The organism is Moorena sp. SIO3I8, from assembly GCF_010692325.1.
Taxonomy (GTDB): Bacteria; Cyanobacteriota; Cyanobacteriia; order Cyanobacteriales; family Coleofasciculaceae; genus Moorena.
In genome coordinates this window covers 1-115,343 of sequence record NZ_JAAHHW010000005.1, presented here as the reverse complement: position 1 = coordinate 115,343, position 115,343 = coordinate 1, and the positions used below count along the sequence as shown (strand labels likewise).

General features: G+C 44.2%; 110 protein-coding genes and 3 pseudogenes (1 of these 113 running past the window's edge). 67 read left to right on the top strand and 46 right to left on the bottom strand.

The window, feature by feature from the left end; translation table 11 throughout:
- The 3 genes from F6K51_RS03735 to F6K51_RS03725 form a co-directional block, all read right to left on the bottom strand.
- On the bottom strand, positions 1-1,282 hold the 5' portion of the coding sequence (locus tag F6K51_RS03735) for a hypothetical protein (protein WP_293018148.1). The gene continues 146 nt to the left of window position 1, outside the view; only the first 1,282 of its 1,428 coding nucleotides appear in the window; its start codon is at positions 1,280-1,282; the stop codon falls past the left edge of the window.
- A 281-nt stretch (positions 1,283-1,563) separates the two neighbouring features.
- Entirely contained in the window at positions 1,564-1,686 is a 123-nt protein-coding gene (locus tag F6K51_RS03730; RefSeq protein WP_293018147.1) for a hypothetical protein, read from the bottom strand.
- A 24-nt stretch (positions 1,687-1,710) separates the two neighbouring features.
- Complete coding sequence (locus F6K51_RS03725) at positions 1,711-2,169, bottom strand: hypothetical protein (protein ID WP_293018146.1); 459 nt, start codon at positions 2,167-2,169, stop codon at positions 1,711-1,713.
- 107 nt (positions 2,170-2,276) lie between these two features.
- Here F6K51_RS03725 and F6K51_RS03720 point away from each other — a divergent pair, with 107 nt between their 5' ends.
- Complete coding sequence (locus F6K51_RS03720) at positions 2,277-4,778, top strand: caspase family protein (protein ID WP_293018145.1); 2,502 nt, start codon at positions 2,277-2,279, stop codon at positions 4,776-4,778.
- Positions 4,779-5,009: 231 nt separating this feature from the next.
- Here F6K51_RS03720 and F6K51_RS03715 read toward each other — a convergent pair whose 3' ends face one another.
- Positions 5,010-5,510, bottom strand: coding sequence for a hypothetical protein (locus tag F6K51_RS03715; protein ID WP_293018144.1), 501 nt, complete (start codon positions 5,508-5,510; stop codon positions 5,010-5,012).
- A 170-nt stretch (positions 5,511-5,680) separates the two neighbouring features.
- On the opposite strand from F6K51_RS03715, the gene F6K51_RS03710 reads away from it, so the two are divergent.
- The 3 genes from F6K51_RS03710 to F6K51_RS03700 all read left to right on the top strand — a co-directional run bounded on the left by F6K51_RS03710 (position 5,681) and on the right by F6K51_RS03700 (position 7,598).
- On the top strand, positions 5,681-6,310 hold the full coding sequence (locus F6K51_RS03710) for an SDR family oxidoreductase (RefSeq protein ID WP_293018143.1): 630 nt from the start codon (positions 5,681-5,683) through the stop codon (positions 6,308-6,310).
- A gap of 229 nt (positions 6,311-6,539) precedes the next feature.
- Complete coding sequence (locus F6K51_RS03705; protein WP_293018141.1) at positions 6,540-7,034, top strand: anthrone oxygenase family protein; 495 nt, start codon at positions 6,540-6,542, stop codon at positions 7,032-7,034.
- Positions 7,035-7,307: 273 nt separating this feature from the next.
- Positions 7,308-7,598 carry a hypothetical protein gene (locus tag F6K51_RS03700; RefSeq protein ID WP_293018140.1) on the top strand — a complete coding sequence of 97 codons (291 nt, stop codon included), beginning with the start codon at positions 7,308-7,310 and terminating at the stop codon, positions 7,596-7,598.
- A gap of 28 nt (positions 7,599-7,626) precedes the next feature.
- Here F6K51_RS03700 and F6K51_RS03695 read toward each other — a convergent pair whose 3' ends face one another.
- From F6K51_RS03695 to F6K51_RS03665, 7 genes are all read right to left on the bottom strand, one after another.
- Positions 7,627-9,309, bottom strand: coding sequence for a glycosyltransferase family 39 protein (locus F6K51_RS03695; RefSeq protein WP_293018139.1), 1,683 nt, complete (start codon positions 9,307-9,309; stop codon positions 7,627-7,629).
- A gap of 505 nt (positions 9,310-9,814) precedes the next feature.
- The gene (ilvD, locus tag F6K51_RS03690) at positions 9,815-11,500 is read right to left on the bottom strand and encodes a dihydroxy-acid dehydratase (protein ID WP_293018138.1); all 1,686 of its coding nucleotides are present in this window, start codon (positions 11,498-11,500) and stop codon (positions 9,815-9,817) included.
- A 206-nt stretch (positions 11,501-11,706) separates the two neighbouring features.
- Positions 11,707-15,465, bottom strand: a complete 3,759-nt coding sequence (locus F6K51_RS03685) for a UPF0182 family protein (RefSeq protein ID WP_293018137.1) — start codon at positions 15,463-15,465, stop codon at positions 11,707-11,709.
- A 142-nt stretch (positions 15,466-15,607) separates the two neighbouring features.
- The gene (locus F6K51_RS03680) at positions 15,608-16,909 is read right to left on the bottom strand and encodes a glutamyl-tRNA reductase (RefSeq protein ID WP_293018136.1); all 1,302 of its coding nucleotides are present in this window, start codon (positions 16,907-16,909) and stop codon (positions 15,608-15,610) included.
- Between the two features lie 450 nt (positions 16,910-17,359).
- Positions 17,360-18,397, bottom strand: a complete 1,038-nt coding sequence (glpX, locus tag F6K51_RS03675; protein WP_293018135.1) for a class II fructose-bisphosphatase — start codon at positions 18,395-18,397, stop codon at positions 17,360-17,362.
- A gap of 68 nt (positions 18,398-18,465) precedes the next feature.
- Entirely contained in the window at positions 18,466-18,618 is a 153-nt protein-coding gene (locus F6K51_RS03670) for a hypothetical protein (protein WP_293018134.1), read from the bottom strand.
- Positions 18,619-18,746: 128 nt separating this feature from the next.
- A complete protein-coding gene (locus tag F6K51_RS03665; RefSeq protein ID WP_293018133.1) occupies positions 18,747-18,959 on the bottom strand; it encodes a hypothetical protein in 213 nt (70 codons plus the stop codon).
- Between the two features lie 184 nt (positions 18,960-19,143).
- On the opposite strand from F6K51_RS03665, the gene F6K51_RS03660 reads away from it, so the two are divergent.
- From F6K51_RS03660 to tadA, 6 genes are all read left to right on the top strand, one after another.
- Positions 19,144-22,839 carry an NB-ARC domain-containing protein gene (locus tag F6K51_RS03660; protein WP_293018132.1) on the top strand — a complete coding sequence of 1,232 codons (3,696 nt, stop codon included), beginning with the start codon at positions 19,144-19,146 and terminating at the stop codon, positions 22,837-22,839.
- A 467-nt stretch (positions 22,840-23,306) separates the two neighbouring features.
- Positions 23,307-23,528: a hypothetical protein gene (locus F6K51_RS03655; protein ID WP_293018131.1), complete on the top strand. Its 222-nt coding sequence runs from the start codon at positions 23,307-23,309 to the stop codon at positions 23,526-23,528.
- 250 nt (positions 23,529-23,778) lie between these two features.
- Positions 23,779-25,050, top strand: a complete 1,272-nt coding sequence (iscB, locus tag F6K51_RS03650) for an RNA-guided endonuclease IscB (RefSeq protein ID WP_293018130.1) — start codon at positions 23,779-23,781, stop codon at positions 25,048-25,050.
- Positions 25,051-25,120: 70 nt separating this feature from the next.
- Positions 25,121-25,390 carry a glutaredoxin 3 gene (gene grxC / locus F6K51_RS03645; RefSeq protein ID WP_293018256.1) on the top strand — a complete coding sequence of 90 codons (270 nt, stop codon included), beginning with the start codon at positions 25,121-25,123 and terminating at the stop codon, positions 25,388-25,390.
- Between the two features lie 287 nt (positions 25,391-25,677).
- On the top strand, positions 25,678-25,977 hold the full coding sequence (locus F6K51_RS03640; RefSeq protein WP_293018129.1) for a hypothetical protein: 300 nt from the start codon (positions 25,678-25,680) through the stop codon (positions 25,975-25,977).
- Between the two features lie 354 nt (positions 25,978-26,331).
- Positions 26,332-26,823 (top strand): tRNA adenosine(34) deaminase TadA, encoded by a 492-nt coding sequence (gene tadA, locus F6K51_RS03635; protein ID WP_293018128.1) that lies wholly within the window; start codon positions 26,332-26,334, stop codon positions 26,821-26,823.
- On the opposite strand, the gene F6K51_RS03630 is transcribed toward tadA, so the two are convergent.
- The gene (locus F6K51_RS03630) at positions 26,798-27,022 is read right to left on the bottom strand and encodes a hypothetical protein (protein ID WP_293018127.1); all 225 of its coding nucleotides are present in this window, start codon (positions 27,020-27,022) and stop codon (positions 26,798-26,800) included. The genes tadA and F6K51_RS03630 overlap by 26 nt on opposite strands.
- A 266-nt stretch (positions 27,023-27,288) precedes the next feature.
- Between F6K51_RS03630 and F6K51_RS03625 the strand changes: the two genes are divergently transcribed.
- The gene (locus F6K51_RS03625) at positions 27,289-28,038 is read left to right on the top strand and encodes a 1-acyl-sn-glycerol-3-phosphate acyltransferase (protein WP_293018126.1); all 750 of its coding nucleotides are present in this window, start codon (positions 27,289-27,291) and stop codon (positions 28,036-28,038) included.
- Positions 28,039-28,145: 107 nt separating this feature from the next.
- On the opposite strand, the gene psbC is transcribed toward F6K51_RS03625, so the two are convergent.
- On the bottom strand, positions 28,146-29,507 hold the full coding sequence (psbC, locus tag F6K51_RS03620) for a photosystem II reaction center protein CP43 (RefSeq protein WP_293018254.1): 1,362 nt from the start codon (positions 29,505-29,507) through the stop codon (positions 28,146-28,148).
- Between the two features lie 10 nt (positions 29,508-29,517).
- The gene (psbD, locus tag F6K51_RS03615; RefSeq protein ID WP_008183309.1) at positions 29,518-30,576 is read right to left on the bottom strand and encodes a photosystem II D2 protein (photosystem q(a) protein); all 1,059 of its coding nucleotides are present in this window, start codon (positions 30,574-30,576) and stop codon (positions 29,518-29,520) included.
- 486 nt (positions 30,577-31,062) lie between these two features.
- On the opposite strand from psbD, the gene F6K51_RS03610 reads away from it, so the two are divergent.
- The 7 genes from F6K51_RS03610 (at position 31,063) to F6K51_RS03580 (ending at position 36,594) form a co-directional block, all read left to right on the top strand.
- Positions 31,063-31,629: a photosystem I assembly protein Ycf4 gene (locus tag F6K51_RS03610; protein ID WP_293018122.1), complete on the top strand. Its 567-nt coding sequence runs from the start codon at positions 31,063-31,065 to the stop codon at positions 31,627-31,629.
- Positions 31,630-31,663: 34 nt separating this feature from the next.
- A complete protein-coding gene (locus tag F6K51_RS03605) occupies positions 31,664-32,413 on the top strand; it encodes a peptidylprolyl isomerase (RefSeq protein WP_293018121.1) in 750 nt (249 codons plus the stop codon).
- Positions 32,414-32,443: 30 nt separating this feature from the next.
- Positions 32,444-33,640 carry a beta-ketoacyl-ACP synthase gene (locus F6K51_RS03600; RefSeq protein ID WP_293018120.1) on the top strand — a complete coding sequence of 399 codons (1,197 nt, stop codon included), beginning with the start codon at positions 32,444-32,446 and terminating at the stop codon, positions 33,638-33,640.
- A gap of 129 nt (positions 33,641-33,769) precedes the next feature.
- Positions 33,770-35,260 carry an amidophosphoribosyltransferase gene (gene purF, locus F6K51_RS03595; protein ID WP_293018119.1) on the top strand — a complete coding sequence of 497 codons (1,491 nt, stop codon included), beginning with the start codon at positions 33,770-33,772 and terminating at the stop codon, positions 35,258-35,260.
- Positions 35,261-35,526: 266 nt separating this feature from the next.
- A complete protein-coding gene (locus F6K51_RS03590; RefSeq protein ID WP_293018117.1) occupies positions 35,527-35,739 on the top strand; it encodes a DUF2839 domain-containing protein in 213 nt (70 codons plus the stop codon).
- A 324-nt stretch (positions 35,740-36,063) separates the two neighbouring features.
- The gene (locus F6K51_RS03585) at positions 36,064-36,411 is read left to right on the top strand and encodes a DUF1815 family protein (protein ID WP_293018116.1); all 348 of its coding nucleotides are present in this window, start codon (positions 36,064-36,066) and stop codon (positions 36,409-36,411) included.
- Between the two features lie 57 nt (positions 36,412-36,468).
- Complete coding sequence (locus F6K51_RS03580; RefSeq protein WP_293018115.1) at positions 36,469-36,594, top strand: hypothetical protein; 126 nt, start codon at positions 36,469-36,471, stop codon at positions 36,592-36,594.
- A 78-nt stretch (positions 36,595-36,672) separates the two neighbouring features.
- Here F6K51_RS03580 and F6K51_RS03575 read toward each other — a convergent pair.
- From F6K51_RS03575 to F6K51_RS03565, 3 genes and pseudogenes are all read right to left on the bottom strand, one after another.
- Positions 36,673-38,239: pseudogene (locus F6K51_RS03575) on the bottom strand (DASH family cryptochrome).
- Positions 38,240-38,394: 155 nt separating this feature from the next.
- Positions 38,395-38,532, bottom strand: coding sequence for a hypothetical protein (locus F6K51_RS03570; RefSeq protein ID WP_293018113.1), 138 nt, complete (start codon positions 38,530-38,532; stop codon positions 38,395-38,397).
- 59 nt (positions 38,533-38,591) lie between these two features.
- Positions 38,592-38,822, bottom strand: a complete 231-nt coding sequence (locus F6K51_RS03565; RefSeq protein ID WP_075897375.1) for a hypothetical protein — start codon at positions 38,820-38,822, stop codon at positions 38,592-38,594.
- Positions 38,823-39,081: 259 nt separating this feature from the next.
- Here F6K51_RS03565 and F6K51_RS38290 point away from each other — a divergent pair, with 259 nt between their 5' ends.
- Both F6K51_RS38290 and F6K51_RS03560 read left to right on the top strand, forming a co-directional pair.
- Entirely contained in the window at positions 39,082-39,294 is a 213-nt protein-coding gene (locus F6K51_RS38290) for a ribbon-helix-helix protein, CopG family (protein WP_365939900.1), read from the top strand.
- Positions 39,295-39,609: 315 nt separating this feature from the next.
- Positions 39,610-40,470, top strand: a complete 861-nt coding sequence (locus F6K51_RS03560) for a transposase (RefSeq protein ID WP_293018110.1) — start codon at positions 39,610-39,612, stop codon at positions 40,468-40,470.
- 157 nt (positions 40,471-40,627) lie between these two features.
- Here the strand turns inward: F6K51_RS03560 and F6K51_RS03555 are convergent, their stop codons facing one another.
- The 8 genes from F6K51_RS03555 to F6K51_RS03520 all read right to left on the bottom strand — a co-directional run bounded on the left by F6K51_RS03555 (position 40,628) and on the right by F6K51_RS03520 (position 49,320).
- A complete protein-coding gene (locus F6K51_RS03555; RefSeq protein WP_293018109.1) occupies positions 40,628-40,981 on the bottom strand; it encodes a hypothetical protein in 354 nt (117 codons plus the stop codon).
- A 135-nt stretch (positions 40,982-41,116) separates the two neighbouring features.
- Positions 41,117-41,971: a hypothetical protein gene (locus tag F6K51_RS03550; protein ID WP_293018108.1), complete on the bottom strand. Its 855-nt coding sequence runs from the start codon at positions 41,969-41,971 to the stop codon at positions 41,117-41,119.
- 258 nt (positions 41,972-42,229) lie between these two features.
- The gene (locus F6K51_RS03545) at positions 42,230-43,759 is read right to left on the bottom strand and encodes a hypothetical protein (RefSeq protein ID WP_293018107.1); all 1,530 of its coding nucleotides are present in this window, start codon (positions 43,757-43,759) and stop codon (positions 42,230-42,232) included.
- Between the two features lie 288 nt (positions 43,760-44,047).
- A complete protein-coding gene (gene hisS / locus F6K51_RS03540) occupies positions 44,048-45,331 on the bottom strand; it encodes a histidine--tRNA ligase (protein ID WP_293018106.1) in 1,284 nt (427 codons plus the stop codon).
- A gap of 27 nt (positions 45,332-45,358) precedes the next feature.
- A complete protein-coding gene (locus F6K51_RS03535) occupies positions 45,359-45,646 on the bottom strand; it encodes a hypothetical protein (protein ID WP_293018104.1) in 288 nt (95 codons plus the stop codon).
- A 299-nt stretch (positions 45,647-45,945) separates the two neighbouring features.
- A complete protein-coding gene (locus tag F6K51_RS03530; protein WP_293018103.1) occupies positions 45,946-46,902 on the bottom strand; it encodes a hypothetical protein in 957 nt (318 codons plus the stop codon).
- 274 nt (positions 46,903-47,176) lie between these two features.
- Positions 47,177-47,953: an RNA polymerase sigma factor SigF gene (locus tag F6K51_RS03525; protein WP_293018102.1), complete on the bottom strand. Its 777-nt coding sequence runs from the start codon at positions 47,951-47,953 to the stop codon at positions 47,177-47,179.
- A gap of 536 nt (positions 47,954-48,489) precedes the next feature.
- Positions 48,490-49,320 carry a photosystem II manganese-stabilizing polypeptide gene (locus F6K51_RS03520; protein WP_293018099.1) on the bottom strand — a complete coding sequence of 277 codons (831 nt, stop codon included), beginning with the start codon at positions 49,318-49,320 and terminating at the stop codon, positions 48,490-48,492.
- Between the two features lie 185 nt (positions 49,321-49,505).
- Between F6K51_RS03520 and F6K51_RS03515 the strand changes: the two genes are divergently transcribed.
- The 3 genes from F6K51_RS03515 to rdgB all read left to right on the top strand — a co-directional run bounded on the left by F6K51_RS03515 (position 49,506) and on the right by rdgB (position 52,995).
- Positions 49,506-49,922 (top strand): hypothetical protein, encoded by a 417-nt coding sequence (locus tag F6K51_RS03515; protein WP_229415155.1) that lies wholly within the window; start codon positions 49,506-49,508, stop codon positions 49,920-49,922.
- 395 nt (positions 49,923-50,317) lie between these two features.
- Positions 50,318-51,760, top strand: coding sequence for a phosphoglucomutase/phosphomannomutase family protein (locus tag F6K51_RS03510; protein ID WP_293018098.1), 1,443 nt, complete (start codon positions 50,318-50,320; stop codon positions 51,758-51,760).
- A gap of 620 nt (positions 51,761-52,380) precedes the next feature.
- Positions 52,381-52,995 carry an RdgB/HAM1 family non-canonical purine NTP pyrophosphatase gene (rdgB, locus tag F6K51_RS03505; protein WP_293018097.1) on the top strand — a complete coding sequence of 205 codons (615 nt, stop codon included), beginning with the start codon at positions 52,381-52,383 and terminating at the stop codon, positions 52,993-52,995.
- 102 nt (positions 52,996-53,097) lie between these two features.
- Here the strand turns inward: rdgB and F6K51_RS03500 are convergent, their stop codons facing one another.
- Complete coding sequence (locus F6K51_RS03500) at positions 53,098-53,436, bottom strand: P-II family nitrogen regulator (RefSeq protein WP_293018096.1); 339 nt, start codon at positions 53,434-53,436, stop codon at positions 53,098-53,100.
- Positions 53,437-53,758: 322 nt separating this feature from the next.
- Between F6K51_RS03500 and F6K51_RS03495 the strand changes: the two genes are divergently transcribed.
- A complete protein-coding gene (locus F6K51_RS03495; RefSeq protein WP_293018094.1) occupies positions 53,759-57,091 on the top strand; it encodes a valine--tRNA ligase in 3,333 nt (1,110 codons plus the stop codon).
- A 22-nt stretch (positions 57,092-57,113) separates the two neighbouring features.
- Positions 57,114-57,581, top strand: coding sequence for a hypothetical protein (locus F6K51_RS03490; RefSeq protein WP_293018092.1), 468 nt, complete (start codon positions 57,114-57,116; stop codon positions 57,579-57,581).
- Here F6K51_RS03490 and F6K51_RS03485 read toward each other — a convergent pair.
- Positions 57,554-57,745, bottom strand: a complete 192-nt coding sequence (locus tag F6K51_RS03485; RefSeq protein WP_293018090.1) for a hypothetical protein — start codon at positions 57,743-57,745, stop codon at positions 57,554-57,556. The two genes, F6K51_RS03490 and F6K51_RS03485, sit on opposite strands and share 28 nt — an antisense overlap.
- A gap of 367 nt (positions 57,746-58,112) precedes the next feature.
- Between F6K51_RS03485 and F6K51_RS03480 the strand changes: the two are divergent.
- Positions 58,113-59,493 (top strand): annotated as a pseudogene (locus F6K51_RS03480) (transposase).
- 40 nt (positions 59,494-59,533) lie between these two features.
- On the opposite strand, the gene F6K51_RS03475 reads toward F6K51_RS03480, so the two are convergent.
- From F6K51_RS03475 to F6K51_RS03460, 4 genes are all read right to left on the bottom strand, one after another.
- The gene (locus F6K51_RS03475; protein ID WP_293018089.1) at positions 59,534-60,202 is read right to left on the bottom strand and encodes an HAS-barrel domain-containing protein; all 669 of its coding nucleotides are present in this window, start codon (positions 60,200-60,202) and stop codon (positions 59,534-59,536) included.
- A gap of 68 nt (positions 60,203-60,270) precedes the next feature.
- Entirely contained in the window at positions 60,271-60,462 is a 192-nt protein-coding gene (locus F6K51_RS03470) for an NAD(P)H dehydrogenase subunit NdhS (protein WP_044493740.1), read from the bottom strand.
- Positions 60,463-60,544: 82 nt separating this feature from the next.
- On the bottom strand, positions 60,545-61,822 hold the full coding sequence (gene rodA, locus F6K51_RS03465) for a rod shape-determining protein RodA (RefSeq protein WP_293018087.1): 1,278 nt from the start codon (positions 61,820-61,822) through the stop codon (positions 60,545-60,547).
- A 204-nt stretch (positions 61,823-62,026) separates the two neighbouring features.
- Entirely contained in the window at positions 62,027-63,091 is a 1,065-nt protein-coding gene (locus F6K51_RS03460; protein WP_075905658.1) for an Mrp/NBP35 family ATP-binding protein, read from the bottom strand.
- 921 nt (positions 63,092-64,012) lie between these two features.
- Between F6K51_RS03460 and F6K51_RS03455 the strand changes: the two genes are divergently transcribed.
- From F6K51_RS03455 to F6K51_RS03400, 12 genes and pseudogenes are all read left to right on the top strand, one after another.
- Positions 64,013-64,702: a class I SAM-dependent methyltransferase gene (locus F6K51_RS03455; protein ID WP_293018085.1), complete on the top strand. Its 690-nt coding sequence runs from the start codon at positions 64,013-64,015 to the stop codon at positions 64,700-64,702.
- 159 nt (positions 64,703-64,861) lie between these two features.
- A pseudogene (locus F6K51_RS03450) lies at positions 64,862-66,258 on the top strand (transposase).
- A gap of 115 nt (positions 66,259-66,373) precedes the next feature.
- Positions 66,374-66,658: a hypothetical protein gene (locus tag F6K51_RS03445; RefSeq protein ID WP_293018083.1), complete on the top strand. Its 285-nt coding sequence runs from the start codon at positions 66,374-66,376 to the stop codon at positions 66,656-66,658.
- Positions 66,659-66,862: 204 nt separating this feature from the next.
- Complete coding sequence (locus tag F6K51_RS03440; RefSeq protein ID WP_293018081.1) at positions 66,863-67,360, top strand: class I SAM-dependent methyltransferase; 498 nt, start codon at positions 66,863-66,865, stop codon at positions 67,358-67,360.
- A gap of 368 nt (positions 67,361-67,728) precedes the next feature.
- On the top strand, positions 67,729-68,634 hold the full coding sequence (locus F6K51_RS03435) for an NAD(P)-dependent oxidoreductase (RefSeq protein ID WP_293018080.1): 906 nt from the start codon (positions 67,729-67,731) through the stop codon (positions 68,632-68,634).
- A 94-nt stretch (positions 68,635-68,728) separates the two neighbouring features.
- Positions 68,729-69,463, top strand: coding sequence for a sulfotransferase family protein (locus F6K51_RS03430; RefSeq protein ID WP_293018079.1), 735 nt, complete (start codon positions 68,729-68,731; stop codon positions 69,461-69,463).
- A 145-nt stretch (positions 69,464-69,608) separates the two neighbouring features.
- The gene (locus tag F6K51_RS03425) at positions 69,609-69,872 is read left to right on the top strand and encodes a 2-oxoglutarate and iron-dependent oxygenase domain-containing protein (RefSeq protein ID WP_293018077.1); all 264 of its coding nucleotides are present in this window, start codon (positions 69,609-69,611) and stop codon (positions 69,870-69,872) included.
- 55 nt (positions 69,873-69,927) lie between these two features.
- Positions 69,928-70,434, top strand: a complete 507-nt coding sequence (locus tag F6K51_RS03420) for a 2OG-Fe(II) oxygenase family protein (protein ID WP_293018075.1) — start codon at positions 69,928-69,930, stop codon at positions 70,432-70,434.
- A gap of 643 nt (positions 70,435-71,077) precedes the next feature.
- Positions 71,078-72,847, top strand: coding sequence for a S8 family peptidase (locus tag F6K51_RS03415; RefSeq protein ID WP_293018074.1), 1,770 nt, complete (start codon positions 71,078-71,080; stop codon positions 72,845-72,847).
- Complete coding sequence (locus F6K51_RS03410; protein WP_293018073.1) at positions 72,844-73,068, top strand: hypothetical protein; 225 nt, start codon at positions 72,844-72,846, stop codon at positions 73,066-73,068. The genes F6K51_RS03415 and F6K51_RS03410 overlap by 4 nt, the downstream gene beginning before the upstream one ends.
- 700 nt (positions 73,069-73,768) lie before the next feature.
- Positions 73,769-73,915, top strand: a complete 147-nt coding sequence (locus tag F6K51_RS03405; RefSeq protein ID WP_293018072.1) for a hypothetical protein — start codon at positions 73,769-73,771, stop codon at positions 73,913-73,915.
- 470 nt (positions 73,916-74,385) lie between these two features.
- A complete protein-coding gene (locus tag F6K51_RS03400; protein ID WP_293018071.1) occupies positions 74,386-76,908 on the top strand; it encodes a CHAT domain-containing protein in 2,523 nt (840 codons plus the stop codon).
- 76 nt (positions 76,909-76,984) lie between these two features.
- Here F6K51_RS03400 and F6K51_RS03395 read toward each other — a convergent pair whose 3' ends face one another.
- Positions 76,985-77,572, bottom strand: a complete 588-nt coding sequence (locus F6K51_RS03395; protein WP_293018070.1) for a hypothetical protein — start codon at positions 77,570-77,572, stop codon at positions 76,985-76,987.
- 64 nt (positions 77,573-77,636) lie between these two features.
- Between F6K51_RS03395 and speA the strand changes: the two genes are divergently transcribed.
- Together speA and speY are read left to right on the top strand one after the other, a co-directional pair.
- Complete coding sequence (gene speA, locus F6K51_RS03390; RefSeq protein WP_293018068.1) at positions 77,637-79,784, top strand: biosynthetic arginine decarboxylase; 2,148 nt, start codon at positions 77,637-77,639, stop codon at positions 79,782-79,784.
- A gap of 265 nt (positions 79,785-80,049) precedes the next feature.
- Complete coding sequence (speY, locus tag F6K51_RS03385) at positions 80,050-81,159, top strand: deoxyhypusine synthase (protein ID WP_293018066.1); 1,110 nt, start codon at positions 80,050-80,052, stop codon at positions 81,157-81,159.
- Positions 81,160-81,289: 130 nt separating this feature from the next.
- Here speY and F6K51_RS03380 read toward each other — a convergent pair whose 3' ends face one another.
- Positions 81,290-82,330, bottom strand: a complete 1,041-nt coding sequence (locus tag F6K51_RS03380) for an agmatinase family protein (protein ID WP_293018065.1) — start codon at positions 82,328-82,330, stop codon at positions 81,290-81,292.
- A 183-nt stretch (positions 82,331-82,513) separates the two neighbouring features.
- Here F6K51_RS03380 and F6K51_RS03375 point away from each other — a divergent pair, with 183 nt between their 5' ends.
- A complete protein-coding gene (locus F6K51_RS03375) occupies positions 82,514-82,777 on the top strand; it encodes a sulfiredoxin (RefSeq protein ID WP_075895955.1) in 264 nt (87 codons plus the stop codon).
- Between the two features lie 134 nt (positions 82,778-82,911).
- Positions 82,912-83,391 (top strand): Dps family protein, encoded by a 480-nt coding sequence (locus tag F6K51_RS03370; RefSeq protein ID WP_293018063.1) that lies wholly within the window; start codon positions 82,912-82,914, stop codon positions 83,389-83,391.
- A gap of 265 nt (positions 83,392-83,656) precedes the next feature.
- On the opposite strand, the gene rppB is transcribed toward F6K51_RS03370, so the two are convergent.
- Positions 83,657-85,051, bottom strand: coding sequence for a two-component system sensor histidine kinase RppB (gene rppB, locus F6K51_RS03365; protein ID WP_293018061.1), 1,395 nt, complete (start codon positions 85,049-85,051; stop codon positions 83,657-83,659).
- A complete protein-coding gene (gene rppA, locus F6K51_RS03360; RefSeq protein ID WP_293018059.1) occupies positions 85,051-85,746 on the bottom strand; it encodes a two-component system response regulator RppA in 696 nt (231 codons plus the stop codon). The genes rppB and rppA overlap by 1 nt, the downstream gene beginning before the upstream one ends.
- Positions 85,747-86,316: 570 nt before the next feature.
- Between rppA and F6K51_RS03355 the strand changes: the two genes are divergently transcribed.
- Both F6K51_RS03355 and F6K51_RS03350 read left to right on the top strand, forming a co-directional pair.
- On the top strand, positions 86,317-87,990 hold the full coding sequence (locus F6K51_RS03355; RefSeq protein ID WP_293018057.1) for an efflux RND transporter periplasmic adaptor subunit: 1,674 nt from the start codon (positions 86,317-86,319) through the stop codon (positions 87,988-87,990).
- A 26-nt stretch (positions 87,991-88,016) separates the two neighbouring features.
- On the top strand, positions 88,017-91,187 hold the full coding sequence (locus tag F6K51_RS03350) for an efflux RND transporter permease subunit (RefSeq protein ID WP_293018055.1): 3,171 nt from the start codon (positions 88,017-88,019) through the stop codon (positions 91,185-91,187).
- Here the strand turns inward: F6K51_RS03350 and F6K51_RS03345 are convergent.
- The gene (locus tag F6K51_RS03345) at positions 91,170-91,292 is read right to left on the bottom strand and encodes a hypothetical protein (RefSeq protein ID WP_293018053.1); all 123 of its coding nucleotides are present in this window, start codon (positions 91,290-91,292) and stop codon (positions 91,170-91,172) included. The two genes, F6K51_RS03350 and F6K51_RS03345, sit on opposite strands and share 18 nt — an antisense overlap.
- A 46-nt stretch (positions 91,293-91,338) precedes the next feature.
- On the opposite strand from F6K51_RS03345, the gene F6K51_RS03340 reads away from it, so the two are divergent.
- From F6K51_RS03340 to grpE, 3 genes are all read left to right on the top strand, one after another.
- Positions 91,339-91,836: a hypothetical protein gene (locus F6K51_RS03340; RefSeq protein ID WP_293018051.1), complete on the top strand. Its 498-nt coding sequence runs from the start codon at positions 91,339-91,341 to the stop codon at positions 91,834-91,836.
- 16 nt (positions 91,837-91,852) lie between these two features.
- Complete coding sequence (locus tag F6K51_RS03335; RefSeq protein WP_293018049.1) at positions 91,853-92,740, top strand: hypothetical protein; 888 nt, start codon at positions 91,853-91,855, stop codon at positions 92,738-92,740.
- Positions 92,741-92,916: 176 nt separating this feature from the next.
- Positions 92,917-93,582: a nucleotide exchange factor GrpE gene (gene grpE / locus F6K51_RS03330; protein WP_293018047.1), complete on the top strand. Its 666-nt coding sequence runs from the start codon at positions 92,917-92,919 to the stop codon at positions 93,580-93,582.
- Positions 93,583-93,841: 259 nt separating this feature from the next.
- Here grpE and F6K51_RS03325 read toward each other — a convergent pair whose 3' ends face one another.
- The 7 genes from F6K51_RS03325 to F6K51_RS03295 all read right to left on the bottom strand — a co-directional run bounded on the left by F6K51_RS03325 (position 93,842) and on the right by F6K51_RS03295 (position 99,187).
- Entirely contained in the window at positions 93,842-94,537 is a 696-nt protein-coding gene (locus F6K51_RS03325; RefSeq protein ID WP_293018045.1) for a DevA family ABC transporter ATP-binding protein, read from the bottom strand.
- Positions 94,538-94,592: 55 nt separating this feature from the next.
- Positions 94,593-94,721: a hypothetical protein gene (locus F6K51_RS03320; RefSeq protein WP_293018043.1), complete on the bottom strand. Its 129-nt coding sequence runs from the start codon at positions 94,719-94,721 to the stop codon at positions 94,593-94,595.
- Between the two features lie 125 nt (positions 94,722-94,846).
- Positions 94,847-95,995: an ABC transporter permease DevC gene (gene devC, locus F6K51_RS03315; protein WP_293018041.1), complete on the bottom strand. Its 1,149-nt coding sequence runs from the start codon at positions 95,993-95,995 to the stop codon at positions 94,847-94,849.
- Between the two features lie 168 nt (positions 95,996-96,163).
- Positions 96,164-97,483 carry an ABC exporter membrane fusion protein gene (locus tag F6K51_RS03310; protein ID WP_293018039.1) on the bottom strand — a complete coding sequence of 440 codons (1,320 nt, stop codon included), beginning with the start codon at positions 97,481-97,483 and terminating at the stop codon, positions 96,164-96,166.
- Between the two features lie 147 nt (positions 97,484-97,630).
- Positions 97,631-98,158, bottom strand: coding sequence for a MarR family transcriptional regulator (locus tag F6K51_RS03305; protein ID WP_293018037.1), 528 nt, complete (start codon positions 98,156-98,158; stop codon positions 97,631-97,633).
- A gap of 35 nt (positions 98,159-98,193) precedes the next feature.
- Entirely contained in the window at positions 98,194-98,367 is a 174-nt protein-coding gene (locus F6K51_RS03300) for a hypothetical protein (RefSeq protein WP_293018036.1), read from the bottom strand.
- Between the two features lie 79 nt (positions 98,368-98,446).
- Entirely contained in the window at positions 98,447-99,187 is a 741-nt protein-coding gene (locus F6K51_RS03295; protein ID WP_293018035.1) for a phycocyanobilin:ferredoxin oxidoreductase, read from the bottom strand.
- Between the two features lie 647 nt (positions 99,188-99,834).
- On the opposite strand from F6K51_RS03295, the gene F6K51_RS03290 reads away from it, so the two are divergent.
- Positions 99,835-100,032 (top strand): twin-arginine translocase TatA/TatE family subunit, encoded by a 198-nt coding sequence (locus tag F6K51_RS03290; protein WP_364302334.1) that lies wholly within the window; start codon positions 99,835-99,837, stop codon positions 100,030-100,032.
- A gap of 47 nt (positions 100,033-100,079) precedes the next feature.
- On the opposite strand, the gene F6K51_RS03285 is transcribed toward F6K51_RS03290, so the two are convergent.
- Both F6K51_RS03285 and F6K51_RS03280 read right to left on the bottom strand, forming a co-directional pair.
- Complete coding sequence (locus F6K51_RS03285) at positions 100,080-100,790, bottom strand: Crp/Fnr family transcriptional regulator (RefSeq protein WP_293018033.1); 711 nt, start codon at positions 100,788-100,790, stop codon at positions 100,080-100,082.
- A 196-nt stretch (positions 100,791-100,986) separates the two neighbouring features.
- Positions 100,987-101,112 (bottom strand): hypothetical protein, encoded by a 126-nt coding sequence (locus F6K51_RS03280; RefSeq protein WP_293018031.1) that lies wholly within the window; start codon positions 101,110-101,112, stop codon positions 100,987-100,989.
- 280 nt (positions 101,113-101,392) lie between these two features.
- Here F6K51_RS03280 and F6K51_RS03275 point away from each other — a divergent pair, with 280 nt between their 5' ends.
- From F6K51_RS03275 to F6K51_RS03185, 19 genes are all read left to right on the top strand, one after another.
- Entirely contained in the window at positions 101,393-102,175 is a 783-nt protein-coding gene (locus F6K51_RS03275; RefSeq protein WP_293018029.1) for a globin domain-containing protein, read from the top strand.
- Positions 102,176-102,341: 166 nt separating this feature from the next.
- On the top strand, positions 102,342-102,635 hold the full coding sequence (locus F6K51_RS03270; RefSeq protein WP_293018027.1) for a hypothetical protein: 294 nt from the start codon (positions 102,342-102,344) through the stop codon (positions 102,633-102,635).
- Positions 102,636-102,692: 57 nt separating this feature from the next.
- Positions 102,693-102,866: a hypothetical protein gene (locus F6K51_RS03265; protein ID WP_293018025.1), complete on the top strand. Its 174-nt coding sequence runs from the start codon at positions 102,693-102,695 to the stop codon at positions 102,864-102,866.
- Between the two features lie 163 nt (positions 102,867-103,029).
- Positions 103,030-103,599 carry a DUF4255 domain-containing protein gene (locus F6K51_RS03260; RefSeq protein WP_293018023.1) on the top strand — a complete coding sequence of 190 codons (570 nt, stop codon included), beginning with the start codon at positions 103,030-103,032 and terminating at the stop codon, positions 103,597-103,599.
- 38 nt (positions 103,600-103,637) lie between these two features.
- Positions 103,638-104,552 carry a hypothetical protein gene (locus F6K51_RS03255; protein ID WP_293018021.1) on the top strand — a complete coding sequence of 305 codons (915 nt, stop codon included), beginning with the start codon at positions 103,638-103,640 and terminating at the stop codon, positions 104,550-104,552.
- Positions 104,553-104,576: 24 nt separating this feature from the next.
- Positions 104,577-106,586 carry a phage tail sheath C-terminal domain-containing protein gene (locus F6K51_RS03250; RefSeq protein WP_293018019.1) on the top strand — a complete coding sequence of 670 codons (2,010 nt, stop codon included), beginning with the start codon at positions 104,577-104,579 and terminating at the stop codon, positions 106,584-106,586.
- A 54-nt stretch (positions 106,587-106,640) separates the two neighbouring features.
- The gene (locus F6K51_RS03245) at positions 106,641-106,763 is read left to right on the top strand and encodes a hypothetical protein (protein ID WP_293018017.1); all 123 of its coding nucleotides are present in this window, start codon (positions 106,641-106,643) and stop codon (positions 106,761-106,763) included.
- Positions 106,764-106,874: 111 nt separating this feature from the next.
- On the top strand, positions 106,875-107,009 hold the full coding sequence (locus tag F6K51_RS03240; RefSeq protein ID WP_293018015.1) for a hypothetical protein: 135 nt from the start codon (positions 106,875-106,877) through the stop codon (positions 107,007-107,009).
- Between the two features lie 17 nt (positions 107,010-107,026).
- A complete protein-coding gene (locus F6K51_RS03235) occupies positions 107,027-107,491 on the top strand; it encodes a phage tail protein (protein WP_293018013.1) in 465 nt (154 codons plus the stop codon).
- Positions 107,492-107,784: 293 nt separating this feature from the next.
- Positions 107,785-108,267 carry a phage tail protein gene (locus F6K51_RS03230; protein ID WP_293018011.1) on the top strand — a complete coding sequence of 161 codons (483 nt, stop codon included), beginning with the start codon at positions 107,785-107,787 and terminating at the stop codon, positions 108,265-108,267.
- Between the two features lie 2 nt (positions 108,268-108,269).
- The gene (locus F6K51_RS03225; RefSeq protein WP_293018008.1) at positions 108,270-108,473 is read left to right on the top strand and encodes a DUF5908 family protein; all 204 of its coding nucleotides are present in this window, start codon (positions 108,270-108,272) and stop codon (positions 108,471-108,473) included.
- Between the two features lie 273 nt (positions 108,474-108,746).
- On the top strand, positions 108,747-108,950 hold the full coding sequence (locus F6K51_RS03220; RefSeq protein ID WP_293018006.1) for a hypothetical protein: 204 nt from the start codon (positions 108,747-108,749) through the stop codon (positions 108,948-108,950).
- Entirely contained in the window at positions 108,947-109,666 is a 720-nt protein-coding gene (locus F6K51_RS03215; RefSeq protein ID WP_293018004.1) for a hypothetical protein, read from the top strand. The genes F6K51_RS03220 and F6K51_RS03215 overlap by 4 nt, the downstream gene beginning before the upstream one ends.
- A gap of 6 nt (positions 109,667-109,672) precedes the next feature.
- Positions 109,673-111,316, top strand: a complete 1,644-nt coding sequence (gene vgrG, locus F6K51_RS03210) for a type VI secretion system tip protein VgrG (RefSeq protein ID WP_293018002.1) — start codon at positions 109,673-109,675, stop codon at positions 111,314-111,316.
- 247 nt (positions 111,317-111,563) lie between these two features.
- Positions 111,564-112,259, top strand: coding sequence for a Uma2 family endonuclease (locus tag F6K51_RS03205; RefSeq protein WP_293018000.1), 696 nt, complete (start codon positions 111,564-111,566; stop codon positions 112,257-112,259).
- Between the two features lie 305 nt (positions 112,260-112,564).
- Entirely contained in the window at positions 112,565-112,972 is a 408-nt protein-coding gene (locus F6K51_RS03200) for a GPW/gp25 family protein (protein ID WP_293017998.1), read from the top strand.
- A 285-nt stretch (positions 112,973-113,257) separates the two neighbouring features.
- Positions 113,258-113,479, top strand: coding sequence for a hypothetical protein (locus F6K51_RS03195; RefSeq protein ID WP_287314436.1), 222 nt, complete (start codon positions 113,258-113,260; stop codon positions 113,477-113,479).
- Positions 113,476-113,748 carry a hypothetical protein gene (locus F6K51_RS03190; RefSeq protein ID WP_293017996.1) on the top strand — a complete coding sequence of 91 codons (273 nt, stop codon included), beginning with the start codon at positions 113,476-113,478 and terminating at the stop codon, positions 113,746-113,748. Before F6K51_RS03195 ends, F6K51_RS03190 begins: the two co-directional genes overlap by 4 nt.
- A 185-nt stretch (positions 113,749-113,933) precedes the next feature.
- Positions 113,934-114,164, top strand: coding sequence for a hypothetical protein (locus tag F6K51_RS03185; RefSeq protein ID WP_293017995.1), 231 nt, complete (start codon positions 113,934-113,936; stop codon positions 114,162-114,164).
- On the opposite strand, the gene F6K51_RS03180 is transcribed toward F6K51_RS03185, so the two are convergent.
- Complete coding sequence (locus tag F6K51_RS03180; RefSeq protein WP_365939899.1) at positions 114,161-115,186, bottom strand: ATP-binding protein; 1,026 nt, start codon at positions 115,184-115,186, stop codon at positions 114,161-114,163. The two genes, F6K51_RS03185 and F6K51_RS03180, sit on opposite strands and share 4 nt — an antisense overlap.
- Positions 115,187-115,343: the final 157 nt, after the last annotated feature.

Genomic DNA, 115,343 nt, shown 5'->3' with positions numbered 1-115,343 from the left:
ACTGCTTCGCTTCAAAATCCACTAAAGCTGTAACCGCTGTGCCCGCACCAACTACCGTTACTATATTTTGAAAAGTGCGATCGCGTTCTGCTTTTTCCAGCTCAATTTGACTACGGATGGCATTTATCCTGGTTTCTAGTAGCCGTAAGCCTAGCGCCATAGTATCATAGTCTTTAGTAACCTGCAATAAGTAATTTTGCTTTACTTCTTTACTAAACGTTTCTAAAAACTTCAGATTATTATCGGCCCCTAATTCTTGGCATTTTTGGTTGATGATTTCTAAACGGGTTTGATAATTGAATAAATTAATCTCGATAATTTGGTTTTGAAAATTTAGTTTAGGCAAATCTAGGGTATAATTATCCAAAGACTTTTGAATATCATCCAGTTTTGCGGCTATGGTTTGCTCCCTAAAGCCAGAAGCGTTTTGGTCATTGATAAGTCTCTGATTTGCTTCAACCTGCTTATAGAAATTGACCAATGAATTTTTGATTAAGCGACTTTGGCTGTAAGCCCATAAAATTTTGTTTCTATAACTAAACAGACCCATCCAATCCGTATACAACTCCGCTGCCTTTTCCATACTTGCTTGGTCAGGAAAGATCATAATGATTACATGGCAGTTGGCCTGATTCAGGGGTTGATATCGCCACAGCTCAAAAACTTCACCACCAAATAACCTGCCTTTTCCATGTAAATCTTGTGACCAATTCGCCCCTTTATCGAAAACATTATCACCAGATTTGGCAATGTCTTTTTCCTGTTTTTTATAACTTTCTGGTGTTGAGACTCCTTGTAAATCTTGTGACCAATTGGCCGCTGTCTGGAAAACCTGATAACAGGATTGAGCAATGTATTCATAGCTTTTGCTCGACGTTTTTGCTAACCATCCAGAAAGCATCCAGGTTTGCCCTAGGGTCGCCATTTCTCCTTGTAATCTCCATTCAATTTCGGCTCGGAGTCTGGCAAAACAGTCAGGGGTTTGGGGGTCAGTTTGATTGTTAATGGAACAATCAATTTGCAAGCCATAGGTATCATTTAAGCGGACAGGATAGTAGTACCCTTCTAGGGTATTGTTAGCTGTCGTAAAGTCATAGTACTTTTTTCTAGGGAGTAGTTCTAAATATTTGGTTTCTAGATCAGGATCGGAAAATTTACTATCGGCTGGGAGTTTAGCTCGGAACTTAGCTTGCTTTTCTTGCTTCTCAGCTTCAGTGAGGTTGAGAGCATCTCGTAAATCATATAAAAATAAATCCAGAGTTGGAAAGATTAGATCGCTCACTATAGCACTCTTTTCAATTGGGTGAGGTACAAATTATTATTTTAGGAAGCAGGGAGTAGGGAGTAGGGAGTAGGGAGCAGGGAACAGGTAACAGGGAACAGGCTAAAAATCCTGTGGAATGGGCATCAGGCGTGGAACTGGCATCTTGCCAGTTAATGCATCAGGCGTGGAACTGGCATCTTGCCAGTTTCATGGTTATTTTCGGGCGGGCAGGATGCCCACTCTACTCTGTATTCATTCGAAGACTGACCCAACGCCAATTTCTGAGTATAGCGTTGATCCTACTTACGAGCTACATTCAATTTTATTCCCCCATCTCCCCATCTCCCCATCTCCCCATCTCCCCATCTCCCCATCTCCCCATCTCCCCATCTCCCCATCTCCCCATCTCCCCATTTCCCCATCTCCCAACTCCCGAATTGGGTACTTTACTTTTTAGAAGTCCCTAAAAACTGTTTCAGTTTTTCCAAGGGTAATTGTTTCACAGCTGCTTCTGGCTGTTCTGTACGACTGACGACAATCACAATATTATTAATGTGTTGGTCATAGCCTGTAGGTGATGACTTAGGTTTATATCCTTTGATGACCCAGACACTACTAGTGGTATCGAATTGCTGGATTTCCGCTTCTGTTGGTAGATACTCTAGGGGAATATCGACCCTAGTGTTAATAAGTTGGGTAGAGTAAATTTGGTAACGTTGATTTAACTCAGGATTAGCTGCAATCATCTCTAGTAACTTGGGTTTGGTATACCTCTCCCAGGCCAGAGGTTGGGCATCGAGTTGATCGCCAATTTCTTTGATGCTCTTAGTCTCAGCTTGACTCAAGGGTGTGTCTAAATCAGTCAGAGCAAGTAAAAAAGCTAATAGGGTTTTGTTAGTATTCATCAGCCACTGCCACTACTTCAATCACTATCTTTATACACGAAAAATTAGCCTAGTGCTAAAATTATTGATAGTATTTTAACCTAATCAAAATTGACAACATTTCTCCAATGATACCAAAATGGGAAGCCCTAATCGTTGGCATTAACCGTTATCCAGAACACACCAACTTTAACGACCTGACTGTTGCCGCCAAAGATGGAAAAAATGTTGCTCAACGATTAAATGAATCTGGCTATGAACCGTTTCGGATTCAGGATTTACCCCTTGGATTGACTCAAAAAGAACCAGAGGAACTATCGAGCAGAGGCATAGTAAAATTAGAGGAATTAAGGTCAGCAGTCGCTAATCTGTTTAATCCTCCCGCTCCCAACCAAGCCCCAGAAACCGCCTTATTCTTCTTTTCAGGCCATGGCTGTAGACAAGAGGTGGATGGTATTGAGGAAGTTTTCTTAGTCACTAGTGATGCCTTTCCTGATGTGGGAATTTATGGCTATCCTCTGCGGGAGTTGGGTGAGCAAATCGCAACTAGCTCAGTGAAAAAGGTAGTGATTTGGTTAGATTGTTGCTACAGTGGCGAGTTACTAAACTTTATTCCAACAAAGAAAATTTACTGCTTGATTACTGCTACTCGTTCCTATGAACCGGGAGTAGAGATTAGCCATGAACAAGGAGTATTTACCAAGGCGTTACTGGCAGGGTTGAATCCGGAAAATCACCCGGATGGTATTGTTACTAGTCATAATTTGGCAGAGTTTATTGAGCAGCGGATGTCAATGACTTCCCAACGTCCTTTAATCGCTAACTCTGAACAAGCCATTCTACTGACTACCCTGTTTCCGAAACTGAGCTTTCAGGATAAGTGCCCCTACCGGTCTCTGTCTTATTTTACCGCTAAACCAGAGGATGCTCTGGTGTTTCACGGTCGCTCTAAGTTGACCGAGCAGTTAATTGGGCGAGTTAAAACTAAAGACCGTCTGCTGATGGTGTTAGGGGCTTCCGGTAGTGGCAAGTCTTCCTTAGTTAGGGCTGGATTATTGTATCAGCTGAAGTTAGGGCAGGCTATTGCTGGAAGCGATCGCTGGCATTATTTGGAACCTTTCACTCCTAGTGAAATACCTTGGAAAATGTTACAGGAGGTGCTGGAAAAGGGGGAGGGCGAGCAGAACCAACCAGAGAATTCTAGTAAAACTCGGGTGGTCATGATGATTGACCAGTTTGAAGAGTGCTTCACCATGATCAAGCCTTACCAACGCCAAGAATTCTTTGACCGTTTGATTGAATTAATCGAGAATACCAACAATCTAATTGTATTAATTGCTATGCGCTCTGACTTTCGGGGGTGGCTGCAAGAGTATCCTAAATTAGTAGAGAAGATTAATAGACCATTAATCAATGTTGAACACTTGAACTGTCAGGAAATTGAAGAAGCGATCGCTAAACCGGCGGAATTAGTAGGATTAAGGATTGAGGGCAGATTAAAACAGCAACTGATTAACGATGTGGAAGATTATCCAGGCAGCCTTCCCCTGCTCCAATATACTCTGACGGAATTATGGAAACAGTCAAGACAGCAGCAGGAAACGTTTTTACGGTTAGAGACTTATCAACAGTTAGGGGGAATTGAGGGAACTCTGGAAAAGAGAGCCAATCAGGTATTTGATAGTCTCTCACCGGAAGAACAAAGTGTGGCTAGGCGTTTGTTGTTGGAATTAACTCAAGTGGGAGATACTCTCGATACCCGTAGACGAATACGCCTCGGTCAGTTAGTCAATTCTCACCACAGTTTAGAACTGCTTGATGCTGTTAGCCAGAAGTTAGCCAGTTCAGACAACCGCTTGATTACCAGAAGCCATGAGGAAAATTCCCAGGATGTGGTTTTGGATGTAGTTCATGAAGCCTTAATTCGCCACTGGGGAAGGTTGGTGGAATGGAAGCAGACTTACAGAGAAGCAATGGTGGTGGAACGTAAGCTGGAAGCGGCGGCTCTTGAATGGCAGCAGAAGGGAAAGAAGCGTGATGATGTTGGTTTACTGTTGCAAGGGGGGAGGTTAGTAGAAGCCCAGGAGTATTTAAACGAGTATGGTAAGTTGGGCATGTTGAATGGGCTGGCCGAGGAATATATTGAGGTAAGCCGTCACAAGCACAAGCAAATCACCCGTAACCGCCGGTTAGTGGCGGGAGCGTTTATTGGTGTGTTGGTATTGGGGACAGTTGTTTCGACAGCTTTTGGGTTACAGTCTAGTAAACAGGCGAGAGAGGCAAGACGAGGTGAAATCGAACTCCTGAGTCAATCTTCAGAACTCTTGTTTACCTTAGAGCAACCCTTTGATGCTCTAAAAGAGAGTTTAAGGGCAGTAAGAAAACTCAACAAGGCGTATTGGGTAAAAGGTGATACTAGAGTTAGAGTGATCGCTAGTTTACGGCAATCTCTCTATGGAGTGAAAGAATTTAATAGCCTAGACAGACATACGGCACTTGTCCGGAGCGTTGCCTTTAGCCCAGATGGCGAAACTATCGCTACTGCTAGTTATGACAACACGGCGAAACTGTGGAATCGCGAAGGCCAACACCTGTACACCCTCACTGGACATAGCGCTCGGGCTTGCTGACGGACACAAGTGCTTGAAAAGCAAGTAGGGGAGGGGTTGGACAAAACAGAAAAATCTGGGTAAATGGGGTAGTCAATAAAAATCCCAATTATGACCCAGAAAAAAATCTACTCACAAGTNCTTCTAGGGGTCGGGTTTGCACCGCCATCCAGATGAATAGTTATAACTCTTTTTGGGGTTTTCCCCGCGAGTTACCTGAGTCATACCCCTCCCGGTGAGGGAGGCTCCTACTCAGAACAAGCCGCACTTAGCCAGAGAATCTATGTAAAGTGTGCTGCCATTAGATTCCTGTTGAAGTTCAGTCAGTAGCATGATTGCGATCGCTTCAATCTGTGGATTGCGAGTCCGAAATTCAGGCAGTAATTCTAGCCGATCGGGATTCTGTTCAAGGGTTTGGCTAGCTACGCTTTGAATAAACTGAGATTTAAGCCGAATCTGCAAGTAATTATCATCACTGTCCCACCGAGCAAAAAACGGTGTCTTGGCAGGGGTAATGGACATGTCTCCTTTTTTATACAGCCCTGTATAAGTTTTGCCTGCCTGAATTTGCAGCAACCGAACGGGACGAGGAGCAAGGGAGATAGAAAGGGTATGCTCATCATTGTAATGACAATTTCCCTCTCCAGCAGGATGTTGGAAGTGTTGGACTCGAATATTCTCCCAGCTTTGTGTTTGGGGAGACTTCTGGGATAAGCCATTTGTTTGAGGCTGTTGGATAGCAGGATTTTTCATTATCCAACTCCAGTGCGTCTAGTTCCGATTATAGTCAGCTTGGGGTGCTTTCCAGCAAAAACGTGAAAAGCGATCGCAAGATTGTGATAGTACCACAAGAACTAGACAGCTTAGCATCAATCGCCTTTCTAAGCTGTAAGGGTGATTGTTAAGCAGAAAGTATCAACAAGATGAATATACTTATTTTTGGTTCAACCGGTGGTACAGGTCGGCAGGTTGTGGAACAGGCCCTTGAGCAGGGACACAGGGTTACAGCATTTGCACGGAATCCCGCCAAGCTAGATATCAACCACGCAAATCTCAAGGTTGTTCAGGGGGATGTCATGGATGTCACTTCAGTGGAGAAGGCGGTCCAAGGTCAAGAAGCAGTGGTGTGTGTACTCGGAGCAGGTCAGAAGATGACAGGGACAATCCGGTCAGAGGGAACACAACAGATCATTCACGCCATGGAAAAAGCAGGAATCCGACGCTTTATCTGCCAATCAACCCTTGGAGCAGGAGATAGTTGGGAAAATCTGAACTTTTTCTGGAAGTATATCATGTTTGGATTCCTGTTACGACACGTGTTTGCTGATCATCAAAGGCAAGAGAACTATGTTCAGCAAAGCAGTCTAGACTGGACAATTGTTCGTCCTGGAGCCTTTGTAGATGGGAATCGCACTGGCAAATATCGACACGGATTTCCAAGTAACGATAAGACATCAAAACTCAAAATTTCTCGTGCTGATGTCGCTGATTTCATATTGAAGCAACTGGCAGATGAAAAGTATATTCACAAGACACCAAGTTTGTCGTATTGAAGTAAGCATTCAGCATTCAGCTATCAGCTATCAGCTATCAGCTATAGCGCAAGTCAGAAGTTAGAAGTCAGAAGTCAAAAGTAAGCTATGACTGAGTTTCGGAGTTTAGGAATGTCAAACATCTGAATGCTTAATGAAATATCAGCCAAAAACTGACCGCTGACGGCTGACCGCTGACCGCTTAGATATTAAACACTTTCACAAAACACGAAAATTCCCAGGAGACTTTATGGTAACTGTTCACAACTTCCGCTTTTCTCTAATGCTGTTAACAGCAATCGGCAGTAGTCTGGCCGCTGGCATCTTCTTCGCCTTTTCGACCTTTGTGATGAAGGCTCTGGCTCAGCAACCACCAGCACAGGGTATTGCTACCATGCAATCGATCAATATTACTGTGATCAATCCCTGGTTTATGCTGGCATTTCTGGGAACCGCTGCTGCTGGCACATTGCTGACTATTTCGTTACTGTTGCAGTCGCATCAACCAGGTGCTGTCTATTGGTTGGCCGGTACTCTGCTTTATCTGATTGGCACAATTGGCGTTACCTTCGCCTGCAATATCCCCCTGAATGATGCCCTCGCGATCGTCACGCCAGACAGTACTGAAGCTACAACCCTATGGGCAAGATTCCTGACGGATTGGACATTTTGGAATCACGTTCGGACGGTAGCAGCAGTTTTGGCAGCGATGCTGTTTACAATTTCCCTTTGCGTTCGCCCTTAGGCGGGCACGAAGTGCCATCGCAAAGGGCGATTTGGAATGACGGACCAAGCTACACTCATCCGATAGGGGAGTGTAGGTTGGTTTTTTATTGTCCTCAATACAAACAATCATGTAGCCTGCCAGGATAGATAATGGCATGTGCTTGGAAGTAGGGATGTTGCCAGGTAAGATGTCATTACCCCTGATTACTTACCAACTTACACCCTTGCGACTTGCTAGTATCTAGCGTCTAAAATAAAAGAAAGTAATCGATACTACAATTCCTCAAGAAACTTGACAGAACCAGAACCGCCAAAAAAATTAGTCATCAAAAGAATACCCTCAATTGAGCGCAAACCCCAAATCGCACTCAAGAGCGTTACTAATTCTGAGGGTGAAGTTTTCCAGTGCCAAGACCAGATTAGAATAAAAGCGCCTTGGGGAAGTAGAGCTACTGCCGAGATTACAGCCTTGTATCAGGATGAGAGTGGCAATGCTTGGGCGCAATATAAGCCCAATGAATCTGACCCGAAGTGGGATTGGGAGGGAGGCTGTATCCGTGCAGAGCGACTGAGAAAACCTTGAATCCTAGGTCTGTGACTGATTCGAGCTCTTATCTAGGATAAGGCTTGACCATCTTAGTCGCCCAATACACATGGAAAACCTCTGTGACTGCTCCAGCCCGTCGAATCGGCACTGTCCCTATTTCCTGCATATCCTGAAAATAAGCTCGATAGCTATCTGTCAACTCTTGAAATCGCTCCAGAGTAACGTATAGTCCATCTTTACCCAACCATTGCTCCGGCTGGAACCAGACCATAAAACCACGCATATCCTCTCCCAAGCAGGTAATTGGTGTAGAGGTCAGGGGAGTAATCGCCATCCCTACGATCCCACTGATATAATACCCATTACTAAAGACAAAGCTAGACTTTTGTAATGCTTCACTTAGGACAGGAGACTGAGCAAATCCTTGTCGCAGTTGCTGAATATCAATCAGTTCTGTAGAGGGGTCATCCTTGGGAGAGACAAAACCCCCCAGTAAAGCATAGTGACCGGATTTTTGCAGTGTTCCTGTAGTGATATGTAGCAGCACAAACAATAATAGGCTAGCTATTGCTATGGCTGAACCCTTTAGCCATCGGTCAACCCAACGGCGCGATCGCACTTTGTGCCCGCCTAAGGGCGAACGCATTTGCCACTGTTGCGCCTGTTGCCCTAGTAGTAAGGTTATCCCCCAAAATCCTGGCATCGGCCAAGTGGGCAAAATTTGGTGATATCCTGCTAAGAGGGTAAAGCCTAGAACTAGGGGTAGGGATACCCATAGGATCAATCTTGACTCCAATTTTGATGTCTTGCTATACCCGGTAAATTGAGCAAGTAGCGATCGCAAACTCACCCACCACATCGGCAATGCCATCGTAGGGAAAAGATAAGCTATCCCAGATAAAACTATCACTAATACATTTAGCCAATTGTAGCCCTGCTGAGGTACCTCTGGCTCTGGTTTAAAACGGGTGGATAAATGGAAAGTAAACGATATCCAATCATGCTGTATATTCCAGTACCAAATTGGAAAAATAGTTATGATAAATAACATTAAACCTAGCCATGCCCAAGGTGACAACAATGCACAACGATGACGTGGACTCGTTAAGCAAAAACCAACTAATCCTAATCCCAAAACAAAGCCATGATATTTACCTAGACAAGCTAAACCTACTAAAATACCTAGGAGTGCTAACCGATAGCTAGGTCGGTATGAATCATAAATAGGGGTTAGGGTGTGGGGGTTAGGGTGTGGAGTATTGTAATATAAACTATTGGGTTGACTAGAGAATTTTTTCCTTGAATGTTTCCCTCTTAGGGGAAAAAATTCGTAAGCAGCACATAACAAACTAGCTGACCAGAAAAATATCAGGGGACTATCGGGTAAGCTAAGCACACCAAAGCCAATTTGAAAAATCGGAATAATGGTAGCGATCGCTAACGTCAATCGAGCTGCTTTGGTGTTAAATAGATGAGTGCTAGTCAGATACAGTAGCAATAGGCTACCTGTATACAAAATCAGGGCACCCAGACGAATAGTGAATTGGGAAACCTCTCCCGTTATCCAAGTCCCAAAGCCAGTAGTCAGGGCAACTAAAACTGGGTGATCAAAATAACTCCAGTCTAGATGCAGGCTATAGACATAGTAATAGGCTTCATCAATACCAGGGTAAAGCCAGAAAGCAATGATACACCGAAACAGTAGCCCCCCTAGCAGCCAACCAAGTACAAATTGATGTTGAGACAACCTTTTCAGGGCGTTATGCATCATATATAGCAGTTTTCAATGGGGTGAGTTACAAATTACTGGCTTTTAGGGAGCAGGAATCCCCCGTAACCCCCCGCGCGTAAGGCAGGGCTGTTTCATTGTAAGCATTCAGCGGTCAGCGGTCAGCGGTCAGCGGTCAGCGGTCAGCGGTCAGCGGTCAGCGGTCAGTGGTCAGCTTATTTTATTCAAAGGTGCGCTTGACCTTGGCGAATTTAATTCGCCACGGGTCGCACCTAAAAGCACCGATTGCGCTACGGGCACGCTGCGCGAACAGTAGCGTGCCCGTAGCCCATTAGCTGATATAGCAAAAGTCAAAAGTCAGAAGTCAGAAGTCAGAAGTCAAACTCTTGCGCTTACTTAGGTTTGAGACTTTTGTCATGTCCGCGCCTGCCCTGGCGACTGCTATAGCTGATAACTGATAGCTGAATGCTTAGGTTTGATGCTCGTCAAAGATAGATAGGGAGATAGCAACTGTTTATAAGTGTTAATCCAAATCTAAATCCGTTACTGCTCCGACACTACTGGAAGAGACTAAGGTGGCATACTTTGCCAATACCCCTGTGGTATAACGGGGCTTGGGTGGTTGCCAACTAGCACGGCGTTGCTCTAATTCTTGATCGGACACATTTAGTTGTAAGGAACGCTGATGGGCATCAATGGTAATCATATCCCCTTCCTGGACTAATGCGATCGCACCTCCAACCGCTGCTTCTGGTGCGACATGACCGACTACCATGCCATAAGTACCTCCAGAAAATCGTCCATCGGTAATTAATCCGACCGAATCACCTAACCCAGCACCAATAATGGCTGATGTGGGAGCCAGCATTTCCCGCATGCCTGGGCCACCCTTTGGTCCTTCATAGCGCACCACAATCACATCACCAGAGTTGATTTTACCGGCCAGAATCGCATCTAAGCAGGCTTCCTCGGATTCAAATACTCGTGCTGGACCGGTGATTTGAGGATTTTTTACCCCAGTAATCTTTGCTACTGAGCCTTCTGTGGCCAGATTGCCTTTCAGAATGGCTAAGTGTCCTTGAGCATACACAGGATTATCCCAAGGACGAATTACATCTTGGTCAGCAGGGGGTTGATCAGGTACATCTGCTAACACTTCCGCTATAGTTTGGCCGGAAATGGTCAAAGCATCCCCATGGAGCAAATCATGGACCAACAGCATTTTCATCACTTGGGGAATCCCCCCGGCGCGGTGCAAATTGACAGTGACATAGCGACCACTGGGTTTGAGGTCACACAGGACTGGTACTTTAGCCCGGATGGTTTCAAAGTCATCAATGGATAAGGCTACTCCAGCAGCATGGGCGATCCCTAACAGATGCAAGACGGAGTTGGTGGAACCACCTACTGCCATAATTACTGCGATCGCATTCTCAAAAGCCTTTCGTGTTAGAATATGCCTAGGTAGTATTTGCTGGCGAATTGCTTCGACTAACACAAAAGCAGATTTCTCAGCACTATCGGCTTTTTCAACATCTTCCGCCGCCATGGTAGAAGAATAGGGCAAACTCATCCCCATTGCCTCAAAAGCAGAGGACATAGTATTAGCGGTAAACATGCCGCCACAGGAACCAGCACCAGGGCAAGCGTTGAGTTCCACCGCCTTGAGTTTAGCGTCATCAATCTTGCCAGCACTGTGTTTCCCAACCGCTTCAAAGGCACTAACTACCGTTAAATCTTCACCATCTAGATGTCCAGGTTTAATCGTGCCACCATAAACGAAAATTGCTGGGATATTCATCCTGGCAATGGCAATCATCGCCCCTGGCATATTCTTATCGCAGCCGCCAATGGCCAAAACTCCATCCATACTTTGGCCATTACAAGCGGTCTCAATGGAATCAGCAATTACTTCCCGGGATACCAGGGAATATTTCATCCCTTCCGTTCCCATGGAAATCCCGTCACTAATCGTAATTGTACCAAACATTTGAGCCATAGCACCAGCAGTTGTCAATCCCGCCTCTGCTCGTTTGGCCAAATCATTTAACCCCAAATTGCACGGAGTAATAGTGCTGTAGCCATTAGCAAGACCAACAATGGGCTTAGTAAAATCGTCATCAGTGAAACCAACAGCCCTCAGCATGGCTCGGTTAGGCGCTCGCTGAACACCTTGGGTAACCACTTGGCTTCTCAAATTCTCCGGCATGGATATGTTCCCCTCAAAGGTTAGAGTCTCTACCAGAGATTTTAGATTTAGCCATGAAATTTAGCCATAATATCAACTCTGGTTGAATACCCATCATCGGAAGTGTGGCAAGTTTGAGGAGTGTGGGAAGTGTGGGAAGTTTGGGAAGTTTGGGGAGATGGGGAGATTTTTATTAAGGGTATGACAACCGGATTTAGCTAGATTAGCTAAGGGAGTGCAGTTTCCTCGACTGGACGTACAATTGCTGATGTCTTACTTTGCTCTGGCTTAAAGATGGCATCAAGTGCCTCTTTTAGATTTTGAGCCATAATAATCTGGTTTTGATAAACCACAATAACTCGCACTAATGTTGGGAGACTATTTTGCTCAGCTTCTAAATACAATGGCTCAACATAGAGTAGCGATTGCTCGATGGGAATAACCAAAAGATTCCCCTGAACTGCTCTTGAACCTTTTTGATTCCATAAGGAAATTTGTTGAGAGATGACTGGATCTTGATTAATCAGAGCTTCAATTTGCTCTGGTCCATAGATGAGTTGTTGCTTGGGAAACTGATACAGGAGTAACTTGCCATATTGATCCCCATCAGAGCGACCAGCTAGCCAACCAATTAAATTATTACGACCTGTAGGTGTATAGGGGTGGAGCAAGATAAATTCTTCTGATTTCTCCTTGGGGAGTTTCATGATAATGTAGTAGGGTTCCACTGGTTGAGATTTACCAGCATAAATTTCCTGGGGAATCCGCCACAAATCCTCTTGGTTGTAAAAGACCTGGGGGTCAGTCATGTGATATGCTAGCAAGCGCTCGGATTGGATATTAAATAGATCAATGGGGTAGCGCAGATGAGTCCGCAGGTTGGTGGGCATCTGATCCAGTGACTTGAAGAAATTTGGTAAAATCTTACTCCAAGTTTGAATAATCGGGTCTTTTGGGTCAGCTATGTAGAAACTAACATCGCCATTGTAGGCATCAATAACCACTTTTACGGAGTTACGGATGTAGTTAAACTGGTTGTCACCTGGGTCGGCATAGGGGTAGCGATCGCTTGTGGTGTAGCCATCCACAATCCAGTAGAGATAATTCTTAGTGACCCCTGACTCAGCTTGAGAAGTATCAGCAATTACCAGGTAGGGGTCAGCGTCATAGCGTAAGAAGGGAGCGATCTCTTGAATCCGTTGCCGAATATTACGGCGAAACAGTAACCGTGTTTCGGGTGTGAAATTCCCAGTCAGTACCATCTGCCAGTCTTTGAGATACTGGGCAAACACTAACCGCCGCCAAAAGGAGTTTAGGGCAATACCACCAGTGCCATCGTAGGTGTTGTAAACGTTGTCGTCTCCACTGGGATAGTCTAATTCCTGAGTTTTGGTGGAGGTCATGATATAGTTATTGGTCAGTTCTCCGTAGTAAATCCGGGGTTGACCAATGGGGATACTATCACGAATTTCTGGAGAGGATGTATATAAGCTTCCTTTGAACCCTTCACCTCCACCAGAACCGATGTCTTTAATAAAGTAGTATGGCAGTCCTCCCTCTCCTACCTGATTCACAGCAGAGAGGGTAAAGCCATAGCCATGGGTATAGACTAAGTGTTTGTTAACCCAAGTTTGTGCTTGTTTGGGCACAGCATCATAGTCTAATTCCCTTGGAGCAATGAGTACTTGTTGTTTGTGAGTTTTTGAAGGTTTTATCAGGGTTGAAGGTTGTTTGGTTGAAGGTTTTCTAGAGGTTGAAGGTTGTTTGGTTGAAGGTTGAAGGTTATTTGGTTGAAAGTTACTTGCTTGTTCGCGTAGCGTGGCCTTTTGGCCAAGGTTACTTGCTTGTTCGCGTAGCGTGGCCTTTTGGCCAAGGTTATTGGCTTGTTCGCGTAGCGTGGCCTTTTGGCCAAGGTTATTGGCTTGTTCGCGTAGCGTGGCCTTTTGGCCAAGGTTATTGGCTTGTTCGCGTAGCGTGGCCTTTTGGCCAAGGTTATTTGGTTGTTCGCGTAGCGTGGCCTTTTGGCCAAGGTTATTTGGTTGTTCGCGTAGCGTGGCCTTTTGGCCAAGGTTATTTGGTTGAAGGGGGTTTTTTGAACTTTCAACCTTCAACTTGCCAACATTCAACCAGTCAAGATTCAACCAGTCAAGATTCAACCAGTCAAGATTCAACCTGGCAACATTCAACCTGCCAACATTCAACCTATCAACATTCAACTTGCTAACATTCAACTTCTCATCAACCTTCAACTTGCCAACATTCAACCAGTCAAGATTCAACCAGTCAAGATTCAACCTGGCAACATTCAACCTGCCAACATTCAACCTATCAACATTCAACTTGCTAACATTCAACTTCTCATCAACCTTCAACTTGCCAACCTTCAACTTTTCAACATTAAACCCAGCCTTCAACCCAGCCTTCAACCCAGCCTTTAACTGGTTTGGATTAACTTTAATGGTGTAGCGATCAAAATTGGCGTCGGGAAATTTGTAGTAAAGTCTCAGTTGTTGGAGCTGACGATTACTTTGTAATAAGGGGCGGGTATCCCACAGGGGAATGTTGTCGATGGTTAGGTGATTTTTTTCTAGATCGGTGCTGGTCAGATTACCTTGGGGGTTAAAGGTTTCAACTTCAACACTATCGAGGTCAAAGGCTGCTCTGGTCAGGGCAATAGTCCGAGCAATATAGGGTCGTTCTAAGGCTAACTCGTTGGGTTCGACTTTAAACCGTTGCACTGCTGCGGGTAAGATTACCCCAGCAATTCCCCATATCCCTAGGTATAAGCCGAGTATCCACAATGCTATTGGTATTTTGGTGGGCAGACGGCGTATCCAGACAATTGACCTCAAGAGTAACAACAGTGCGATCGCAAAGGCCAGAATGCTCAATCCTGTATTAAAGGGCAACTTGACTGAGACATTGGTATAGCTTGCACCGTAAGCCACACCACGGGTTGAATACAGTAAATTGTACCGGGAAAACCAATAGTGGAAGGCTGTGATTGCCGACACAGCAGACCCAAGGCCATATAGGTGCCGTAGTTGGTTTTGGGAAAATCCTGGAAATTTACCATCTGAGAGGCTATTGCCTGAGGTTAAGTAAATTAGCCATACCGCAACTAGACCAAAGAGAAATAATCCCCCTAGCCAAAAATCCAATAGTTGCCATACCGGTACACCAAATACGTAGAAGCCGATATCCTGTCTAAATAGTGGCTCGGTAGTGTTAAAGTGAGTGGGATAGAAATACTCTAAAATTCTGCCCCATTGTTCTGAGATCACCATCGCCCAGGAAAAACTTAGTGCTAGGGCGATCACTCTTAACCACAACTGAGTATTCACCATTAGCCCTACCATCACTGCCGATATCATCCCCAGCTGCCAAACTAGATGGCTTCTGGATTCCGATAAAAATAGCTTTCCGAGAGATACCCAACCCAAGGGTGACGGTAGGGGGGGGGTCGCTTCACTCAGAAAGGTGGCTGACAAGGTTTCCCGATTGAAATGCCAAACAGAAAAGGCCATTTTTCCGTAGTACAACAGCACCACCCCAACTAATACACTGAGTGCTAGGGCAAATGGCAAAAGCGATCGCAATCTGAAGGCTGGGCGTTTTCTAGAAAATTTTCCTCTTGGTCTGACTCCCGATCTCACTATTGGGGAGGGTGAGTTTAACTGTGTTTGGTTAAGGGTTAAAGATGAAGAGTCAAGAGTTTTAAACCCTTTTAGCCAGGTAATCTCGAGATCAGCTAAGTTTTCTGGATGCTTGAAATGGTTGGCTAACCGTAAATTGGTCAGCAAAAACCCCAATGATAGGCTAAAGACAATTCCCCACAAACTCAGCTGGGTCTGCAAATGCAGCAAGAAAGCGGATAGATAATCCACTTCGGTGAACCATAAAATTTCTGCTACCAGGTGAGATAGCAAATTCCAAGCTATCCATAAACCCAGTAGCCCAGTAACCCAGCGCAAGAGTTTGGTCATTGGTCTTTAGTTTTGAGTCATTACCAGGATAGCGTGGTTCCTCAAAAACCCAAGACTTTACGGACCTGGTGGGCAAAGTGCTGTTATCTATAATACTGATTTGAACCAAACTGTTTTTGCCCACCCTACAAGCTACAAGCTGCTAAATTGCTTGCTTGCCAGTATCCAAATTAAACAGCATTTGTAACGATTCCATCGCCAGGCGTCGGGTTTCAATATCTTGCTGTGCTCGTAATTGCACCATCGGGTCATGAAGGATTTTGTTAACAATCCCTCTGGTTAGGGCTTCGATTACTTCTTGATGTTTTTCGGCAAATTCTGACCCAAGACGGGATAGAGCTTTCTCTAGCTCTTGCTCACGGATTGTTTCGACCTTGCTGCGCAAGCTACTAATGGTAGAAACGGTTTCTAGGGAACGCCACCAGATGTCAAAGGCTTCCACTTCTTCGTATAAGAGTTCTTCTGCTTCCATGGCCATCTTACGACGGCTTTCCTGATTCTGTGCTACTACTGCTTTTAAGTCATCCACGTTGAAGGAGTGGACAGTCTCTAGCTCATCAACATCCGCTGCCACATTACGAGGCACAGAAATATCAATTAGCATTAAGGAATGGCTTGTCTGCAACACTCCTTCTAAATTCGACCGAGTCAGCAGTGGTTCGGTGGCACCGGTGCTAGTAAATACGATATCTGACTGAGCAACCACTGTCATCATATCTGACAACGAATCCAGTTTTAGATCCGCTTTGGGAAACGCTTTTGCTAACTCTTCAGCCCGTTTGGTGGAACGATTCAGAATTGAGATATCTACGGCACCTTTGGCCAGCAGATGTTTCACCAGCAAGCGCGACATCTTGCCAGCACCGATAATTGCTATTTTATAGGGGGTCAAAGAGGTGCCATAAAGGGTCTCTACCTTCTGCTGAGCTAACTCTACCGCTGCTGAGCTAATGGAGACCGCCCCTGTTCCAATACTGGTTTCCGTGCGAACTCGCTTACCGGCTGTAATTGCTTGTTTAAACAATCGATTCAGTAGACGTCCGATTCCCTTGTGTTGCTGACCAAGTTTGTGGGTGGTTTTGACCTGAGCTAGAATTTGCCCTTCTCCTAAGACTAGGCTATCTAGACCTCCAGCAACCCGCATTAAGTGCATGACTGCATCTTGATACAACAGAATAAATAGGTGGGGGCGCAACTTGGCTAGAGGAATGCCAGCTTTTTCTGTCAGAAACTGGCACAATTCTCGAATTCCTGCATCAGTTTCTGTGGTTACTATATAAACTTCCAACCGATTACAAGTACTCAGTATCGCTACCTCTTCTATATGAGGATAGCTACATAAGTGGGGCATCACAGTTTCTAACTGGGCTTCTGGAATGCTCAGTTTTTCTCTGACTTCAACCGGTGCTGTCTTGTGGCTCAGACCTACTACGGCAATGTTCATGGTTTTGATGGGAATGTTTTGATAGGAGTAGGGAATAGGGAATAGGGAATAGGGAACAGGGAAAAAATATTGTGTACTTTATTACGTTATATTGGTAATTTTTTATCGGTTTGTTGGTACAAATGTTTCCTACATAATGTTTCCTACAAATCCTTACTAAAACGAAGTTGAAGGAAGGGTTAAACTAGGTTTTAAACCTTCCTTCAAGCTTGAACTACTGTTGCGGTTAGGGCGTGTTTTCAAAGTTTTCCGCAAGATTATGATCCCCCCCAGCCCCCCTTAAAAAAGGGGGGAGCCATACTCAAAGTCCCCCTTTTTTAAGGGGGATAATGGGGGATCTCCGAGGCAAGAAGACACGCCCTAGGCGCTACAGGGGTAAGGATTCGGCTGATAGCTGATACGCGACACGCTGATAGCTTACCTACAAGGTTACAACCCTCTTCCTAAGAGTTAGCTCAATTGGATATACTTGGGCTGTTCAAACATATGGACGGTGTCCACAAATCGAGCGGTTTTGGACTGACTGGAAATAACTAGGCTTTGAGTCCGTGCTCCACCTTGGAAGAACCGAACCCCTTCCATCAGGGTTCCTGGGGTGATACCACAAGCAGCAAACAGTACGGTCTCACCAGAGGCTAGTTCCTGAGCATTGTAAACCTTATCGGGATCGGTAATACCCATTTCGTTGAGCCGGGCAATGTTGCTTTCCTTGCTCTCCCCAATCAAACCAGTTTTCACGATGGCGGGATCGTAGATTAGCTGACCTTGGAAGTGTCCCCCTAAGGCACGCATTGCTGCTGCTGAGATTACCCCTTCCGGTGCAGCACCGATTCCCATCAAGGCATGGATATTGGTACCAGAAAAGGCACAGGAGATGGCGGCGGAAACGTCACCGTCACTAATCAGTCGCACCCGAGCACCAGCTCCCCGGATTTCCTGGATCAAGTCCTTGTGACGGGAACGGTCCATCACAACCACCACTAGTTCTTCAATGGAGCGCTCTAGACAATCGGAGAGGATTTGCAGATTTTCCGTTGCGGACTTGTTGATATCCACATGATTCAATGCTTGGGGTGGTGCTGCCAGCTTCTTCATGTAAAAGTCAGGAGCAGCAAATAGACCACCTTTCTCGGAAATAGCTAGCACTGCCATTGAACCGTTTTGGCCATAGGCAACTAGGTTGGTGCCTTCGCAGGGGTCAACCGCAATATCAATTTCGATCAGCTCACTTGGGTTACAGAAGTCGGCAGCATTCTCTTGGGTGCAAATCCCAACTTCTTCACCAATGTAGAGCATGGGAGCATCATCCCGCTCCCCTTCTCCAATTACAATGCGACCCCGCATATAGATCTTGTTCATCCGCTCCCGCATGGCTTCTACAGCCACTTGGTCAGCAGTGTTTTTCTCCCCTTTACCCATCCATTTGGCGGATGCGATCGCAGCTTTCTCTACGACTTCTATAATTTCTAAGCCTAGTGTATTTTCCAAAGCGCCCGTTCTCCCAAAAGCTTGATGAGCTTATTTTCTTAATTATTTGTTTACAGTCTTTAAGTCTATCAGAGCTTGGTATCTCGTAGAAGGGAACAGGGAATCGGGAATCGGGAATTGGGAATCGGGAATCGGGAATCGGGAATCGGGATCGGGAATCGGGAATCGGGAATCGGGAATCGGGAACAGTGACTGAAACCCTTTTCCCTCCTTAGTTTCAAATTCCCCCCTTATTAAGGGGGGTTAGGGGGGATCACCCACACTGCCTATTTCTTGTTTGCCCCCTAAATCCCCCAATTCTGGGGGACTTTGATATCATTACTACCCAAAATTTTGGGGTTAGGGGGGATCACCCATCCTGCTTCTTAAACCAAGGACCCACCACCTGGATCAATCTGGTCAGTGCTCCCAATAACACTGCGATCGCTAAAATCATTTCCGCTGGACTGTCCCCATCCTTGAGCCAGAGTGCAGGATTTTCCATTAGGGGCTGTGGTTCTTCGACTAATGCTATGGTGTCAACTCCTTGATTATCAACGACTTGCTCTTTGAGGTCATTCATGGTATTGCTTCGATTACCTAACTGAATCCATGGTGACCTGGGGGTAGTGTCTAAAAGCAACAGTTAGGTTTAGGGTAGCTACAACCACCGTGTATCAAGGCTAGACTAGTTGAGGGTAGCTTCTGCAATTGTGGGAAAACCTACCCTAACCCTCAACTTTCTTTCTTGCCCATCCCCCAATAGCATGCCCAGACGTACTTTAGGTCCTACTGTTCAAAAAAGAGCACTACGTCTATTTAAAGCATTAGTTTCTTTTGCCCAAGACATCGCTAATCAGGGGAATCCCGATATTAAATTCCGTTGGATAGAGAAAACCTCAACTAATCCAAAACTAGTAATTGAAACTCAGACCAGATATTTAATCCAACTCACCAAGAACGATAACTATCCAGGTAGTCTCAGCAAGCATCAAGTGGTAGAAGCGTTGCAGCGGATGGAAGACTTCTTAGGAATTTTAGAAGACAACCGTGTCAAGAAAAAAGGAACGGAAGAAAGGCATTTCACCCTGACACTCTACTGCCAAGACCTAGCCACAAATCTAGAACTATTTAATCAAGAGTGGGACAATAAACGACCAGATAAATCCAAACAGCAACAACAAGCAACTGCTACTACTCCCAAAAGGTGCCAATCCCTTCGCCGTAAGCCAGGGGTTCCTTTCCAAGCCCCACCCCTACCACCTTACTTTATCCAGCGCCCAGAGGTAAGCCAATCCCTGAAGCAATCCTTACTGTCAGAGCAGACAGCTAAGACCGGAACTCTGGTGGTTAGCGCCATTTATGGTTTGGGAGGTATTGGTAAATCTACCTTGGCTGCTGCTATTGCCCATGATCCAGAGGTACAGACTCATTTTGGCGATGGTATTCTCTGGGCAACCTTGGGTCAGCAGCCAGATTTGCTGTCTTTCCTCAGTAGTTGGATCCAAGCACTGGGCGACCATGACTATAAACCCACTAATACTAATGCTGCTTCTAGACATTTACAAACCTTGCTGTTTGAAAAGGCTACGTTGCTAGTAGTAGATGACGCTTGGAACCCAGACCATGTGGAACCGTTTCGGATTGGTGGTGCTAAGTGCCGGGTGTTAGTGACCACTCGTGAAGCTCAAATTGTGGGAGTGACTCGCTATGATTTAGATGTGATGAGTCCCTCACAAGCCTTAGCGTTACTGGAAGACTATGGGGGTTCTAAACTTACGGGGTCAGACCGCAAACAAGCCCAAGCCCTAGCCACAACTGTGGGCTACTTACCCCTAGCCCTGGAGTTAGCGGCAGCACAAATAGCAGATGGTATTTCCTGGCAGGAGTTACTGACTGACCTACAAACGGAAATTGCCCGGTTGGAAACCTTAGATTTACCAGGTGCCCAAGAGGTTGAGGAAAAGCGACGCAAGCACTATAGCCTAGTGGCATCCTTTAATCTCAGTTTACGACGACTACCATCGGAAAAATTTCAGCAATTTGCCTGGTTGGGTGTGTTGCCAGAAGATGTCTCGATTACTCCGGCTTTAGGGACAACCTTGTGGGATGTAAGTCCACGAGAAGCAAGAAGAACCTTACAGTATTTTAAATCTAAGGCTCTACTGCTCTCTGGTAAATCCACTAATGGCAGTCCCACCTATCAGCTCCATGACTTAGTTCATGACATGGCCCGTCGGTTACTAACTGCTGAAGCAGCTACAGGGGGAGAGGGAAGCTTACCGGGTTTGGGATTAACCTGGCCCCAAGCCCATGGTCAACTCCTAGAGCGCTATCGCCAAAAAACCGAAAACGGCTTATGGCACACTCTACCGGATGATGGCTATAGTCACAGTTATCTGACCTGGCATTTAGAAAAAGCCGGTTGGGTAGAGGAACTACACCAACTGCTGCAGGAGGAAACAGAGGCTGGACGCAATGGTTGGTATGAAACCTGTGAACGTCTCGATCAACTAGGGGGCTTTGTCAAGGATGTGGCCAAGGCTTGGCAGTTAGCAGAAGACGCTTTTTCCTATTCACCAAATTGTTCCATTAGTTTGCAGTGCCGTTATGCCTTGATCGTGTCTTCTATCAATAGTTTGCTTGGGCATATTCCAGGAGAGTTAATGGCAGCCCTGGTAGAGAAAAAGATCTGGACTCCAGTTCAAGCTTTAGCTTATGTTCAACACATACAAGATCCTAGTAATCGAGCAGAAGCACTAGAAGAGCTAGCCCCAAAGTTACCGGAAACATTACTCTCAGAAGCCCTCAAAATTGCACGGGCAATTACCGATAAGTCAAGTAAAGCCAGAGCTCTAAGTGGACTAGCACCATATTTGCCGGAAATTTTACCAGAAGCCCTAGAAGTAGCACGAGCCATTACCAATGATAGAGACCGAGCCTATGCCCTGATTCGACTAGCACCACAATTGCCGGAAATTTTACCAGAAGCCCTAGAAGCCGCACGAGCCATTACCAATGATAGAGACCGAGCCTATGCCCTGATTCGACTAGCACCACAGTTGCCCGAAATTTTACCAGAAGCCCTAGAAGCCGCACGAGCCATTACCAATGATAGAGACCGAGCCCATGCCCTGATTCGACTAGCACCACAGTTGCCTCAAATCTTACCAGAAGCCCTAGACGCCGCACGGATCATTAACGATAAATCAGACCGAGCCATAGCTCTGAGTGAACTAGCACCACAGTTGCCGGAAATTTTACCAGAAGCTCTGGAAGCGGCACGGGCAACCAATCAGTCAGACCGAGCCAGAGCCTTGAGTAGATTAGCACGGCATTTGCCAGAAATCCTACCAGAAGTGATAGAGGCAGCACAAGCTACCGATGAGTCGAGCCGAGCCATAGCTCTGAGTGAACTAGCACCACATTTTCCGGAAATCTTACCAGAAGCTCTAAAAGCGACACGAGCCATTACCAGTCAGTTCAGCCGAGGCCATGGCCTGAGTGAACTAGCACCACAGTTGCCGGAAATGTTGCTCCCACAAGCCCTAGAAGCGGCACAGGCCATTACCGATAACGAAAACCGAGCTATATTACTGAGTAAACTAGCACCACAGTTGGGGGAAAGACTACTCTCACAAGCCCTAGAAGTGGCACGGGCTATTACCGATAACAGAGATCGAGCCAATGCCTTGAATGAAATAGGAGCACAGTTGCCAGAAATTCTACCAGAAGCCCTAGACGCAGCACGAGCCATTATCAATGAGTCGAGCCGAGCCTATGCCCTGAGTGAACTAGCGCCAAAATTACCGGAAATCTTACCAGAAGCCCTAGAAGAGGCACGAGCCATTACCGATGAGTCGAGCCGAGCCCATGCCCTGATTAGGCTAGCACCACAGTTGCCTCAAATCTTATCAGAAGCCCTAGAAGAGGCACGAGCCATTACCGATGAGTCGAGCCGAGCCATAGCGCTGAGTGAACTAGCACCACAGTTGCCGGAAATCTTACCAGAAGCCCTAGAAGCAGCACAGGCCATTACCGATGAGTTTATCCGAGCCATAGCGCTGAGTGAACTAGCACCACAGTTGCCTCAAATCCTACCAGAAGCCCTAGAATGGGCACGGGAACTTACCGATGAGTTTATCCGAGCCTATGCTCTAAGTATACTAGCACCACATTGCCCGCAAAGCTTGCTCCCAGAAGTGCTAGAAACAGCACGGGCAATTCAGTCTGAGTATCACCGAGCCTATGCATTCAGTGGACTAATCAAAAATCCTAACTTTTCCCTCCAAGAGGACGTTTCCCTTTGGCAAGAGTTTCTTCATACCTTGGCTTGTCACGATCGCTGGCGGTTCTTAGGAAACTTGGTTAATCTCAGTCCAACTATTATCTCTTTGGGAGGCAAAGAAGCTCTGGCTGCAATTGTTGAAGCGATTAAGGATGTAAGTCGGTGGTGGCCCTAGAGTGGGAAGTGTGGGGAGTGTGGGGAGATGGGGAGATTTGTATTAAGGGCTTAGTCCGACTTCTAACTTATGACTTCCAACTTCTGACTTGGGCGTAGGGCTATAGTGCGATCGCACCGATCAAGCGGCAAACCAGTACTGGCATGTGAGAAAATCGTACTCGTCAATAACAAATTGGTACCGGTTTTTAATACGCAAGTACTAGTGTATTAGCAACAAGTACTAGTTACTGAGAAACGAGTACTGTTAAGTGATAAACTAGTACTCGTTAGCGACAAACTAGTACTTGTTTGTTATACACCAGTACTGGTTTGTCGCTAACGAGTACTAATATATAACAAACTAGTACCCATTTGTTATACACCAGTACTGGTTTGTTATACACCAGTACTAGTTAACGAGAAACGAGTACTGGTAAGTGATAAACTAGTACTCGTTAGCGACAAACTAGTACTAGTTTCCAGTAAATGGGTACTCGTGTGTTAGATTTTAATACAGCACTACCCACTTCAGACTTCAGACTATTGGCTCTTGCCTCTTCCCTGCTCCGAAGTCCCTGCTCCCTAAAACTTAGATATTTGTATCTCACAAGTCTTAGAGGTTGCTATAGATTCAACACCATAGGATTAACCAACAATGCTGGATTTTCTCAATCCCATCCTAGGACGCAAGCCAGAACAGGTCAATAACTCACCGCTAAGTCTTTTCAGACTATAGCGGGAGCTTGTTAAAAGCTCATAGTTGACCAGTCTAAGTTTTCTAAAAACTACGTTATTTCTGAGTGTTCAAGTTCCTACCTGGGGATGCGTAGCTAGTCCCCAGCTCTAGAACCCAGCCGTTAAACAGGTGTAGTTGAGTTAAGCCAGTGCGATTGGGAAAGTACCGAGAAATAACTTTGACGAAGCTAACTTTACCCTAGCGATAGGAGGAAACACAGTTATGCGTGTCTTTGTACTTAACAAAAATCGACAACCTTTAGACCCATGTAAACCGGCGAGAGCGAGAATTTTACTCTCAACAGGCAAAGCCAAAGTCTATCGTCGTTACCCATTTACTATATTTTTGACGGAAGAAATAAAGGAACCAATCACTCACGAACATCAGTTAAAAATAGACCCTGGTGCAAAAACAAGCGGTCTAGCCATTGTCCAAGGAAAGCGGGTAATCTGGGGAGCCGAACTTACCCATAGGGGTTTTCAAATACGAGAAGCTTTAACCTCTCGCAGGCAGTTAAGATGCTCCCGACGCAATCGTAAGAATCGATACCGCAAGCCCAGGTTCCTTAATAGAACTAGACCAAAAGGTTGGTTAGCTCCTAGCCTGATGTCTAGAGTTCAAAATATTTTAACTTGGGTTAAAAAGCTAACTCGATTATGTCCTGTTACAGGTATCTCCCAAGAATTGGTTAGGTTCGACACTCAAAAGCTGCAAAATCCTGAAATATCTGGTATCGAGTACCAACAGGGTACACTTTACGGCTATGAACTTCGGGAATATTTACTTGAAAAATGGAATCGCAAGTGTGCTTATTGTGGGGCAACAGGTACTCAGTTAGAAATCGAGCATATCAAGCCTAAATCTAAAGGTGGCTCCGATCGAGTTTCTAATTTAGCGATCGCTTGTCGCCCATGTAACCAAGCTAAATCTAACCAAGATATTGAGCTTTTCTTATCCAAGAAGCCTAGCATATTGAAACGTATACTGAATCAAGCTAAACGCCCCCTCGCTGATGCGGCTTCTGTTAATACAACCCGCTGGAAATTGTACCACGAATTAAAATCAATCGGGTTGCCTATTGAAGTGGGCAGCGGCGGATTGACTAAATTCAATAGGTGCCGCCAAAGTCTTCCTAAAACTCATTGGTTGGATGCGGCGAATGTTGGAAAAGTTGAAACATTGATTATTGAAGTAACCCATCCTTTGATAATGACCGCAAAGGGGCACGGTACTCGTCAGCTCTGTAGAACCAATAAGTATGGATTCCCTATTCGTCATTGCTCCAGAATTAAATTTCACAAAGGCTTTCAAACGGGCGATATAGTTCGTGCTGTAGTAACCAAAGGCAAAAATATCGGTACCTATGTAGGACGGGTTGCTACCAGAAAATCAGGGTCTTTCAACATATCAACTAAATCAGGATTGGTGCAGGGCATCAGTCACAAATATTGCCAATTTATTCACAGGAAGGATGGTTATGCCTATACAAACTAAACCCTGTCCTCCCTTTCCTCTCACCGCGTGCGTCAAAGATTATAGCGGGAGACGACCGGGAGGCGGACAGATGAAAGCCAACGTGGAAATTTACACGTGGCAAGCCTGCCCCTTCTGTATCCGAGCGAAGCTATTGCTATGGTGGAAAGGGGTTGACTACACCGAGTATAAAATCGATGGGGACGACAATGCCAGAAACCAGATGGCGGAACGAGCCAACGGCGGTCGAACGGTACCCCAAATTTTTATAAATAACCAACACATTGGCGGTTGCGATGAGTTGTATGATTTAGACGCTAAGGCACAATTGGAGGCTTTGTTAACTCAGGCAGCAAGCTAATGGGAATCGGGAATCGGAAATCGGGAGTAGAGAGCGTTGCTGATTATGGGTATGATTTTGCCCCCCTAGGGAGTGTTTTCAAAGTTTTCCGCAAGATTATGATCCCCCCCAGCCCCCCTTAAAAAAGGGGGGAGCCATACTCGCTCGTCCCCCTTTTTTAAGGGGGATAATGGGGGATCTCCGATGTTCCCTATTCCCTACCTTGACAGTGAAATATTCAACTTAGTGCAAGATCGGAATAGAAGAGTTAAGGTTGATTGGTTAAGCTTTCAGGGTCAATAACAATAGTGAAACGTTTAATAATTAGTGCCTTAGTATTCGTGATCATGTTGGGAGTGGTAGCATTTCCTGCTGCTGCTACGGTCAAGCGCTATCAAATTAGTGAATCTCCTAATGTTGATCTGTCTTTAGATGGCCCTGCCTTTGACTTGGGTGGTGGTGGTCCTGATGTGGATCAAGCGATCCAGTGGATGATTAACGAAGTTAGGGATTGCAGCAAATGCGATCGCACTGTTGATGTGGTTATAATCCGGTCTTTTGGTGGCGATGGCTACAATGAACCGATCTATAACATGAACGGGGAATAATTAGTTTTGGGGAATCGGGAATCGGGAATCGGGAATCGGGAGTAGGGAACAGGGAACAGGGAACAGGGAATAGGCAACAGGGAATAGTAGGAAAGATATTCGAGTAGTTTTTGGTGTTATGATTAAGTAGTATTAGTTTTCGTGATATATCTAGTTTACTAATCAAAAAATACACCATAAAATGGTTACAATAAATCCAATATTTATGGATTTCAATTAATAATTGAAATTTTAAAATAGTAATAAACAATTAACCCTTAATCCTGATCTCCCCATCTCCCCATCTCCCCATCTCCCCATCTCCCCATCTCCCCATCTCCCCATCTCCCTACTCCCTACTCCCTACTCCCTAGAATGGAAGTACCTAACCCGATTGATAACTCCTATCTCATCCATCGCAAATGGATGAGTGTTGCCATAGAGATTGCCCAGAAAGCTGGTGAAGCGGGTGAGGTACCAGTGGGTGCCGTGATTGTAGACAGTGAAGGTAAGTTAATTGCTACAGGAGAGAATCGTCGAGAGCGGGACAAAGACCCCACTGCTCATGCCGAAATCCTGGCACTCCGTGCTGCTGGTCAACAGCTGCAAAGCTGGCATCTTAATACCTGCACTCTCTACGTTACCTTGGAACCTTGTCCCATGTGTGCCGGAGCGATTATCTTAGCACGACTCGGTCTTCTGGTTTATGGTGTGGACGATCCTAAAACTGGCAGCATTCGCACCGTTGCTAATCTTCCTGATAGTGCTTGTTCTAATCACCGGTTGCCAGTAATAGCGGGAATTATGGAATCCGTTTGTCGGGAACAGTTACAATCTTGGTTTACCGAGCGACGCAAAAGACAATAGCAATTCGACCTTGGGTGAGTTGCTGACACCCTTGGGGTTTTAGGGAGTAGGGAGTAGGGAGTAGGGAACAGGGAAGAAAGAACAGGGAAGTCGAACCTGGGCAAAAATTCTTTGTACCTCCGCAGTCTTCATGGAGTTGCTGATCTGACTCCCGATCTCCCGATCTACCGATCTCCCAATCTACCAACACTTCCAACACTTCCCTCTCTTTCCCTACTCCCTACTCCCTGCTCCCTGCTCCCTTACCCCTAAAACTGATTAACTTTAGCAAGTTAACTTCAGCCACACCATTAATAGCCTTCCTATAGATAGCTAACATATCAGGGCATGACACCACAAGAAGTGTCCTGTGAGTGTCAAATATTGAGTTCGAAACCACATACAGTAGAAGTGAAGGTTAAGGATTTAGTAAAAACCCTTGATCATTCATAGTTTAGCTCTACTTGCAGTAAGTAGGATTGACCAATGACAACAACGCTAAAAAGCACTTCTGATTATGGTAACGATCACGGTAACCCCATAAAAGCCATGTCTGTAGATTCTGGTATTTGCCACGGGTTAATTAACATTATCTATCCCTTAGCACGGCGTGTTGTCATTCCGTTTCATTTTGGTCAACTTACCGTAACAGGGCAAGAGAACGTTCCTAAGACAGGTCCTATTATTTTAGCTCCCACCCATCGCTCTCGTTGGGATGCGTTAATGGTTCCTTACGCCGTTGGTAAACCCGTAACCGGACGTGACTTGCGGTATATGGTCTCAGCCAATGAAATCTATGGCCTACAGGGTTGGTTGATCCGTCGCCTAGGAGGGTTCCCCGTAAATACTGGACGTGGAGGAATTAGCAGTATCCGCCACACTGTGGAACTTCTGAGTAATGGCGAAGCACTGGTAATGTTTCCTGAAGGCAATATCTTCCGTAATGGTGAAGTAAACCCCTTAAAACCTGGTATGGCTCGTATTGCCTTGCAGGTAGAATCATCTCACCCTGGTATTGGTCTCAATATTGTACCGATTTCTCTTAATTATAGCCAGCCTATCCCTAAATGGGGTTGTGATGTCACAGTTACTGTTGGATCTCCGATTAGTGTAGCAGATTATAGTACTCAGTCAGTTAAAAAAGGAGCTGCACAGCTTACCCATGACCTGCATACAGCGATGACCAACTTAGACAAGAGTTATCCACAAGACTGTTCCAAAAAAAAGCTCCTGTAGAGTACAGGAGCTGTAAAAATCACTTAGCTATTAGTTAGCTATTAATTAGCCATTAATTAGTCTTTCTTAGTCTGATTTATCATTGAGTTTTCACTCAATAAAATCACCTAGTCAAGGTCAGGCATACTAAGTACTGCTTCAGTTTCACGCTCAATACCTTTCTCGAATCCAGCAGCGGCAGCCCGTGCACGACCAGCGTGCCAGAGGTGACCAACTAGGAAGAAGAAAGCCATCACAAAGTGGAAACTAGCCAACCAAGCACGAGGGTTGACATAGTTGAAGGAATTTGCCTCAGTAATAATACCACCTACAGAGTTGATGGAACCGTTAGGAGCATGGGTCATGTACTCAGCAGCACGACGTAGCTGCCAAGGCTGAATGTCATTTCTGAGCTTGTTAACATCCAGACCATTGGGACCCCGTAGAGGCTCCAACCACGGACCTTGGAAATCCCAGAAGCGCATGGTTTCACCACCGAAGATGATTTCACCAGTAGGAGAGCGCATCAGGTATTTACCCAGACCAGTAGGCCCTTGGGAAGACGCAATGTTAGCACCTAGGCGTTGGTCACGGGCTAAGAATACGAAAGACTGAGCTTGAGACGCTTCAGCATTGGTAGGACCATAGAACTCGCTAGGATAAGCGGTGTTGTTGAACCACACGTAGCAAGAGCAAATGAAGCCCATCATGGACAAGGCACCTAAGCTGTAGGAGAGGTAAGCTTCTCCAGACCAGACAAAGGCACGACGAGCCCAGCCGAAGGGTTTAGTCAGAATGTGGAATACACCACCAAAGATGCAGATCAGACCAATCCAGATATGACCGCCGATGATGTCTTCCATGTTGTTGACACCAATAATCCAACCTTCACCACCGAAGGGAGCATCGACTAAGTAGCCGAAGATCACACCAGGGTTCAGGGTTGGGTTAGTGATCAAACGAACAGCACCACCACCCGGTGCCCAAGAGTCATAAACACCGCCGACGAACATAGCCTTGATCACCAGCAAGAAGGCACCCAATCCTAACATGATCAGGTGGAACCCGATGATACTAGTCATCTTGTTCTTATCCTTCCAGTCGTAACCAAAGAAGTTAGAATAACTTTCTAAGGCTTCAGGACCACGAACGGCGTGATAAATACCGCCAAAGCCCAATACGGCAGAAGAAATCAGGTGTAGGACACCAATAACAAAGTAGGGGAAAGTGTCAATAATTTCGCCACCAGGACCAACACCCCAACCTAAAGTAGCCATGTGAGGGATTAGAATCAATCCCTGCTCGAACACAGGCTTTTCGGGAATGTAGTGAGCAACCTCAAACAGGGTCATTGCGCCAGCCCAGAAAACGATCAGGCCAGCATGGGAAACATGAGCTCCCAGCAACTTACCAGAAAGGTTGATCAGACGGGCATTACCAGACCACCAGGCGAAACCGGAAGATTCTTGGTCGCGATTGCCCGCAACCATACCAATATTATTAGAGAGCGTTACCACGCGGTAGTACCTCCTCAGGGAACTCAAAGTTTTGGTGAGGTTGGTCTGCTGGAGCCATCCAAGCCCGCAGACCCTCATTTAGCAAAATGTTCTTGGTATAGAACGTTTCAAATTCTGGATCTTCTGCTGCCCGGATTTCCTGGGACACGAAGTCATAGGCTCGCAGGTTCAATGCTAAACCTACAATTCCTACTGCACTCATCCACAAGCCAGTTACTGGCACAAACAGCATAAAGAAATGCAGCCAGCGCTTGTTGGAGAAGGCAATTCCGAAGATTTGAGACCAGAAGCGGTTAGCGGTGACCATGGAGTAGGTCTCTTCCGCTTGGGTCGGGTTGAACGCCCGGAAGGTGTTGGCTTTGTCACCATCCTGGAACAGGGTATTTTCTACCGTTGCCCCATGAATGGCACACAGCAGCGCTCCACCGAGTACCCCGGCTACCCCCATCATGTGGAAGGGATTGAGTGTCCAGTTGTGGAAGCCTTGCAGGAACAGGATGAAACGGAAGATACCTGCTACTCCGAAGCTAGGAGCAAAGAACCAGCTCGACTGTCCCAATGGGTACATCAGGAACACGCTGACAAATACTGCAATCGGCGCACTGAATGCGATCGCGTTGTAGGGTCTGATGCCTACTAGACGCGCAATTTCAAATTGCCGCAGCATGAACCCAATCAGACCAAATGCTCCGTGGAATGCCACGAAGCTCCACAACCCTCCTAGTTGGAACCAGCGAGTCAAATCTCCTTGAGCTTCTGGTCCCCACAACAGCAGCAGGGAGTGTCCCAGACTGTTAGGAGGAGAGGATACTGCTACGGTCAGGAAGTTACAACCTTCTAGGTAAGAAGAGGCTAAGCCGTGGGTGTACCAAGAGGTTACAAAGGTGGTGCCAGTTAGCCAGCCCCCTAAAGCCATGTAGGCACAGGGGAACAACAGAATGCCGGACCAGCCGACGAATACAAAGCGATCGCGCTTGAGCCAGTCATCGAGGATATCAAACCATCCTCTGGTGCTGGGGGCGCGTCCTACTGCTACTGTCATAGATTCAAATCCTCATACATATAACGATTTGCAAGGATTCAAAATTGGGACGTTTTTACGTCTTTTTAGCGACACTCCCACCCTTCTAGAGGTGGATTTCCCTTAGAGTTCAGTGATTTTAAGTCACTTCCCTCTTACAGGATTGTCTTTTAACGGGATGCCACAGGCTATCAGGTTAGGCTGTGGTGACTTAATGTTTCTTAAACTATCACACAGTTTAACGCTTGACTTGATTCTCCCATAAGGAGACTGGGGTTACAAACGTTACATACAATAATAATAAATACCAAAAATTTTACAAAATTACACATACTCCTCAGATTTTTTTTATATTTGGTGTCAAAAGTTACATAATTTCCCTGTCTTGGTCAAAAATGTGATACAAGTTCTAGATGAGCTCCCTGGAGTATCCATAAATCAACTGATCTACTCTCGGACTCAGCACTATTGTCAAGTCAGATTTCTTAGAGGCAACCACATCTTCTCATGGCAGCATCGACCAACCAACTGGAAAACCTGGTACTTCGACAATCGGTTCTTGGCTCTCGCCGTTTGAGCAACTATTTAGTGGCAGGAGCTGTATCTATAGGAGGTATAGGATTTTTCCTGGCAGGGCTTTCGAGTTATCTCAACATGGATCTACTCCCGATTGGAGATGCAACCAACCTAATTTTTATCCCTCAGGGGGTAGCAATGGGGTTCTATGGTGTTGCTGCACTGTTGCTATCTCTCTACCTATGGCTAACCATTTATTGGGATATCGGCGGAGGCTACAATGAATTTAACCAAGAAACAGGTATGGTCAGAGTAGTGCGGTCTGGCTTTCCCGGTAAAAACCGTGAAGTCGAATTCAGTTGCCGTACAGAAGATGTCCAGTCGATTCGAGTAGACATCAAAGAAGGTCTAAATCCACGCCGAGTCCTCTACGTCCGCACTAAGGATCGCCGGGAAGTTCCTCTTACTCGTGTCGGTCAACCCATCTCCCTTTTGGAATTAGAGAATCAGGGAGCAGAGCTGGCTCGTTTCCTCGGAGTTCCCCTGGAAGGGTTGTAAATTGCCAATAAAACAAGATATAGTTATAGTAAGCATGAGTATGAATATCCGGCGCTGGCTATCTGTGATGTTAGTAGTGTTAGGTCTGGTAATAGTAGGATGCAGCAGCCCAACGGCGAACTCAACGGAATCATCAACTCCCCAAAACAAATCTACTCCTGCTGAGACCACCAGCAATCCCCAATTCAGCAATTTACCCCGACTAGACAAAAAAGCTACTGTTGAGCTGAGGGTAAAAGGCTCCCCGATTACTATTGAAGTGTATGGAAGCAATGCCCCGATTACAGCTGGCAATTTTGTGGATCTGGTTGACAAGGGTGTTTATGACGGACTAGTATTTCACCGAGTGGTAAGGGAACCTCAACCATTTGTTGTCCAAGGTGGTGATCCCCAAGGAAAAAACCCAAAATTTCCAGTAGAGCTTCTGGGCACAGGGGGGTTCATAGATCCACAAACGAAGGAAACTCGTTACATCCCACTAGAAATTAAGCCGAAGGGGGCAAAGGAACCGATATACAGCAAAACCTTTAAGGCAGCCGGAATTCCTGGTGATCCTCAGTTGACTCATACTCGTGGTGCTGTAGCCATGGCTCGTTCCCAAATGCCAGACTCAGCCTCTTCACAGTTTTACATTGCCCTAGCAGAGCTGCCTTTCTTGGATGGGGACTATGCTGTATTTGGCAAAGTCATTAAAGGTATGGATGTGGTAGACAAAATTCAGCAAGGCGATCGCATTGAATCAGTCAAGGTCACTCAAGGCATCGAAAACCTGAAGAAACCTTAAGATAAAGATAAACTATCTTTAAACGAATCCGTGCAGGTATGCGTTACTGGGATTGGATTAGTATCTGCTTTAGGTCGCCTCAAACCCAGTTGGCAGCATTTGCTAAACGGTGAGTCTGCTATTAGCTGGTATCAACCCTTTGCCAATTTATCACCTCTACCGTTGGCTATGATTGGTAAGACACCAGCTTCTATTGAACAGCTGACCTACCAGGTTGTAGCAGATGCTGTTGAAGATGCTAACTTAACCATCCCTCTAAAGGATTGTGGTGTGGTGATTGGTTCCAGTCGTAGCTGTCAGGCAGCTTGGGAGCAACTAGCCCAGGAGCAGATGACTAGTCATGGGAAACTCGACACCGAACCAGAGTATCCCGGATTCGATAGCTTAAATGAAATCTTAACTCTAGAGCATTGGTTAGACACTCTACCCCATCAACCAGCTATTGCTGCTGCCCATTACATTGGTTCCTTTGGGCCAGTCCTAGCACCAATGGCAGCTTGTGCAACAGGAATTTGGGCGATCGCTCAAGGATTTGAATTGATTCAAACCGGTCAATGCCAACGAGTCATTGCTGGTGCTGTAGAAGCACCAATTACTCCCCTAACCCTAGCCGGATTTACTAAAATGGGGGCTCTAGCAAAAACTGGTGCTTACCCCTTTGACAAGCAACGTCAAGGCTTGGTGTTGGCAGAGGGAGGTTCTGTATTGGTATTGGAGTCAGAGGATTTGGCTGATCGTCGAGCAGCGCCTATCTATGGAAAATTACTGGGGTTTGGCTTGACCTCGGACGCTTATCATGTCAGTACACCTAACCCAGATCGACAGAGTGCGATCGCAGCTATCAAACAATGTCTAGACCGCAGCCACCTATTTCCTACAGATATTGATTATATCCATACCCACGGTACCGGAACCAAACTTAATGACCAGAATGAAGCGCAGCTGATTCAGCAGCTATTTCCCCAAGGGGTGGCAATCAGTTCTACCAAAGGAGCCACTGGTCACACTCTTGGTGCTTCTGGAGCCATTGGTACTGCTTTGTGTCTAATGGCTTTAAAACACCAAGTCCTACCCCCTTGTATTGGGTTGAGGGAACCGGAATGGGATTTGGATTTCGTAACTATAGCGCGTCAGTGCGAAGTCAGGCAGGCGCTATGTTTTAGCTTTGGTTTCGGGGGGCAAAATGCAGTAACCGCCATAGGAATATCCAGCAATTGCCGACATTGAACCACAATAATATCCTATAGGTGATATCGTTAAGGAAACATTAAGTTTAATTAAATATACAGAACCAATCCTCAGAGGATTTAGGTTCCACCGACTTCATGCCGCAATTAGGAGCAAGCCATAATAGTTATGAAGCCCAACCAATCCCTTTCCTCTGACCAATATTGTGATCAGTCCAAGGATGACTATCCCCAGCACTTGGACAAGCCAGAGGAAGCTTGCGGAGTCTTTGGTATCTATGCACCAGAGCAAGATGTCGCTAAGCTGACTTACTTTGGTCTATTTGCCCTACAGCACCGAGGTCAGGAATCATCAGGGATTGTTACCTTTGATGACAAGCAGCTGCATGTCTACAAGGATATGGGGCTAGTCTCCCAGGTCTTTAATGAAGAAATTTTGGCTCAGCTACCTGGTCAGATAGCAGTTGGTCATAACCGTTACTCTACCACTGGCTCTAGCCACATCGCTAATGCTCAACCAGCCGTGGTGGAAACTCCCTTAGGACCTTTGGCTTTGGCTCATAACGGTAACTTGGTCAACACTATGCAATTACGTAATGATTTACTAAAGCATAACTCGAACTTGATGACCACTACGGATTCAGAACTAATCGCCCTAGCGATCGCGACAGAGGTTAACCATGGCAAAGGGTGGTTGGAAGCAGCAGTGAGTGCCTTTCAATCTTGCCAAGGAGCGTTTAGTTTAGTGATTGGCACACCCGCTGGAATAATGGGTGTTCGTGACCCCAATGGCATTCGCCCTCTAGTGATTGGCACCTTAGGTGAGAATTCTGGGGGCTACGTCCTAGCATCAGAAACCTGTGGTTTAGACATTATCGGTGCTGAGTATCTGCGGGATGTGGAACCGGGAGAATTAGTGTGGATTAATGACGAAGGCATTGCTTCCTTCCACTGGAGTCAAAAGCCAGAGCGCAAAGTTTGCATCTTTGAGATGATTTACTTTGCTCGCCCTGATAGCGTCATGGATGATCAAACTGTGTTTAGCTATCGGTTACGCCTGGGGCGTCAGCTGGCAAGAGAGTCAACACCAGATGCGGACATGGTGATTGCTGTACCCGATTCCGGTATCCCGGCAGCTATCGGCTTTTCCCGAGAGTCTGGTATTCCTTACGGAGAGGGACTGATTAAAAATCGCTATGTGGGTCGTACCTTTATCCAACCCACTCAGACTATGCGAGAAACTGGCATCCGCATGAAACTGAATCCCCTCAAAGATGTCTTAGTTGGTAAACGATTGGTACTAGTAGATGACTCCATTGTTCGAGGAAACACCAGCAGCAAACTTATCAAAGCGTTGCGTGATGCAGGTGTAGCTGAGATACATATGCGAGTGTCCTCGCCCCCAGTCACTCATCCTTGCTTCTTTGGAATAGACACGGATAACCAACAGCAACTGATTGCCGCCACCAAGTCAGTGGCAGAAATAGCCAATTATATTGGTGTGGATTCCCTTAATTATCTTAGTTGGGAGGGAATGATGCTAGCCACAGCGCAAGACTCCAACAGTTTTTGTTCTGCTTGTTTCACAGGTCATTACCCTGTTCCCCTTTCAGAAGAACTCAAGCGTTCTAAATTGATGCTGGAAGAGGTACAGGTTTGAAGGTAATTTGAAGGTAAAAGGTAAAAGGTGGCACCACACTGATAAAACGCTGAAGAAATTATCCTAATCCCTTTGCCTTTTACCTGCCCCCCGATCTTCGGGGGGATAAGGGCAGCCGTGATGATACTGTTGGCGACTTAGTAAATTGATTGAGGTTGCCAATGCTGATCATCCCCTAAAGTTAAGAAATTATACACCACCTCTGCTCACGCCCACCATTGTTCAATGCATAGGTTATGATTATCACTGAGTGATTAAAAACGATTATGGGTGAAGCAAAACGCCGTAAAGCAGCACTGGGAGAAGACTACGGGAAAGAAGCCAACATATTTCCATGGCTCCCGATAACTAAAAGTCAGGGTGAGCAGTTTGTTAAATGGAGCACTAGGGGAGCTTGGGCTGGTATTGTCTTTATGATTGTCTTCTGGCTAACGGTTAGATTTATAGGACCTGGATTTGGTTGGTGGCAAGTAAATTAACATCTAAGGCTCGCTAATCAAACGTAACTATCGGTTGCACTTCAACCGGTAGTTAGGTTAGTTAAAGAATTTCCATAAACATATAGAAACTACTAATGTATATCCCTTGACTCATGAAAATTGTGACAAGGGAGCCAATTTGCCTTGACCGACAGGTTTATTTTGGGATAGAACAAGGCAAGAGATTAAGGAAAAGATTTACAAGAGTCTATTTTTTAGAAAAAATCCCCCAATTTTATCCTGATTTATCTTGAAAGATGAAGATTAAATTTTTAAGAAAGAATATAAGCTCTAAAATCTAGGAGTGGTGTTTGGAGAACAGACGTGTTTATACGACTTGCAGAGGAGCACCGTCAATTTGTCAGAGATTTAGTAATGAATCTCCAGGCGTTGGCAATTGTACTAGAAAACCAAGGCTATTTAGCGTCCTGCTACACCTGTGGTGGTCAGATGAATAGCGCATCGTTTATGGTTAGCTTGGGGGACAATCACCTGATTCGATTTTTGGTTTCAGATTACGGGATCACTTGGACTGAAATGCGCGATGACCGAGAACTGATGAAGTTGGAAGGTGCTGAAGCCATTGGTCAACTACAAGATCTCGCCAATCTGGTTAAATACCGAATTCGTCCTTCAGAATCTCACCCTGCCCTTAAGTTACCACTGCCGTGACCTGAGAACTGAGTACGGGAAAAAAGGAATCCAACCAGGATTGCTAAACACAGATAGATGGCACAGTTTTATCCATATAATTCTGTCTATCTGTGTTTTGATCAACATCAACAGGGAAAGGGAAAAATTGATGGCTGGCTAATTGATGGCTGGCTAATTGATGGCTGGCTAATTGAGTGTTGAAGGTTAACTGTTGACTGTCAACACTCAACTGGAAATACTTCATCGAAAGGAAAAGCCCATAGATTGCTTTAGCAACGGCTAAGACCGACGGCTAAGAGCAGCATTGTAGACCTCTCATTTTGTTGGACTGACTTCCACAAATCTACTACAGGCTGAGGATAGTCTACCCTATTCTTAGCCCATAGCGCTTTTGCTCATCCGATGATAATGTCCAGGGTTGATGGACTTTCTTGGCAGGGACAGAAGTAAGTTCTGGTAGCCAATGTTTTACGTATTGTCCCTGGGGATCATAATCTTTGGATTGTTTCTGAATATTAAAATAGCGAAAACCCCGAGCATCATTGCCTACCCCAGCTGTGTAGTTCCAGTTGCCCCAATTGCTACACACATCATAATCAATCAACAGCGACTCAAACCACTCCGCTCCCATCTGCCAGTTTATCCCCAGATTCTTGGTCAGGAAACTGGCAACATTTTGTCTACCCCGATTGGACATAAAGCCTGTGGCTGTTAATTCCCGCATATTGGCATCTACTAGGGGAAAACCAGTCATTCCCTCGGTCCACAGGTCAAATCTCTTCCAGTCCACCTTCCATGGTATGCTTACTCCTTGTAATCCAGATTGGCGAAACACTCGATTACCATGCTTGGCACAGATAAATCGGAAATAGTCGCGCCACAGTAACTCAAAGACTAACCAATAGGTGGAGTCGTTTTTAACCCGTTGTGTTTCGTACTCCTGAACCTGTTGATAGATATAACGAGGCGATAGACAACCCAAAGCTAGCCAGGGGGAGAATTTGGAGGAGTAATCTGCTCCCAACATGCCATTTCGGGTTTGTTTGTAACGCTTAAGACAGTCTTTTTGCCAGAAGTAGTGATCTAGTCTGGCTAGTCCAGCTGCTTCCCCACCTTTGAACTTTAACACTGCCCGTTGATCAGGGACTGGTGGCTCAAGTCCCAAGTCAGCTAACTTAGGCAGTTCACCAACATCTACTTTAGGTAAGGGTGGTAGAGTTTTGGGAGTGGGGAAGGTGGGATAAACTGTGGAAGATTTCTCCACCTGCTTGCGAAATTGGGTAAATACTTCGGGAATGTGGGGAATACCAAAGGGCAATTCATCGATGTGGAATAGGGTAGTGCCCCAAAACGACTTGACTTTTACGCCAATTTGAGCAAGCACCTTTTTGAGGGCCGATTCGACGGCTAACTCTTCTGAGGTGACTTCCCGGTGATAGTAAACTGCTGAGATTCCTAGTTCTTTTGCTAAAGATGGGATAATCTGTTCGGGTAAACCCCGGCGCACCACTAAATTACTAGCAAGATTACTAGCAACAGATTTCCTGAGATTGGCAGGGTTAAGCGATCGCAAAGAATTCCGCAAGTCCGCTACACTTTCGAGCAAAAACTGAGCGCGAAATGCACCGGTTTTTGGGAAACCAAAGGAGGTAGTACCAAATTGTCGCTCATCAAAGCAGTACAGGGGGATAATTTGAGCTTTTTCCTGGACAGCTTGATAGAATGGCTCATGGTCATGGATCCGTAAATCGTTGCGATACCAGATCAGGATAAGTTTTTGATTCACAGTGGCTGAGGTCGGTTCTATTTCATTTTGCCAAGATCCACGAAAGCGCGAAAATCCCATTAGGCCGTAGCCCTTATGTCATCTGATGGTTAGGGGTGCTTTTTGAAGTTGCAGATTTTTGTAGTCCCATTAGATGGCATGCTGCAACTGCTGTAGCTATTCGCTAGTAGTGCGTTTTTCCAGTTTACCAGCTTAATCCTTGCTCATCAATTGTTCTACTGTGTCTCGGCGTTCGCGTAGCGTGGCCTAAAGGCCATCGAAAAACAGAACATAAAACCAAAACTAGATTTTGACAATCCAGGATTCAGGAATGCTCCTAAGTCTGGCAATTTGGCGCTTAGTAATGATGGCAAACTTCCTAGGCGCTTTAATGCGGCGAAATAAAACAGTGATTAGAGCCAAGAATTTGGTTTTATTGATGATTTGGTTGAGATGAGTGCTGTGTCATAGCGATAGCTGGGACAATGTCATCTAGTGTGATGTCGAACATGAGGGTGAAGCGAGCATCTGGTATTAAGCAGCGCAGTGCTTGCAGATGGGCTTCTGCTTGATTGCGGCGGCGAAAGCGAGCAACAACGATTCGCTGGCATTTAGGCAGATGGCGGATGATGCGCCAAGGAAATAGTTCGTCTTTATAGCTCATTGATGCACTCCTATTAATTGCTTGTTGTATTCTAGGTAAAGTTTTGTAGTCCCATTTTCATCGAACCGAGTGATGGGCTACTTACAGACTTAAATCCACAGACTTAATTCCAATACATGGTGTAATTATGTTAATTAAGTTATCAAGTGTCTATGCTTAAAATAAGCTTCTGATATAACTTGGGTGTGTAGGCGATGAGCCCAAGGAATGAGAAGCACACAGACAACACAAGGAGAATATAAAATCCGAGTCAACAAACATGCTAACGCCAAGCAGCATTAAGAAACTAGACAAATTGGCCAAGAGGTTGAAGAGCAGTCGCAGCGAGTTGGTAGAGCAGTTTGCTAGAAGTCAAGATGATCCTAGTCTGGTTGCCCAGACACAAATGCTGGAGGTGCGCGCCCGTTCGCGCCCCGCGTCGGCTTTGCCGAAAGACGCGAGCCTAGGGCGCGAGGTATTGCTCGCGCCCTAGGCTCGCACCAAAGCGCGAATTTAATAATTAGATGCGGAAAGCGCACCTAGGGTATTTTTGACCGAAAAATCTAAGGGCGCAAGCCCCTGGATTCTATCCCGGAGACGAAACCTTAGGAGAGTGGAGCCTTTATGGTTGGCAGGCTATGCATAAAAAGGTTAAAACTTATTGATTAAGGCTCCACTCTCCTTACGGTAACTTCAAACCATGGGGTTAGCCCGCAGGGAATTTATTCCCTAACCACCCAGGAACTTTTGTGCTAGAATATCGACTATAATAGAAAGCAAGATATCAATACCAAGGAGGTGATTTTAAGTGTTGGTTATGGAGTTCAAGGCTGTTATCAAAGAGCCTCAAAAGTTAGCAATAAATGAAGCTATTAGAACGGCTCGTTTTGTCCGCAACAAGGTACTTCGGTACTGGATGGACAATCGTGGGACCCGAAAGAAAGAACTCTATCGCTATAACACTCAATTAAGAGATGAATTCAAGTTTGTTAAAGACCTCAATAGTCATGCTTGTCAAGCCTCTGTTGAGAACGTAGAACGTGCTATCAAACGTTTCTTTGATAACTGCAAGAATCAAGTCCCTGGGAAGAAGGGTTATCCTCGCTTTAAGAAACATTCTAGGTCAGTCGAGTATAAGCAATCTGGATGGAAGTTATCCCCAGATAAGAAGTTCATAAAATTTACCGACAAGAAAGGCATTGGGCAAGTCAAGCTCAAAGGTACCTGGGACTTGTGGTGTTTCGACCAGAAGCTAATTAAGCGAGTTCGGATTGTTCAAAGAGCCGATGGGTACTATGTCCAGTTTTGTGTCAAAGTAGACAATTATGAGCAATTAGAAGCTACTGGTTTTACTGTTGGCCTAGACGTCGGACTAAAAGAATTTTATACAGACTCTGATGGACATTCCGAGCCTAATCCTAGATTTTACCGAAAAGGTGAGAAACGTTTAAGGTTTTATCAGCGTCGGGTTTCTCGAAAAAAGAAAGGCTCTGCTAACCGAAAGAAAGCCATTAATAGACTAGGCAGGACACACCTCAAAATAAGTAGGCAACGTGAAGAACATGCCAAGAGACTGGTTAGAAGTTACCGCAAGAAGAGTGCAGCCTTTATAGTTGGTAGGCTATGCATCAAAGGTGACAGGTTTTGTTGTAAGGCTGCACTCTTCTAAGGTTTCGTCTCCGGCAAGTTGCGTAATCCGGTCTAACGACCTGGTCGCCTATGAAGATCTGAGGGTTAAGAACCTGGTTAAAAACCACTGTCTTGCCAAGTCTATCAATGATGCAGGTTGGTATCAGTTCCGGGGTGCGATTCGTTAGCTATAAACCTTATCCAATAAGGATTTGGAGGATTAGCTGCTTGGTTAAATGAACCATGACAACTTGATAACCATGGTGGTGAAATTCCACCCCTCGTGAAATCCGAGTGACAGGGGTAAAGCTACCGGTTGGAGTAAACTCAATTTGTTTTTCAACAAAATAAGTACCCAGCAACAGTGCTATGACACCACTGAACGCTTCATGCTCTTGGGAAACTGCCAATATTTCTACCTCACCCCTGTAGTAGAACAGTCGAATTCCTGGGGAGTTGACGAACCCCGCTTGAATTGATTTGAAGTTATGCCAACTTACCCCGGAGTGGACTAGCCGTTGGTCTTTTTGTTTATCTACGACATAGGTCATGGCGATTATTCCTTATCAATGAATTTGCGATCGCAAATTCATGACTACCATCTTTGTAACCATTCAGCTGACAGCTGAGGGCTGACAGCTGACGTATCTTTCCTTACCAGATTAGCAAGATTGTATCCTCTTCAACTATTGAACATTTGTAACCTTACCGAGACGAGTAAAGCGAATTTCAATCCTGCGCCTAGTTTGATCATCCTTTAAACTAATCGGAGCAATTTGTCCATTAGGTAAAATTAACTGAGCTGCAGAATAAGCCCGAAATTGCAGCCCCTTGAGCCGCCCTTCCTTAGCTTGAATCTCACGGAGTAATTGCACAACTGCCAAAGCTCGCATCAGTCCTAAATCAGCATTAGATCCTGGTCTAAGTTGACTGATAGAGGAATTTTTATTAACCACATTCCCAATAGTTTGGTCGATATTGCTACCACCGAGATTAGGTTGACCATCGGTGTGACCAATTAGTTCTACTACATTGATTTCATAGTCCTTGGCATTGCTTTCAATAGCAGGGACAATTTGCTGCCGAATATAATCCTTCATCGCTGAGGGAATTTCCGCACTGCCGGAATCAAATCGGTAATTCCCCTGATCTTTGATTACAATAATCGGAGGTGTATCTGGTGGTTTTGGTGCTGCAGCAATCTGTACCTGCAAAGACCTAACCTGTTGTTCTAGTGCCTTTTGGCGGTCAGTTGAGCGCTTTGCCCTAGCTCTCCAAACCGCCACCCCACGCTCAAGTTGATCAACCCGAGCTGCCTTAGCTCGTAATTCCGCATTCTCCCTTGCCAATTGCACCACTTCATCTTCACTTCTGGTGAGATCATCAATGGTTGATTCCAAGGAACTTTGTGCCAGCACAGACTTCAGGATAGAGAGCAACAAAAATAAGATCAGGATCATGAAGGCATTAGACATTAAGTCTGTAAAAGCTGGCCAGAGATTTATCTCTTCATTCCAATCATTATTTCGTGAACGACGCATTTTATCAATTCTCTGTCAATCTTATAATTAGTATTAGTCATTTGCTGTAAGCATTCAGCATTCAGCATTCAGCTTATGGGCTACGGGCATATGCTTATATGGGCAAATTCCCAGACTTTCAATTCTGATTATTCTCGAACTATTAAATTCTCCCTAAAGAGGTTTATTTTAAGCTGAACGCGCACGCGTGAGCTTTTAGCTGACGGCTGACAGCTGACGGCTGACAGCTGACGGCTGACAGCTAACGATTTGCCAGGTTTATCGTTCACTGCTCAAACGCCTGACTAGCTCTCCTACAGTCATATCTTGGGTTATGCGAGTTGAACCATCGATTTGATTGGACTCATTCAGTTTTTGGCTAATCTTAGCAATTTCCTGATTAGTGTTATTAAGATGATTGACAACTTTTTCAAGATTGTGTCGCATAATTTCATAATTATGCTGGTCAGTATTAGCTTGCTGAGTAAGACTTTGATCAAGGCGATCGCCTAAAGCCTGAATTCCCAGACTTACTCCTTCGGTATAGCTTTTAACATTTGACACTAACTTAGCCAATTCAGCCTGAACGTCACTCAAGCTATCAGTTCGAGAAACAATCCGTTGCTCTAATTGATCAAGCCGAGCGATCGCTGACTGAAATCCCTGTGCTCCTTGCTGAAGTTGGGGGATAATCTTCCCTAGGGCTTGTTGACTGTGATGATGCTGTTTTACTACATCTATAGAAGATTGTCTGAGGGCACTGATTTCTTCTGCCAATTTTACCAACTTAACCCCATGACGTTGAAGTTCAGCCATTGCTACTCCCATCCCTTGCACTGATTGCGATAGCATACTAGCTGACTCAGAGAAACTGCTTTGGGTTCTAGTTAAATCTACTGTAGCCTTAGATAATTTTTGAGGAAACTGGCTATGCTCAAAGGTTTGAGCAACTTGGGTAAATTGAGCAGCAGCTAGCTGAAATTCCTCAGCACTTCTGGCGATAGTACTAGCAGCTTGGAAGAATCTATTGTAAGAATTTTCGGCTAGTTTAAGCACTTGAGTGTTAGCATCAGCAATTTCTTGCACTTTTTCTCGTAGTGATGATTCCACTGCTTCTCGAACAGTCTGACCAAATCTCGCCAAAAAGCTTTCAAAGATATTGGACATCCCCTGAACCAATACATCCAGGCGTGTTTGCCCTGCTAAACTCGGCTGATAAATATTATCCAAGTAATCTTCTAAGTAACTAATTAGATTGTTTTTCGCTAGCCCTGTATTGAAGGCGACGTTAACTACGGTTAAGACAGCACTAAAAAAGATAGCGGTTAAGCTAGTGGTAAAAGCAATTCCCATCCCTTCTAGGGGTTGCTGTAATTGGTTAACTAAAGTATTGATATCGGTAGCATCAGATTGACTGATTGTTTGACTCAGTGCTAACAAATTGATGGTGATGCCGATAAAGGTACCTAGTAAGCCAAAGGATAACAGTAAGCTAGGCATAATCCGACCAATGTAATCAATTTGGTCACAAGATATGCCAACAACTTTCTCGTGGCTGTAGGCTTGGTCAATTAATGCGCCTGTATTGACCTGCTCTAAATGTCGGCTAGCATCTGAGAACCGTCTTTCTAGCTCCTCTACAATTCTGGGTTTTTTCCCACGAGGCTGTCCATGGATTAGTCTTCTTACTCGCTTCCCTAGGGATAAAAGATGGGTATGGAGAGCAAAACGTAGTAAAATTACGAATACTGATGGGATTACCACCAGTACTATAGTCAGGGCAATTAAGTAATCCGGTATTGGTAGCATAGCAGCAGCTGGGGAACTCTACAGGTGAGATGGTAGGTAGCGCAGCATCCTCAGGATGCTAACCCCTTTCTTTATAACCTAAGGATACCCATACTTATCTCAAAGCATTGATGTGTCACTACGAAATAATACGACGTTCTTGAGTGTTAACACTGAACACTCAAGGGTGCATCTCCTAACAGTTGTTTGAACCAGCAGTGGTGCGTTACGGGCAGCAACCTAACCAAGGGCTAGAGGCCAAATATCAAGGCTCCCCTAACACACCCTACGCAACTCAACACTCAACACTCAACGCAATTGTTCTATCTGCTCTTTTAACTGCTCAGTTTTATCCAATAAATCAGCTTGGGTCATAGTTTCTTGTTCCCCAGAGGCCAGCCATTTCAAATTCACGGTGTTGCTCTGAGCTTCAGCATCTCCGATCACTAAACAACCCACCGCACCACTGCGGTCAGCTCGCTTAAACTGTTTACCAAAAGCACTTCCACTCAAGTCCAGTTCTACAGCTAACCCAGCTTTGCGCAGTTGCTGAGCCAGTTTCAATCCTTGAGCTTGAGCTACTTCACCTCTGGATACTAGATAAAAATCTAGCGCTAGGGCTGGTGAAGCTTGCAGTTGTTGCAGCAAAATCACTAAACGCTCCAAACCAATCGCCCAACCAACGGCTGGAGTTTTATTTCCCCCCAATTCATCGACTAATCCGTCATAGCGACCACCACCACAAACCGTTGCTTGAGCGCCTAAGTCATCAGAGATAATTTCAAATGCAGTGTGGGTGTAGTAATCCAACCCCCGCACCAAGCGAGGATTAAGCTGGTAACTAATCCCATTATCCTTCAACAACTGCTTTACCTGATCAAAATGACTTTGGGACTCTGAACTTAGATAGTCTAATATACTCGGAGCATCCTGAGCAATCTCTTGAGTGCGTTTGTCTTTACTATCTAAAATCCTGAGGGGATTGCGAGTTAAACGGTCTTGAGAATCTTCGTCCAACTCATCTTTGTAAGGAGTAAGGTAATCTACCAGCGCCTGTCGGTACTTTTGACGGTCTTCGGTACTACCGACAGAATTAAGGTCAAGTTTCAGGTTAACTAGACCCAAGGTATTTAGGATATCTTTTGCGATCGCAATTACTTCTGCATCTGCCCTGGCATCACGAGAACCAATCACCTCTACCCCCAATTGATGAAACTGTCGCTGTCGTCCAGCTTGGGGATTTTCATAGCGAAACATCGGACCAGTATACCAGAGGCGTTGTACTCCACCAGCAGCATAGAGGCTATTTTGAATATAAGCTCGCACTATTCCCGCTGTCCCTTCTGGACGTAGTGTCACGGAACGAGGAGGGGTTGCCCGGTCGTTGAAGGTATACATTTCCTTCCCTACCACATCAGTAGCTTCCCCAATCCCCCGTTCAAACAGTTCAGTGCGCTCAAAAATGGGAGCACGAATTTCTCGATAAGCCGCTCTATTGAGAATCTGTTGTGCGATCGCTTCTACTTGCTGCCAATATCCAACTTCGTCTGGCAGGATATCCCGTGTTCCTCGTAAAGCCTGGATTAAACCCATTAACGTTTTGCTTCCCCATCATTTGAGCTAGTGTCCACCATCGGAAGTGTCTTCTTCCCAGGCACCATAGCGATTTTGATAATAGGACAAAATTTGCTTGACCCGTTCTCTTTCTACTTTATCAGCAGTCTCGCCATACTCAATCCACAATCCACCAACCTGACTCTGATTGTAATCAAACTGCTGGGATGTTTGGGGTAGTAAATCAGCGTCTACCCCTGTCACTTGCCGTAAATGGGCAGCTACCTCTCGATAAACTGCCAAGGGTAAACCAGCACAACTAATTTGATAACGCAATAGTTTACACTGCTCCATGATCCTAGGGTACCTTGTATTAGGGATTAAGTAGCAGAACCATTAACCCAATTCCTAACACCTTTAGCTATCAGCGTGTCGCGTATCAGCTATCAGCCAAAGGTCTGTGGCAACGCTACGGCAACAGTTTATGCCCATAGCGTACGCTACTAATACTTTTTCATAAAATCAGCACAATTAGTAGCGTCAGCCAAGGCCAAAGGCTTTTGGGCCACGGTACGGGAATGGCTGATGGCTGACGGCTGATAGCTGAATGCTTACCTAACACCTAACAGTTAACACTGTACCCTGAGGTTACCTCAAGAAGCTGATCCTGAGTTTTCGCCAACTCGTCTAGACACTTCAACACCATTTTCTTCCAGAATCACCACTGGATCTAAGCCTCTATACATTTCAATTCGCTTTACTAGCACTTGTCCGCCTAATATAAACTGTCCAACTTGAACGCTACGACTAGGCTCATTAGGGACATCTAGGATAGCGTAATAGACACCCCTACCATTATCAACTACCCCTGTGACACTAACATTATTGGCCAGTTCTGGTTCTGGTAGGATTGGCAGTTGCAGATCAAATTCAGGAGGGATAGGGGGGATACCATCCTCGGCAACAGAGCTATTGTCTGGTTTTGAAGCAGGTTTAGCAATGCTAGTCTCTGTAGGCCGAGTGTTCTGGGGCCTTGGCAAAACATTTCCTCTTGATGAGCCAGGAGACTTTCTAGGGATTGATGAGCTTGGAGGCTTACGGTCGGGCCTGGTAGCTCTTGAGGGGCTGGGACGGCTAGCTCTTGAGGGGCTGGGACGGCTAGCTCTTGAGGGGCTGGGGGGTACCGCTACACTACCTCCGGTTCCAGGACGCGATCGCAAAGCCGGTCTTCCTGGTGGAGGAGTCAGAGGTTGTACCCTCGTAGGGGAGCTACTTGGTCTGCCAGGATTCGGCACAATCTCCACCTCTGGTTGCACTGAAATTGCCGCAAACGGGTCAAGACGTCCCTTATCAATCCGATTTCTTACTTCATTGCTTGGCAAGGTGGTGATCAATGGTGGTATTGGTATTACCTTTTCCTGCTCCGGTGTTTCCGGAGATTTAGGAGCAAATTCAGCTACAGGAGGAGAAGGTTTGGTGCTATCCGGGGAAGCCACCGGCGTCGGTTTAGGGGTAGTCGGCTCCCCCTGTTCAGTGTTTCTACCCGGTTGACAGCCTCCTATCAGCAGAGCCAGCACACTCACCCATACGATGCATGATACTTTACCCATGACCACCTAAAAATAACGCTTTATCCGAGCATACCCTTGAAGTTATCGATCTGTGGCACCAACTTCTTTAAAGATCGGATTTTTTTGGCAAACTTCCAAAACTGGAGACTCTAAGCAAAAGGCTTTGGGCATGCTATGGGCAATAACACCCAATCCAAGAAGCCCAAAGCGCGTTTCAGCGATGACTTAGCTATCAAGTCCAGTTACTTTGCCAGCTGTATATAATTGTCTATAATTTTAGATTATTATGCTTCACCAAATAATAGTGTTAAAATTAATCTTGTGTCGGTTTCATTAACTTTTGCAACGCTTCCAAGCCTTTTTTAACGCGGCGGGATACCGTTACTACACTGATGTCTAAGCGTTGTGCTACCTCTTTTTGGGTCAAGTCATGTAAAAAAACAAATTCCAGCACTTCACGAGTGCGCTTTTCCAAATGAGCTAGGGCTTGTTGAATGCGGATTTGGTCTTCCTGTGCCAGCTGAAAACTGCGATAGCGAGGATCTGGCACTAACTCACCCAAGCTGGTGTTTCTGTCCTCTGAATCTCCCACTGGTGTATCTAAGCTCAGAGGTTCCCGATTTTGATGAGCTAGGGTAATTTCTTGCCATTCTTCTAGGGAGATGTTTAATGCTGCTGCTATTTCTTCTTCTGTCGGTTGCCGATTTAACCTTGCTCGTAAATTTCGAGTAATTTCCACAGACTTTTGCCGTAGTGCTAGCCAGCGTCGAGGAATGCGAATTGAATAACCCCGATCTCGTAAATAGTGCTGAATTTCACCACGAATGTAGGGGATAGCGAAGGAACTAAATGCTATTCCCTTGGTGGAATCAAATCGTTCTATGGCACCAATTAAGCCAATACAGCCAACCTGAAGTAAGTCTTCGTAGCTTTCATGACACTGATTGACCCAATGATGAGCTTCTCTCCTCACTAGTCCTAAATTGAGAGCAACTAGCTGATTGCGAAGTTCAGAGGTCTTAGATTGCTGGTACTTTTGTAATAATGTTAAGCTTTGATACTTAATATTATGATTAAGGTTAGTCGCCATAACAAAGTTTAATGTGGTAGATTACAAGTAGATCACAAGTAGATCACAATCGGCTATCAGACCCCTAACTCATCCCAATTCTCCTGGATGGAACAAATTTTTTATCCTGGTAATGGTTCAGGTCGAATTGGTAATGGTTGTGGGATTACCGGTTGAAAATTTCCCGGATCCAATCCCCGGAATATATTATCTTGCATCCCTTTTAGAGAAAGGGGCTCAGTTTTATTGGCGTGAGTTTATGCTGCAGTTTGGTTTGATAACATAGGTAATTTAGTTAATCTAGTTTATTAATATCCAACCACTGGCCTGATCATAATGTTATTGCTTTAATTGTAGATTTCCCATTAAGTTTGTTAAAATAGTAATTTACCCATAATCCCGAATTACAAAGGATGAAAGTTTATTAATAATACATACAGGATATCGAAAACGCCACATTTCGATCAAAAAAGGGGCATACGCCCCTTAGCAATTAACGTTTTTGCCAATTTCCCATTCTGGGAGTCAGTGGCTTCCAAGACTCAAACCAACGTCAGCTATGCTTGTTTTGGTTGAATGCGAGCGTAAAATATCCCCTGAACTTTCACTTCTTCTGGCTCATCAGCACCTAAGTCAGTATCTGAGGGTTGTTCACTTATGAATGTACCAGCAATTTCCCCACTCTCCCTATCTACTTGAGCTATGCGCAGCTCAATGGTGCCTTCGCCCACATCTGCGCTCTTAACATTGGCAAACTCTTGGCTATCCGCTTGAGATGGCAAAGCAACCGAATTATCATAACCACTAGCCAGACCTCGACCTTTGGGATCTAGGAAAACAGCACCCCGATAAGAGGGGACGTAGAAATCGCCAACAAAGTCGGTGGAAGCATTGATACTCTCCAAACCAGGCTCAGTTGTGGCAACCAATTTTTTAATGGTGAACAGGAATGGGACTTGCTCACCTCCAGGCAACTGAATAGTGATGGGTTGGAAATCTATACCATCCTTTTCCAAAAACTTCAGACTACCATCTTTTTGAAAAACTAAGTCTCCTCGCACTTGAACCAAGCTAGAGGTATAACGGGTCAATAATTTGCCGGGAAGATATTCTGCCTCTTTGCGCTTAGTTCCTTCTTCCTTGACAAAGAAGGTGGTTGGCTGTACGCACATATCGACAATCTCATAGGACTGGTCGGGGTCTACAGGAATAGCACCCCGAGTCATTTCTGACAGCTGTGGACAGTTATTCGCTAAACCAGTATTTTTAATCTGGTCATAGGTCAGTCCTTCGATACTTTCCAAGCTTGCTATATCTGGAGAACAGGAAGCTGTAAAGACCCCCAGACATAACGCCAGGAAGGCACAAATCAAAGCACGATACTTCATAGTCAATCTCAATCGTCAATAATCAGATCTAAAAATGTATGTTAGGTTGGTTCTGGAATTGGGTTGCTGGTGCAATAGGAGTTAAACAGCTGCTGCCCTCTAGGCATTGACCAGTATTATCCACAATTCACACCACACCCATGTTATAAGTCGGGCTACACACAAACTATCGGGAAGCTTGTTATTTGGTTGAACTACTGCCATTGGGGCATAGGGCATGCAAAAATGGCACCGATTCCGTGAGCCTCAGCTGTTCTTTAGAGCATTGTACACGGGAAGAGCCGCCTTTACTGCGACAGTTATTTGATGGAATGGATCGGGATAAAGATTTGGATTCAGAGCAATTACAGGCTAAATTACTAGAGATTACCGCTGATATTCGTTCTTTGGCAAAGAATTACCAAGGTGATAACTTAGCGCTGTTGGCTATACTCAGGGGTTTAGAGGAAGTCCATGGCGAGATTCGAGACGGGTTCTTTCAAGCCTCATTGCCCGATACTCGCCAGAAACTATATGATTTGCTAAAGGATATTGAAGAAAAGGGTGGTTGGCCCTACATTGAACGCATGAATCTAATCTCTGTACTTAAGAAGCTGCCTTAGTCAGCCCGACCTAAGCAGGATATCAGCAACGACCACTAGGAAACTGTTGCCCTTGTCGGGGGATGATTGATCGAGATTTAGAACAGAGGGAAGAGTCCGCAAGAGGGGTAAAACCTGACTATATCCCGCTTACATTTAGGAAAAACTTTGGTTGCTGAGCAACTCATCAGTGCTAGCCAATGGTCCAACGTCAATGGTGGTAGCCAATACACCCACTGGACAAAATCCCGAAAGAGTGACTTAAGTTAAGTAATTACTATCAGTACTACTAGATGACGACAAAATGGCGACACAAGCCAGCTCAGGCTTTGGCGGGTCACCAAGACACTAACTCTTTCCAATGCTAGGATTTTGCCGTCAGAGTATTAAAATTTAAGTAACTATATACTACTATTATGGCGATTGCCGGAGATTCAATTAAATTTGGGACAGACGGCTGGCGAGGTATCATTGCCGCCGATTTTACCTTCGAGCGCTTGGCAATAGTTGCCCCTGTTGCTGCTCAAGTTCTGGCAGATGCTTATGGGGAAACCACGGGTAGCCAAACGATTATAGTGGGTCATGACCGACGCTTCATGGCAGAAGACTTTGCCAAAAAAACCGCAGAGGTGGTTCAAGCTGCTGGTTTTGATGTCTTACTATCTAACAGTTATGCTCCTACACCAGCATTCAGTTGGGCAGCCAAGTCCCAAAATGCTTTGGGAGCTTTGGTAATTACTGCTAGTCATAATCCTGGCAATTACCTAGGCTTAAAAGTGAAAGGAGCGTTTGGTGGATCAGTTCCTCTAGAAATAACTAAACAGATTGAAGCCAAACTTTCTCAAGCACCAGCTACACCTAAGAAAGAGGGGAGTATAAAGACCTTTGACCCATGGTCAAGTTACTGTGATGCTTTAAGACAAAAGGTTGATATTGCCCTGATTCAACAGCTGATTAGTCAGCAGAAACTGACTGTATTTGCCCATGTCATGAATGGTGCAGCAGCAGGAGGCTTGAACAAGATTCTTGGGGTACCCATTATCGAAATTAAGGCCGAACGGGATCCCTTATTTGGTGGCAAATCCCCAGAACCTTTACCCGGTTATCTGTCTGAGCTATTTGAAGCGCTCCAGAATCACCAGCGTCAACCGGGTGTTGAATTAGCGGTTGGGTTGGCATTTGATGGGGATAGCGATCGCATTGCAGCCGCTGATGGTGAGGGCAATTTCCTTAGCCCCCAAATCCTGATTCCTATCCTGATTGAACATCTAGCATCACGACGTAACTTTAGTGGTGAAGTGGTCAAAACTCTTAGTGGTTCTGACCTAATTCCTAGAGTGGCAGCACTGTATAATTTGCCAGTTTATGAGACTGCTATCGGTTATAAGTATATTGCTGACCGGATGTTATCCACTCCTGCTTTGCTAGGGGGTGAGGAATCCGGAGGCATTGGCTATGGCAACCATATTCCTGAGCGAGATGCTCTATTATCAGCACTGTATATATTAGAAGCGATCGCTAAATCTGGAAAAGACTTAAGTGAACTCTACAAGAGTCTGCAAGAGCAAACTGGCTATGCTTCTGCCTATGACCGGATCGATTTACATCTATCGGGGATGGAAGTGCGATCGCGTATACAAGAACAATTACAAACCGAGCCTCTCCAAGAAATTAATGGTCAGGCAGTGGTGGATTGCCAAACCACAGATGGGTACAAATTCCGTTTAGCTAACGACAGCTGGTTGCTGATTCGCTTTAGTGGCACTGAACCCTTATTGCGACTCTACTGTGAAGCCGCTACCCTTGAACAGGTAACTCAAACCTTAAACTGGGCTAAAGATTGGGCCAGTAAGTTTTAGAGTTAAATTTGGGATTAATGTTGGATTTTGGATTGGCTAGTTTTGGTTGGGTTATTGAAAATCTGGGCTTTGGTGAGTAAGATCGCAATCGGGCATTAAACGCTGCTTGAGCTGTATCGAACTGACTCTGATTGCTAGTTAACCTTTCATCAAACAGAAAAACAACAAACTAGGGTTAGCCACTTAATTTATTGAGTGGACAGCGAGTGCGCCGGGATAAATCCAGGCAATTGTGTTAGAATAGAATGGTAAGTAGGGACAAGGTTGGTCACGTTTATATTTTGCTAGTACGGTGAAATTCCGGCCAGGAAGAGACGGGGTATATCCTACGACTATGGTACAGGCAAGTAACGCAGCAAAAAGTAGTGATTTATTGCCCTAATTTGTTGGTACAACCACTCCGAAAGCTAGTTAAATTGAAAGTAAATCCACAGGTTAACTGTTTGAGTTAATCCGAGGGAGGTAGGGCAGTGTTGAGTCTGCCAAACTATATAGACTAGGTTACTCTAGGCTTTAGTATAGTAAGCGTCGTGGAGCGCGGTTTCAACCCGCGTAACGACATCAGCTTAGAATCCCTGTGTTTTCAAACCAGGGAGAACTCAAAATCTGACCTTGTTGCTTTGAGTAATCCAAAATCCCAACATCAAACCCCAAATTTGCTGCCAAAATTGCTGGTTGTAGCTACAGGCAATCCTGGTAAGCTGCAGGAGATGCAGACATACCTAGATTCTTTGGACTGGGAATTGCAGTTAAAGCCACCAGAGCTAGAGATTGAAGAAACTGGAGATACATTTACTGCCAATGCTTGTCTGAAGGCATCAGTAGTAGCCCAGGCAACTGGGCAATGGGCAATTGCTGATGATTCCGGTTTGCAAGTCGATGCCCTAGATGGTGCTCCAGGGATTTATTCTGCACGCTATGGCAAAACCGACCAAGAGCGAATTGAGCGGCTACTGGGGGAGCTAGGTTTGGAAGTGAATCGGCAAGCCCAGTTTGTTTGTGTAGTGGCGATTGCTCGTCCAGATGGTGCGATCGCTCTCCAAGCGGAAGGGATTTGTCGGGGGGAAATTTTGCCAGCTCCTCGGGGAACTGGTGGCTTTGGCTACGACCCAATTTTTTTGGTTCCAGAGCAGGGGTTAACCTTTGCTGAGATGGAGCCTCAGATGAAGCGATCTTGCTCTCATCGTGGCAAGGCTTTTGAATTACTACTACCTCAGTTGAAACAGCTATCTTAACTAGCGTGGCTAAAACCGTCAACTCCCTATAAAAATCGACTGAGGCACGCTAACTCGGTAAACCGTGCCTCAGCTCCCTTGGTATATTGGTATATAGGGTATTTAGACCGCTTCTAGATTTTTTTCCCCAGTACGAATTCTGACCACCTGATCGACGGGGCTAATGAAAATTTTACCGTCGCCAATTTCACCGGTGCGAGCTGCAGCGATCACTTTGTCTACGACCATATCGACTTGATCGTCTTCTACAACAATTTCCACTTTGAGTTTTTGTAGGAATTCAACCGTGTACTCTGAACCGCGATAACGTTCAGTCTGACCTTTCTGGCGTCCAAAGCCTCGAACCTCAGACACTGTCATTCCGACAATGCCAGCGTTGACTAGGGCAATTTTGACTTCGTCCAGCTTAAATGGCCGGATGATGGCTTCTACTTTTTTCAAGTTCCTAACTCCTCAGTTGTTCTGCTATTCATTTGTTATATGAATAGCATGACACTTTATCTGACTGTGGATGTGGAAATTTTTCTAAATGCTGATAGGGTGACTCTGAGGTGTTGATATCGATTCATCAACCGCGAAGACGACTGGGTTTTCTGTATTTATCTATTTATTAGCTGCACAGGTAATTGGTGACTGCCCACCGACTCATGCTCCCCTGCTTTTCTGCCGCACGCATCCTTCCCGTCTTTGCCGTTTATTTACTTAACTATACCTTGAGCCTGTGGCAAAATTGAGGTAGGCCCATCTATTCACCATTCCCAGCATGACCGCAAGCACACCCACCCTGGCAACCAAATACGAACCCAAAACCACCGAAGCCAAGTGGCAAAAATACTGGGAAGAAAACCAAGTTTTCAAAGCTGACCCCAATCACCAGGGTGAACCCTATTGCGTTGTTATCCCCCCACCTAACGTTACTGGGAAGTTGCACATGGGTCACGCCTTCGAGAGTGCTCTGATTGATACCCTCGTCCGTTACCACCGGATGACAGGACGCAATACCCTGTGGCTACCGGGAACTGACCACGCTAGTATTGCTGTACAAACCATTCTCGATAGACAGCTAGAAGCTGAAGGCAAAACCCGCTATGACTTGGGACGGGAAAAGTTTCTTGAACTGGCTTGGGAGTGGAAGGAAGAATCAGGTGGCACCATCGTTAACCAGCTGAGGCGTTTGGGGGTTTCGGTGGATTGGTCCCGGGAACGGTTCACTATGGATGAAGGCTTATCGAAAGCGGTAATTGAAGCCTTTGTCCAACTTTATGATCAGGGACTGATTTACCGGGGCGAATATATGGTCAACTGGTGTCCAGCTTCCCAATCCGCTGTCTCAGATTTGGAAGTGGAAAATAAGGAAGTAGATGGGCATTTGTGGCATTTTCGATATCCCCTTACTGATAGCAATGGTTTTGTGGAAGTAGCTACGACTAGACCAGAAACTATGTTGGGAGATACGGCGGTTGCAGTTAATCCTAATGATGAACGCTACCAGGATTTAATTGGTAAAACTCTAACCTTGCCAATTATGGGACGAGAAATTCCGATTATTGCTGATGAGTTGGTTGATCCAGGGTTTGGCACCGGTTGTGTCAAGGTAACTCCTGCCCATGACCCTAATGACTTTCAAATGGGTCAGCGTCATAATCTGCCATTCATTAACATCATGAATAAGAATGGCACGTTAAATGAAAAGGCTGGCCCTTTCCAAGGACAAGACCGGTTTGAAGCCCGGAAAAATGTGGTGAAGCAGCTGGAAGCAGAAGAGCTGTTGGTTAAGGTAGAGGACTACAAACATACGGTACCCTATAGCGATCGCGGAAAGGTTCCTGTTGAACCCCTAATCTCAACGCAATGGTTTGTCAAAATTCGCCCCCTAGCTGACCGAGCCCTAGAGTCTCTTGACCAGCACCATTCACCAGTATTTATCCCGGAACGTTGGACTAAGGTTTACCGAGATTGGCTGGTGAAATTAAAAGACTGGTGCATCTCCCGCCAACTCTGGTGGGGACACCAAATCCCGGCTTGGTATGTGGTAAGTGAAACCAATGGCACAATCACTAGCGAGACTCCGTTTATTGTGGCTCACCATGAAGCAGAGGCTAAGAAGAAAGCAATAGCAAAATTTGGAGAAAATGTCAAGCTAGAGCAAGACTCAGATGTGCTGGATACCTGGTTTTCTTCAGGATTGTGGCCATTCTCGACTATGGGGTGGCCTGAGGAGACCAAGGATTTGAAGACTTACTATCCCACTACCACCCTGGTAACAGGTTTTGACATCATTTTCTTCTGGGTTGCCCGCATGACCATGATGGCAGGACATTTTACGGGTCAAATGCCGTTTAAGAGTGTTTACATCCACGGGCTAGTGCGGGATGAGAACAATAAGAAAATGTCTAAGTCGGCTAATAATGGTATTGACCCCTTAATCCTGATTGACAAGTATGGTACGGATGCCGTGCGCTATACTTTGGTTCGGGAAGTGGCAGGTGCAGGTCAAGATATCCGATTAGAGTATGACCGCAAGACGGATGAGTCAGCTTCTGTAGAAGCATCCCGCAATTTTGCCAATAAACTGTGGAATGCAGCCCGGTTTGTAATGCTAAACCTTGATGGTAAGACTCCCGAAGAGTTGGGTCAACCAACAGTAGAGGCATTGGAATTATGCGATCGCTGGATTCTTTCCCGTTTTCATCAAGTGGTGCGTCAAACTAGGGATTATCTAGATGGTTATGGCTTGGGAGAAGCGGCTAAGGGACTTTATGAGTTCATCTGGGGTGATTTTTGTGATTGGTACATTGAACTGGTTAAATCTAGGCTGCGTCAGGATGCCAATTCTGCGTCGCGGGTTGTGGCACAGCAAACTCTAGCTTGCGTTTTAGAGGGTATCCTAAAGCTACTCCATCCATTCATGCCCCATATCACTGAAGAAATCTGGCACACCTTGACCCAGAAATCTGGGGAGGTGTTGGCGCTACAACCTTATCCTATAGAGTACCTAGATGGTCAAACTGGGGAAGAGGAACTACAGACAACGGACAGCGAACTGCTAACCGATAATACATCCGATTATCCTGATGCCCAATCACCGAGGTCAGGAACATCTTTGTCTAAGGAAAAGGAAATCTCTAAGCAAAGTGTAGCTGTATTGTTTAAAGTGCGAGAAATTTCTAGGAAGTTGTTCGAGGACTACAAAGAACCGATAATCGCAGCAGGGTTGGTTGTCGGAGGAATTATTGCCCTGAATATCCTCACAGCCTTCGTGGGTGCGCTCAATCGCATTTCCTTAGTCTCAACTAGTTTAGAACTGATTGGTCTAGGATATGCCATTTGGTTTGTTTCCCGTTATGTGCTCAAGGCTGAAAATCGTCAAGAGTTATCTCAAAAAATTCAATCCATCAAAGCAGAAATTGTTGGCCAGGAAGACACTCAGCAATCTTCGGAATTGAAGGAAATCGAGTCCAAAATGGGGATTATTGATGGAAATATCAAACAGGGAAAAGATATTAAAGATATAGAAGATATCAAAGATATAGAAGAGGGAGACGTTAAAATAGACCATGACCTTTCGTCAATAGGCAATACCCACTCTTCAATATCCCCAAGTTCTCTAATTGACTCAGAACTAGAGCAAAGGTTTGAGCTGCTGATTGGTACAATCCGTACTATCCGCAACCTCCGGGCTGAGGCAGAGATTAAACCAGGGGTGACCGCACCTGTTATTCTGCAAAGCAGCAACAGTGACGAACGTCAAATTTTGGAGGCGGGTCTTGCCTATATCAAAGACTTAGGTAAGGTCAATCAATTAACCATCACTCCAGCCTTGGACAAAGAGGTTAAAAATACCATGGCGGGTGTAGTCGGTACTGTCCAGGTGCTAATTCCCCTAACTGGTGTGGTGGATGTGGATGCTCTACGGGCTAAGTTAGAAAAGAAGTTACGTAAAGTAGAGGCGGAAGTCAAATCCTTGTCTGGGCGTCTGGGTAATAAGAACTTTGTGAGTAAAGCTCCAGAAGCTGTGGTTAAGGGTGCTCAAGAGGCTTTAGCTGAGGCTAAAAAGCAAGAGTCTATTTTACGCGATCGCTTAAATAGACTTTAAACAAATTTCAATCAAACCGATAATGCTACACCTAGCTCAAGTTCAAGACAATGATGATTTTGGCGGGCTCCAATTGCAACTACTTGCCCGCCAAAACTCTGATCAATTCTGGGAAGTCATTGAGCCAAGACCTGTGGCGTTTAGTAATTCCCAAGCTTTTAAAGAAGGTTGCTTAGTCTTAATCGATCTGGCTGAAACTCAAGAGGTGATCACTATTCAATCTGCCACCGATTGGGTGTTAGATTTAGTCAAGAAGTATTTAACAGCTGAGGTTAAGTCTACCTTTTTAGAGGAAGAAATGAAACGGGCTGAACAATGGCGGCAAGAGCTAACCTTGAAAAGCCAAGGGTTAGATATCCGCGATTTAGAAGTAGAAGCACGTCGCGAAAAAATTGAAGCCTTAGCAGAAAACTTGAAATTGGAAAAGCAACAGCTGGAGCAAAAGGTAGCCCAATTGGAGGCTCAAATTGATGAAGCTGGTAATGAGTAAAGGGAATAGGGAATAGGGAGTAGGGAATAGGGAATAGGGAATAGGGAATAGGGAATAGGGAATAGGGAGTAGGGAATAGGGAAACAGAAATATGTATTAACCGTTACTTCGACTTTTATAACCAGGAAACTAAAAAAGTAATTTGTCAAGTAATTCGTAGTCATCCCCCATTATACCCGTGAGGGTTAACGGGGGATGACGATACTACCAAAACATCCTGAAATGTTAGAGCCTCCCTTTTCTTGCATAGAGGGTGAAACTCAGAGACTGGATTTATCCAGTCGTGTCCATCTCTTTTCTTATCCAATTTTCCAGAAATTCCCCAACACTAGTATTTGACTCTTTAGCTGACAATTGAAGCCACTTCCACGCAGCCCCGGTAAGCCAAACTGTATGGGGCTTTTTTAGTTCATCATGATGTACGGGTATCCCCCTCATCCTTTTTTTTGTTTTCCGCTCATTTGTTGTTGACATGTTTAGAACCAACGTCTATACTGAAGGTATTCTAACAAACCAAGGAGGTGATGACAAATGTATAGGACGGTTTCAGTAAGAGCTGACTTCTCAGACGAGGATAAAGCTTTCTGGGTGTTCCAATGTGAAAATGCTAACAACTTATGGAATTGTGCGACTTATTATTCTAAACAAAAGCATTACAAATGGTTAGAACAGCAACCAGAAGCTTATACAACTTATTGGAAAGATGAAATTCTGCGTTATGGCTGGAAAACTTACAAGTGCAGCACCAAATACGCAGAACTTTGTAGAGAACTGAAAGATAACCCACATTACAAGGCCATGGCCGCTCAGTCGGCACAACAAACCCTTAAATCTGTAGCCGAGTCAATCACAAGTTATAACCAACTTGTCGGTCTATACTACAAAGGCCAAGTAGATAGACCAAAACTTCTTAGGTACCGAAAGAAAGGGGGATTGGCTGCTGTTACTTTTCCTAGACAGGCTCTCACTTACAAAGAAGGTCTGTTTTGTCCGTCAATAAGTAAAGAAAGCAAACCAGATCTGCTTACTAAAATTACTTTGCAAGCTCCAGATTTCATTGATCCAGATTGGGTCAATGAAGTAACTGTTCGCCCATATCTGGGGCAGCTGTGGATCGATTGGGTAATTGATGACGGAAAGAAACCGGTAGAGAGTAACCCAAATCTTGATTACTCACAGGCATGGAGTTTTGATCACGGTGGCGATAATTGGCTGACCGGAGTTTCGACCCACGGAAAAAGCCTAATCATTGATGGTCGTAAGCTTAAATCAATGAACCAAGGGTATGCTCGTTTGGTTGCAAAGTATAAAACTGGTAAGCCCGAGTTTTATTGGGATTCCAATCTCGATCGTGTCCAACGGAAACGAAACAACCAGATGCGAGATGCAATTAATAAAGCCGCCAGGTTTATTATTAACCGTTGTCTTAGTGATCGCGTAGGAAACTTGATAATTGGCTGGAACGAACGCCAAAAAGATTCAATCAATATAGGAAAGCGGGGCAATCAGAACTTTGTAGTTATCCCAACAAAAAGATTAATCAATAGACTTGAACAACTTTGCCCTGAATATGGGATTAAGCTGACAATTACCGAAGAAGCGTACACCAGTAAAGCGTCTTGCCTAGACAAAGACAGCCTTCCAAATTATGGTGAAAAACCCAAGAACTGGAAACCGTCAGGGAAAAGAGTGAAGCGTGGATTGTACAAAACTTCTTCTGGGTGCCTGATTAACGCTGATTGTAATGGAGCGACTAACATCGCTAGAAAAGTAGCCACACAGCTAGGTATTGATCTAGCCAAGGTGAGTAGGGAATTTTTGACAGTTCCACATCGATATGACATTTTCAAATCCCTGAAAAAATCATATCGAACGAGGTTGTTACGTAGCACGGTTTCAACCTGCCACGTAACAACCTCGTAGAATCCCCCGTGTTTCAACCGGGGGAGATGTCAACAATGAATTTGACTCAAAATATACCGCAAGCGGTCATAATCATCCTTAAGTAAGACACTCAAGGTTCGTCCGGCCTTGACTAACCAGTCGCGGTCAGTCTGACGAAGACGATAAACTTCCCTAATCACAGCTGCTGTCAGTGGGTCTACTGGGGCACCATTGACTTCCAAAAGTGTTCGCAAAAAATCCAACTGTTCACTAAAGTGAATAACCTCTGATGGTTCACACTGGTAGACAGGTTGATGAATTTGCGGTGGACGGGGTGGAAGATACTGATAGACTCGACCGTGATGGTTGCTAAAACCATTAACACCCTCTTCGGAAGACATAAACCCAACGATGGCAGCACGAAACTCAGTTTTGAGCATGGCAAAAATCTGAGGCTGCTGCTCACGTAATTCTGCCAGTGACAATCCTAAAGCTGTTGCTCGATGAACCGAGTCAATCGGGCTAGTCGTAGCATAATAAACTACAGCAAAAATTTGATTACCTGACTCATCATCTACAGATTTTACCCAGCTGCCAAAGGGAGGCATGACCGGAAAGCTTAGATCTTCTGGCTCTAAACATTGAGCTAGAAATTCTGTAGTTGCTGTTTCAATCACCTCAGCAAGGTGATGTTCTGAGCGATTGCTGGGAGTAAACTGGGGTAAGGGAAGGCGCATGGTTTAGGGATTAGTCATGATTAGTGATTAGTCATTAGTTATTGATCTCTTTGATCTATCCCTGTCCACTAACCCTTTTTACCAATTTTTGGTTTCACCTCTTCGATTTCCGACAGCTGAAACGTTACTAATTTATCCCAGTTACCTCCTTCAAACAGCACAGCTGCTTTACCATCACTAACCCGCTGTACTAGCCCCTCAAAGCGATAATAGGTATCGTCTACATTAATTACGCGAACTATAGAACCTGGAAAAATCATGAGTGCCTAAAAACTTAGATTTCCTTTACTAGGATAGGAGCTATTGGACTTATTAGTCATCCAGTATCTTATAACCCATAACTCATTGAAACTTCAATCGCTGTCGATAATTGGCCACTGCTTGGGCTAACCCTAGGCCAAGAAAGTTGGTTAGTAGGGCTGAACGACCGTAACTGAGTAAAGGTAGAGGAATTCCTGTGATGGGAGCTAAGCCAATAGTCATCCCAATGTTGATCACGGTTTGAAACACAATCATTGAGAGCACGCCAATTGTTACCAGAGAGCCAAAGTTGTCTTTAGCATTCTGAGCAATCAGCACCAAGCGTAGGCACAACCACCACAAGGCTAATAAAATACACAAGCAACCTACAAAGCCTAGTTCTTCACCAATGGCTGAGAAAATGAAGTCAGTATGCTGTTCCGGGATAAAGTGGAGTTGAGTTTGAGTTCCCTGGTTGAGTCCCCTTCCCCAAAGTTGACCAGCACCGATACCAATCCGAGACTGAATTAGGTGATACCCTCCTCCTAGAGGGTCTAGATCGGGGTTTAAAAAGAGCGTTAATCGGTCTTTTTGATAGTCCTTCAAAAGATTCCAGAAGACTTTTCCTAAAGGTCCGACAACTAGGTTAACAACCAGGGTACCCAAGGCTCCCAACCAGCGCCAAGGGAGACTGAGGAAGGCAATCAGTGTAATCACAGCAGCCCAGGTATACCATGCAGGTGAAGATATACTGAAGACAATGGCTGACACCAGAGGGGAAATCAACACGACCAACCAGGCGGGATTGGCATTTGCCCAGTAAAGCATACTCAAGGTAATTGCCCCAAACACCAAGGATGTTCCGAGATCAGGCTGCCCAAACACTAATGCCCAAGGTAATATAGTGACTGCTAAAGCTGCTATTACTGCTGGAATGGTAGTAGCTGGTCGTTTGTGCAAGATGGCAGCTAGAGTAATAATCAACCCGATCTTGGCAAATTCTGAGGGTTGAACATTAAACCCTCCAATGGTAACCCAACGCTGAGCACCTTTAGCACTAGCACCGATCATCATTACAGCAATTAAGGACAGATTAGTGATCCCGTAAATTAACCAATGCCATTGGATCAGGGATTGATAGCGAGATCGGGAAATGAATAGAGCGAAGAACAATCCAATACTACCAATGAGCAAGTGGGAGAGCCAGTAGTTTTCAGGATTGTCGATGGCTGCAGAGCGAATCATCACTGCCCCAAAGAGGGTCAGCCCCACAGTCAGGAATAACAGTTGCCAGTCTAATTCCTGCCAGGGGGCCCAAAACAGCCGCCAACGAATACTATTTCTAATTCTAAATTTATTAAATTTATTAATTTGTACCATCAGTTATGAGGTATGAGCTATAGCAAAGGGAACAGGGAATAGGGAATAGGGAATAGGGAACAGGGAGCAGGGAGCAGGGAGTAGAGAATAAAAATTCTCACAATTTATTTAGGGTTCCTATATTAGCTATGAGCTATTAGGTATTAACCCTGAGAAAATTGTTAATGGTGATTTTCCATTTTCTATTTTTGAGTTATGCCTTTGTTAATTAGAAAGGGCAGCAATGGAAACTTTGGCAGCAATCTGAGATGCGATCGCTACCAGTGCTTTAGCGGAGGCTGACTCTGGATTCCCCACAGCGATGGGCAATCCTTGATCTCCTCCCTGCCGTAGGGAAATTTCTAGGGGAATACAACCGAGCAAGGGAATACCTAGTTCTTTTGATGTTTTTTCACCTCCTCCAGAGCCAAACAGGTCATACTGACGATCGGGCAAGTCTGGTGGGATAAAGTAACTCATATTTTCTATGATTCCCAACACGGGGACTCCCATTTGCTCGAACATTTTCAACCCTCGGCGGGAGTCTAACAGAGCCACATTTTGGGGTGTTGTTACAATTACGGCTCCTGCCATCGGTACTGCTTGGGCTAAGGTTAGCTGAGCATCCCCAGTTCCTGGTGGCATATCCACAATCAGATAGTCCAATTCACCCCACTCTACCTGATAGAGGAACTGGCGAATAATCCCATTTAACATTGGTCCGCGCCAAATAACTGGCTGGTCTGGATCAATTAGAAATCCCATGGACACTAGCTTGACACCGTGGTTGAAGGCTGGCTCGATCACATCCCCCTGTTTTCCTTTCTGAACCATCACTTTGGCATCAGCTAATCCCAGCATAGCTGGAGCATTGGGACCATAGATATCAGCGTCTAGGAGACCGACTTTAGCCCCCAACTGAGCCAAAGCAACTGCCACATTTACCGCAACAGTACTCTTACCGACGCCCCCCTTACCACTGGAAATGGCTAAAATATTTTTTACCCCCTCAATACCAGTGCGGTCAGGCAGGGATTTTTGCTGAGGTGTTTCAGCGGTAACATTGACTACTACCTCTTCTACTCCCGATAGCTGTTTTACTGCCTTCTGGCAATCCTCTACAATAAATTCCCGCAAGGGACAGGCTGGGGTGGTCAACACTAAGGTAAAACTGACTGTACCGTTGTCAACCTTGACATTGCGGATCATATTTAATTCCACCAAACTCTTCTGGAGTTCGGGGTCTTGTACTGGTCGTAATACGTCTAAAACTGAATTTGTATCAAGCATGACAGATAGGCGGGCATAGCGTGTGTGAGCTAAGGCCACGAGTTAGGGGCTACGGTTAGATTGTAGAGCTTTTACGAGGCGCAGTGATTCCCAATCAGACTAAGAAAATAGACCATTGAGGCGATCGTTACCAACTGTCTCCAACTATTTTTGATTATTTTTATATTTGACTCACAGCCTAACCCTTAAGGGGGGTTAGGGGTAATTCCTACTCCCTGAAAACTGAAAACTATGTACTTAATAAAATCGTAAACCCCGATAAAATCTCATGTCAATCAATACTATAGCGTTAATTATACTTATTAAGTACATTCAAGTTTATTATCCCTGTCTTGATGCAGTCGGTGATGGGTGAAACTCCTTCATGTCATAGAACCTGTCACTACTCCCTACTCCCTAAAACCCACCGGCTTAAGTACCTCATGGGATTGATACATACTATAGGTGTTGCCCCCCAGTTGATAGTGAAGAGAAACTATCGCCGAGGCCGACTTAAAATTTTGTAAAACTACAACTATCCCTTGTGATAGCTAGATTACAGCCCGATCGAAATCGCAAAAGTGCTCAAAAATTTTGTCGCTTGCACAAACTATGTTATTCTACAAGAGGTCTAAATGCTAGGGATAAATATGGACTTAACGAGAGACCTCTTAAAGGAAGTTGTCTGGTGGAGCTGTGCTCCCAGTCCGGTCTCTGATCACGATGATTCCGATTATCCTGATCAACCATCCCTAGCCAAAATAAAGGAGTTCGACTTTGGAAAACAATGTTGTCATGGGGTTTATCACCCGATGATGACTAAAATTTTTCCAACTCTTCCGCACTAGAGGTTTCTCTTGATAGGAGTTGGGCTGATAACTACTTTCTAGCCCTCTAGACATCAGAGATGTCAAAAGTTGTCAACAACAAGAGGTATTTATTTTGAAGACAACCATTGCTGAACCCAAAAGTGCCAAGGCAGTTAATAGTTTTGATGCGATCAAGGAAGCCCACAAGCTTTCTGGAAAGGCTGAAGATATCAAGCAATACTACGATCAATGGTCAAGGGCCTATGACCAAGATGTTGAGAATGAAGACTATTGTGGTCCGGATTACATTGCTGCCTATTTGGATTTGTTACCCAAGCAGGATGGCAAGTTTTTGAATTTACGGAATCCGGAAATCGAAATTTTAGATGCAGGCTGTGGGACAGGCCTTGTCGGTATGGCGTTACGTCGCAAAGGCTATCAAAATGTTGATGGGTTTGATTTGTCCCATGGCATGGTTGAAGAAGCTGAAAAAACCCAGGCTTATCGCAATTTAACCGGGGGATGCGATATGACTAAACCCATCGAAACCTACCCGGATAATCGCTATGATGCTGCGATTAGTTGCGGAGTTTTCACCCTTGGTCATGTGCCTCCCACAGCCCTCGAAGAAATGATTCGCTTTACTAAGCCGGGGGGATTAGTGGTTGTGAGTACTCGTAAAAGTTATTACGACAGCACAGATTTTCAAGAGGTTTGCGATCAACTCCAAGCTGAAAACAAGGCCAAGCTTGTCAGCTCCATTATTGACGGCCCTTACATTGCTGAAGAAGGTGCTCACTACTGGGCTTTTAGGGTTTGCTAAAGGCTGAATGGTAAGCGCAGCAGCATAGGTGGCGAAGCCGGTAGGTTGGGTTGAACAATGAAACCCAACATGATCGCCTTAGTGGGACTTAAACGATAAAAAGACAAAAATTAGGGTATAATGTATGATAGAAGAACGTTTCACGTCGAAATTGCCCCCATGAGAGAAACTAGCCCCTCTGCGATGCCCCCGAGCTAAAGAAAAATGGTGCAAGCGTTTCGATGATTGCTTCAAAACGAAGGCTCAAAAAACCGGGTTTAGACACGCTCATTGGGGGATTATTAGGGGAAAGTGAGAGGAAAAACCTGACACAGATGGCTGATAACGCGATTGGAGTAGTTTATAACCGATTACACCATTTCTTAACCGATGCCCCTTGGTCAGGGAGTCAAATCAATGAACGCCGTTTAGAGTTGATGAACAAATGTTCTCTTTCCTCGGATCAGTCGGGGATTTGCATTGATTTTGGACGACTCAGGACTCGCGAAAAAGTGGTAACTTGACGCTTCGGAGTGGGAAGGCAATATATCGGAGAAATCGGAAAGACAGACAATGGAATAGTCTTAGTAACAACCCATCTTTACGATGGCAAAAAAAGCTTACCATTAGACCATTAGTTGTATCAACACGCGACTTCCTTACCCAATGGAAATAAAGATGAAGAATTTAAGAAGAAGCCCGATTTAGGGATAGAGTTAATTGACCGGAGTTTAGCCCGAGGATATCGTCCGGGAATCGTCCTAATTGATGCGGGGTATGGCAATAACACAACCTTGTCTTGATGCAGTCGCTCATGGGGGAAACCCCCAAGACCGCGCTGCATCGCTTCTGAAGAAACTGGAAGAAAGGAATCTAAAGTATTTAGGAGGAGTGGCAAAAAATGCGCCAAAGGCGCACGCTACGCGAACGGAAATTAATTATAAAAAATGAGTTAAATATTGAGATAGAAATACGTATAGACGAATTAGCAAAAAGCCTATCCAAAGAGGAGTTTGAGGAAGTTGAACTCAACGAACGATAAATCGAAAACCGTTTGGGTGGCAACAGTGAAGGCTCAGATATCTGGTCTAGAAGGAGAAAGGACAATGGCTATCGTAATGAATGCTAGTTCTTGGGAAGAAGCAACAGACATTGATTATTTGAGCACCAATGTTGATTCAGATAAAGTAACAAAACAGTGGGGAGTAATGACCTACTCTCAAAGAAATTGGGTGGAAGTATTTTATCGGGAAGCAAAGGGTTGGCTAGGGTTGAAAGAATACCAAGTCAGGGATAAAATAAGTCTAGTTCGCCATTTGATACTAGTATTTTGTGCCTACACTTTTATTCTTTGGCATAAGTTAACTGGGGGATTACGAAGGCGATGGGCGTTCCAAACCTTGGCCAAAGGCCACGCTACGCGAATGAATACTTTTACAGAAGCCTTGGAGGCTTTTCGTACAGCTATGTCTTTTCGTTTCTTTGTTCGCGTAGCGTGTGCAAAGCACATATGGGTGACTCACAATCGGCAGGTGTTTGCTGCTTATAAAGCCAGTTTAGGCTTCATTTGGGGTTGATTTTTGTTTAAGTCCCACTAGAGGTTTCTCTTGATAGGAGTTGGGCTGATAACTACTTTCTAGCCCTCTAGACATCAGAGATGTCAAAAGTTGTCAACAACAAGAGGTATTTATTTTGAAGACAACCATTACTGAACCCAAAAGTGCCAAGACAGTTAATAGTTTTGATGCGACTAAGGAAGTCCACAAGCTCTCTGGAAAGGCTGACCATCTTAAGCAATACTACGATCAATGGTCAAGGGCTTATGACCAAGATGTGGAGAATGAAGACTATTGTGGCCCGGATTACATTGCTGCCTATTTGGATTTGTTACCCAAGCACGATGGTAAGTTTTTGAATTTCCCCAATCTGGAAATCGAATGTTTTTGCGAGCGACTTGATTATACCATGATATGTTAACTGTTGACACAGCTACAAGTGGTGCCCGCAGTCAAGGGGGTAAAACCTATGGAAAAGAAGCTCTGAAATTGGGTGTAGAGCAGATACTTTATGTTTTGGGTTAAGCAATCGCGGTGTATGAATAGTCATCCCCAAAGTTGACAAATTGTTAATATACCCGAATGTAAATTGCTGATTAGTGAAACTGAAAAACTAAGGAAAAAAATGTTGAAAGAACAAGTCAATCAATATACTGGCATTAGCGAATATTACGATCTTTTGATGACAGCAGGTTATTATGATTACGAAGCTCAAACCGATTCTATAGCTCACATATTAAAATCATGTAATTCTGTTCTGGAATTAGGCGTCGGAACCGGATTAGTCGCTGAAAAATTAATTGAAAAATTGCCTGAAATTGATTTTGTGGGAATTGATTTCACTGAAAGTATGTTAATCCAAGCACAAAAACGCCTGCCAAAAAACATTGATTTACGCCATGAAAATGTATTAACCATGGATTTGTGCAAAAAGTTTGATGCAGCTTTTTCCAATGGAGGAATTTGGTATTTTATTGACAACCATGAAAAAGACTATATTTTTTGTAGCCATTTACCAAAAATACAAAATATTATCAATAGTTTCCATAATGTAGCAAATCACTTGAACAATCAAGGAAGCTTAATTTTTAGTGTTCAAGGTGTTCATCAGGATTATGAATAAAGTTTACCCGATGAAATAACTTATAGTCAAAAAATATTCCCACTTCCTTATGATAAGTTTGATAAACACTATAGTTTTCATCGAAATAAAATGCTCTTGGCAAAGCAAACTTGTAAATATCAGCTCTTGCCAGAATCAATGGCTCAAATATTATTGCATGAATGTGGTTTTGAGTTTCAATATATAAGTCCCTGTAAGCAATATCATGTCTATAAGAAAGTCATCTAAGCAGGCTTAAGCTGTTCAGCATTTAGATTGGGATACCTCAATTAATAATCACAGGAAACAGGTAATAACCAATTTAAATGCACATCAGCTTATAATTAGAATATCAAAAATAAATTTTTTTTGTTTGGACATAAAAAAACATGAATAAAATAGGCTTTATAGGTGTTGGTAACATGGGAAATCCCATGGCACGAAATTTACTTGAAGCAGGTTTTTCTGTGGTTGTCCATGATTTACGTCCGGCATCAGCAGAAAACCTGATAAAAAAAGGAGCAAAATGGGCAGAATCACCAGAAGTCGTTGCTCGTCAAACAGATGCAGTGATTACAATGTTACCCAATCCTGCAGCAGTGGAAAGCGTTCTTTTGGGTGAGAAAGGACTATTAAAAAGTTTAAGTCCCAATTCAACTTGGATTGATTGTACGACCAATTCTCCCACCTCATTCCAACGAATTGCAGAAGAAGCTATTTCTGTGGGGGTTAAGGTACTGGAGGCACCCGTAACCAATGCAGTAGATGGGGCAGAAAGAGGAGAATTAATCTTTTTCGTTGGTGGTGAGCTTGAGGTATTTGAACAAGCAAAGCCTATTCTTGAACCCATGGCAGAACAAATTTTTTATGCAGGAGGTTTAGGAACGGGAAATATAACTAAGCTAATTACTAATATGCTCTGGTTTATCAATGCTTGTGCAATCGGAGAAGCACTTGTTATTGGAGAAAAAGCTGGTATTCCACTTACTAATTTATCGGAAATGATTAAAGCAAGTGCTGGCAACAGTTGGGTTGCACAGCATGATATTCCATCTATCTTTGCAGGACATTATGATCCATCCTTTACTCTTAAACTGTGTGTCAAAGATTTGCGGCTTATTGATGAACTTGCTCAACAATACAATATACCTTTAATGATGGGAAATCAAGCTAGAAGTATTTTTCAGTCTGCCCAGGCAAAATATGGTCACGACAAAGGAGAAATGTCTGTGGTTAAACTGTTAGAAGATATTGTAGGAGTATCTTTGCAAATTAATCAAGTAAGTAAGGATTAAGCTTTAAAATATAGATAATAAAGAAGGATGAATGTGACCCAATTATTGGCGCTTTCATCCAAAGCATAAAATAATAATACGTGAATTAACGACAATGGATAAAATATTAGCTCTGTGGGCATTGCCACGATCAACGTCTACTGCATTTGAGCGTATGATGCGAGAAAGAGGGGATTTTTCAGTACATGACGAACCTTTTGGGTTATCTTTTTACTACAGTCAAGAGCGTCGTAACACTACCCGTTATCCAGAAGCGGAGTTAAATCCTGAAAATAGTTTTAATTCAATCTTAGCAAAGTTAAAGCAAGAAACTGAAAATAAGCCCGTTTTTATTAAAGACATGGGCTACTATGTTACCCATATAGCTAACCCGGAGTTTTTGTCTAATTTTGAGAATACTTTTTTAATAAGAAATCCAGAAAAATCTCTGCCGTCACTTTTTAAAAATTGGCCTGATTTTACCTTAGAAGAAACTGGATATGCTGAACTAAATAGGCTGTTTGAAACATTGAATGAAATGAATGGAAAAGTTCCAATATTAATAGATTCAGATGATTTAGTCCAAAAACCTGAAGCAACGGTGAAGGCTTATTGTGAGGCTGTGGGTATCTCTTTTATTAAAGAAGCTCTAGCATGGAAAGCTAAGCCTCAACCTGAAATCAATCAATGGGAAGGTGGATGGCATGATTATACTCAATCTAGTCAAGGATTTAAAGAACGAGAAAAAAAAGATTATGCCAAAATTGAAGACCATGAACATTTAAAGCAAGCTTATGAGTTTTGTTTGCCTTACTACCAAAAGCTCTACGAACAGCGCCTTTGTATTTAATAAAAATTCATAAAAAAAGATAGATAAAAATTTTTGACATTTATCTAATTAACAAAATTCAAATACCTCAATGCTTAAAACTCACTCAGGCAACGAAGAACACAAACGCCTCTACAACATCTGCTTATAACATGGTTTTTTATATTTGAAGTATCATGGTATTTTTGCCGATTTAGTTAAACAAACCATCGACAGAAATCGTAACTTTTTCCAGTTGCCAAAGGACATTAAAGAAGACTACGGACAGGATAAACAAACCGTTTATCCCAACACGTCTAGGGGCTACGTCCCCCTTTATGGCGAAACCCTCCATGAGGATGTTGGTCCTGATCCCAAGGAACTTTTTGACCAAGGCAATCGAACATCCACCTTCAGACAAGCCGTTTACTGGCCCCAGCTTGATTCCTGATGATACTGTAGCCCCTAGTTTTGCGGCATCCCACTATCAGCTTCAAGGGGAAATTATGACTAAAATTGTTCCCCACCTTCTTAGGGCACTGGCTGTTGCTTTGAACCTTGACCCGGATTGGTTTGAGCCTTATTTTGATGATCCAATCCTGATCCATCGAACTATTTACTACCCCTCGGAAAGTGGTGTGGCAGGAAAACATACAGACAACGGTATTTTCACTGTGTTAATCCAAGAATATTTTCCCACTCCTTCCCTGCGGGTTTATACTAAAAATGCCTGGATTGATGCGGTCTGTTTAGAAGATGCTTTTGTGATTAATTTGGGGGATATGTTGCAACTTTGGACAAATGGTTTGTTTGTGAGTACTCCCCACGAAGTGATTCATACACTCTCCAGGAGTCGGATTTCGATTCCTTTCTTTGTTTATCCAGATGTCAACGCAACGTTTGAACCGATCGGAACCAATAAAAAGATCAATGCTACTGACATTATGCTGAAAAACTTTAATTCAATTTGGGTGAATAAAACAGGGGCAGGTAGGGCTAAAGAATTAAAGTAATCAGGATTTTGTAGATAAGTTATAGGGATAATAGCTGACTTGTCGCCCCCTCAGCCTTGGTTCACTGGTTGACCATACCCCCTAAACCCCACCCGCGACACCCGGTCTTCTTTTTCCCCTTCTTGTCCCCTGCTTGAGCGAACCCATGTTTTGCGAACCCACGTTTTGCGATCGCATTAATCTTTATCTGTACAATCCCATCTCAATCCTCAAATAGCTCTTTATTTCCTTAAAGGTGCTGACTTGAGTCAATTTTGATATAACCAAGACACAAAATCCCCCTCACCTTCAAAATCCAACAACCTGAGCAGGTGACAACAGGGTCAATTTCTATAGCGCTTGTCATAATCAGGAGCTAAACAGGATTTTTTCCCTCTTGCCTCTTGCCTTCCCCTCCTGGGAGGGGTTAGGGGTGGGTGCCTCTTGCCTGTTGCCTATTATCTCCTTCACCCTTGATCAAGAATTAATAGCTAGCAATTTTTGAAAATTGGTATAGGGTACCTAAATCAATTGTGATAATTTTTGATGCCATATTCCCTACTCCCTACTCCCTACTCCCTACTCCCTACTCCCTACTCCCTACTCCCTTTGCTATATAAGCTATCGTGGTGATTAAAGACTCGCAAACCAGCGACAGATTGCCATGAGAAAATTTTTGATACTGTGTCTGTTTGTAGTAGGGCTGGGTTTTGCCCTGTTTAACTTTAAAGGATTGGCAAATCAGGGGAATTTTGAGTCGATTGTGATCGACTTCCGGGAAGATATACCAGCTGCTCAACTTAATGAGCAATTGCAAGCGATCGCAAAAGAATACGAGGTTAATCCCCAACTCAATAGTGAATTTTCAGCAGCAGATCACATATATATCCTAAAGGGAGATAAACAACTGCTGAATACCCTGAAACAATCAGGACTATCCCAAGCAACAGAATATATTGAACCGAACTATACCTATAGTGCTTTCGAGGTTCCCAATGACCCTGACTATGGCAAGCAGTGGAACCTGCGCAGCATTAATGTAGAATCTGCCTGGGATGACACCAAGGGTAGTGGCGTAACAGTAGCAGTGATTGACACCGGGGTCAGCGCAGTCCCGGATTTGAAAGATACTGAATTTGTTGAAGGCTACGACTTTGTCAATGACCGGATTGAAGCATGGGATGATCAAGGTCACGGTACTCACGTAGCTGGTACCATTGCCCAATCTACCAACAATGGTTACGGTGTTGCCGGAGTTGCTTACGAAGCTACCCTGATGCCCCTGAAGGTATTGGCAGCTAATGGTGGTGGTACAGTGGCTGATATTGCAGAAGCGATTCGCTTTGCTGCTGATCATGAGGTAGATGTGATCAACATGAGTTTAGGGGGGGCTGGTGAAAGCAATCTGATGGCAGAGGCAATCGACTATGCCTATCACAAAGGTGTTGTCCTAGTGGCTGCTGCTGGTAACTCTAACCAAAATGCTGCCGCTTATCCTGCCCGCTATCCCCATGTTATTGGTGTTTCTGCCCTTGATTCCGCAGGTCTGAAAGCTCCCTACTCTAACTTTGGTGCTGGGGTAGATATCTCAGCCCCTGGTGGCAGTGAAAATGGTAAGATTTTGCAAGAGACGATTGATGGAGACACAGGCAGCCCTGTATTTGCTGGCTTCCAAGGCACCAGTATGGCATCGCCTCACGTAGCTGGTGTGGCAGCTTTAATCAAAGCTACTGGGATTCAAGACCCTGCTGATGTATTGAATGTACTCAAGCAGTCCACCCGAGCTATAGAAGATGACCCCCTAAACCACTATGGTGCTGGACAATTGGATGCTGGTGCTGCGGTTAAACTGGCTCTGAAAGGACAAATTACCTTCCAAGACTTCTTCCGCTGGTTACGGGATAACGGCTATCTCAATCCTCGCTTTTGGATTGACGGTGGTGTGATCGCCCTCTGGCCGAAGATTGCTATGGTACTAGGTTCTTACCTGCTGGCCTGGTTCTTGCGCAATTATTTTCCCTTTACTTGGAGTTGGTCTCTTGCCACTGGCTTAGTAGCCGGGAGTTCAGGATTATTCTTCCTGAAAGGTTTGTATATATTTGACTTACCCCAATGGCCCTTCCGAGTCATGGGCAGTTCGATTCCAGAATTGGGTAGCGCTATTGGCAGCAGCAGTTTTCTCAACCCTCTATTTGCCAGTGTTGTGATTCCATTTATATTAATCGCGCTACTGTTAGGACATCCGCAATGGAAGTGGTTAGCAGTTGGTTCAGCTCTCGGTGTGGCCAGTTGCCTAGCTGTGAGTGCTGTGGTTTCACCTGAGCTAATCTGGCTTGGAGGCGGGGTTTTGTCTCGGGTGTTCCTGATTGCCAATGCCTTGCTCTGTTTTGGACTAGCTTATTTAGCCGTTCAAGGGGAGAAACAATCAGCATGACGATCAGCATCACAGGCGTGATTGAGCGCAAAGACATCGGGTCAGGAGCCTGGGCACTGGTTTCTGACTCAGGGGAAACCTACGAACTCAAGGACACTCCCGCACAGTTAAAGCAATCGGGACTGAAGGTCACGGTTACAGGAGAGGTGCGAGAGGATGTGATGACCTTTGCGATGATTGGTCCGGTTTTGGAGATCAAGTCTTTTGAGTTACTTGATTGAGGATCTTATCTCTTAAAGGAAGACAATCAGGACGTAAGTATTCAGCTATCAGCTATCAGCCGTCAGCTGACGGCTGATAGCTGACATCAGGACTTACCCATCAAGACCCTTAAAGCCCGCTTTCTAGTTATAAATTAAAGGCTGAAATCCCTGTAATTATCGTCGATAAGGGGGTTTGTGCATTAGTCTTGACAAGTTAAGATGCTCCGGATCTCCCTATTTCCCGATCACCCCATCACCCATCGACCCTAGCTCCCTAAAAGCTATGGTCAAAAATCATCTACCGATGGGGTGAAATCCCAAGACTCGGTAATTACCGAGTCTTGTCAAAATCTTTACAAAAACCATAATAAAGCTCAAACAATACACCTAGAGCTTCTCCCTAAGACTGACAAACTGCTTAATACCAAGGATTAGCCACTGTTGACCTGAATTAGCAAAGTTGAGGGTCAGGCTGACTAAAATGCTCTGCAGACAGTGATGAAACCCCAAAGGAGTATCTTGGGGAAAATTTCAGATGTTAAGCTAGTTGGTAACACGCTTATCATAAGTATCGATCAACCTAACCCTAATCCTTTCTCCTGGAAACCTTACTGATTCAGTACATCCACTGCTGGGTATGAGTACCAATTACCAAAGGGGAAATTAGCTGGTTGCCAAAGCAATTTCACCTGTTTTAAGTGCTTAAGACTGTGTCTTGATGCAGTCGCTCATGGGGGAAACCACGGCAGTCGCTCATGGGGGGAACCCCCAAGACCGTAATGGTGCGTTTTCCGTAGGCGAATTAAATTCGCCACGGGTCGCACCTCTGCCTCCCCAAGACCGCTTAGGTGCCCTTGACCCGTAATTAAATTCGCCACGGGTCGCACCTCTGCATCGCTTAATCAGTTGGTGTTTAGAGGAAAAGGAGCAAGCAAACTAAATCTATAGAGATGGCTAGATATAGTTGGTAACACCTTACCACCCAGTGAAAAAAAATCCCCAGCTCACCAAAGTGAACCGGGGGTGTCAATCAGGGTGCATCTACCATTTCACTTTTCCGAGATTGGTGATAGCAATCCGGAAAAATCTGGGTAAAGTGGCACCCAAATGCTGGAATTAGGAAATTTTCTGATTCAAAACAATTAACAGAGTATGCCTTGGAAACCTTAAATAAAAAACGGCATCAATACCATGAGCCAACAAGAATTTTCCCCTAAAGGAATACTCCTCAATAAGCAAATAGTAAACAAATATTCAAGAATTTTTAAACCTTCAGCCAAAGCTCGTCACTATGAGCAAAATTGATCCCTTGAAATTGAGCAAAATTGGGCAACAGTGGCACAGGAATTCCATATCTCCGTAACCCCCTTAGGAAAACATGATGATTATCTGGTGCGCATCGAACGAGTGGCACCGGGAGTCTCATTGGCAGAAGAACAAGTCAGTTGGCCGGTAGAAGAATGGTTAACCCAGGCCAAGCAACTGATGAATGACCCCCTATTTAGTGTCCTGCAGGGTAGGGCAGCTGGGGTGGATGGCAGTTTGGCCATGCCATCTTGGGGAGAACCGTACTCTCAATCCTCTTTAAACTTAGTTGCCTTGGGTCAGGAGCTATACAATGCCCTATTTAAAGGAAGCTTGCGGGATAGCTGGATGATGGCGCAAGCGATCGCTCAAAATCAACGGTCGGTTTTGCGGCTGCGTCTGGGATTGAAAGGCACAGAATTACCCCGCCTACCTTGGGAAGTCCTCCATGCTGGGGATCGCCCCCTAGCCACAGGAACTGATGTGGCTTTCTCCCGCTACCAGATGACCAAAGGCTTGATTAGACCAGTTCCGAAGCCTTTGTCTCCACCGAATCAACCTCTGAAAATTTTGATGGTGATCGCCGGTCCAAGTGATCAAGAAAGTTTAGAACTCTTACAAGAAGCATCTCACCTCAAAGAAGAACTCCGCCATCTTTCACCCAATGGACCCCCAGCGATTCATCTGACCATTCTGGAACAGCCAGGACGGGAACAGTTAACCCAAGCCCTGGAACAAGGAAAATATCAAGTCTTCCACTATGCTGGTCACTCTAACCTAGGGGAATCAGGTGGTGATGTTTACCTGGTTAGTAAAAAAACTGGTTTGACAGAGACCGTAAGGGGTGATGATCTAGCGGGATTGTTAGTTAATAATGGTGTCCAGCTGGCTGTATTCAACTCCTGTCGTGGTGCTCATACAGCTGTTTCAGATAGCCAGGAAAACGGTAACGATCAAAATCTCGCCCAAGCACTGGTTAAGCGGGGTATTCCTGGTGTTCTAGCCATGGCAGAGCGTATTCCCGATGAGGTAGCCCTGACCCTAACCCGATTATTATACCGTAACATCAACCAGGGTTATCCCATTGACCTAAGCCTCTCGCGAGCTAGACAAGGACTGATTTCTGCTTATGGCTCGAACCAGCTTTATTGGGCATTACCTGTTCTCTATCTGCATCCGGAATTTGATGGTTTCCTGACCAATGATGACCAGAGTTATGACCGAACTCAAATATTTACCCTGCCCGATCCTCATGAGACCTCTGTCGGGTTAGACCCAGAAGAGGCGTTTTTTACGCCACCAACAGAATCTGATCATACCACATTCTCAGAATTTGAGGAAGAGTCAGCTCTTGTCTCTAGGGGAGAAGCTGAGTATGACCATGAAAGTCTCACTGGTGTACCACAGGGTTTAGAATCCCATGAACTAGAAGCAGACGATCCCGCTGCTTTCATTAAGGGATTGCTGGATCAGCTGAATACAGAGGCTCAGGGTGGGGAATCAAAAATAGCAGCATCGAATTTAGAGGGGTTATCGGAAAACCCTTACTCAGACACTGCTCAGAAGAACTTACCAGTCCATACCCCAAGCCAACTCCCTGCTCCTAGGAAAGCTTCAGCCGCAACCCTGACAGCGGCTTTGTCTAGCGATGGTTCAACCCAATTAGCTCCAAAGCCTGAGGATACTACGGCAGAAGTTGAGGCTAAAAAGGTCACTAATCCTAAACAGAAGGGTTCAAGGTTACCAGGTTCACCATTGTGGATCGGACTAGGAGCAACGGGAACTCTTGCCTTAGTACTTTTGGGCGTTTGGTTTTTCCAGAAGCCTCCTGGTTCTGAGGTAGGGACACAATTACCACCAGGTTCGGAGACACCTGGTGATTACCCAACTTTGACAAATGCTAAAACCAACATCGTCACAGCGATCGCAATTGAAGCATTCAGTAAGGGTAATATTATTCGAGGAACCGAAGCTGTAACGGCATTGCTAGACCGGGGTGCATTACCCGATGCTTCTGCTGCCCTTCAGGAAGTTCCCTCAGAACAATTGAATCAGTCAATGGTGAGTTTCTTAAGAGGTCGTCTGGCATGGCAGTCGATCCAGACCCGCTCCGATGAATACAGTCTTGATGATGTCAGACGTTATTGGCAAAGAGCAGTCAAACAAGAACCTGACTCTTGGACTTACCGTAATGCCCTAGGGTTTGCCTATTACGCTGAAGGCAAATACGAGCGAGCTAACCAAGCTTGGTATGACGCATTGTACAGGAGTAGCAACAAGAAATCTACAACAGTTGGATCTGGAAAATCCACCAATTCCCAAAAATTGAATACCTATGCTGGCTTAGCGCTAGGGTCGTGGAAATCGGCTCAAGAACAAAACGGATCTAAGCGGGCGAGTTTGTCCCAACAATCCCTCAAGCTACGGCAACATGTGCTCACCAACGATCCGATTAACTTCCAACCTGATGCCTTGAGCAAGAACTGGCTTTGGTCACAGCAAGCGATTAAAGATTGGCAATCCCTGTTAGAGGTTAGAACTTCTAACAATTGACGGGTTTTGCGTCAACCGTCAAGAGTGAACAAAGGGCAAATTAAGGGCAAATTAAATCACCACTAGCCTCGGCTGATTACTGATCCCGCATCAAGGAAGACAGAGAGCGGCGCTTACGCATATCCATCATGTTGGCAAGAGTCTCGTCTTGAGCATTGGTCTGATCAGTAGGCTCTGGTGGCAAAACCGTTACCTCGGTCTGTTGGTCATCGCTACTGTTTTGTGATGGTGGTAATAATGGTACTGATTTGACTGGTTGTTGTTTGCGAGTCGCCTTACGGCGTCTAGAATTACGGCGTCGCCTTCTACTGCTGACACTAGATGTTATCGGTCTTTTCGGTTTCGTTTTCCGGCTTGAAAATTTTAGAGCCTGAGTAAGCAATAAGCAACCGCTGGCGCAGCCTATAGCAACAACACCAAACAAAGACAGTGGCACAGCCTCTTTTGCCGCTGATGCCCGCAGTTGGGCCAGAGCTGGTTGTGGATTATTGGCTTCTTCTTCAATCGGTCCAGGATCAATCAGACCCATAGTTGCTATGCTACCGGCTAAGACCATAACAACCCAAAGCCCAACCCAAACAGCAATCTGATGATTGTATATTAGCGTTTGGATGGACTGGAAATAATCTTGCTTTTGAGCCTGATGACCAGATGGTTTAGACATCGACGCTCACGATTAGTTAAAAAACACGCTGACGGCATTTTAGCATGGCTAGTCAGTTCGACCAATGTCTTTAAGGAGGTTATTGGTGACACTACAGCGTAAATCCCAGTTTCAAGAGTATTTAACCCCTGAGAGTACTAATGAGACTACTACTGAGATCTCGACTCAAAATCCTACAGATTATGGTGTTAAGTTGATAGACTCATCCTGTTCTCCAATCCCTAAGCATAACCAAAACCATAACCAAGATCACAAGACCTCTCAATCTTGGACAATTGAGAAAAGTGAGGAGCTTTATCAGATCCAAGGCTGGGGAGAACCCTACTTTGCCATTAACACTGCTGGTCATATCATGGTGTCCCCTAAAGGCAATGGGGGCGGCTCGTTGGATTTGTTGGAACTGGTAGAATCCCTGAAGCAGCGCAACTTGGGACTACCATTACTAATCCATTTTTCAGATATTTTGGCAGACCAGATAGAGCAATTAAACGCCTGTTTTGCCCAAGCCATTAGTCGCTACAAATACCCTGGTCGTTACCAGGGAGTGTTTCCAGTTAAATGCAACCAGCATCGACATGTGGTAGAGGATGTCGTGTATTTTGGTCAACCTTATCAATTTGGTTTAGAAGTCGGTTCTAAACCTGAATTGATGATTGCTCTAGCAACATTGCTCACTCCGGATTCCCTAATTATTTGTAACGGCTACAAAGACCGGGAATATCTTGAAACTGCGCTTTTAGCTAGGCGATTGGGACATAATCCGATAATTGTCCTAGAACAGCTAGAGGAAGTGCAGCTAATCATTGAGGTGGCGGCTTCGTTAGGAAGCATCACACCAGTGCTGGGGGTGCGAGCCAAACTGAGTACACAAAGCATGGGTCGTTGGGGAAACTCTGTAGGAGATAAAGCTAAATTTGGTCTGAAAATTCCAGAAATACTCCAAGCCATTGACCAGCTACGGGAGGCTGGGATGCTTGAGTCATTGCAGCTGTTGCACTTCCACATCGGCTCTCAAATCTCTGCCATTAGCGTAATTAAAGATGCTATTCGCGAAGCCAGCCAAATTTATGCTGAGCTGAAGGGATTAGGGGTGAATATGCAGTATCTAGATGTAGGTGGTGGCTTGGCAGTGGATTACGATGGCTCGAAAACGAACTTCCATGCCTCCAAAAACTACAACATGCAGAACTATGCTAATGACATTGTGGCTGCGGTGAAGGATGCTTGTGAGGAACATCAAATTCCAGCACCAACACTGATTAGTGAAAGTGGTCGTGCGATCGCATCCCATCAATCAGTCCTGATCTTTGATGTTTTGAGTACCAGTGATGTCGAATCTCAATCCCCTCCACTGACAACGGAACAAGACCATCTAATTATTCGGAATCTTTGGGAAACTTACTGTACTATCGACCTTGAGAACTACCAGGAAGCCTATCATGATGCCATCGAGCTTAACCAAGAAGCAAAAAGCCTGTTTAGTTTAGGCTATCTGAGCATTACTCAGCGGGCTAAAGCCGAGCAGCTTTATTGGGCGTGCTGTCAGAAGATTCGGGAAATTATCAGGACACAAGACTATGTTCCCGATGATCTAGCAGACCTGGAAACGATCATGGCATCAATTTACTATGTCAACCTATCAGTCTTCCAATCAGTGCCAGATTGCTGGGGAATTAACCAGCTATTTCCGATTATGCCCATTCATCGGTTGGATGAAGAACCAACCCAAAGGGCTATCCTGGCTGACCTTACCTGCGATAGTGATGGTAAGATTGACCAATTTATTGACCTGCGGGATGTTAAATCGTTGCTGGAACTACATCCTTTGCGCAAAGCCGAGGAGCCAGAGAGAATTTCCAATTCCAAATCCCAAATCCCAAATCCCAAATCCAAAGAACCCTACTATTTGGGTTTCTTCCTAGTCGGTGCCTACCAAGAGATTATGGGGAATTTACACAATCTTTTTGGTGATAGTAATGCAGTTCACATCAAATTAAGCCCCAGAGGGTATGAAATTGAACACGTGGTTAAGGGAGATACAATCACGGAAGTTTTGGGTTATGTGCAGTATGATGCTGAAGATTTGGTGGAAGGTATGCGCCGCCTCACAGAACAGGCGTTGCAACAGAACCGAATTACTTTGGCAGAATCTCAACGGCTGCTGCAAAATTATGAGCGGAGTTTGAGGAGTTATACCTATTTGAGTTCCTAAGCTCAGGAGTTACCCAGTAACTCGAATTGTTGGGTTTCCTACAACTTATAGGGTTTGGTGCTCAGTTTTCGGTAAGTTCTGCTGAAGAAAAGCATTTCATTGTACTCCCTACAGCCAAAGCGATGGATATATGATTGATGGCACAGACAAGCGCTAAGGTAATCTTTGCCATGAATCCTGAACCATGAACCTTGACAATAAACAATGTTTATCTTTAAGTTAGAACCGTCGTGAAGTGCAAGTTTTATCGAGTGATTTGACTAACATGCCCACCAAAGAAAATCGCTTTTTGCAAGGGCGTAAAATCGCTCCGGGTCCGATTACGGCAGGAATCCCAATCACAGAGTTGATCGACCAGACGTTTCTAGCCTACAATTCCGGTCGATTACGAGAAGGCTGCCAATTATTGGTAGAGCGGATGTTGCAGCCCAACGTAACGGTGGGTTTAAGTTTGACAGGAGCATTAACCCCCGCAGGCTTAGGAATGGCCGCAGTTATCCCATTGATGGAGGCAGGGTTTGTCGATTGGATAGTATCTACGGGAGCCAATCTCTACCACGACGCTCACTTTGGCATCGGATTGGAACTCCATCAAGGGCGGCACGATATTAGTGATGTGGTATTGCAGAAAGAAGGAGTTGTCCGGATCTATGACATTTTCTTCGATTATGACGTGCTGCTATCAACGGATAAGTTCTTTCGTCAGATCATTGAACAGCCTGAGTTTAAGGATCAAATGGGAACGGCAGAGTTTCACTACCTCTGCGGTAAGTACATTGCTGCACGGGAGCAGACATTGGCACTGGAAAACCAATCCCTGCTGGCGGCAGCTTATCGGTTAGGAGTCCCTATCTATACCTCCAGTCCTGGAGATAGTTCGATTGGGATGAATTTAGCAGCGCTAGGGTTGCAGGGCACCGGACCAGTCATTGATGTGTCCTTGGATGTGAATGAAACCGCAGCAATTGTGCTGGCAGCTAAAAACAATGGGGGAGCCAGTGGGATTTGGATCTTGGGAGGTGGCTCGCCGAAAAATTTCATGTTGCAGACGGAACCGTATCTTCAAGAAGTCTTGGGTATTGATGAGAAGGGGCATGATTACTTTCTTCAGGTAACTGATGCCCGCCCAGACACAGGGGGTTTGTCAGGAGCAACTCCATCGGAGGCGGTCTCTTGGTGCAAGCTTGATCCACAAAAGTTATCAGAAACAGTAGTGGTTTATTGCGACTCGACTATTGCTATGCCCCTACTGACAGCTTACTGCCTAGCTAAGGTAGCGCCTCGTCCTCTAAAACGCCTCTATGACCAACGGAAAACCTTACTGGAGCAGTTGCAAGAGGCACATTTGGCTACCCAATCTACAGCAGTCAGGTGAATTAGGATTTATGGGAACAGCGGATCTCGGAACAGGGAACTTTAGGAAAGAGCGATGCATCACTACTCCCTACTCCCTACTCCCTACTCCCTAAAACCTAGAACTTTTTACCTGACCCAATTGATAACTGCTATAAAGTATTCCTATACCTAGTTAAACAGGCAAGCTTGTACAAAATTCTAGCGCCAACATTACCATCCCACTCATCCCCAGAGTCTCCAGGAGCAACTTCGCACAGATCAAAACCAATAATAGTTTTTCCAGCTTTGACTAGCGATCGCACTAAATACATTGCCTCGTTATATTCCAATCCTCCCGGCACAGGAGTACCTGTATTGGGACAATAAGAGGGGTTTAATCCGTCAATGTCAAAGCTAATATAAACTTTATTCGGTAAATTAGCAATAATTTCCTGGCACTGGGCTGCCCAGGTTATACCTTCGTAAGCGTTAGCTTTGAGCTGCCAGTCATCAAACACTACAATCCGGCGATCGCTATGAGCCCAAGACATTTCCTCTTGACAAACATCTCGGATGCCAACCTGAACTAAACGATTAATCTGAGGTAGGGTCAGAGCATTGTACATGATCGAGGCATGGGAGTAAGTAAACCCTTCATAGGCTTGCCGGAGATCGGCATGGGCATCAATTTGTAAAATGCCGTATTCCTCGTGTTGCTGTGTTAGGGCTTTCATTAACCCAAAAGGAACACTGTGATCGCCACCGACGATGGCAACCAACTTGCCTTGCTCCAGCAGTTCCAGTGCCTGAGTGTAAACCCAGTTGTTGAGTGCAGCACAGGCTTGATTAACGATGGCTAACTGTTTTGCGATCGCATCATCATCCACATTGCCACCAGCTTCTAAATACTGAATAATCTCTTTAGCTATCAACCTCATGGCACTATTTTGGTCTTGGATAGCTGAGTTAATCGGTATAGTTCCACAACTTGTTTGCCAAGCTTGGGGTACATCAAAGTCGTACCAATCTAACTGTACGGAAGCTTGTATTATCCCTTGGGGACCGTTTGCTGCGCCCTCTCGGTAAGATGTGGTCACGTCCCAAGGAACAGGCAGAAACACGATTGATGCCTCTTCAACCGAATAGGGCAAGCCAAAGAAGCAGCCATTGGGCACAGTAATCTCATTAGGATTAAAAGTGGCTTGATTCATGAGCCCTTGGTTAATTTTTCCTATTCTACCCGAACCTCGTCCCTACGGGAATCCTGGTATTAGGGATTAGCAATGCTTAGATTAGGCACACTTACATTAGGTACTAAAACCCTTAACCCAAGCCCTAACCCCTAATCCCTAACACTATTACCATCAAAACTAAATTGAAAAATTACTAGCACTATGGTAGATATCAAAGAAATTCCCCTAGAGCAAATCCGCCGTCCTCTACCACGACAAAATGATCCAAACAAGGTGGCGGCGCTAATGGAATCAATTGCCAAAGAGGGTTTGCTCGAACCCATTGATGTGTTAGAAGTAGATGGGCAATACTATGGTTTTTCCGGTTGCCACCGTTACGAAGCACACCAGCGTTTAGGAAAAAAAACCATTAAGTGCCGCGTGCGTCGCGCTCCTCGGTCGGTCTTAAAACGGCATTTAGCGTGAAAATTAGCAATTTTGGGACAAAAATAGGTTCATACCTTGGGTGAATTCCCAAGTAAACCCTAATTGCTTAAAGTTAAGGTGTTTAAAGCTTACGGTCACCACTAGTTTTTGCTAGGAACCTTGAGGAGAATACTATGGCAACGATTGTACCTGTCAATATTGGTATTGATGAACAAGACCGCAAAGAGATTGCTGAGGGATTGTCTCGTCTGCTAGCGGACACTTATACCCTATACCTGAAGACCCATGCTTTCCACTGGAATGTTACCGGACCAATGTTCAACTCCCTACACCTGATGTTTGAGCAACAGTACAATGAGTTGGCTTTAGCAGTGGATGCGGTAGCAGAGCGGATTCGTACCCTAGGCTATCCTGCTCCTGGCAGCTACAGTCAATATGCGCAATTATCGTCCATCCCAGAAACCAGCGATGTTCCGGATGCTGAGGAAATGGTGCGCTTGCTAGTGGAAGCCAATGAGGCAGTGGTACGAACTGCACGGTCTGTTTTCCCAGCCGCTGAACGTGCTAACGATGAGTCTACAGCTGACCTGTTGACCGAACGAATGAGCATACACGAAAAAACGGCTTGGATGCTGCGCAGTATTTTAAAATAAGCTTGTAATTATGTACATAGATCCCCCCTAGCCCCCCTTAAAAAAGGGGGGAATTAGATTCAAAAGTCTCCCTTTTTTAAGGGAAACGGGGGATCTGAATCAGGGATTAACAAAATTGACATGCTCCCAATATGAAGGATGAAATAGTTCAATTTATCGGTTGTTCAACAACTGGTATGTTTTGCTCTATATGTATTCATCCCTAACTATTTATCTTTGTTCCTTTCTCTTTCATACTTTATCCTTTAGGTGAAGCGGTCAATACTTAGGAATTGGACTGAAAAACAATTGGAGCGCTAAAGTGTTCCTGATCAAACGAAGTAACTGCCTTGGGTAATCGAAGAGTAAATCTACTACCAACACCTCGTTCGCTGTATACTTGTAAGCTACCGTGGTGGGCTTGAGCGATCGCATAAGCAATTGCCAGCCCTAATCCGGAACCTCCTGTGTGACGAGAGCGATCGCAATTTACCCGATAAAAGCGATCAAAAATTCGCCCTTGGTCTTCTGGGGCAATACCAATCCCCGTATCTTCTACCTGGATCACCGCCTGTTGGTCGCTCTTGTCTAAAATAACAGTTACTTTACCACCCACAGGGGTGTATTGGATACCATTAATAATTAAATTAGAAACTAAGCGATAAAGCTGCTCAGAATGACCCACAACCTCCAGAGGAGTTTGCACTCGCACCGAAGATGTCAACGTAATCTCGGCAGCGATTGCCAAGGCTGCTAATTCCTCAACTAAATCGCTAACTAGGTCATTGAGACAGCATGTCTGGTTACCCACAGATGCCGGTTGTCTATCTAAGCGAGACAACAACAACAAATCCGCAACTAACTGACTCAGCCGCTGATTTTGACGTTCAACAATTTCCAGAATGTTTCGTGCTTCTTGTTGATCCAAGCTGGGCATCAAAAGTGCTGACTCAACCGTTGCCAGTGTGGCAGCTATCGGTGTCCGTAGCTCGTGGGCAGCATCGGCGGTAAACTGTTGAATCTGTCTGTAGGATTGGTAAATAGGTTGCATCGCCAACCCTGCTAACCACCAACTGCCACTGCCCACTAAGATCATTGCCATTGGCAGACCTAATCCCAAGATTAATTTTACCGTATTGAGGTAGTTGTTGAGGTATTGGAGAGAGTGCCCCACCTGCAAATATCCCCAATCCCGCTGATCTTGAGTATGTAGCGATAGAGAAATTTGGTGATAGGAGTTGCCCTTACCATCGGAAATGGTTTGCCAAGGTGCTTGATTAAACACCTGGGGTAATCCCTCTGGGTAACTTCCTGCAACGGCAATTAAACGTCCTGAGGTATCAAATAGGCGGATGTAGTAGTGACCTTGGCTAAGAGCACTGAGGATGTGGCGCTGGGAACTCACCAGTGGTTTAGAACAGTTAACTCCAACGATACACAGATTCGGTAAAAGTTCCCCAATTATCGGCTCTACCTGTCCAGGTTCCTTGAGTTTCCATTCGAGACTATCATGGAGTGTCCCCGCAACGGATTTTAACTCCCGGTCTGAAGTGACTAAATGGGTATGAACGATCGCTCTGTAAACACCAAATCCCAACAGGCTCAAAATAAACCCCATGACGATGGCATAGGAAAGTGCTAATTTCCCACGAGTCTGGTTAAATAGCTTATTTCGATTCATTATTTTTTCAAATTGAGACGATATCCCAAACCATGCACAGTTTCAATCGGAATCCTGGAGTTGATTGATTCAAGTTTCCGACGTAGCAGGCGCATTTGAGCTGCCACTACGTTACTAATCGGTTCTGCATTCACTTCCCAAAGTTGATTGCGAATTTGGTTGGTGGTCATCACCTGATTCGGATGCTTCATGAAATACTCTAAGAGCTGGAATTCTTTATTCGTGAGTGGAATGTCGAGTTTCTCACCGTTAGCAGCAAGACGATGAACCGTTCGGTTACCATAGTCTAAAATAAGCTCACCCACCTGGAGTTGTTGGGGCTGGAGTAGGGGTGTTCGCCGGTGCAAGGCTCTAACTCTTGCTAGCAACTCTGCCATTCGGAACGGTTTCACTAAATAGTCATCGGCTCCCGTATCCAAACCCATCACTCTATCTTCCAAGCGGTCTTTTGCCGTTAGCATCAAAATAGGTAAGGGATTATTACGATAGCGTAACTGACGCAGTAACTCTAGTCCCGATAGCCCTGGCAGCAACCAGTCGAAGATAGCTAGGGTATATTGGGTTTCGTGGTTATTTAAATAACCCCAAGCGTCAGTGCCGTTAACAACCAAGTCCACCACGTACTTCTCTATATTCAACGCTCGCTTAATTGCAGCACCCAAGTCTGGCTCATCTTCAACTAGCAGTACTCTCATCTGTCTTTTCCCGCTGGATACTTTGTCTATAGTAGCGATATGCGGGAAAGAAAGCGGGGCAACGCCTAACTTTCCTTGGATAAATTAGCTTAAAGCTGCACGAACCTATAGCTAATGTATGTCAATCCTAATTATAAAACATAGATTGATATAAATATATGTAATCAAAATGAAATTGTGACAGCCATTAACAAATATCAAAAAATCAATTTCCGGCGTTGCTGATTTTGGGTATGGTTTCGCCCCCCTAGCCCCCCAATTCTGGGGGGAACAAAACTATCAAAGTCCCCCAAATTTGGGGGATTTAGGGGGCTTTAACAAAACCAGGTGATCGCGCATTCATTCCTTAATTCAGCAACGCCCAATTTCCTACTCTCAGAAGCTGAAGGCTTACCAAAGTCCTAAAAAAAATAATTTCATTGATACCTAACATTTCATCCTGATTTCATATTTGCTTGTGATACTTAATCAAGACGACAGCAAATGACCATCCTGACATCTTAGGTGTCTGGGTGGAGGCTATGGTGACTACTTGCACCCTCTGCTGAGCATAAAAAGCACTGATCCATTATGCACAAGACAGAAACAATCCTGGCTTCAACGTTTACCTTTTTGCTGGTGATAGCGATCGCACCAGTTGCTGTTTTCGCCCATGCCGGGCATGGCAATGAGTTCCAAAGCGGAACCGAAGCCACCAGCAATCCCGAAGGAATTAAGGTAGATGCCACCACCGCTAGTCAAATTGGGATTAAACTCCAATCCGTCTCTAGGCAGTTTTTGGATATTGGGATTAAAACCACCGGGCAAATTGAAACCCAGCCCAACCAACAGGCGCAAGTAACAGCGCCGATTCCCGGTACAGTTGCTAAACTTTTGGTCAAACCAGGTCAGAGGGTCAAAAAAGGTCAAGCGGTTGCTGTCATCTCTAGCTTGGAGTTAATTGAATTGCGGGTTGAGTCTCTCGACAGACTGACTGAAGCTAAGGCAACATTGGGAGAAGCTGAGGCAAATCTCGAACTAGCTAGGGAAAATTTAGAACGTCAGCGTCAAATTGCTGCTGCTGAAATCGATGAAGCTGAAACTCAGCTAGCAGTAGCCCAAGAAGAGTACGATAAAGACCTAGCATTAGCAATCGAAGGTGCTCTGGCTCGACGTCAGATGCTAGAGTCGAAAACTAAGCTAGCAGAGGCTAAAACCTTACTGAAAAGAGCATTTAGCCGTCGGGAAGTTCTGGAAGCAGAAGCAGAACTAAAACGGGCTCAAACAGCGGTTAAGGCTGCCAAATCTCGGGTTCAACTGAGCGATACTACCTACAAAACCCGACTGCAACAACTTAGTAATTCTGCTAATGAGCAAGGAAAGGTAACGGTGCTTGCTCCAATTTCCGGTACAGTAGCGCAGTGGCAAGTAACCTTGGGTGAATCCTTTGAAGACGCAGGTGGGCAACTGATGACGATTGTTAACAATAATCAAGTCTGGGCAACTGCTAATATTTATGAAAAAGACTTATACAAGGTAAAAATAGGCCAAGAGGTCAGATTAGAAGTTTCTAGTCTGCCTAATCAGACTTTTATAGGTCAAGTTAGCCAAATCGACCCGATAGTGGCAGGTCAGACACGAGTAGTGCCAGTGAGGGTAAGGTTGGATAATCCTGGAGGGCAACTAAAACCAGGAATGTTTACTCAATTAAAGATTTTTACTGATAAAACCAGTGTAGCTACTTTAGCGATTCCTCAAGATGCTTTGGTGGATGCTAATGGTAAGCAACTGGTTTATGTAGAAAATGGTCAGAACTTCTATGAACCTGTAGAACTTACTCTCGGTTCAACTTTTGGGGATTTGGTGGAAGTCAAGAATGGTTTATTTGAAGGTGACCAGATTGTGGCTGAAGGGGGGGTGATGTTGTACGCCCAATCCTTAAGGGGTGGCTCTAAAGCTGATCACCATGAACATGATCATGAACATGACCAGGAAGGGCATAATCATCAGGCAACATCCACTAACCTTAATGTTGCTAGCCTACCCTGGTGGTGGGTTTTTCCTGTAGGAGGGGTGATTACAGCTGGTGCTTTTATGGTGGGACGCCGCACTGCTTCACAATCAAGACCAGCACCTATAGAAATTTCAGATGAACCGACCAATAATAACTATCATTCCACTGCTGATGTAAAAGCAAATGGGCAGAGCAATGCAGATGGCTATTTAGATTCAGCTATTCCTAATAGTTTCGCAAACAAGCAATAATCAGCAAGACTATAGGTAAGACCAAAATGCTCAACTCCATCCTGAAGTGGTCTATTGCTCGACGCTGGCTAGTTGTAATTGGCGCTATCATCGTCACAGTTTGGGGATTTCGCATTGTTTCCCAAATGCCCTTAGATGTATTTCCCAATTTTGCTCCTCCCCAAGTTGAAATTCAAACGGAAGCACCGGGATTGGCTCCAGAAGAAGTGGAATCTTTAGTCACAATGCCTGTCGAAAGTGCGATCAATGGCATTCCTGGATTGACTACAGTACGCTCGTCTTCGGGAGTAGGCATTTCCGTAGTAAAAGTTATCTTCAAATGGGATACTAATATCTATCAAGCTCGCCAGTTAGTAACTGAACGGTTACAACAAGCTGCTGCCAGATTACCCGAAGGAGTAGAATCACCGCAAATTTCTCCCCTTTCCTCCCCCATTGGAACCATTCTCTCCTACGCTTTTACCATCGACGAAGATGTAGAGACGCCAGATGTCCCCTCTAAAATTGACCTAATGGCTGTGCGTCGATTGGTTGATCGAGATATTACCAACCAATTATTGGCCGTAGCAGGGGTAACTCAGGTAATTGCCTATGGGGGAGATGTGCGTCAGTATCAGGTACTGGTTGACCCTGCCAAGTTAACCGCTTTTGATGTTTCCTTAGCAGAAGTTACCGAAGCAGCAGCAGCAGCAAATACTAATGCGGCGGGTGGCTTTCTGATTAGTCCAGACAAGGAACTATTAATTCGAGGCATTGGACGAGTTGAGTCAATCGAGGATTTAGAACAATCGGTGGTAGTAGCACGTAATGGCACACCAGTGCTGCTTTCTGATCTCGCTGATGTCCGCATTGGTGCTGCCTTGAAGCGGGGTGATGGTAGCTTGGATGGGAAAAAAGCGATTGTGGTGCTAGTTAACAAACAGCCCCTGGTTGATACTCCTACTGTTACTAAAGCTGTAGAAGCAGCAATGGAGGAAATTAAAGGGGGTTTGCCGGAGAATGTCAAGGTTACTGTTACGTTCCGCCAGTCCGATTTTATTGATTCCTCAATTAAAAATGTCAGGAATGCCCTACGCGATGGCATCATCATTGTTTCTATTATTCTGTTTCTGTTCTTGATGAACTGGCGCACTGCCATTATTACCCTCAGCGCCATTCCTCTGTCTTTGCTGATTGGGATGATGCTACTCAATCTCTTTGGTTTGGGAATTAATACCATGACTCTGGGAGGACTAGCTGTAGCAATTGGCTCAGTGGTGGATGACTCAATTGTGGACATGGAAAATTGCTACCGGGGATTACGAAAAAATCAGCAAGCAGGAAATCCTATCAACCCTTTACAGGTGGTTTATAACACTTCAGTGGAAGTGCGAGTGAGTGTGCTGTTTTCTACAGTAATTATTGCTGTAGTCTTCGCACCAATTTTTACCCTTACTGGTGTTGAAGGTCGTATCTTTGCACCGATGGGAGTAGCCTATCTAGTGTCAATTTTTGCCTCTACATTTGTAGCCCTGACCCTGAGTCCAGCTTTGTGTGCTTTCTTGCTTGCTACTGTACAGTTACCAGAAGAAGAAACTTGGGTAGCGCGGTTTTCCAAGAAACTATATCAGCCATTAATTCGATTTTCTATTCATGCTCCCAGTCTAGTTTTGCTAACAGCAGTAGCAGGGTTTGTCGCTTCTATAATTATTTTTACCTCTCTAGGACGAGTCTTCTTACCAGAGTTTCAGGAGCGATCGCTTGTCAATGCTTTCACTCTCTATCCCGGTGTCTCTCTGGACATGACGAATCGCGCTGGTTCAGCCATGCAGCTAGCTCTTCAAGATGACCCCCGGTTTGACTCAGTGCAGTTACGTTCAGGTCGTGCTCCCGGTGATGCTGATGCTGGTAGTGTTACTCTGGGCCATTTGGATGTGGAAATTTCAGAGGAGGGGATGAAAGACCGAAAAGCAACAATTGAGAAACTCCGTGAGGAATTTGCTAAGTTACCGGGGGTAGCCCCTAGTATTGGTGGTTTTATTTCCCACCGCATGGATGAAGTCCTCTCAGGAGTCAGGAGTGCGATCGCAGTCAAAATTTTTGGTCCGGAACTTTCGGAATTACGAACTATTGGTGCTCAAGTTCGAGATGGGATGCAAGATATTCCTGGTGTGGTGGATCTAATTCTTGAACCCCAAATTCCGATCAAACAGGTGCAAATTACGTTTGACCGCGCTGCTGCTGCTCGTTATGGTCTTAGTGTTGGTCAGCTTTCAGAAATTGTTGAAACTGCTCTCAATGGTAGAGTTGTCTCGCAAGTACTGGAAGAGCAACAGTTATTTGATTTAGTAGTATGGTTGAAAGCCGAATACCGCAATAATCTTAATACCATTAGCAACCTGCTAGTTGACACTCCCACGGGTACTAAGATTCCTCTTGCCCAAGTTGCTCAGATTAGTTATGGTAAGGGACCCAACACCATCAACCGCGAAAATGTTTCTCGTCTGATTGTGGTCTCAGCTAACGTTGCTGATCGAGATTTAGGTAGTGTAGTTGAAGAGATTCAAGCCAAAGTCAAGGAGAAAGTACAATTACCTTCCGGTTACTTTATCCAATATGGAGGACAGTTTGAATCAGAACAACGAGCATCTCAAAATTTACTAGTATTCGGTACTCTGGCACTGATTGTGATTGCTGTTTTAATGTACTTTGCTGTCAAGTCAATTTCAGCAACAGTAATGATTATGCTCAATCTGCCTCTAGCATTAACTGGGGGAATTTTTTCCGTTGCCCTCGGTGGTGGTATTCTCTCTGTTGCTTCCATGGTAGGGTTTATCACTCTTTTTGGTGTTGCTACCCGCAATGGTTTACTTCTGGTAGATAATTACAACAATAAATTGGCTCAGGGAATGCCTTTAAAGCAAGTAATTATGGACGGTTCAACGGAACGATTAGTGGCAATTTTAATGACGGCTTTGACTTCAGCGTTAGGGATGGTTCCTCTCGTAATTGGCACGGGGGCAGGGAAAGAAATTTTACAGCCATTGGCAATAGTTGTGCTGGGAGGATTGTTTACGTCTACAGCTTTAACCTTATTGGTATTACCAGCTTTGTATGCTCAGTTTGGTCGCTTTTTCAGATCTAAACCAATCACTCCAGAGATTTCACCTGAAGAATTAAATTCATCTTTTAAAAGTGGTTCAGTGGTGGGTCAATAGTGACAGGGAGCAGGGAGCAGGGAGCAGGGAGCAGGGAGCAGGGAGCAGGGAGCAGAAAAGATTGTCTAATTTATAGCTATAAAAAATGCTATAGTCAGTGTACATTTTTTTACTCAATATTAAAAAAAAATACTTTTAAAGGAGTAAAAGTATGGGTTCGTGGTTGCGGTCAAGTTTAATTGTTATCTCTAGTGTGGGATTGATGTTTATAGCATCCTGCGGGAATAGTACACAGGATACTAATAAAACTACTTCTTCAGAGACAACTGCAAAAACTAATGAAGTTCACTCTTCCAATGATGGTCACAATCACTCCCACACTAATGGTGATGGTTACTCCCAAGGTGGTCAAGTGATTGAATCTGGCTCTTATCATTTAGAGTTGTTACCTATTGTAGAAAAACAGGGAATTCACTTAGACTTTTTTCTACAAAAGGGAGAGGAACACAAAAGTGTATCTAATGCTAAAGTCAAGGCTCAAATCCAGTTACCAAATGGTGAGCAAAAGAATCTAGATTTCAGTTATGATAAGGCTGGTAAACATTACGCCGCTTTTTTACCAGGGAAAGCAACTGGGGAATATAAGGTAGTTATTCAGACTGATATTAACGGTAAAAAAGTCAACGGTCGCTTTTCCTTTAAACAATAAATTTTGAATAACTTTTGTGGGTAAAGAAATCATGAATCGTTTGGTTAGCGCATTACTAGTTAGTTCTACTTTATTTCTGGCTCAAAGTTGTTCAACACTAGGGCAATCTGGAGATGCATCTGTTGAGGGAGATAAACACCATGGTCACCATAATCACAATGAGCATGGTCATAACCATGGTAGCCATGGTCACGGAAATAAACCATCTGTAAATACTAAAGCTATACTAACGACTCCCTCAACAATTAATTTAGATAAACCAAATAATTTGGTAATTGATATTCAAGACTCTGAGGGAAATGCTGTTCCTGATTTTGAGGTTTTCCAAGAGAAATTAATGCATTTAATTGTAGTCAGTGATGATCTTGATTTTTACGATCATATTCATCCTGATTATAAAGGAAATGGACGCTTTGAAGTTGAAGCTAATTTTCCTAAACCTGGTGATTATACTCTTTTTAGCGATTACAAACCAACCGGAAAACCAGAGCGAGTTTCGGTAGTAAAAGTAAAAGCACCAGGAACTAGTTCATCTATAACTGAGATAGAAATTAAAAATGCAAAAGTCTTTGGCAAGACCAAGGTTGAGCTGAGTTTTGATAAACCCAAAGTTCAGGCTAATGAAGAAGTGATGATTAGCTTTAACTTAAAGAATGCTGCTAATAATAATCCGGTGAATGATTTACAACCTTATTTGGGAGAAGCTGGTCATTTAGTAATTGTTAAAAAATCAGAATCTATAACAGCATCTGATTACATTCATGCTCACGCACTTCCAGGTAAAACTACTGAACCGATACGTTTTGCTACCCAATTTCCTGAAAAAGGCACATATAAAGTGTGGGGTCAATTTAAGCGTAATGGTGAGATTGTAACGGCTGATTTCTGGGTAAATGCACTTTGAGCAAATATCTAATTTGGTCAGCAGTCAGCACTCAGCCTTTGGCCAGGGCTGATAGCTGATAGCTGATCGCACTTACCAAGAATCACAATCAGGGATATGATGATTACTCTATTGGAGTTGATCAGATTTATACATCTTCTCCTGTTATCCTTTATCCTTGATAAGTCAGCCTGGAAATGACCGAGTCTTCCTATCCCAATTACAGTGAACAGTTGCGACAACTTATGGCAAAAGTGGATATTCCTAGTTTTAGGCAACTAAGTCTCAGAGCTGATGTTTCGGAGTTGCAACTGAGGCGTTTGCGGAAAGGTCAGGTGTCGCAGATGCAGGTAAAAACGCTGCTGAAACTTGCTCAAGCGTTGCAGGTGTCGGTGAATCAGTTACTGGTTATGTTTTTGCCAGATTCTGTTTCTACGTTACAGCAGGAAGACTCAACATTCAAGCAGGAGTACCAGCGTCTGGAACAGCAGTTGGAACAGCAGCGCGAGACTTTAATGCAAGAGTTTCAGCAATCTAGTTTACAAGTGCTAGAATCCTGGCTAGTGCAATGGCCCACTGCTGCTTATGCGGCACAACAGAATGAGCAGTTACCAGCTGTGAGATTATTGCCCCTGGTAAAGCCAGTGGAACAGTTGCTAGAAAAATGGGGTGTGGAAGCGATCGCATCTGTGGGGGACGAACTCCCTTACGATCCACAACAACACCAACTCATGTCAGGCACTGCTCAACCAGGTGATCAGGTTAGGGTACGTTACACTGGCTACCGCATTGGTGATAAGTTGCTGCATCGTGCTAAAGTTAGTCCAGCTAATATAGCAAAGGGAGTAGGGAGTAGGGAGTAGGGAGTAGGGAAGAGGGAATAAAAATTATCACAATTACTACACGGATTGCTATAGTAGTAAATTAACAATTAATTAAATTTAGTCATTATAAAATTGTTAATTTCTAGTTTAGATTTTCCATTAACAATTTTATATTTTATATTTGTCAGCTGTTTCTTTTAAGCTGATGTTAATTTAAATTGGTTATTACCTGTTCCCTGTTCCCTGTTCCCTGTTTCTTTTGAGTAATTTAGATATCCCAATCTAAATACTGAACAGCTTAATTAACTGCTTTGATACCATTAAGACGCCCATCTTCCATATTAACAATCCGGTCAGCAATATCGAGAATTCGATTGTCGTGAGTAACCAGTAAAATTGTACATCCTTGTTCTTTAGCTAACTGCTGCATTAAATCCACCACTTCACGACCGGATTTACTGTCTAGTGCTGCTGTTGGTTCATCTGCTAAGAGTATCTTGGGATTACCCACTAAAGCACGAGCGATCGCGACTCGTTGTTTTTGTCCTCCAGAAAGTTTATCTGGGTAGTAATTCACCCACTGACCTAACCCCACTGCTTCTAATATAGCTACTGATTTAGTAATAGCATCTTTAGTAGAAAGTTCTGGGTGTAGTTCTGCTGACATTTGCACATTTTGGCGAGCTGTTAAACTCTTGAGTAAGTTATGAGCCTGGAAAATATAGCCAATATGACGCCGCACTGCTATCAAGCGACTTTTATTGGCTCCCAGCAGTTGTTCTCCTAGGATTTTGAGACTACCAGATTGAGGCGATCGCAATCCTCCGATTAGGGTTAGTAATGTCGTCTTACCCGATCCCGAAGGACCAGTCATCAACACAATTTCTCCTTGGTGGATGTCTAGGTCAATATCAAACAAAACCTGTTTCCGTAGAAAACCCTTACCAAAGTAATGGTTGAGATGCTTAATGGATACAACTGGTTCGTCCACCATGACAGTTTTCGTTCCTACCTAGTTATTGGTTATTGATTATATAGCTGTTTTTCAGCTAGTAAAGTACAAGTTTTTGGCTTTTAGGGAGCAGGGAGCAGGGAGCAGGGAGCAGGGAGCAAGGAGCAGGGAGCAGGGAGCAGTAAAGTCGGAAGAGGAAAGAGGTAATTTTTTTTTTGTACTTCATTAGGGTAAAAAGCACTATATAGGGATCCGTGTAGGAATTGTTATAATTTTTGATGCCATATTCCCTACTCCCTACTCCCTGTTCCCTGTTCCCTGTTCCCTGTTCCCTTTTTTATTAGCAATAGTTTAAAAAATATCAGCGGGATCGGCTGCTTGGAGTTTCCCAATCGCGATCGCACCGGAAATACAACACATGATAATCGTCAGAATCAACACTGTTACTGCCCTAGCTAGACTCATGGCTATGGGTAAACTGGTAGCATTTTTCGTTAAACTATACAACCCTAAGGCTAGTCCATATCCAGGAAAATAACCTAAAATTGCCAGAATTATAGCTTCTTGAAAAACGACAATCAATAGATAGCTGGTTTTATAACCCATGGCTTTAAGGGTAGCATACTCAGGCAAATGATCCGCGACATCAGTATATAGAATTTGATAAACAATCACTGTACCCACGATAAATCCCATCGCGCTACCGAGGGTAAAAATAAAGCCAATAGCTGTACTGCTTTGCCAGTAAGCTTTCTCCCAATTAACAAACTCTTCCTTGGATAAAACTAGAACATCCTTGGAAAGTTCGCGCCTCATCTTCTCTACAACTATCTCCACATCTAACCCTGGTTCTAATTCAATCAAACCGATATCAATCAGTCCTCTATGGCGGTCAGGGAAAAGGCGGAAAAAGTTTAAATCACTGGTGATCACATTTCCATCTGCTGCAAAGGAAGCCCCTAGGGTGAATAAGCCTCCTACTCGAATGCGACGTTCTTTGACTTCAGTGGTTATCTCTTTGCCCTGATTAAACTCTTCCGCAATAGGTCCATATTCAGGTCTGGAGCTGTCATCGAACAAAACGACATCTGGCATTTTAATTGTATCCAGATTGCTGGTTACTCCAGATAAATTGAAGACGTTGTCAGTAGGATTAAACCCAATCACAAGCACACTACGAGTTTCACGGGTTTGAGGATTTTTCCAGAGACCAAAGTCCATATATATCCCACGAATCGATTTGACCCCATCAAATGCAATACTTTGATACAACCTGCGACTAGGAAAACTTTTCATAGCGATTGTTGCTTGGGACTGGGGACTAATCAAAAAAATGTCACCTTGTATGCTATTATGTAGTGTCACATTACTGGCAAACAGGGCATCCCGAAAACCCATTTGCATAAACATTAAAATATCGGCAAAAGCAATTCCTGCCAGTGCCACCAGCAGACGCATTTTTTCATGGCTCAATTGTAACCATGCTAAAGGTATTTTCATGATTGATAGTTACTAGTTAATGACCATTTTTGAATTCAAAATTAAAAATTAAAAATGAATAGCCTTATACTTTGTAAGTGTTTCCACCGGATACAAGCCCACGAATTAATTTATAGGTTAGTTTTTAATTTTGAATTGATAATTTTTAATTGGAGCGATAGCGATTGACTAATAAGTAGTAACTATTTTTACGATGACTTGAGAGTTAGTTAAATCAGTAACCGTCTTGCTGTCTTCTGGATTGAGACGAATATCTACTTCGACAACTCTGGCATCTACGTCAGCAGCTGGATCAGTGTCAAGAACATCCTGTTTGTCAATTTGTTGCCCAATTCTAACTACAGTGCCATTGAGTTTACCTTCAAATGCCTTGCTTTCACTAATAATAGTTACTTTCTGCCCTAGCTTGACTTTACCAATATCACTTTCGTAGACTTCAGCAACAACCATCATTTGGTCAGTTTGCCCTAGTTCCACAATTCCCTTTTCTGGATCGATGGTTTCTCCTGGATAAGTGTTAATTTTCAAAATTTGACTATCTAGTGGAGAATGGACGTAAGCAAATTTTAATTCTGCTTCGGCTTGCTTGACTTGTGCCATAGCCATTTCTAGCTCCGCTTCAGCCTGTCTAATATCTACTAGACGTACTTCTTTTATCTCTTCGAGGGTAGCTTTGGCTTCGTTAATCTGTGCTTCTACCACAGCTAGGGTCTGGTTGCGGTTGACAATAGCTTCTTTGAGTTCTTCCCTGAGGGTGCTTATAGTTTGGCTGCGGTTGGCTATGGCTTCACTGACGCTCTCTTGGGCGGTTTCTACGCTTAGGCGGCGGCTGTCTAATTCGGAAATTGCGATCGCACCGTCTCGTTCTAACTGCTCATAGCGCTGAAAATCTGCTTGCACATTCCTTAACTGAGCCTCTAATCGCCTGACTGTGGCATCTTTCTCTTGTTGTGTTTCTTGCAGCTGAGTCTGTAAACGGTCAATGCGAGTTTGTAGCGCCTCCTTCTGCCCCCGATACTCTGCCTCTAGTCGTTTAATCTTAGCCTCCTGAGCAGCAATGGTGCCACTTTTAGCACCGGCTTTGACTTTCTCCAAGTTCGCACGGCTTACTTTAACCTCCGCTTTGGCTCGTTCTAAATCCGCTTGTAAGCGATCGCGATTTTCCATGATGGCAATCAATTGATTGGCACCTACTCTATCCCCTTCCTTAACGAGTAACTGAGCCACCCTTGGTGCTTGAAAAGTTGTTGGAGCAGCTAATTGAATAACTTCCCCCTCAGGTTCGAGACGTCCTAGAGCAGTTACAGCTCGGATAGCTGGGGTTGTACTGGGGGATGGCACTGGTTCTGGCGGGCGCTCACTGACCATTTCCAAACTATATCGGCTAGCGACCACAGTTGCCAGAATCCCAACACTAGCCAGTACAATCACCCAACGACTTAGGGGCTTTGATAATCCCTGATCTTTTATCCCAATCTTTGGCTCCATGACTCCTCCCGTTAAATCAACTTCTGTCGGTTATATGAGCCATAACTATCTCTTTTGTGCCATATTATATGGCTCCTTACTATTTAATTTATCATAACGGAAATACAATTACGAGCACCGGTAAAAGATTTTTTGAGCAATCCCTCATTACTGGGTCAGCTGAAATTCAGCAGAGTGCATAGCAGGGGTTCCCGCTCGCAACTTTGCTAAAAGTTTAACGAAGGTTTTCTTTTCTGCGCCAGTCAGGTTAGCCATCAAACCTGTCACCCGATTAAAGTGGTTGGGAAGCATTTCCTTCAAGAACTGCCAACCGTTTGGGGTCAGCTGAACCATCAGCATCCGTCGGTCATCTGGGTGGGGCTGGCGTTTAACTAACCCTTGACGTTCGAGACCATCGAGCAGACCTGTGATCGTCCCACGAGTAACACCAGCCTGTTGAGCACATTCGGAAGGAGTCAACCCTAACTCACCAGCTTTGTGTAATAGCATGAGTACGGTAAACTTACCGATTGATAACTCGTAGCGACCCAAATGAGTGTCAATCGCTTCGTAGATCTCAGTGGTAGTTTTCAGGAACGACAGACAAGTAAACACTGATGCTATATCTAGCTCAGGGTACTGTCTCGCCACATTTAGCAGTTCCTGCTCTGAGGGAAGGTCACGTTTAGTGAACATAGTCTATCCCATTAAAAAAGTTTGCCGACTTATTATTATCGTGCCTTACTATAGTATTTCTCAAATAGGTGAGGTATACAAGTTGTGGATTTTACGTAACAGGGAATAGGGAATAGGGAATAGGGAATAGGGAAAAGGTAACAGGTAACAGGTAACAGGGAAAAGGTAACAGGTAACAGGTAACAGGAAAAAAATCCTGTGTACCTCATTAATATGATAACCGCTATCATCCATTGCTCCATCCCTAAACTAATCAGCAAACTAATCAGCTTTACCATTCATTAAGTATCAAGATCCTGGCAAGTCAAATAGTACGGAGGTCATATAGTTCTCTGCCCATTCAACACCAAACGCTTTTTCAAGCACCCGCCGGGTTTTGTCATTCTGCCGCTGCTTGCTGCAATAATAGTGTTGACCTGCAATAATTTCTGCTTGCTTTTCTCTAGAGACCGGTAGGGCATTTGCAGCATGGGCACAGTGAATCTGTAATAAATCATCCACCCATGCCAGGAACTGTGCTTCTTCTTCTGGACCATTGGGACGCACAAAAATGCAAAATTCTGAAAAAATGTCCGCCCAAGGTGGTAAGTCACGGGGCTGTTTAAACTCAGGTTTTGGTAGGGTCTCTAAAGAACAGTGATAGGCTTCTGGTAAGGTACGTTTAGGGTGGAGTGGAGAAAGGTCTGCGATCGCAGCGCTGATTTGTCCTCTAGCTGCCACCACATCACAGCCAAACATGGGCAAAGCATACTCTGGACGAGGAAACATTACACAGTGTAAAATGTCCAACATCTCACCTATTTTTGCCAATTCCAGGTGCATTTTCCGAAACTGACGTGTTTGATAGCAATGGTTTTCGATAGTCAGTTTCTCTCCCTCAAGCCGTCCTTCCACGTAGCCTAACTCGGCTGGTAAATCATAGGTCGAAAGGTCGAAGTAGCGCCGCCAGTTCGATTCAATACAGTCCGCCAGCTTAGCGCACAGAGGGTTTTGTTGGGTTCTTAGGGATGGCGTGGAAGTGGTTGACATTCCTTAACACTTAAAGGCTATGGGTAACATTGAGGCAACAGGCTTGCAGACAAAAGGGTTGGATGGGTTCTCCCCCCATTATCCCCCTTAACAAGAGGGGTAGGCAAAAGATAAAAGGCATACAAGACTTGAAGTATCAACCATTGCATTGATTGTAACCTTTGCAAATGGTAGATTTTTATACTTTATCTTTCCTCCTTCATCCAACGACCTCTATCTTCTCACCTTATCGGTGACTATCAATTGGAGCAAGACATCCTAAGTATGGACTTCGGATAAGCTTAGGATATCAGCTTGCCATGGGCAATCCTTTAGCGCTACACAAAACTTTGTTACTGCTGGGATTGGATCTAGGATTTTGTTTGCGATTAGCCCGAAGGGCTACGCTACGCGAACGCATGGAATTCCTTCCTAGTACCATGGACTAGGGGTGCATTGCTGAGGGGCGGGATGAATATGAGTGGGGTGGGCATCCTGCCCGCCCGAAAATGACTACATTGAGTCGGCTACCTAGATTGAGCTAGGTTGATTCTGCGCCTAGTAAAACCATAGAGTAGATTAGCTAGACAATTTTTTGGCTTTGCTGTGAAGTAGGATGGGCTAAGTGCTATCAAGCAGTTCAAGGTTAATTCTAGGTTAAAAGGAGTTTGGAGGAAATTGATATGTTTGGTTTAGGATGGCCGGAAGTAATGATTATTGGCGTTGTGGCGGTTGTGATTTTTGGACCGAAGAAAATTCCTGAAATCGGCAGCGCCCTAGGGAAAACCCTCAGAGGCTTCAAAGACGAGATGAATAATCCGACATCAGACGCTAAGGAGTCACAAACTGAGCAGAAAGATTCATAATTAACAAAACTTTCAGCGCTTGATTCATCCTACTTCGTTGTCCGCGATTAGCCCGAAGGGCTACGCTTCGCGAACGCATCTAACTGCTGCCAGTCATTGATAATAATTTTGCCTCCCCGCTTGTAGGTAACCACTGAATTGATCGAATTTATCTTTTTGAACAAACGCACGCATTCTTCATAGGTTATACCTATACTGCGAGCAATTTGATAGTACGGAAGGTTGACATTTAAGGAGTCTCCCTGAGCAACAGACTGAGTTCCATAGCGAGTTGCATAGTATTGCAGTAGACGCACCAGTCGTACAATTGCCCTTTCAGAAATTAGCCCATGTACGGTGTTATGAATTTGTTGCAGGCGTTGGTTAAAGACTTCCAGGATTCGCAACGCCACTTCTGGGGTATGGCGAATAGTCTCTAACAGGGCCTCTCGTTCTATGGTTAGCACTAGGGAGTCCACCTGACAAATAACTGTTGCGGGAGCAATACCATTACCAAAAATTGCCGGAGCTGCAAAAATATCCCCCTCAGGGATGATGCGCAAAAGGCTTTCTTTACCACTCGTCCCGGTTTTTTTAATTTGCAGGGTTCCCTTGATTAAGGCATAGAGTTGGCAGGGGAGGCGATCGCCCTCGTAGATCACAATCTCATCCCGCAAATAAGTCCGTACTTTGGTATAAGGCTGAAGATTCTCTAGCGCTGAGGTTTCTAGGTCTTTCAGCACCCAGACTTGAGCTAATTGTTCTATGGATGAGACCATGCCTACCAGTCCTTTGAGAGTGTTTGATAGTTATAGTATTTCTCAATTCGGTAGGGAGCAGGGAGCAGGGAGCAGGGAGCAGGGAACAGGGAGCAGGGAACAGGGAACAGGGAGAAGAGTGTGGGGAGAGGGGGTAGTGTGGGGAGAGAGGGGAGAGCACAAGAGTGTGTGTGGGGAGAGGGAGGAGAGGGAAGAATTAGTTTGAGATTAATTTGGTATCTTTAAATACTTTTTTTCTAATGGTCTTGATGCATATCCTCATCTGACTCCCCATTTCCCCATCTCCCCATCTCCCCATCTCCCCATCTCCCCATCTCCCCATCCCCCCACACTTCCCTCCCTTTCCCTACTCCCTACTCCCTACTCCCTTTGCTTTTACTTCCTTTATGAGCTAGCTCAAGGACAGCCCTAACTATTTCTGTCACAGTAAAACTAGCAACGAGTTCAGAGATATAGCACTACGCATTAAGGTGTTTGACATTGATACAAGCTGAAACGCTCTTTTAGTGAACTTTTGCCTCTTGCCTCTTGCCTCTTGCCTTGCGCGTAACGCTATATTTCCAAATCTTAGAACTTCCTAAATTTGTGATGAGGAAAGGATAATGGTTAATGCGATCGCTAAAGCAAACACATCGTTTAGCACTTCTCTACAAAAATTAGCTGACTATCCACATACAGGGATGATTAGCAAAGTTTTGCTCAAGGATAACAATTGCCAATACACCCTATTTTGTTTGGCAAAAGGTACAGCAATTGAGGAGCATACTTCACCTCGTAATGCGGCCATCACGGTAATTGAAGGGAAAGGAATTCTGACTTTAGACCAGAAAGAGATTACCTTAGAAGCAGGAGTCTTTATCTTTATACCTGCTAAAGCACCTCATAAGTTACAAGCCCAAGAAAATCTTAAATTTCTGCTAACCCTCTCGGAACAGCCCTTACCGGTGAATCAGGTTAGCCAAGAAACCATAGATATCATCAAGTCCACAGCCCCCCTCCTCAAAAAGCATGGTAAGCAAATTACTACTCGGATGTATGAAATCATGTTTCACAACCATCCAGAGGTAAAAGCACAGTTTGATATGTCAGCTCAAGCTAATGGTTCTCAACCAGCAAAATTAGCTACAGCAGTCTATAGTTATGCTACCAAAATTGATAATCCGGAGGATTTAAAATCAATGGTTGAGTTGATTGCCCATCGTCATGTAAAAACCAATGTTAAACCAGAACAATATCCCATTGTGGGAGAGAGTTTACTACAAGCGATGAAGGATGTGTTGGATGAAGCGGCGACAGAGGAAATGATAGTAGCTTGGACAGAAGCTTATCAGATATTAGCTGATATTTTTATTAACCGAGAACGTCAAATCTATCAATCATTATAGCAATCTGGGAGTCGGGAGTCGGGAACAGGGAGTAGGGAGTAGGGAGTAGGGAATATGAGAACTGCTATATTGCCGTTAGTTTAAATTCCCAGCAGTCAAAACCTGCTCAACGGTTAACATCAGCTCAGGAAACGTAGGTGATGTTAACCGTTGATTTCCAGTTGCCGTGGAACGGGCATGTTGGTGGAACGGGCATGTTGGTGGAACGGGCATGTTGGTGGAACGGGCATGTTGGTGGAACGGGCATGTTGGTGGAATGGGCATGTTGGTGGAACGGGCATCTTGGTGGAATGGGCATGTTGGTGGAACGGGCATCTTGGTGGAATGGGCATCTTGCCCGTTATCAATATTCCCAGGCGGGCAGGATGCCCACCCCACTCCTATTCATCCCGCCCCTCAGCAATGCCAAAAATCCTGTGTACCTCATAGCTATAAGAAACGCTATAAGCACCTCAAGTAGCGTGGCCAACGGCCAACGGCTGACTGCTGACTGCTGACTGCTGACTGCTTACGAAAAATGATCCGAGTTGAATATAGCGGTTTCTATCCTAATGAGGTACACAGGATTTTTTCCCTGTTCCCTGTTCCCTGTTCCCTGTTCCCTAAAACCAAGGACTCTGTACCTCACCCAATTAAAAACCGCTATATTCCTAAAAATATTACGATATATTTCATTGTTGAATATTCCTAAAAATGTTACGATATATTTCATTTTTAGGGATTTTCTCTCTTTTGTTGTTTTTCATGTTAGGGTTATTTTGGTGGCAGTTATAAGTATAGAAAACCTATTGCCCTATTCCATAGTCTTCTTGTCAATATTATCCTCCAATTATTAGGCGGGATAGATACTACCTATGTTGGATCATGTTCTCTCGTTTCTTAAGGAACAACTCAACAGCTACATCCGAGTAAAAACCGGGGGTCAGGCTTTTGAGGTCTTATTTCTTCAGGATCGCAACGGGAAAGAAGTTTCCTTAGAAGAGAATGCGATTACTACCTTATTAGTCAACTTAGAAGAAGACTATACCTTTCGTTCTGGTGCCGCCTATGAAAGGATGCCTAATCAGGGGGGTAACCAGCAAAACAACCCTAATCTTTACCTCAATTTATACGTTCTCTATGCTGCTAATTTTACTAATTACCGGCAATCTTTAAAGTTTTTATCCCTAATTATCAAATACTTTCAAAGTCATCGATTATTTGATTGTCGTAACTCTCCAACCCTCAGTTCGGAGATCCAAAAGTTGACCATAGAACTGGTTAATTTGCCTTTTACTGAACAAAGAGAGGTTTGGTCTGGTTTAGGCATGTCTTATATGCCTTCAGTCATTTATAAAGTCAGAATGGTTGTCTTTGCCGATGGGGATACGGTGGAAATTGGCTCTGATGTAACTGAGAAGGAAGTTAGTAGTTCAAGAATCTAGTATCGCCGCCAAACTAAAACCCAAGGGTCATCTAGATTATGCTTTATAAGCCACTCTTTGAATTAAGTATTCTTCACGACTATTATCGGGATAAAGTCTGCCCGGACTTAAGTGTTGAACCAACACCTGAATGTAGCAGGATACTTAGGGGTCATCGTCTGATTGTTAAGAATAAAGTTAACGGAATAGTGGTCATTGCCCCAGTAGTTACGGAAGATTCAGAAAATTCAGAAAATTCAGAAAATTCAGAAAATTCAGAAAATTCAGAACAGAAACCCTGGATAGAACTTGCTGATAATTTGCGATTTACTTTTCTATTGAAAATCAAAAATCAAGATTTTATTGAATTCACAGATATTGAATTCACAGATATTGATTGCATATATAGTAAATGGAAATCCAGTATAAATGCTATTTTGTTTCATGTTAGCAATGAAAAAAAGAATGAAATCAAAGTGTCAGAGGATAAAAACTATACTAACTTCTGTTATCTAAAAGTGCCCAGGGGACAGAATATTTTAGCCATTGTGGATATTTATAATAACTCTTCCATGCCTAAAGATTTGAATGAAGTGAGGGAATATAAAATCATCTTTAAAGCAAAAAAACAACTGTGGTACTATTACTTGGTAACTAATGTAAATAATAGCGATGAATTCTTGATTGAAGATAAAGAGACAACCAGGAACCCAAAAATTCAATTTATACCTTGTGTCGAGTCTGAAGATACAGAGTCAATATTTTCTGCCCTTAACCAACAATTTCCTAAATCTCAACAATATTGCTTTAAATCATGTTTAGAAATTGCTTGTCAGGAAGCTGGGATAAAAAATATTCAACTTTTAAAAAAGAAAAAGACTGAACTTGGCGATCCCTCTGTGTGGATTGATCATTTACCTAATCCCCCTAATCAGAACGGAATTCAAGTCATTAATGCCCTGAAATACCTATAAAAATTGAAACGTAAGGATTGAACCATGGTAACGTATAAAACTCCCAATGTTTATGTCGAGGAAATTTCTACATTTCCCCCCTCAGTCGCTGAGGTATCTACAGCGATTCCAGCTTTTATCGGTTACACAGAGAAAGCTAAACGAGGCAGTGAAGATTTAACCAATACACCCACTCGAATTAGTTCACTGCTTGACTATGAAACTTTGTTTGGCAAAGCTCAAGCAAGTAAATTTGTAGTAACAGCAAACGGAGATGGTATTGCTAGCATTGAACCTCCTGAATTCAAGTATTTAATGTATTATGCCTTGCGGATGTATTTTGATAACGGTGGGGGCAGTTGTTACATTGTTTCGGTGGGTAATTACAACGGAACTAAAAAAAATAATGATTTTAGAGCAGGCTTATCAGCTTTAGAAAAAGAAGATGAACCCACTTTAATCATGCTTACCGATGCCGCTAATTTAAGTACTGAAACCGATTATTACGATCTTTGTGGACAAGCTTTGATGCAATGCAATAAATTAAAAGATCGGTTTGCAATCTTCGACGTTATGAAAGATAAAGTTGATGAATTCCGAGATGGAATTGGTACAGCATATTTAAAATATGGCGCAGCTTATTCTCCCTACCTCCAAACATCACTCAACTACTATTACACCGATGTTTCTGTAACTGTATCAGTCCTAGACATACGCTTTGAATACACCACAGACCCTAAAGGTATTCTAGTCACGTATACAGGGAATAAGGAAGATCAACCTAAAGTAGCTATTACTACTAGTACAGGTACAGATCAAAAACAAAATATCGATTTTTCGCTCGACCGTAATACTAAGACTCTAACAATAAAACTCAATGCAAGCAGTGCAAAAGGAAAAAACATCATCGCCGAATGGAAAAAATGGAAAAAAATTCCTGAAAATAGCAATGGTAATTCCTTCAATATAGAGCAAAACGGAGATGGTAGTGACGATATATCATCAGTTGTCAATCCAACACCTCTCGAAGCCCTACATCCCAAGGTGTACAACACAGACCTTAATGGTATTTTAGTCACTTATGTCGGTCCGGAGAACGATGAACCCAAAGTAGCTATTACTCTTGACAAGAATCAGCCAACAGATGTAGACTTTGAAATTGACAGTAACTTGACTCTAACAATAAAACTCAAAAGAAACACAGCAACTGTAAAACAAATTACCGACGCATGGAAAACATGGAAAGCTGGAAATAGCACTGATAATAATTTTGAAATAAAGCAAAGCGGAGATGGTAGTGCCGATATATCATCAGATTCAGAAAATTCAGATGGTAGTGCCGATATATCATCAGATTCAGAAAATTCAGATGGTAGTGCAAAACCTCTCACTACCCCTCCTCCTCTAGAGTATTACAAAACTACTAAAACAGATTTGTATAACAAGGTTAAGACTGAACTAGGTAAACAGCGAGTCGTATTACCTCCAAGTGCTGCTGTAGCAGGGGTATATGCCAGGGTAGATCGGGACAGGGGAGTTTGGAAAGCACCTGCTAATGTCAGCTTGGCATCGGTACTTGCGCCTACGGAAAAAATTACCAACGAGGAACAGGAAAATCTTAACGTTGATCCCACCGCCGGTAAATCCATCAATGCTATTCGTAGCTTTACCGGAAAAGGAACTTTAATTTGGGGAGCAAGGACTTTAGCGGGTAATGACAATGAATGGCGCTATATCCCTGTGCGCAGACTGTTCAATCTGATTGAAGAATCGATTCAGAAAGCCACTGCATTTGTGGTCTTTGAGTCTAACAACACCATCACCTGGCTGAAAGTGAAGTCCCTAATTGAAAGTTATCTAGAGGGATTATGGCGACAGGGTGCCCTGGCTGGTAGCACTCCTGAACAAGCTTTCTTTGTTAATATCGGACTGGGTAAAAGCATGAGAGCACAGGACATTTTAGAAGGACGGATGATTGTGGAAATTGGTCTGGCAGCAGTCCGTCCGGCTGAGTTCATTATCCTGAAATTCTCCCATAAATTACAGGAAGCATAGGGGGAATTCAAAATTCAAAATTCAAAATTCAAAATTGTAAGCATTCAGCGGTCAGTGGTCAGTGGTCAGTGGTCAGTGGTCAGTGGTCAGTGGTCAGTGGTCAGTGGTCAGTGGTCAGTGGTCAGCGGTCAGTGGTCAGCCGTGAGCCATTCCCGTAGCGTGGCCATAGGCCAATAGCTGTTCGCGTAGCGTGCGCGTAGCGCTTAAGCTGATAGCTGATAGCTGTTCGCGTAGCGTGCGCGTAGCGCTTAAGCTGATAGCTTACCTTATCTAGCGGTTTTTAGTCTAATGAGGTACACAAAATTTTTGTCCTGTTCCCTCTTATCTTTTCCCTGTTCCCAGATCCGCTGTTCCCTAAAACCAGAAACTCTGTACCTCACCAAATTACAAACCGCTATAACAGTCAAACTAAACCTAAAGTAATTAAGGAAACATAAATCATGGCAGACACAGTACAACAAATCAAAGATACTTATCCAATTCCGGTATTTTATTACCGAGTCACCATCGATGGAGATGATTCCCACGCTTTCTCAGAGGTATCGGGATTAAGCATTGAATTTGAAACGATTACTTATCGAGATGGCCTGAGTTATAAAGATGGGCCAAAGTACATGCCAGGATTGGACACTCCCATTAACCTAACCCTACAGAAAGGAATTGTCAGAAAAGACAGCTATTTATTTGAATGGTTTAGCACGATTAACCTCAATACCGTCGAAAAGCGAGATCTTAGGATTGACTTGTTAGACGAGTCAGGTGAAGCAGTTGTCTCCTGGGAAGTTGGAAATGCTTTCCCTAAGAAATTAGATGCACCGTCATTTAATGCCACTAGCAATGAAGTTGCTATTGAAAGTTTAGAACTAATGGCTAATACTCTCAAGGTTAATAACCCTCCATTATAATCATTAGAGTTCCCGGCAATGGTCGGTAACAGGGAACAGGGAACAGGGAACAGGGAACAGGGAATCAAGAATTGAGAATAACACTATCGGACAAATAACTATTTTTACAAGAGGTCTATAGCGGTTTATAACCTAATCAGGTACACAATATTTTTGACCTGTTCCCTATGTTCCCCTCCTGGGAGGGGTTAGGGGTGGGTTCCTCTTCTCTCTTCCCTGCTCCCTGCTCCCTGCTCCCTGTTCCCTAAAACCCAATAATTTGTACTTCACCGAATTGAAAACCGCTGTAAGTTATGGCAGATAATTTCCCCATTCCGGAACTTACTTTGACTGAAAATCCCCCGGTTGGATTTAATTTTATGGTCGTCTTTTTCATTGGTGGAATTCTGCCTAATCCCTTAGATATTCGCTTTCAAAAGGTATCGGGAATTTCTGCGGAAATAAGCACAACAGACATCCGTGAAGGGGGTGAAAATATTTTCAGACATCGTTTGCCTAATCAGGTTACCTATAACAATCTGGTTTTAGAACGAGGAATGGTGATTGGCTCTCCTCTGAATGTAGAGTTTAACGTTGCTATGAGTACCATGAAATTTGCCCCCAGCAATGTCTTAGTCATGTTGCTTGATGAAAACACTGTTCCTGTTTCTAGTTGGTTATTTAAGAGAGCTTATCCAGTAAAATGGTCAACATCCGATCTAGATGCTAATGCCAATGCTGTGGTTATAGATACGATGGAATTAGCCTATGTGAGATTTCAAAGTGTGAGGATTTAGCTATGCCAGTGGAAATCAAAGAATTAATTATTCGTGCCAACATTGTGGATAATAGTGAGTCTAAGCATGGAAATAGTGAGAATGGACATAGTTATGATAATACTTTAGCTCCCCAGATGGGAGAAAATTATGAACAAAAAGGTGAAATAATTGCTGCTTGTGTGGCCCAGGTACTGAAAATACTGGAGCGGAAAAAAGAGAGATAAGGTAAGGAACTGTGGGGAGGGTGGGGAGAGGGGGAGATAGGGAGATGGGGAGATGGGGGAGATTTTTATAGCAGAAGTCAGAAGTCAGAAGTCAGAAGTCAGAAGTCAGAAGCGGTGCGACCCTGGTGATTTCTAATCACCATCAGAATGCGCACCAAGAGAGTCAAACTCTTGCGCTTACTTAGGTTTGAGACTTTTGTCATGTCCTAACTGCCCTGGCGACTGCTATATTAAAGGTAATGGTAATAACATGAGATAGCGTTTCTCATAGCTATGAGGTACACATTCTTTTTTCCCTCTTGCCTATTGCCTATTGCCTCTTGCCTCTTGCCTCTTGCCTATTCCCTGTTCCCGATTCCCGATTCCCGATTCCCGATTCCCGATTCCCGATTCCCTGCTCCCGATTCCCGATTCCCGATTCCCTATTCCCTAAAACCCAAGAATAATTTATACTTCACCCAAATAATCATTATATGATCAAAAACCCTTTTAAATTAGAAAAGCTGAAGATTCGTGTTTATAAAGATGGAAAACGGACTGGAAAGGGAGAAGATACCTTTGAAGTCATGTTTAATCCGGAATCCTATTCCTTACAATACGGGAATGTTTATCAAAAAAAACAGGGACTTAATACCAGTGGACGCGAAGCAAAATATACTCTCAGCAAACCCGAAGAATTGTCCCTCAAGTTAATTTTAGATGACACAGGGGTAGCAGATGATGGAGGTTTTGGGTTTGCCGGAGCTTCATTAGTTGGCAATCTTTTAGGGACGAGAGATGTTGACAAGCAAGTAGACCGCTTTCTGAAGCTAACAACATTTATGGATGGAAAAATCCATGAGCCTAAATATCTCAGAATTGAATGGGGAAACTTAACTTTTGATTGCCGTCTCCAATCTGTTAATGTTAAGTATACACTTTTTAACCGTAGCGGAAAACCGATAAGAGCTGAGTTAGATACAGTTTTTATCGAGGATATAAAAGATTCCAAGCGAATTGCACAAGAAAAGAAAAGCTCACCCGATCTTACCCATACTAGAACTATAAAAGCTGGAGATAAGTTGCCTGTGATGGCTCAAGAGATATACGGTGAATCGGCTTATTATATCCAGCTTGCCCGTGCTAATAATCTCAATAACTTCAGAAAGTTAAAAACCGGAACAACTATCAATTTACCGCCAATAGAGAAGTAAAAAATAATGAGTGGTGTTGTCACAGCAACAATTTTGAGTAAAGGTAAAAAAATGAACTCTGAATATAATGTCATGTCGATTGACATTATCAAAGAGGTGAATAAAATCCCGATAGCTCAAATTATTTTATTAGATGGTGACGCGGCAGACCAAGAATTTGCTATTAGCAATACAGAGTTTTTTAAACCAGGCAAAGAAATTGAAATTAAGCTTCGCTATGAAGGGGAAAAACAAAAGGAAGCAACAGTGTTTAAGGGAATTATAGTTAGACACTGTGTTCAAGCCGATCGCTATAGTTCTCTGCTCACTGTTGATTTAAAAGATGCAGCATACAAACTAACCACCCAACGAAAAAGTGCTGTGTTTCGAGATATGACAGACAAGGATATTATCGGCAAAGTCATCAACACTGGGGGTGGGGGGTTAAAATTCAAATCTACTGCTGTAACTAAACCAAAGCATAAGGAAATGGTGCAATATTACTGCACTGACTGGGATTTCATTTTATCTCGTGCGGATGTCAATGGTCTGTGGGTTTTAGTTGATGATGGCGAAATTACGGTTAAAGAGCCCTTACTAAAGGGGAAACTAAAACATACCTTTGAGTATGGCAAAGATGAAATTTACCAGTTTGAAATGGAAGCTGATATTTGCGATCAGAAAGCGTCGGTAGAAAGTACAGCTTGGGATATCAAAACACAGAAATTATTACAATCACAAAAAGCGAAAGAGTTTTCTACCACCCAGGGTAATTTAAAAGGAGATGAATTAGCCAAAACCATTGGTGCAGATAACTATCAATTAATCAGTTTAGCTCCCTTAGATGACCAGGAAGTAAAAGCTTGGGCAGATGCCAAGTTACAAAAAAGTCGTCTGTCACTGTTTAAAGGTCGCTTCAACTTACCTGGATTTGCTGATATTAAACCAGGAGATATGATAAAAATTGATGGAATAGGAAAGCGCTTCAATGGCAAAACTTTAGTAACGGCTATTCGACATCAATTTAGTAGACAAGGCTGGCAAACCTATGTACAATTTGGCTTGTCAGCTAGCTGGTTTTATCAACAAACTAATGACATTATTGATACACCAGTGGCGGGATTGATTCCAGCTATCCATGGGTTGCAAATTGGGATTGTGGATAAGTATGAAGCGGATCCAGAAAAACAGTTTAGGGTAAAAGTCAGAATTCCTTCAATTGAAAAAGATGGTATTGTTTGGGCAAGATTAGCCTCTGTTGAGGCTGGTAATAAAAGGGGTATTTTCTTTAGACCAGAAACCGGGGATGAGGTTATTCTCGGTTTTATCAATGATGACCCTAGACAAGCGATAATTCTGGGTGCGGTGCATAGTGGTAAAAATGCTTTGCCCCCTGGTTTGACAGTAACCAAGGAAAATAATAAGAAAGGAATAGTTACCAAAAACTCCCTAAAACTTATATTTGATGATGAAAATAAGTTAATCGAAATTAGTACAGGCAATGGCAATACCTTTAAATTATCCGAGCAGGATAAAGGGATTAAATTGGAAGATGAAAATGGGAATACAATTACGATGGATAATCAAGGAATTAAGATAAAATCAAGTAAAGACCTTGTGATGGAGGGTAACTATATCAAGATTAAAGGCTCGAGGGTGGATATTAATTGAGGCAAGGGTGGGGCGGGGGCGCGGGGAGATGGGGAGATGGGGAGATGGGGAGATGGGGGAGATTTTTATTAAGGGTAATTATCCTGAGATGATACAAGAGGCAAAAGGCAAGAGGCAAGAGGCAAGAGGCAACAGTCCGTAGGGTGTGTTAGCGATAGCGTAACGCACCATTGTACGAACTTTGGTGCGTTACACTAAAAGCTAACGCACCCTACAAATCCTACAAATCCTACTGCTAAAAACAACCATGTCTCAAACCATATTAAAACCAAAAAATCCAATTCCACCCCTTGAAAGTGGAGATCTACTTACTCAGGTTGAATTTGAACAGCGTTATGCACAGATGCCCAATGTCAAAAAAGCGGAATTAATCGAAGGAGTTGTTTATATGGCATCACCCTTAAGAATGACCCAACATGCTAATCCCCATGCTCGTATTATGACTTGGTTGGGTACATATTGGTCAGCTACACCAGGGGTAGAAGTGGGCGATAATGCGACTGTACGTCTAGATGCAGACAATGAACCTCAACCGGATGCTTTACTAAGACTAACGGTAGATGGACAATCAAGGATTAGTGAAGACGGCTATGTAGAAGGTGCGCCAGAATTAATCGTAGAAATAGCAGCTAGTACGGCCTCTATTGATTTAAATGATAAATTAAAAGCTTACCGACGTAATCAAGTTCAAGAATATTTAGTTTGGCGGGTTTATGACGGAGAACTTGATTGGTTTCGGTTAAGGGAAGGAAAATATATAAAACTAAAACCGAATGATAAAGGCATTATCTGTAGTGACTACTTCCCTGGCTTATGGTTAGCCCAAGACGCTTTACTAACTGGAGACTTAGGCCAAGTATTAGCCATTTTACAGGAGGGATTAAAATCACCAGAACATGAAAATCTAGTAAATAAATTGACCGATAAGGGGAAGGTTGACTAGAACTTGAGGCAAGAGGCAATAGGTAATGGGTAATAGGTAATAGGTAATAGGTAATAGGTAATAGGTAATAGGTAATAGGCAATAGGTAATAGGTAATAGGCAAGAGGCAAGAGGCAAGAGGCAAATGGAAGAAAACAGTCCGTAGGGTGCGTTAGTGACAGCGTAACGCACCAAAGTCAGGGAACAGGGAACAGTCCGTAGGGTGCGTTAGTGACAGCGTAACGCACCAAATTCGGGACAATGGTGCGTTACGCTAAAAGCTAACGCACCCTACAAAGACACATAAGGCAAGAGGCAAGAGGCAAATGGAAGAAAACCGCTCTTTTTTAGGGACAGGATGGAGTTTTCCCCCGACATTTAACCGGGATACTGGAAGGGTGGAGATGGTTTCTGATCACGAGGATATTGTCCAAAGTTTGGAAATTATCCTGTCAACCCGTCCAGGGGAACGGATTATGCAGCCTGACTTTGGTTGCGAATTGAGTCAGTTTCTGTTTGAGGAAATTACTCAAGGGTTAATTACGGGAATTCGAGGCACGATTTCTGATGCTCTTTTGAACCATGAGCATCGTATAGATGTGGAGGAGATAAATATAGAGGACAGTGAAATAGACGGATTGTTGTTAATAAGTATTACCTATACCGTGCGAGTCACTAATTCTAGGTTTAACCTGGTTTATCCTTTTTATCTTAATGAAGCTCAAACGGTTTGAGTTCTTGTATAGCGGTTTTCAATTGGGTGAGGTACAAAGAACAGGGAATAGGGAACAGGGAACAGGGAACAGGGAACAGGGAACAGAGCTTGTAGGGTGGGCTGCATGTCGATGATTCCAGATCAAATAGGGAAGTGGCTCAGCATTTGCCCACCCTACGCCACTCCCCGCGCCCCCGCCCCGCACTCCCCGCGCCCACTCCCCTATTGCCGCTGTAAGGCATGTAAACGAAAACTTAAGCTAACATTTATTTAGAGACGTTTTTCCTGATAAATACTGAAATTAATGACTTATCTATTAACAGAGGCTTTTCAGAAAGCACAAAATTTACCAGAAGAGATACAAGACGAACTGGCTCATCAGTTAATCGAAGATATTGAGAATGAACTTAAATGGCAAAAAACATTATCACAATCTCAAACCTCTTTCCTAGACGAATTAGCCCGTAAAGCATTAAATGAATCTAAGATAGGGGAAACGAAAGTTATGGGTTTTGATGAATTATGAAGTCAGAATTAACCAATGACTTTGTAAACTGTTTTGGAAAATTACCAGAAAAAGTAAAGCAGACTGCACGAAAAAATTATAAACTTTGGAAACAGAATCCCAACCATCCAAGTTTAGAGTTTAAGAAACTTCAGACTCAAGAGCCAATATACTCTGTTAGGGTGGGAATCGGTTGGCGTGCTGTAGGAGTTATGAAAAAGACAGATACAATAGTTTGGTTTTGGATTGGCTCTCACACTGAATATGATAAGTTACTTAAAAAGTTATAATGTGATTGCCGCTAGATAAAACTTACAAAGAAAAAGACTGACCCAAAAAAAACCGAAAATCAGGCATAGCACAATGGCAAATTCGGTCACGAAAAAAGTCTCATCAAGGCAAATACCTGACTTAGGTCAAAAAAAGAGCAACAGCTTGTAGGGTGGGCTGCATGTCGAGGATTCGAGATCTTATTGTGATTGGATCAGCATTTGCCCACCCTACGCCACTACCTACGCTTCAGGTTTGGTGGGCAAATGGACCCGATTCCAGATCAAATTGTCAGAGGTACAGCATTTGCCCACCCTACGCCACTGTTCGAGCGGGCAGGATGCCCACTCTACCTATTCCCTATTCCCTATTCCCTGTTCCCTGTTCCCTATTCCCTATTCCCTATTCCCTATTCCCTAAAACTCCCCACAACTAAAACCACCCTTCTATCTCTTCGTTTGTCAACATTTTCTTCAATTTAAGATATTCCCGTTTTGTGGCTTCATAGATATGTTCCATGTTCACGGGTTCATCGGCGGCGGCGGCCAAAAAGGCGGCATTTAGGGCAATATTGCGAATATTTCCGCCAGCTACATTGAGTTGACCCAGTTTCTGGTAATTTAAGTTTTGGGTTGGTGTCTGGGCAGGAAAAATGCGCTGCCAAATTTGGGTACGGATTTCGGGTTGGGGAAAAGGAAACTCCACCACAAAGCGAATGCGGCGGGAAAAGGCACTATCGAGGGCGCTTTGGAAATTGGTGGTCAAAATAGCTAACCCTTGATAGGCTTCCATGCGTTGCAGCAAATAGCTGACTTCGATGTTAGCGTGGCGGTCGTGACTGTCTTGAACTTGGGTACGCTTACCAAACAGGGCATCCGCTTCGTCAAACAGAAGAATAGCACTTCCGGTTTCTGCTGCATCAAAGATCCGCCGCAGATTCTTTTCGGTCTCACCAATATATTTACTGACAACTCTACTTAGGTCGATGCGATAAAGATCCAGGCGAAATTCCTTAGCTAATACCTCTGCTGCCATGGTTTTACCAGTACCGCTAGCCCCGTAAAATAGGGCGCTGATGCCCAAACCCCGATGGCCTTTTTGGGCGAAACCCCATTGCTGATAGACTTTATACTTGTGTCTGAGATGAGTGGCAATATCCCCAAGAAGCAGCCGTTGTGGGGTTGGTAATACCAAATCGTCCCAGGTAGCCGTAGCATTGATAGGTTGCGCTAAGTGATCTAATTGATTACGGGCATTATGGCGGCAGAAATCCCATAATTGAGTAGAGTCTTGAATTTTGAATTTTGAATTTTGAATTTTGAATTGATCACAGGCAGCTTGAATAGTAGCATGATTGAGGTTAAACTGTACCGCGATGCGCTCAAGTTGACCGTTAAGTTCTGCTGCTGCTGACCCTATATGGCTTTCCCACAGGCAATATTTTTCCTCGTGGCTCAATGGGGGGATGTCAAGGTTAACAATAGTCCGCTGACAGTCAATTTTTCGGTCAACTTGAGCGCATCGCGGTACAGTTTAACCTCAATCATGCTACTATTCAAGCTGCCTGTGATCAATTCAAAATTCAAAATTCAAAATTCAAAATTCAAGACTCTAC

Coding starts and splice junctions, on each gene's coding strand:
- F6K51_RS03730 (WP_293018147.1), bottom strand. CDS start 1,686: ATGGGGAAATGGGGAGATGGGGAGATGGGGAGATGGGGAGATGGGGAG.
- F6K51_RS03725 (WP_293018146.1), bottom strand. CDS start 2,169: ATGAATACTAACAAAACCCTATTAGCTTTTTTACTTGCTCTGACTGAT.
- F6K51_RS03720 (WP_293018145.1), top strand. CDS start 2,277: ATGATACCAAAATGGGAAGCCCTAATCGTTGGCATTAACCGTTATCCA.
- F6K51_RS03715 (WP_293018144.1), bottom strand. CDS start 5,510: ATGAAAAATCCTGCTATCCAACAGCCTCAAACAAATGGCTTATCCCAG.
- F6K51_RS03710 (WP_293018143.1), top strand. CDS start 5,681: ATGAATATACTTATTTTTGGTTCAACCGGTGGTACAGGTCGGCAGGTT.
- F6K51_RS03705 (WP_293018141.1), top strand. CDS start 6,540: ATGGTAACTGTTCACAACTTCCGCTTTTCTCTAATGCTGTTAACAGCA.
- ilvD (WP_293018138.1), bottom strand. CDS start 11,500: ATGCCGGAGAATTTGAGAAGCCAAGTGGTTACCCAAGGTGTTCAGCGA.
- F6K51_RS03685 (WP_293018137.1), bottom strand. CDS start 15,465: ATGACCAAACTCTTGCGCTGGGTTACTGGGCTACTGGGTTTATGGATA.
- F6K51_RS03680 (WP_293018136.1), bottom strand. CDS start 16,909: ATGAACATTGCCGTAGTAGGTCTGAGCCACAAGACAGCACCGGTTGAA.
- F6K51_RS03665 (WP_293018133.1), bottom strand. CDS start 18,959: ATGAATGACCTCAAAGAGCAAGTCGTTGATAATCAAGGAGTTGACACC.
- F6K51_RS03660 (WP_293018132.1), top strand. CDS start 19,144: ATGCCCAGACGTACTTTAGGTCCTACTGTTCAAAAAAGAGCACTACGT.
- F6K51_RS03655 (WP_293018131.1), top strand. CDS start 23,307: ATGGGTACTCGTGTGTTAGATTTTAATACAGCACTACCCACTTCAGAC.
- iscB (WP_293018130.1), top strand. CDS start 23,779: ATGCGTGTCTTTGTACTTAACAAAAATCGACAACCTTTAGACCCATGT.
- grxC (WP_293018256.1), top strand. CDS start 25,121: ATGAAAGCCAACGTGGAAATTTACACGTGGCAAGCCTGCCCCTTCTGT.
- tadA (WP_293018128.1), top strand. CDS start 26,332: ATGGAAGTACCTAACCCGATTGATAACTCCTATCTCATCCATCGCAAA.
- F6K51_RS03625 (WP_293018126.1), top strand. CDS start 27,289: ATGACAACAACGCTAAAAAGCACTTCTGATTATGGTAACGATCACGGT.
- psbC (WP_293018254.1), bottom strand. CDS start 29,507: ATGGTTGCGGGCAATCGCGACCAAGAATCTTCCGGTTTCGCCTGGTGG.
- psbD (WP_008183309.1), bottom strand. CDS start 30,576: ATGACAGTAGCAGTAGGACGCGCCCCCAGCACCAGAGGATGGTTTGAT.
- F6K51_RS03610 (WP_293018122.1), top strand. CDS start 31,063: ATGGCAGCATCGACCAACCAACTGGAAAACCTGGTACTTCGACAATCG.
- F6K51_RS03605 (WP_293018121.1), top strand. CDS start 31,664: ATGAGTATGAATATCCGGCGCTGGCTATCTGTGATGTTAGTAGTGTTA.
- purF (WP_293018119.1), top strand. CDS start 33,770: ATGAAGCCCAACCAATCCCTTTCCTCTGACCAATATTGTGATCAGTCC.
- F6K51_RS03590 (WP_293018117.1), top strand. CDS start 35,527: ATGGGTGAAGCAAAACGCCGTAAAGCAGCACTGGGAGAAGACTACGGG.
- F6K51_RS03580 (WP_293018115.1), top strand. CDS start 36,469: ATGGCACAGTTTTATCCATATAATTCTGTCTATCTGTGTTTTGATCAA.
- F6K51_RS03565 (WP_075897375.1), bottom strand. CDS start 38,822: ATGAGCTATAAAGACGAACTATTTCCTTGGCGCATCATCCGCCATCTG.
- F6K51_RS38290 (WP_365939900.1), top strand. CDS start 39,082: ATGCTAACGCCAAGCAGCATTAAGAAACTAGACAAATTGGCCAAGAGG.
- F6K51_RS03555 (WP_293018109.1), bottom strand. CDS start 40,981: ATGACCTATGTCGTAGATAAACAAAAAGACCAACGGCTAGTCCACTCC.
- F6K51_RS03550 (WP_293018108.1), bottom strand. CDS start 41,971: ATGCGTCGTTCACGAAATAATGATTGGAATGAAGAGATAAATCTCTGG.
- F6K51_RS03545 (WP_293018107.1), bottom strand. CDS start 43,759: ATGCTACCAATACCGGATTACTTAATTGCCCTGACTATAGTACTGGTG.
- hisS (WP_293018106.1), bottom strand. CDS start 45,331: ATGGGTTTAATCCAGGCTTTACGAGGAACACGGGATATCCTGCCAGAC.
- F6K51_RS03535 (WP_293018104.1), bottom strand. CDS start 45,646: ATGGAGCAGTGTAAACTATTGCGTTATCAAATTAGTTGTGCTGGTTTA.
- F6K51_RS03530 (WP_293018103.1), bottom strand. CDS start 46,902: ATGGGTAAAGTATCATGCATCGTATGGGTGAGTGTGCTGGCTCTGCTG.
- F6K51_RS03525 (WP_293018102.1), bottom strand. CDS start 47,953: ATGGCGACTAACCTTAATCATAATATTAAGTATCAAAGCTTAACATTA.
- F6K51_RS03520 (WP_293018099.1), bottom strand. CDS start 49,320: ATGAAGTATCGTGCTTTGATTTGTGCCTTCCTGGCGTTATGTCTGGGG.
- F6K51_RS03510 (WP_293018098.1), top strand. CDS start 50,318: ATGGCGATTGCCGGAGATTCAATTAAATTTGGGACAGACGGCTGGCGA.
- F6K51_RS03495 (WP_293018094.1), top strand. CDS start 53,759: ATGACCGCAAGCACACCCACCCTGGCAACCAAATACGAACCCAAAACC.
- F6K51_RS03490 (WP_293018092.1), top strand. CDS start 57,114: ATGCTACACCTAGCTCAAGTTCAAGACAATGATGATTTTGGCGGGCTC.
- F6K51_RS03485 (WP_293018090.1), bottom strand. CDS start 57,745: ATGACTACGAATTACTTGACAAATTACTTTTTTAGTTTCCTGGTTATA.
- F6K51_RS03475 (WP_293018089.1), bottom strand. CDS start 60,202: ATGCGCCTTCCCTTACCCCAGTTTACTCCCAGCAATCGCTCAGAACAT.
- F6K51_RS03470 (WP_044493740.1), bottom strand. CDS start 60,462: ATGATTTTTCCAGGTTCTATAGTTCGCGTAATTAATGTAGACGATACC.
- rodA (WP_293018087.1), bottom strand. CDS start 61,822: ATGGTACAAATTAATAAATTTAATAAATTTAGAATTAGAAATAGTATT.
- F6K51_RS03460 (WP_075905658.1), bottom strand. CDS start 63,091: ATGCTTGATACAAATTCAGTTTTAGACGTATTACGACCAGTACAAGAC.
- F6K51_RS03440 (WP_293018081.1), top strand. CDS start 66,863: ATGTTGAAAGAACAAGTCAATCAATATACTGGCATTAGCGAATATTAC.
- F6K51_RS03435 (WP_293018080.1), top strand. CDS start 67,729: ATGAATAAAATAGGCTTTATAGGTGTTGGTAACATGGGAAATCCCATG.
- F6K51_RS03430 (WP_293018079.1), top strand. CDS start 68,729: ATGGATAAAATATTAGCTCTGTGGGCATTGCCACGATCAACGTCTACT.
- F6K51_RS03420 (WP_293018075.1), top strand. CDS start 69,928: ATGACTAAAATTGTTCCCCACCTTCTTAGGGCACTGGCTGTTGCTTTG.
- F6K51_RS03415 (WP_293018074.1), top strand. CDS start 71,078: ATGAGAAAATTTTTGATACTGTGTCTGTTTGTAGTAGGGCTGGGTTTT.
- F6K51_RS03410 (WP_293018073.1), top strand. CDS start 72,844: ATGACGATCAGCATCACAGGCGTGATTGAGCGCAAAGACATCGGGTCA.
- F6K51_RS03405 (WP_293018072.1), top strand. CDS start 73,769: ATGCAGTCGCTCATGGGGGAAACCACGGCAGTCGCTCATGGGGGGAAC.
- F6K51_RS03395 (WP_293018070.1), bottom strand. CDS start 77,572: ATGTCTAAACCATCTGGTCATCAGGCTCAAAAGCAAGATTATTTCCAG.
- speA (WP_293018068.1), top strand. CDS start 77,637: ATGTCTTTAAGGAGGTTATTGGTGACACTACAGCGTAAATCCCAGTTT.
- speY (WP_293018066.1), top strand. CDS start 80,050: ATGCCCACCAAAGAAAATCGCTTTTTGCAAGGGCGTAAAATCGCTCCG.
- F6K51_RS03380 (WP_293018065.1), bottom strand. CDS start 82,330: ATGAATCAAGCCACTTTTAATCCTAATGAGATTACTGTGCCCAATGGC.
- F6K51_RS03375 (WP_075895955.1), top strand. CDS start 82,514: ATGGTAGATATCAAAGAAATTCCCCTAGAGCAAATCCGCCGTCCTCTA.
- F6K51_RS03370 (WP_293018063.1), top strand. CDS start 82,912: ATGGCAACGATTGTACCTGTCAATATTGGTATTGATGAACAAGACCGC.
- rppB (WP_293018061.1), bottom strand. CDS start 85,051: ATGAATCGAAATAAGCTATTTAACCAGACTCGTGGGAAATTAGCACTT.
- rppA (WP_293018059.1), bottom strand. CDS start 85,746: ATGAGAGTACTGCTAGTTGAAGATGAGCCAGACTTGGGTGCTGCAATT.
- F6K51_RS03355 (WP_293018057.1), top strand. CDS start 86,317: ATGCACAAGACAGAAACAATCCTGGCTTCAACGTTTACCTTTTTGCTG.
- F6K51_RS03350 (WP_293018055.1), top strand. CDS start 88,017: ATGCTCAACTCCATCCTGAAGTGGTCTATTGCTCGACGCTGGCTAGTT.
- F6K51_RS03345 (WP_293018053.1), bottom strand. CDS start 91,292: ATGTACACTGACTATAGCATTTTTTATAGCTATAAATTAGACAATCTT.
- F6K51_RS03340 (WP_293018051.1), top strand. CDS start 91,339: ATGGGTTCGTGGTTGCGGTCAAGTTTAATTGTTATCTCTAGTGTGGGA.
- grpE (WP_293018047.1), top strand. CDS start 92,917: ATGACCGAGTCTTCCTATCCCAATTACAGTGAACAGTTGCGACAACTT.
- F6K51_RS03325 (WP_293018045.1), bottom strand. CDS start 94,537: ATGGTGGACGAACCAGTTGTATCCATTAAGCATCTCAACCATTACTTT.
- F6K51_RS03320 (WP_293018043.1), bottom strand. CDS start 94,721: ATGAAGTACAAAAAAAAAATTACCTCTTTCCTCTTCCGACTTTACTGC.
- devC (WP_293018041.1), bottom strand. CDS start 95,995: ATGAAAATACCTTTAGCATGGTTACAATTGAGCCATGAAAAAATGCGT.
- F6K51_RS03310 (WP_293018039.1), bottom strand. CDS start 97,483: ATGGAGCCAAAGATTGGGATAAAAGATCAGGGATTATCAAAGCCCCTA.
- F6K51_RS03305 (WP_293018037.1), bottom strand. CDS start 98,158: ATGTTCACTAAACGTGACCTTCCCTCAGAGCAGGAACTGCTAAATGTG.
- F6K51_RS03300 (WP_293018036.1), bottom strand. CDS start 98,367: ATGAGGTACACAGGATTTTTTTCCTGTTACCTGTTACCTGTTACCTTT.
- F6K51_RS03295 (WP_293018035.1), bottom strand. CDS start 99,187: ATGTCAACCACTTCCACGCCATCCCTAAGAACCCAACAAAACCCTCTG.
- F6K51_RS03285 (WP_293018033.1), bottom strand. CDS start 100,790: ATGGTCTCATCCATAGAACAATTAGCTCAAGTCTGGGTGCTGAAAGAC.
- F6K51_RS03280 (WP_293018031.1), bottom strand. CDS start 101,112: ATGGGGAGATGGGGAGATGGGGAGATGGGGAGATGGGGAGATGGGGAA.
- F6K51_RS03275 (WP_293018029.1), top strand. CDS start 101,393: ATGGTTAATGCGATCGCTAAAGCAAACACATCGTTTAGCACTTCTCTA.
- F6K51_RS03265 (WP_293018025.1), top strand. CDS start 102,693: ATGATCCGAGTTGAATATAGCGGTTTCTATCCTAATGAGGTACACAGG.
- F6K51_RS03260 (WP_293018023.1), top strand. CDS start 103,030: ATGTTGGATCATGTTCTCTCGTTTCTTAAGGAACAACTCAACAGCTAC.
- F6K51_RS03255 (WP_293018021.1), top strand. CDS start 103,638: ATGCTTTATAAGCCACTCTTTGAATTAAGTATTCTTCACGACTATTAT.
- F6K51_RS03250 (WP_293018019.1), top strand. CDS start 104,577: ATGGTAACGTATAAAACTCCCAATGTTTATGTCGAGGAAATTTCTACA.
- F6K51_RS03240 (WP_293018015.1), top strand. CDS start 106,875: ATGAGGTACACAAAATTTTTGTCCTGTTCCCTCTTATCTTTTCCCTGT.
- F6K51_RS03235 (WP_293018013.1), top strand. CDS start 107,027: ATGGCAGACACAGTACAACAAATCAAAGATACTTATCCAATTCCGGTA.
- F6K51_RS03230 (WP_293018011.1), top strand. CDS start 107,785: ATGGCAGATAATTTCCCCATTCCGGAACTTACTTTGACTGAAAATCCC.
- F6K51_RS03225 (WP_293018008.1), top strand. CDS start 108,270: ATGCCAGTGGAAATCAAAGAATTAATTATTCGTGCCAACATTGTGGAT.
- F6K51_RS03220 (WP_293018006.1), top strand. CDS start 108,747: ATGAGGTACACATTCTTTTTTCCCTCTTGCCTATTGCCTATTGCCTCT.
- F6K51_RS03215 (WP_293018004.1), top strand. CDS start 108,947: ATGATCAAAAACCCTTTTAAATTAGAAAAGCTGAAGATTCGTGTTTAT.
- vgrG (WP_293018002.1), top strand. CDS start 109,673: ATGAGTGGTGTTGTCACAGCAACAATTTTGAGTAAAGGTAAAAAAATG.
- F6K51_RS03205 (WP_293018000.1), top strand. CDS start 111,564: ATGTCTCAAACCATATTAAAACCAAAAAATCCAATTCCACCCCTTGAA.
- F6K51_RS03200 (WP_293017998.1), top strand. CDS start 112,565: ATGGAAGAAAACCGCTCTTTTTTAGGGACAGGATGGAGTTTTCCCCCG.
- F6K51_RS03195 (WP_287314436.1), top strand. CDS start 113,258: ATGACTTATCTATTAACAGAGGCTTTTCAGAAAGCACAAAATTTACCA.
- F6K51_RS03190 (WP_293017996.1), top strand. CDS start 113,476: ATGAAGTCAGAATTAACCAATGACTTTGTAAACTGTTTTGGAAAATTA.